Below are 115,343 nucleotides of genomic sequence, written 5' to 3'. Positions count from 1 at the left end.
TTGATAATAATTCCTATGTGGAGCGGCAATGCGATCGCGAATTATTAGAACATCTCAGGGATGGCGAATATTGCTTTGTATTTAACTCGCGACAAATGGGCAAGTCGAGTTTACGGGTGCGGACAATGCAAAGGTTGCAGCAAGAAGGGTTTGTCTGTGCAGTGATCGATCCGCAAAAAAAGGGGACGACGTTACGAGAGGATCAGTGGTATGCAGGAACAATTAGGGATCTAATTCGCGATTTAAATTTAGGATCAGCGATCAATTTTAAACAGTGGTGGAAGGATCTCGATGAGCAGTCATTTTCTTTGATAGAGAGATTCTACGAATTTATCAATCGCGTCTTATTGCCGAATATTCCTCAAAAAATTGCGATCTTTGTCGAAGAGATTGATACATTACTGAGTCTTACGTCCTTTGATTCCGATGGATTTTTTCTGTTGATTCGGTCTTTGTATGAGCAACGTGCCGAAAAGCCAGAATATCAGCGTTTGACCTTTGCTTTTTTGGGGGTGGCGACACCTGCGGATTTGATTAAGAACAAAGAGCGATCGTCGTTTAATGTTGGTTATGCGGTAGCGATGAGTGGCTTCCAGTTGAATGAAATAGAGTCTTTGGCTAGAGGTTTAGTAGGAAAAGTAAGCGATCCGCAGGCTTGTTTGGCGGCGGTATTGCATTGGACGGGTGGGCAGCCTTTTCTGACGCAGAAAATATTGACTTTTATTGCCGCAAAATCAGATTTTGAGCAAGGTTCGCTGGAGGAGATGGTACGAGCGATCGTCTTTGAGAAGGTGATTGAGAATTGGGAAGCTCAGGATAATCCCGCGCATTTGAAGACGATCAGGGATAGGATTTTGCAGAGTGATGAGAGGGGAAGGGGGAGATTATTGGGTTTGTATCAGCAGATTTTGGATGGTGATGGTATTCCTGCGGATGAGAGTTATGACCAGATGCTATTGCGATTAACAGGTTTGGTGGTGAAGCGCGATGGAAGGTTGATGGTTTACAACCCGATTTATGGGGCGGTGTTTAATCAGGCTTGGGTGAGTCGTGCTTTGGCGGATATGCGTCCGACTTTTTATGCTGAGGCGTTGCGGGTGTGGCAGGAGACGGATGAGGGTTTGAGGGATTCTTTTTTGTTACGGGGTCAGGCGCTGGAGGAGATAGAGGCATGGGCAAAGGGGAAGCGGCTCAGTGATGAGGACGATCGCTTTTTGCAGTCTAGTCGTGAGGTGGAGAAGCGAGAAAGTTATCTTAAACTAGAGGCAGAACAACAGGCGCGGGAGGTTGCGGAGCAGGAGAGGTTAATTGCGGTTCGGCAACAGGAAATAGCTGAGGAAGAGGCAAGGATTTTAGGTGATGCGAAGCAAAAGGCGGATCGCAGGGTGAAGGTGGGTTCGGCAATTTTGGCGGTGACGTTGGCTTTGGCTACGGGTGCGGGGTTATGGGCGGCGCGATCGGTGAATGAGGCGAATGCGTCCAAGAGGATTGCTAATGACATCAAGATCAAAGCTGATGCTGATAGAGACAAAGCTGGTAAGGAGCTTAGTAATGCCTTAACTGAGAAGCAGAAGGCGGATGCCGAAAAAGCTAAGGCTAATCAGGATTTAGTGAATACGCGCCGTGAGACGGAAAAGGTAAGGACAGAAAAAGAACAGGCAGATGCAGAAGTGGTCAGGGCAAAAGGCGAACTCTTGCAGTTACAGGAGGAGGCAAAGGCACAACTGGCAAGCGCTCAGGAAGAACTCAGAAAAGCCGAAGAGGGAACGGCGCGATCGGAGGCGGCGCGACAGGTGGCGCTGAATAATATTGCCTTGGCGGATCTCAAGCTAACTACGGTCAATGCTAAGGTTGCTCTGTTCGATAACCTCGGCATCGAGACGATGCTGCTGGCGGTGAGTGCCGCGCATAAGCTGAAGCAACTGCCTAGTCAGTCACAGCAGGGATGGCAGGAACTCCAACAGGATGTGACCACCCTGCTGCAACAGGCGACCTATCGCGTAGCCGAACGCAACCGCCTGCAAGGGCATACAGGTGGGGTCATAAGTGCGAATTTCAGTACGGATGGCAGCAAAATCATCACCGCTTCCTATGACAATACGGCGCGGCTGTGGGATGGGAAAGGGAATTTCATTGCCGAACTAAAAGGGCATACAGGTGTGGTCAATAGTGCGAATTTCAGTACGGATGGCAGCAAAATCGTCACCGCTTCCTCTGACAAGACGGCGCGGCTGTGGGATGGGAAAGGGAATTTCATTGCCGAACTAAAAGGGCATACAGGTGTGGTCAGAAGTGCGAATTTCAGTACGGATGGCAGCAAAATCGTCACCGCTTCCTCTGACAAGACGGCGCGGCTGTGGGATGGGAAAGGGAATTTCATTGCCGAACTAAAAGGGCATACAGGTGGGGTCAGAAGTGCGAATTTCAGTGCGGATGGCAGCAAAATCGTCACCGCTTCCTATGACAATACGGCGCGGCTGTGGGATGGGAAAGGGAATTTCATTGCCGAACTAAAAGGGCATACAGGTTCGGTCTATAGTGCGAATTTCAGTACGGATGGCAGCAAAATCGTCACCACATCCGAAGACAAAACGGCGAGGCTATGGGATGGGAAAGGGAATTTCATTGCCGACCTAAAAGGGCATACAGATATGCTCTGGAGTGCGAATTTCAGCGCGGACGGTAGTAAAATCGTCACCGCTTCCGATGACAAGACGGCGCGGCTGTGGGATGGGAAAGGGAATTTCATTGCCGAACTAAAAGGGCATACAGGTGTGGTCATAAGTGCGAATTTCAGTGCGGATGGCAGCAAAATCGTCACCGCTTCCTATGACAATACGGCGCGGCTGTGGGATGGGAAAGGGAATTTCATTGCCGAACTAAAAGGGCATACAGGTTGGGTCAATAGTGCGAATTTCAGTGCGGATGGCAGCAAAATCGTCACCACTTCCTCTGACAATACGGCGCGGCTGTGGGATGGGAAAGGGAATTTCATTGCCGAACTAAAAGGGCATACAGGTTGGGTCAATAGTGCGAATTTCAGTGCGGATGGCAGCAAAATCGTCACCACTTCCTCTGACAATACGGCGCGGCTGTGGGATGGGAAAGGGAATTTCATTGCCGAACTAAAAGGGCATACAGGTTGGGTCAATAGTGCGAATTTCAGTACGGATGGCAGCAAAATCGTCACCGCTTCCTCTGACAATACGGCGCGGTTGTGGGATGGGAAAGGGAATTTCATTGCCGAACTAAAAGGGCATACAGGTTGGGTCAATAGTGCGAATTTCAGTGCGGATGGCAGCAAAATCGTCACCGCTTCCTCTGACAAGACGGCACAGGTGTGGGAGATTGAGAGCGATCGCGATCGCCTTGTCAGTGGTTTATGCAATAAGCTCCAAGACTATCTCTCCACTAATCCCAACGCCACAGACAGCGACAGACAGATGTGTGGCATCCCTCCAAGGCAAAAGTAAAAAGGTAAAAGGTAAAAATTTGTAGAGGTTTTGCATTTGCGCCACCATTCCCAAATCAAGGAAAAAGTAGAAAGTCAAAAGGAAAAACGCGATTATTTCTGTTTTTTACTTTTTCCCTTTTACTTTTTCCTTGATTTGCTTTCACCGATAAATTGTCCCTGCGTTGTCAAGTATTGGGCAGAGCATTCCCAAACCAAGGAAACCTAAGAATTTAAAAATTATCGCGGGAATGCTCTGCCCCTACGAATGTTTGCAATATTTACCGCACGAATTCACTACCAATCCCAACGCCACCGACAGCGACAGACAAATGTGTGGCATTGATCCAACTGGAATTTAGACTAAGTTGATTAAGAGAATCAGAAAAAGAGCAGGAAAAAGTGACCCAGAAAACGGAGAACTGAGTAAAAGCAAGAGAGAGAAAAAGAGAATATTGAAAGTTAGGAATTAAGGTAGTCTTGATTGACCTTTTTCGAGCGAGAAGCTCGTTTTTTGACGACAGGAAAGCGAGAAAAAGGAGAACGCTTGCGTCCAGATTTCCAACCGAGAGACTTACCACGAGGTTGGGGAGAACAAGCAGGAGAGCCAATCCTGACCAAAAGTGCGGCAAAGCCCTGAGCGACTCGACCAAAATTAAGATTGGTTTGAGGTTTCTGCCAAGGCAAAGGAGTATCAATAACCAGTTGACGAGCCAACCACAATTGCCAAGAGAGTAAAGGCATAAGGTCACTCCAACGCAAAGCTTGCTGAGGAGTCAACAAATGGGGAAGAGTCCAATGTAATCTTTGTTTGGCAAAACGATACCAATGGTCGATGGCAAAACGACGTAAGTACAAGCGCCAAAGGGAGTCTAAAGTCGGCATCTGTTCACCCACCCAAGCTAACCACAAACCAGAGCAATGAGAATGTGTAACTCGAATAACTTGAATATGTCGTTGGGCTGCTTGCCGAAAGTGTAAGTTAGACCATTGCTGGATTTGCACCTGTCCAACCGTCTCATCTTCTAAGCTAAAAGTTGCCGATGGCTCTCCCCAACTATCAGCATTGGCAAGTTGGAATTTATCCCCATGCTTACGAGGACGACCATAACCACTGTAGGGCGCAGGGGCTTTGTATAAGCATCGGTTAGGACGTAGACGTATTAGTAAATCGGCAGGGATATCCTCAGTCAAATTCATAAAGACGGCACTGCCATATTCACTGTCGTAAGTAGCGATTGGTCTTACCGTTAAATCTCGACATACTTGACTCAGTTGGAATGCGGCTCTTTGCCCTGCTGTCTCAAAACTACTGATCCGCTCGTGACATAACGGGATTGCCCAACTCCCTGTCATCTCTGGTATCCATGCCAAGGTGCTGTAGTCATGCCCTAACACGATCGGTTTGTTCCCTTCTACCAAATTCGGTTGATGCACAAAACTCCTGTCTTTTAGCGTTTTGGCATGGGGTCTTCCCCATCCTGTATGGTCTCCTGCTAGCAAAGGGCGGATGTCTTTGGGTATTTGTTCCACACATAACCGTCTTATCCTGCCTCGGTTGGGGCGACTGTCTTTTAATGATTCATACAGACTTGACCATTTTCTTCGATACACTGCGGATAACGATAATTCTACAAATGATTTCACTCTCGGACTGGTCAATACTGCATCCATCAAGTCAAATATTGCATCCCGTCCGTTCCCTAAAAATCTATATACCTGTTGACGAAAGTCTTGTAGTTTATCAATAATCATGGCTGTAGATGTCTCTTTACTTTTCATCTACTTTAGGCAGTTTGTATCTCTTTTACTCTGCCTTTTTTACCTTTTTTAGTCTAAACTCCAGATCCAAGGAAAAAGGTAAAAGGGAAAAACATGAAATCAATTCCCAAACAAGAAACTAACCTACAACAATTAGGCTTCGCTAGCCTTTTGCAAAAACTAGGAACGGCATCTCCCACTGAAATAGAAATAGCATTAGCAGAACGGGAAACCGATGAACCAGAAGAAGAGCTAACTCCTGAAATTGTTGTCAATTTCAGCAAAAAAAACAAAGCAAGAAAAAAGTAAATTTGTCATAGCTGTCTCTTACATAGCTATAGCAATCTTAAATGGTTTGTGGAAGTGCACCCCTTCGGAGTGCACTTCCACAAACCCAAAAAATCTACAAATGATTTAGGACTGCTATATATCTGAAACAATAGCGTGAGAAAAGAGTTGCAATGCAACACTTTTCTCAGTATGTACATAGGATAGGCATAAGTGTTATAATTAAAAGCCTGTGAAAAAATTGACACCCTTTGAAACTAAATAAGTAAGTAACGGTTATGACAAAACGTACTCTACGCGGTAGTGTCCGCAAAAAGAAACGCACCTCTGGATTTCGCGCCAGAATGGAATCCCCCACAGGTCGCCGCGTCATCAAAGCTCGCCGCAGCAGAGGCAGAGTTCGCTTGACAACCGTATAACTATTCAGATTTAATTCGCAAACCTATTCGTACTTAACTTGTACTTGTTAATTTTCTAGTGCTCCCCAATCAAAACCGTCTGCGACGGCGAGAGGACTTCGCAAAGGTATATGCCAATGGCGATCGCTACAGAGGCACTTACTTAAATATGAGAATTCTTGTTGATAGTAACGAGGAATTCACTAAGATTGGTATCGTTGTTAGCAAAAAAGTCAGCAAGTTGGCGGTAAGCCGTAATCGATTTAAGCGTCAACTTCGCGCCATTTTTCGACAACTTCTGTCACAATTGAAAAGTGGATTACAAATTGTTGTAACAGTTATTGCTTCTCAGAGCAAACCAACCTACCAACAACTTTGGGATGATCTCAGGAATTTATTAGCAAAGGCGAAGGTTTTGCATGGCAGTTAATGAGGAAGTTTATTACGAAGGCGCACCTCACATCGGCGATCTAATTATTAGCTTGCTGATGAGTATTTTTGTGATCACAATTCCCTTTGGCATTGCTGCGATCGCAAGAGCTTTATGGGTACGTTATCGCATCACCAATCGACGCATTACCGTCACAGGTGGCTGGAGAGGTCAAACTCGCACAGATGTTGTGTATGCAGAAATTGCCAAAATCGTCACGGTTCCCCGTGGTTTAGGCAGTTGGGGTGACATGGTACTGACCCTAAAGGACGGTTCGCGCCTTGAATTAAAGTCTTTACCAAAATTTCGTGAAACATACGAATATATCGAATCAAAGCTAAGCCTGAAAGCACAAGACAGAAGCGGTGCGATCGGTAGCAAAGCCTAAAATATTTCAGGATCGCCCTAGAAGCTCAACTCTTGGGCGATCCTAATTTTAATAAGTGATCAATAATCATTTAGATGCAAACTCAACAGTAAAGTAGAAAATGGATTTCGGTGTAGGTTTTCTTTCCAACAACATAATGTTGCCTTTCCTAGATTTTTTCTACGGCATCGTGCCGAGCTATGGATTGGCAATTATTGCATTGACGTTGGTTGTACGTTTTGCGTTGTTTCCCGTTAGCGCTAATCAGCTTCGCAGTATGCGTCGCATGAAAATCGCTAACCCCGTGATGCAACAAAGAATCAAAGAAGTGCAAGAGCGTTACAAAAGCGATCCTGCCAAACAGCAAGAGGAGCTAGCCAAAGTAAACTCGGCAAACTTCAAAGAATTTGGTAATCCTCTCTCAGGATGCCTACCTGCACTGGTGCAATTGCCAATTCTCTTTGCTTTGTTTGCCACTCTAAGAGGATCTCCCTTCGCAGATATTAACTATTCTCTAAATTTTCAGATCTCTCCTGCGGAAAATCAAGCGCAAATTATTCATCAGGCTTTCACTTCGCCTAGTCAAAATGTTTACTTTGCCGATCGCGTGCATTATCCAGTCCTAGCTACTGCGGTAAATGGTACAAATTTAGCGATCGGTGAGCAGTCAAAAATTATTTTACAAACTGCTCAAGGACAAGATTTTAAAGCTTTAGCTGCTGAATACCCAGACGTAGAACTAACTCCTAAGTGGAAAGTTACTAAGGGACAAGACCTAGTTGAGGTTTTAGATGATGGAACTGTAGTTGCGAAGCAAGCTGGTGAAGTCACCGTTCAAGCAACTGTTCCTGGATTAGCATCTAACAAAGGTTTCCTCTTTATCAAGGCTCTTGGTAAAACTGGTGTAACCAATGCAGATGGCAGCATTAACTGGGATATCGTCATCATGGTTCTAGGCTTTGGGATTAGCTTGTATGCTAACCAAGCAATCTCCAGTGGATCTACTCCCAAAAATGATAGTCCATCCCCAGAGACTGCTCAGCAAGACACGATGAATAAACTCACACCAATTATTTTCTCTGGTATGTTTTTGTTCTTCCCCTTGCCATCGGGAGTAATGCTCTACATGTTGATTGCCAATATCTTTCAGACATTACAAGCATTTATCGTCGCTAAAGAACCATTACCAGAAAACCTCCAAAAGCTAGTCACTGTTTCGGCAAATGCTGCTCCTGCTAGCAAGGCAAAAACTGAACCAAAATCAATTACACCTAGCAAGGCAGAATCTAGCAAGATTCCCTTTGATGCTAAAGCTAAAAAAGCAACTGTAGTTGACGACAAAGACAAAGATGGTAAGACTCCGACTAAATCAGCTCTACCCTTTGAGCCTAATTCCAACTCTTCTAAGAAAAAGAAAAAGAGCTAAATTAGCTAAGACTCCATAGTAAGTAAGGCTAAGAAACTATAAGCGGCACTTTGTGTCGCTTATAGTGTTTTTCAAGCAATCAGTTTCCCTATTTTCGGCATGGAAACAAACCCGTAACGCTATATATTTATAAATAACTAGATACTTATCTATATATTTATCTAGTAAGACATTGATTAGGTAACTACTGTTTATGGAAGATGCTTCCGCAAGTGCGAATTGGCTTCAAGAGCTTTTAGGCTTAATGGGGTATACAGCTTCGGTAAATACTAGTCTTATGGAAGCATCTCCATCCCAAGTTGCTAGTAACTCTCAAAATTATTGGCTAGAAATAAGTACTGAGGGTTTGCAAGAGCAGCAAATTCAAAGGTTAATTGGTCAAGATGGTGCGGTAATTGATTCTCTGCAATATTTAGCAAACACCCTCCTCAATAGTCATCTACCATCCGATTCCAACCAATCAGAAAGTCATCGCCAAAACCATAATTTTTATACTGTCGAATTGAATGGTTATCGCTCTAAACATCTAGCCAGCTTGCATGAATTAGCAGAACAAGCTGTGCAACAAGTGCGTGAAACCCAAACCGAATTTGCCCTTAAACATCTTTCATCTGCCGATCGCCGATACATTCATCAGCTTTTAGAAAGTTTTCCTGATATCGAAACCCATAGTCAGGGTAAAGAGCCAAATCGTCACTTAATTGTTAAATTGGTGCAGAGTTAATGGAAAAGCTATATATCCCCCAAATTGCCAGAGCCGTTGAAGCAACTGAGTCCTTTGACTTTAAAGAATTTATCAAAGGGTTAGAAACGCTCACACCTGTTCAAGGATTTATCTCTGTGCATCATGTTGGCTCATTCTTAGAAGTCAGTGCGAAGGCTTCGACAATTATTACTTTGACCTGCGATCGCACATTGGTGCAATTTAACTATCGCTTAGCGATCGATACTTCAGAAACGATTTGGTTAGCTGAGCCATTGCCCGAAGGTGAGTATCCCAAAGAGAGAGAAGTAGAGTCTGGTGATTTAGTCGAATCTTTGTCTCCTAATGGCTATTTCGATCCTGAGGAATGGCTGTATGAACAGCTAACTTTAGCTATTCCCTATCCAAAAATCGCACCTGACGCACCTGCTCTGGAGTTAAGCGATTCCCGTCCTAGTAATTCAGAAAATTCTATAGACAAGCGTTGGGCAGCTCTTAGTTCATTACAGCTATCTGAATAAAAGCAAAGTCTTTAGTTAAACAAAAAGCCTCGCAATGCGAGGCTTTTTGTTTTTGAGAGATGGGTTGCTAGGCAACCCATCTCTCAAAGTTTTTGCGTTAACTAGCGCAAGTAAATAACTTGCCTAATTGTTCCTGTTCTTTAGGGTTTTCGATTTCTTTAGCGATTTCTTTGGCTTTATCGCGCTGACCGATCGCCCAATAGGCACTACTAATATCCGAGAAAGCTCTCGAACGAATATTAGGATCAGGGGCAGTTTTGGTGAGAGCAAAGCTATCTTGCAGAATTGGCTCAACTTGCTCAACTAAGCCAAATTCGCCATAGGTACTTGCAATAATGTTGAGAGCAAGGAGGCGTTGTGCGGGTTGAGTCAACTTTTGGGCTATGTCTAAAGCCTTTGTCCAAGCTTTGTTTGCTTCATCAGTCTTTTTGAGAGTTTGATATTGGCGACCAACCTCGACTAGTAAATTAAATCCATCAATTGAAGGGGGAAATGCATCTAATCCTTGGAGACTTTGAGCTAGTAACTTGATCGCTTCGTCAGGCTTCTTTTCCTTGGTATAGGCGATCGCTACATTGGCAATACCAATATTTTTCTCCATTGATTTTGCGTCAAGATTAGCAATTACTTCTAGCGCCTTGTCATATTGCTTACCCACTAAGTATTGGCTGGCAACAAGGAATAGAGAGCGTGTTTTCAAAATTTCGGTATTAGCGGTCTCTGTTTGTGCGACAACTTGAGGATCAGGAGGAGCAGCCTTTTCTTCTGAAGCATCCTCTTTTTTGAGAGCTTTAGTCGCTACTTTGGGAGATGATTTCTTCGCAGTTTTAGCATTTTTGGCTGCATCTTTGGCTGCAGCGATCGCGGTATCACGGATAGCATCAAACTCTTGAAAAACCTTGGATAAAGATGCAACAGCCTGAGCATGATTTCCAGCTTGAGCATAGCTGCCTGCGATCTCAACCTGTGCTCTATTTTTGATATTCCGATTTTCGATCATTGACAATAGCTCAGTCGCTTCAGAAATCGCTGATTCGGATTTGAAGTCATCACCTAGCTCGGTATAGACATTAGCGATCGCTGCAAAAGCTCGCGATCGGGCATAGGGATCAATGACTTCAGGTGTTGCTTTAATCGTGGTATCTAGTAAATTTTGAGCTTTTTCCTTTTTCCCAGCTTCACCATAGGCTTGGGCAATTTTGATATATGCAAAAACTCTATCTACAGGATCAGGCAAATCTTTAGCGACCGTTAGAGTGCTATCGAGTGTATCTGCAGCTAATTTTAGATCTACGGCTTTGGTTAAACGACCTGCGGTATCCAATAGAGCAAAAGCTTTCAGGGATGGATTAGCAATATCCTTAGCAGTGGTAATACTCTTTTCTAAAACTTTTTTTGCCCGATCAGGACTTTGGAATTCTAGATATTGACCTGCGATTTCAGTATAGGCTGCGACTTTAGCTTCAGGTGATGTGCCTTCATCTGCTAGAGACACATAGCATTGTAATGGGATGCCCTGAAATTTTGGATCTCCTGTCTTCTTAGGAGTCGCTGCCCACACTGCGCCAGTTGTTGTCACATTGATTAGCACAGCTAAACAGCCCGCTAGAAGCCTAATCCATATTTTTCGCATAATTAATTCTGTCCTTGCGTGGATTATTGATTGTAATGTCTTTTGGATTTTACCCAATCCATTCACGATCGCACCAAAATCACCATCAAAGTTACTGATTTTATAAGCATTGCGACTTTAGGGACTTGCGATTAATTTAAAGTACCTACGGCTTCGACTTCGCTCAGCCAACGTTGGCTGAGCGAAGTCGAAGCCATACAAACTCGGTGGTATCTTTTTCTCGTCAAGTCCCTTAGGGTTAGGCAATTTAACAAGGAACCAAATTTTGGAGAGAACAAAGCCACTCTTCAAAAATTAGTTCCTTCTGTCGAAAGGCAGAAAATGTAAAGAAAGATTGCAAATGCTCGTGATATCTGTTACATTTCGCAATGTAGAAGTAATTAATTCATAAGGTAAATCGATTATGTCTGACGAAAACCGTAATGTATGGAGTTTTGGATTTAATACTGGGGCTGAAAATTGGAATGGACGTTTAGCCATGATTGGTTTTGTATCAGCACTAGCGATCGAATTAATTAGCGGTCAAGGTGTATTACATTTTTTTGGCATTATTTAATTTAATTCACACAAAAAAAGAGGCTGTGCAAAGCACAGCCTCTTTTTTTGTGTGAACTCTCTTATTCAGCGGCAGCTACTTCTTCTACAGCAGCCTCAGCATCAGGAATCGCATCAATACTATCTTCAGTAGCTTCTGGCTCAAGCTTAATCGTTAGATAACGAATCACATCATCGCCAAGGCGAAATGTTCTTTCTAAGGTTTCGATAGTTTTAGGAGTTGCAGAGTAATTAACTTGAATATAAATACCCTCACGATGTCCCCTAATGTCGTAGGCTAATCTACGTCTACCACGATGTTGGATGGTAATGTCTTCTGCTTCTTGTTGTACTAAGAAGTCTTGGTATTTGGCGATCGCGGCATCGGCATCCTGATCGGGAAGATCAGGGCGCAGGATATACATAGTTTCGTACAAACGCTTGACAGTCATTTAATTATTTCCTTACGGGCAAGTAAATCGGCTTCTATTAACTTAGATACTAGAAGCAAGGATTTATTATTATATCGTGTTAAGGCAACTACAACATCCTACTCTCAAGTAAAAAAATAAATTTTCATTAAAAATGCTGTTTAATAATACTTTCAAGGAAAACTTTCTTGTTTGGTAGTAATCTAGAGTGTGAGGTAAGCCATACTTTACTGTCCTAATTTTCAAGATTTCTGCCCTGAATTTTATCTGTTAATCATATAATTAAAATATAAACAGTGCTAGACGCAGTTTATTCCAATTACAAGCAAGACGCAGTGAAAAGCATGACGGTGCAGACTAATACGATAGCAAATGTCTTAATTGTGGAAGATGAACTTGTTACCGCAAATGCACTTTCAGATGTTTTATCGGACTTAGGTTATAGAGTTTTAGAAATAGTTGATAGTAGTGACGATGCGATCGCTTCTATCCATCGCCATATCCCAGACATTATTCTGATGGATATTAAATTGAGGGGGGCAGACAGTGGCATTACTGCGGTTAATGCAATTCATAAGATCGCATCGATCCCTGTCATTTACCTCACAGCCTTTAGTGATCCTGAAATTCTAGAGCAAGCAATTTCGACTTCACCCTACGGATATCTCACTAAGCCTCTCCGATATGCTGAAGTAAATATGGCAATTATGCTTGCCCTTAAAAAACATCATGAGGATAAACTACTCCAAGAAGCTTTAGATAAAGAAAAGGAACTGCATTCTTTAAAAAATCGTTTGCTGGCAATGGCATCCCATGAATTTTCGACACCGATGTCAGTAATTCGGTTGTTAATTTGGAAATTACAGAATTTTGAAGAACAACTAACTAAGGAAAGTAGAGCTAAAAATCTTTCGGCTATTCAATCAGCAATTAAGGACATTAACTGGTTACTGGAAGAAATTAAACTGATCTCCTGTTCAGAGTCTGGCAAATTTCCATTTCACCCTGAAAATGTAGATGTCAAAGCCTATTGTCAGCAGCTAGTTGAGAGTTTTGAGACAGAGGATCAAAATTGTAAATGTCGGCTTAAATTTCAAAGCCATGGTAAATTTCATAAACTCAAAGTCGATAAGAAATTACTATGGCATATAGTGATGAACCTAGTTTCTAATGCTATTAAATATTCCTATGAGGGTGGTACTGTTGATGTGGATTTGACCTGTGAATCACAGAAGTTGATTTTAAGTATTACTGATCATGGAATTGGCATACCTGAAGAATATTTAAACAGTTTATTCTTGCCATTTTTAAGGGCTGAAAATGTTGGTAGTGTCAAGGGCTTAGGCATGGGTTTATATATTGCTAAACAAGCTGTAGATGCTCATAGTGGCAAGATCGCAGTAGAAAGTGAAGTCAATATGGGTACAAAGTTTACAGTCGTTTTGCCGTCGGCATCTTAAATAGCAATGTCAGTTTAAGTTAAACATGAAAATTTTGCAAAGAAGAAAAGTATTGCTTAGCAATGCTTTTCTTCTTTTGAGAGAGCCTTTGCTTTGCAAAGGCTCTCTCAAAGCCCCAAATTAAAAGCCTTGCATAGCAAGGCTTTTAATTTGGGATTAATTTGCTAGCTTAACCCGAACTGACGTTAAATCAATATATGAGAGGTGTGAGCTTCGGGACACCCTCTGACAAGCCATTTAGAAGATATCGAATTTATAGTTAATGATAGAAAATACAGAAAAGGAAGGCATTACATCTGTACACGATCGCTGGATGCAAAGATGTATTGATTTGGCAAAACAAGGTAGAGGACAAACTGCTCCTAATCCTATGGTGGGTAGTGTCATTATCAAAAATGGGCAGGTCTTAGGTGAGGGATTTCATCCCAAAGCAGGAGAACCCCATGCGGAAGTATTTGCCATTCGTGCGGCACAGCAAACAGGTGTAGACTTAAGCGATGCCACGCTATATGTCAATCTTGAGCCTTGCAATCATTATGGGCGCACACCTCCCTGTTCTGAGGCAATTATTCAAGCGGGAATTGGTAAAGTGGTGGTTGGGGCGATCGATGCCGATCCAAGGGTGTCGGGCAGTGGATGCGATCGCCTCAGATCCGCAGGAGTTCAAGTCACTACTGGCATTTTGGAGCAGCAATGTCTAGAACTAAATGAGGCATTTTTTCATCGGGTGAAAACTAATTTGCCCTTGGGGATTTTTAAATATGCTATGACCCTAGATGGCAAAATTGCGACCATTTCAGGACATAGCTATTGGATTACGGGACAAGAATCACGGAAGCTCGTCCATGATTTACGTCTGGGTTGTGATGCGATTATTACAGGCGGAAATACAGTTAGACTCGATAATCCGCACTTAACGACTCATGGATTGAGTAAGCATTGTCCTTTGCGAGTAGTCGTTACCAAAAGTTTCAATCTTCCCGAAGAAGCCAATTTATGGAATCTTACCGATACCGAGAGAACCCTTGTTATGACATTGCCGCATCAAAATGATCAACTGAAGCAAAAGCTCAGCGATCGCCATGTGGAAATTCTCGAACTAGAAGATTTATCACCGCAAATTGTGATGCAAGAACTTGCTAATCGTGGTTGTAATCAGGTTTTATGGGAATGTGGTGGTAGGCTCGGTGCGGCGGCAATTAAAGCGCAGATGGTACAAAAGATCTATGCTTTTATCGCTCCTAAATTGATTGGTGGTTTTGCAGCTCCTAGTCCTATTGATGATTTGGGATTAAACCTGATGACGGAGGCTCTTAATCTGGTAAACCCAAAACTACAGCAAATTGGCACAGACTTTTTAATTATTGGTAATCTATAGCAATGTTTTGCTTAAGATATAAACCCCCAAAAATGAGTGGTGGTGCGAAGCACCACCACTCATCATTAACATAGGAAATGACTCAAATCAATTATCTAACTCATTTACCCATAGTTGAAACTTTCCATTCTGTACAGGGAGAAGGTACATGGATGGGTGTAAATGCTTTTTTTATTCGATTAGCAGGTTGTGATGTCGGCTGTCCTTGGTGCGATACCAAAATCTCTTGGAATACCAAAAGACATCCTCAAATAGCGATCATGGATCTGGTCACAGAAGCAGTCAAGACTCATCCTGCGATCGTGATTATTACTGGGGGCGAGCCATTAATGCATGATTTAACCGAGTTGACTCGACAGCTAAAGGAGCAAGGTTTGCGGGTTCATCTTGAAACATCTGGTTCCCATCCCTTTAGTGGTGACTTTGACTGGGTAACTTTTTCGCCCAAACAATTTAAAGCACCCCATGACAGCATTTATCAACAAGTTAGTGAGCTTAAGGTTGTCGTTAAAGACTCATCGGATTTGGCTTGGGCGGAACAGAATGCCGCAAGAGTCTCTGCAAATGTGGTCAAATACTTACAGGCTGAGTGGGAGACGAAAAGTAGTAAAGATTTGGTTATGCAATATGTGTTAGATCATGCTGATTGGCGCGTGAGTGTCCAAACCCATAAGTTATTAGGAGTGAGATAGATGACCTCAATCACCAGTTCTCCAAATTCTAAAAAAGCAGTAATTTTGCTATCGGGTGGTTTAGATTCGGCAACGGCGGCGGCTCAGGTGATCGCCGACGGATATGAGGCGATCGCCTTGTCCTTTCGTTATGGGCAAAGACATGAACGTGAGTTATTAGCGGCTCGACAAGTTGCGGCGGCACTACAGATTAAGGAGCATTTTGTTGTCGATGTAAATTTGGCGCAGTGGGGAGGCTCGGCACTAACTGATGATAATCTTGCTGTACCAACGGAAGGAGTTCAAACAGGGGAAATTCCAATTACCTATGTTCCGGGACGAAATACTGTATTTATTGCGATCGCCTTATCTCTGGCAGAGGCAAAGGGAGCCGAGGCAATCTATTTAGGAATTAATGCTGTGGACTATTCGGGCTATCCCGATTGTCGTCCCGATTATTTAGCCGCTTTCCAGAAATTAGCAGCACTTTCTTCTAAAGTTGGCGTAGAAGGTCATGCACCACAATTAATTGCCCCCTTAGTGATGGATTCTAAAGTAGATATTGTCCGACGGGCAAGGCGCTTAGGTGTGCCAATTGAGCTGACATGGTCATGTTATCAAGGGGGCGAAACGCCCTGCGGTGTTTGTGATTCTTGTCGCATTCGCGATCGCGCAATTCTGGAGGCATCCAACAATTAAGGGTTGTGGAGCTTTGCTCCACAACCCTTAATTGTTGAATAAATATTAGTCGATTAGTTGAGATTTTGGAAGGCGGCGAAGGGGAGGGCAGCAGCGATCGCTTTGGGCATGGCTCCAGTTACAGTTTTTAGTGCCATATCCCATAGCTTGGCGGGTTCGATATCGGCGCTGAGCATATTCCAGATTCGCATTAACTCTTCAGTATGTAGGCGATTGTCTTCGGTAAGAGCTAGTAAAATCCGACGACGAATATATTCACCATCTTTGGACGTAAGGAATTTTAAGCCCATACTTGCCGTAGGAATGATGTCAAATTGACCATCGGATTTAGCGATCGCTAATAAATTCTCTAGCCTCGACCATTGGAACTTATCATCTTTAAAGAGAACTTCCAATAATCTTGACCGCAGACTTTCAGACTCGTCAGTGAGCAAGCGACGCGCTACATAGGGATAGGCAACCTGCACAATCCGAAACTCAGGATTGAGGCTGAGGGCAACACCTTCTTGCGTAATTACCGAGCGAATGATCAGCGCAAACTTAGCAGGCAAGCAGAAGGGATAGTCATACATTACTTTCGAGAAGCGATCGGTTACAACTTTGAAGTTGAAATCCTTCACTTTTTCGGACATGATATCGCCAAGGACTGATTCGAGAGCATTCACGATTGGCTTCATCTCGATATCTGGTTGCAGAAAGCCGAGTCTCACATAGTCCTGTCCAAGCTCGTCATAGTCCTTATTGAGCAAATGCACGACCGAATCAACTAATTGCTCTTTGGTTTGGAGATCCAATTGATCCATCATCCCAAAATCGATATATGCCATCTTGCCATCGTAGGTAGCAAAGAGGTTTCCGGGGTGAGGATCAGCATGGAAAAAGCCAAATTCTAGAAGTTGACGTAAACCAGACATCACACCAATTCGCACAAGGGCATCAGTATCTAATCCTGCGGATTTAATTTGGTCAAGTTCATTGAGCTTAATACCATTAATCCACTCTAAAGTCAGAACTTTATGCGTGCTGTACTGACGATAAATCGATGGAACTTTGACATGAGGATCATTTCTGAAGTAGCCTGCAAACCTCTCGGCATTGGTGGCTTCGTGGGCGTAGTCAATCTCTTCAAATAACTTCAATCCAAATTCATCGACGATTGCTTCTAGACTATTGCCAAGGTTGAGGGGCAAAAGTGGACCCAGCCAACCTGCAAACCAACGTAGGATAAATAGATCGAGGGTTAAAGTTGGGATGAGATCAGGGCGCTGTACCTTGACGGCGACTTCTTCACCAGAATAGAGGGTAGCTTTGTAAACCTGACCTAAACTTGCTGCTGCGATCGGATCTTCGGAGATAGTGCGATAAATAGTATTAACGGGCTTACCTAGTTCGGATTCAATAATCGCGAAGGCTTGCTCATTGGAAAATGGCGGCAATTGATCTTGAAGTTTTGTTAACTCCTCTAAGAAATCCACACGTACTAAATCAGGACGTGTCGATAAAGCCTGCCCAACTTTGATATAGGTGGGACCAAGTGCCGTGATGATGCGTCGTAACTGTTCGGCAAGTTTGGGTTGACTTACAGTGTTGCCAGTCAAGACATCCCAGCCAAAGGCTAAGCCAAAACTGAAAGCAAAATAAATGATTTTTAAAATGCGACTAATCGCTAGCCAAGGGCGACGACCGTAATATTCGGCATTGGCTTTGGCATCGTAGCGATTTAGCTCTTCTAGGGGATGCTGACTCACGCTGTTAAATACCTTTTTTATATCCCAATCAACCTACCAGTATACAAAACTACATAATGTAGTTGTAACAATTTTTAAAGAGTTGTGATAATTTGCCAGCAACAAAGAGAAATGAATGGTGGCGCAAAGCGCCACCATTCATTTCTCTTTAATTAATTAGCGGTCTAAATCCGTGCTTAATCGAAACTTCGCCAATTTTTTCCATATTTTCAATGGAGATTTGATTGCGTCCCCATGAGAAATTGGTATGCCAACCTTCAAACTCCAATAGCATCGCTTCGGCAAAACAGGCGAAAAGCTGACGGGCAGGAGCAGTCATATTCACGATTTTCATGATCTTCCAATCAATATCGAGACTATGCTCAACGATGCCACCATCAATTACATGGATGCCTTCTTCTTGAACAAGGGTAGACATATTTTTGGGATAGCCACCATCGATGAGGATACAGGGACGCTTGAGGGTGGCGGAATCGATCGCCATGCCCTTTGCCATACTCGCTACCCACACAATAATGTCGGACTGGGGCAAGGCTTCTTCGATACTCAGCACTTTACCACGACCGAGTTGGGCTTGAAGTTCCTGCAAACGCTCTTGATTGCGAGCAACTAATAATAGATCTTTGATATTGGTACGTGCATCGAGCCAACGACATACTGCACTACCAATATCCCCTGTGGCTCCACAAACTGTAACCGTAGCCTTGGCTAAATCAATGCCAAATTTACGACTAGCTTCTTCGATTTGGCGACAAATAATGTATGCCGTATGGGTATTTCCTGTGGTGAAGCGATTAAAATCTAGCTGAATATTTCGCACGCTCGACATTTGGCTCAAGTTAAAATTCTCGAAAATAATCGAGGAAAATCCCCCCAAAGCCGTGATATCAATATCATGCTTCTGTGCATGAGCCATCGCGTTAAGGATTTTGCGAATAGCGGTTTTAATCTTGCTACCTGCCAACATTTCTGGCAAGAAGCATGATTCTACATATAGCCCTTCGATCTGCTGACCTGTGGCACTCGTAACTTTGATGCGATCGACGATTTGGGGTGGGGCGCTACACCAAAATTCCAAACCTTGATCGGCATATTCGGGATAGCCTAATTCCCTTGCTACAGACTGAGCGTGTTCAAGACTTGTCAAATGCCCAATGAGACCAAACATCGATTGCGGTTACCAGTTACAGTTGTCAACGAAAATATTTTGGTTTAAACGCGCCATCGGCGCGTTTAAACGGTGAGGTGATTAAGCAGCTACCAAGCCCATTGCAGACATCTTCATAATGTCACGGGTGCTGAAGCCAATTTTGCCGAGGCTTTCTCCATATTGGATCATGAAGTCTTCTACTAAAGCTTCCTTTTCCATGCCGAGGACTTTGGCATCGGTTTCAACTTGGTTGAGCATTTTCCAGACGATCGGCAGGTTTTGACGATTGGCTTGCTCTAAATTTGCTTTGGATTGTTCAAAATGCTCTTGCAACCATTCTTCGCCAAAGTTAAGATGCAGGTATTCATCTTTGACTACGCCCTCGGTGATTTTGCGGGCGAAGGGATCGGCGACGGGAATATAAATGTTATAAGCGGCGATCGCAAAACACTCAATAATAAGTGATTGGATCAACAGGCAAGTAACAATATCTTTAGTTGCAAAGGCTTTTTGGAAATTGCTATGCAATTCGGCAAAGAATTTCTCAGCAAAGTCCATGTCTGGGGTGACATTGAGGTTTTTACCGCAGGCAGTAAATCCCTTCTTATGACGCTCCTCCATCTTGGCAAGTTTAATCAGATCATTTTTAGATTCGGGCAGTAGCTCCGCTAGTTGGAGATAGTTGCTGTATGCTTCAGCTTCGCCCTCAATGACGATCGCATTGATTCGGCTGTAGGCATCGCGATATTGTTCAGTCTGATAATTGATTTGATCAGTAATCGCTACAGCTTCGAGTGTTTGCCCCATGTTTTGCCTCTTTCAGTATCCCTGCTCAATAAAAGTTAATCTCTAGCTATTTTATGCTAAGTGGCACTGTGCAATAAAATTAAAAGCCAAAAGAGGGTTGTGGGACTTTGCCCCACAACCCTCTTTTGGCTTTTATAGCTATATCTTCTAAGTAGCTAGGCGCAATTAAATATAAAACCCCAAAAGCTGTGGCGCACGCTGCGCGTGCGCCACAGCTTTTGATTCTGTTTTTTTGCCCAGCTACTTAAGTATTTTTAAGGTGCTGCCAATTCATTTAGGTCAGATGCAGAGTAGATGCTGTAAGTGACTTACCCTTTCTTTATTGCGCGTCAAGGCGCTAAACTGAAGATTGTCCCTCAACTCGTGGTTATGGCAAGTTTTCTGTTAGAAGTTGGTACTGAAGAATTACCCGCTAGTTTTATCGTCGATGCTTTGCGCCAATGGCAAGAGCGCATCCCTAAAATTTTAGATGAACACCAACTAACTACGAGCAAGGTCAGTGTCTATGGTACGCCCCGTCGTCTTGCCGTGCTCATTGATGGCTTACCTGTGCAACAAAGTGATCGCAGTGTTGAACTGAAGGGACCTGCGGTAGGTTCCGCTTTTGTTAATGGTGATCCACAGGGCGAGCCAACTAAGGCTTTATTAGGTTTTGCCAAGTCTAAGGGCATCGATCTAAAAGATATCTTTATTAAAGAGACTGACAAAGGTGCATTTGTCTTTGCTAATCAGCAAATTGTTGGTCGTCAGACTGCGGATATTTTGCAAGAGCTAGCACCATCTTGGATTACAGGACTCGAAGGTAAGCGCTTGATGCGTTGGGGTAATGGTGATCTCAAGTTTCCCCGTCCGATTCGTTGGTTAGTTGCCCTATTCAATTCCAAAATTTTACCGATCGCTTTAGAAAACGTGCAGAGCGATCGCCTGAGTCAAGGGCATCGCGTCTTACACCCTCGCTCAGTTGTGATCGACACTGCCAATGACTATGTGGCGACTTTGCGCGAAGCCTTTGTCATTGTTGATGGCAAAGAACGTCAGCATCATATCCTCACCCAAATTAATAGCATTGTGGAGCTATTTAATGGAAATGCGGAAATTCCTGAGGATTTGCTTGAGGAAGTCACCTATTTAGTGGAATTTCCCACAGCAGTTATCGGTGAGTTTGAGCGTGAATTTTTGGAATTGCCTCAGCCCGTAATTAAAACGGAAATGGTGAGCCATCAGCGCTATTTCCCTGTGCATTCCGCCACTAATCCCGATCAACTATTGCCGCGCTTTATTACGATTTCCAATGGTAATCCTGACAAGTCGCGGTTGATTGCCGCAGGTAATGGGCGGGTAATTCGGGCGCGTCTTTCCGATGGCAAATTTTTCTACGATAGCGATCGCGCCGTCCATCTAGAAACCTTCTTGCCACTTTTAGAAAAAGTTACTTTCCAAGCCCAGCTTGGATCGGTTGCCGAGAAAGTAGAAAGAATTAGAGCGATCGCTAAATTAGTGGTTGACTCGATTACGAATTTAGAAATTACTGAAGCCGAGCAAGTACTAATTGATCGCACTGCCCAACTTGCTAAAGCCGATCTGGTGACGCAGATGGTCAAGGAATTTCCTGAACTGCAAGGTCAAATGGGTTATTACTATGCTCTCTCTAGCAAGGAGCCTGTGGCGGTTGCTACAGGTATTCGTGAGCATTATCAACCCAAAGGCGCAGGGGATGCCTTGCCTACCTCGTTAACGGGCAAGATTGTGGCGATCGCTGATCGTATCGATAGTCTCGTTGGTATTTTCGGTTTGGGGATTATCCCTACAGGTTCGTCAGATCCCTTTGCCCTGCGGCGTGCGGCTACTGGTGTTGTCCAGATTGCATGGGAAAACGGATTTGCCCTCGATTTACCAAAACTGCTGCAATCCGCGATCGCCATTTATGGCGACAAGAATTTGCTGGCGAAACCTGCGGAAACTGTTTTGGAAAATCTCTATAAATGGTTTAAGCAACGCTGTGACACAATTTTGTCTGAGCAGGGCATTGATTACGATCTTGTTGATGCGGTTACGGGTACTGATGATCTCGCCTATACCTTGCAAGGTTTGAGCAATCTCACTCGCATCAAAGAACGTGCCCACTTCCTGCAAAAATCTCGCGAAGATGCCACCCTTGGTGCGATCTATGAGCCAATTGTGAGAGCTTCTCGCCTTGCAGTACAGGGAGATCTAGATAGCGTCACCGTTGATGTTAAGTCGGTAGTTAATCCTGCTACCTTGACCGATGCTGCGGAGCAGGAACTTTATCAGGCGATCGCTGCTTTGCCAAGTCAACCCAGTGATGAGCAGTTAATGGAAGGGATTAAGGCGATCGCGCCTGTCCTTGCTAAGTTCTTTGATGATGTGTTAGTCATGGCAGAAGATCCTCAAGTGCGCCAAAACCGCCTCAATCTCCTCGGTATTATCCGTAACTACAGTCGTCAGCTAGCCAACTTTAGCGCCATACTTAAGTAATTGTTGCCCTGCCGAAGGCAGGGCAACAATTACTTAGATTGCTTGAAAAGCGCTATATATTGATTGAATTTTCCTATTAAAACCTAATCTATAAATTAGGATCGCAGATAAGTTAACAAAAACTTATCAAATATTTTTAAATTCAAACGAAAACTCATCATTTTATAGCCCTATCAAAACACCTAAAACCATTGAATAGAGAAGAATTTGGCTAATTTAGGTGCGCCAAAAGTAATCTATAACTATCACCTATAACCAATGGTAGAAATAAAAACCTAACTGTTCGTCGTGATGCTAAGAGCGATATGATGCGTTTTAGTGCCCCTGTGGGTGATGGAGATAAACAGAACTTGGCTGAGTGCCTATACTTTGGTACAACTGCAAGCCCTCGTTTATTAATTTGGTTGCAATCTTTAAGAGGTTTATTACATTCATGGCTACTACCTACAAAGTAAAACTTATTGATAACGAAGGTAACTCTCAAACTATTGATGTTCCTTCGGATGAGTACATTCTTGATGTTGCAGAAGCTCAAGGCATTGAACTTCCCTACTCCTGCCGCGCTGGAGCTTGCTCTTCCTGTGCTGGTAAGATTCTCAAGGGTGATATTGATCAAGGTGACCAGTCCTTCTTGGATGATGAGCAAATCGAAGCTGGATATGCCCTACTTTGTGTAACCTATCCTCAATCTGACCTCGAAGTATTGACCCACCAAGAAGAAGCTCTCTACTAATCACTTCTTTAAAAAATTAGAAATATTCTGAAAGCTCCGAGCACTAACTGACACAGCAGTCCTAAATCATTTGTAGATTTTTTGGTTTGTGTAAGCGCACTCCTTCGGGGTGCGCTTACACAAACCATTTAGGATTGCTATATGTTTAGCGCACGGAGCTTTTTTGATCTATATAATGCAATGAGATATTTGTGACAAAATTCTCTTCTGATTTATATTTTGGATTCCAAGATAACTAGTTATAGCTATATCTAAGAAACTAAAATGCGAAAAAAATATAGCAGTCTATAATCATTTGATATAAGTATATCTGTGGTATATACCTGTCTACTTATCTCAAAAACTTATATATGCTTTCAGATGACAATCAGCGACACTAAGCATTATTAATATTCGCGTTTGTTCAAGATCAAAAATTATAAAAGTAATTGTTTGCTGTAATTCTTACCCAATTGGAGTTGGGGGAGACTTTGACAAGATAAATGTAGCTCGATTCATTGTTTCTCTCTTGTTTAGGGTTCGGATATCACTTATGATTGGGGCTGCAATCCTTAACAGGTTTATTACAGAAAACATGGCTACATACAAAGTAACGCTTATTACCGACGGTGATTCTAAAACCATCAATGTATCTGATGACGATTACATTCTTGATGTTGCAGAAGCTGAAGGTCTAGATCTTCCTTACTCCTGTCGTGCTGGTGCTTGCTCTTCCTGTGCAGGTAAAGTCGTCAGCGGCACTGTTAATCAAGAAGATCAGTCCTTCTTGGATGATGATCAGATCGAAGCTGGATATGTGTTGACCTGTGTCGCTAAGCCAACCTCTGATGTCACCATTGAGACCCACAAAGAAGAAGAGCTTTACTAAGTGAATTCTTTGCGTAAATTATCTGTGTAAGTTGTCGTAGATATTACGAAAGCGCCGATCTCTAACTGAATTTAGTGTTCGGCGCTTTTTTGATGACAGAACCTACACACATAAATCTTGGGCGAGTTAAAAGCCTGTAGTGCGAACTATAGGCTTTTCGTATCACAGAGAAATTTTTGAAAGAGTTGATAAGCAACGCTTTCAAAAATTTCTCTGGTTTTTAATTCAGTGCAACGCGCTGTAACGTTGTAATTTGGTGTTACATTTTTCAGAGTCTAAATTGTAAGGGGCAGCACCAATTTTGTCTGGCAACGAAGAAGAAGATATCGTCATCGAAACCCAACCACCACAATCTACTAAGCGATCGCTTCTCAATATCGCGACGATTGTGGCAGTTGCCACCTTATTGAGCAAAATATTTGGTCTACTGCGCCAAGTGGCGATCGCTGCTGCCTTTGGTAATGGCACGGCATATGGTGCATATAACTTTGCCTATGTAATTCCTGGATTTTTATTAATTCTGCTCGGCGGCATTAATGGACCTTTTCACAGTGCGATCGTCAGTGTCCTCGCTAAACGCGATCGCCGTGAAGTTGCCACGATCATCGATAGCATCACCACGATTGTTACGGGCATTTTGCTATTGGTGACGATCGCTTTAGTGATTTTTGCGGAACCCTTAATGCATCTAGTTGCCCCAGGGCTGTTTATACCAGAGGCAGACTTACTGGCTAAGGGTATTTCCCTTGAAACGATTCAAAATCTCAAGATTACTAAAGACATTGCCATCCAGCAGTTTCAGATCATGGCTCCGATGGCAGTCTTAGCAGGGCTAGTGGGTATTGGCTTTGGCGCACTTAATGCCTCGGATACCTACTGGTTGCCTTCAGTTAGTCCGATCTTTTCCAGCTTGACCGTCCTAATTGGCATCGGTGGCTTAGTGTGGACTTTGGGCGACAAAATCTTGCTACCTGAAAACGCAATGTTAGGTGGCGCAGTCCTTGCTTGGTCAACATTGGCAGGAGCAGTGTTGCAATGGCTGGTGCAGTTGCCTGTGCAGATTAAATCGGGTATGGGGGGATTTAAGCTAAGGTTTGACTTTCAGCGTCCTGAAGTCAAAGAAGTGATGAAAATCATGGTTCCTGCCACTTTTTCATCGGGGATGTTGCAAATTAATGTCTGGACTGATTTATTTTTTGCTTCATTTATTCCCAATGCGGCGGCGGCAGTTTCAGCAATGGGCTATGCAGGTTTGCTGGTGCAAACACCTCTGGGAATTTTGTCGAATGTGATTCTTGTACCGTTGTTTCCCGTTTTATCGAAATTAACCGATCCCGAAAATTGGGATGAACTGAAACATCGGATTCGTCAGGGCTTGATGCTTACAGCTTTAACGATGTTGCCCTTGAGCGCCTTAATGGTAGCTTTAGCCTTGCCCATCTCTCAGGTGGTTTATGAACGTTATGCCTTTGACACAGAGGCTTCACAGCTAACCGCAGCCGTATTGATGGCTTACTCTGTAGGTATGTTTGTGTATTTGGGGCGCGATGTCTTGGTGCGGGTATTTTATGCGCTCGGAGATGGCGATACCCCTTTTAAAATTAGCGTTGTTAATATTTTCCTGAATGGACTATTTGATTATTTCCTAGTCCAAAAATTTGGTGCACCGGGACTAGTCCTCGCAACGGTAGCCGTGAACGTCATTTCCATGATTGTGATGATGTATGTCCTCGATCGCCGCTTGAATGGAATGCCTCTCAAAAGCTGGAGTATTACGATTTTGGGGCTGGTCATCGCCAGTGCGATCGCAGGTGGAGCCAGTTGGGGCATTTACTATGTCTTGAGCCAAAACTTTGCCAGTATGAGTGCGGTAATGAGGTTTGGCGCAGAGGTCGGTGGTTTAGCGATCGCTAGTGCTGTCGGTCTAGGGCTATTTGGTGTGATCGCGGTACAAATGAAAATTCCTGAGATCAACGCACTCACCAATCAAATTAAACGTCGCTTTTCACGTAAATAAACAGAATCTTATGAGGCGGCACTAAGCGCCGCCTCATAAGATTCTCCTCACAAGATTGGTGACAGCTATAAAATTGATTGGCAATATGTCAAGATGATTAGCAAATCTGAGACATCCCCAGAAATAACTTAAATAGCTTATGAGTCTTACAGCAGGGCAGCTAGTCGGCGGACATTACGAAGTTATGACACGTTTAGGTGGTGGCGGATTTGGTGAGACTTATCTCTCACGGGACTTGCATTTGCCCGATCGCCCATCACGGGTAATCAAAAGATTATGCCCACGCAATCAAGACCCAAATATGTTGCAGCTCTCGCGGCGGCTATTTGAAACCGAAGCTCAGGTACTATACCGACTGGGCGCACATCCTCAGATTCCGCAACTGTTTGCTCACTTTGAGGAATTATCAGAATTTTATCTAGTTCAAGAATATATTGATGGAAAAGACCTTAGCCACGAATTGATTCGAGGCAAAATTTGGGAGCAGTTTGCAGTTGTAGATTTACTGCAAAATCTTCTGACAGTATTGAGCTTTGTGCATCAACATAATGTAATTCATCGTGATATTAAACCCGAAAATATTATTCGGCGGCGCGATGGACAGCTTTTTTTAATTGATTTTGGCGTAGTTAAGCAAATTGCCACGCCGACAATGGTCTTGAATGGACATGATGATCAGCCTGCCTATACGGTGGGTATTGGCACACCCGGATATATGCCCAGTGAGCAGGCGCATGGAGAACCGAAGTTTGCCAGCGATCTCTATGCGATCGGTATGATTGGCATCCAAGCTTTGACAGGAATTCCACCTAGCCATTTAGAAAAGGATGACAATCTGGAAATTGTGTGGCGAACTTATGCCCCCAAGGTCTATCCCGAATTTGCAGATATTCTTTCGCAAATGGTGCGATTTGATTTTCGTCAGCGTTATGCTAATGCTCATATTGCCTACGAAGCGCTCAAGGAATTTCGAGATCGCTATCCAATCTCGAATGTGAATCACAGTTTGCCAACAATTCGGCTCAGTGATGATTTCACCAGTGATAATGTCCATGATCTCCACTCAGCGCAACAACCCAAATCCAAGAAGCTAGCCATTTGGCGGCATATTCAGCCTTGGCATTGGGTTGTAGGATTGACAACGCTCAGTGCGATCGCTCTGACGACCATCGTTTTGCTATTAGCTGTGCCGCCGAAGCCGATCCGCACCAACGAGGCTGACGAAGTTAATATAACCAGTCCGAATCCTCAAGCTTTAACCACATCTGTAAATAACTCTGTTAGTACAGGCTCTATTACTCTATTCAAGGAATTCTCCACTAGTGATGCAATTTATGGTGTGGCTGTTAGTCCTGATGGTAAAACCCTTGCGGGTGCGAGTTCTGAGCGCAGTATTGATCTTTGGGATTTGGTCACAGGCAAGAAGCTCCAGAGCTTAAAAGGGAATACGGGTCGGGTTTATGACATTTACTTTAGTCCCGATGGCAAAAAACTTGTGAGTGCCAGTGACGATCGCAAAGTAATTATTTGGGATGTAAAAAATAGCAAGATTTTGCGTACCCTTGAGGGGCATCAAGAACGGGTGTATACTACAATTTTTAGTCCTGATGGCAAAATGATTGCCAGCTCTGGAGCTGATCGCACGATTCGTTTATGGAATGCTGATACAGGTAAACCGATTAATATTTTCCAAGAAAAATCTTGGGTATATGATGTCTCCTTTACCCCCGATGGCAAAATTTTAGCGAGTGCTTGCAAGGATGGGGCAATTCATCTTTGGAATGTGGAAACGGGCAAAATTGTCAAAACTCTATCGGAAAGTGGGAGTTCTGTACGCTCCATTTCTTATAGCAATAATGGCAAACTGATTGCTACTGCCATGGAAGACAATACTGTTCGTCTATGGGATGCAGTTACAGGTCAACTCAAGGAAGTACTGACTGGACATACTGGAGAAGTCCATACCCTCGATTTTAGTAAAGATGATCGTTTACTGGCGACTGGTAGTGCAGATAAAACCGTGCGAATTTGGCATCTAAAAGAGAAGCGATCGCCGCAGGTGTTAGCGGATCATGAGCGCGGTGTCGCCTCCGTAGAATTTAGCAACGATCAGAAATTTTTAGTTAGTGGCAGCCTTGATGGCAAAATCAAAATTTGGAAATTATAAAATGCTTAAGGAACCGATTTTTTGTGACGCGGCGAAGCCGCGTCACAAAAAATCGGTTCCTTAGCGGTTTGCGCTGATCATTTTATGAAAATAGATCTTTCAAAAAGAGTGAGATTTCAGCGCGATCGCTGACATTGAAAAAGTCCATCGGTACTACGCCATCCACATGACGACTCACCACATTAAATCCTAATCTCGCTCGACGATAGTTCATGACTAGAGGACTATTCGGCGGTAAGGGTTGGCGTAACCATGCATCAAAATTTTGGGCTTGCTTCATGCGATCGCTCATGGCATTGACAATGGCGGCTGAGCGTTCATCGGGCAAACTGCTAGAGGCAAATACATAGGCACGTTCTAATAATTTATCTCGCAAATTGGGATTGAGCCAAGCCGAAACCACCATTTCTAAAGGAGTCTGGGGATTTTGCTTCACGGCTTGCAAGGCATCCGTATTATTGGCGATCGCTTTGGCTAACAGTACTGCTGTGGGATGACCACTTTGTTGAAGTTCCTCAACAGCCTTAGGTTGACCTGTCCACCATCTGAGTGCCACAAGATTCACAGCTTGATTCGGATTATTGCGATAGGTGCGCTCCAGATTTGCTACTACTTGTGGATAGAGCGTTTGTAAAACTGAGTCTGACCAAATCGGGCTAGTAATAAACATCGGATCATTAACAATTTCTGTGGTGATGGCAGCGATCGCTTCCGCAGTTTTGCCTTGCCGCAATAAACTCACCCCTAAACCGAAATGGAGCGATTTTTTCGTGGGAACTAGCTCTAATCCTCGACGGAAATAGGCTTCGGCATCCTGAGCGGCATTAGCTCCTTCCTGTTGCAGACTCAGCCATGCTGCTGCATTGTAGGTAGCTTCGTTATGGGGATTCGTAGCGATCGCTGTTTTGATCCATGCTAATCCTTCTTTTTGCCAAGTTTTCGACTGCGGTAAATTCGGATAGTTAATGGCAAGGTCGGCTAAGTTCCATCCTAATTGATAGGGATAGTAAGGTTCCCAAGGTGTCAGTTGATTGGCTAATTTCAGGCGATCTTGGAATTTATCAACTGTGGCGATCGCTTCAGGCAGATCTTCCTGTTTCGCATTAACTAATTCGGACTTGGCTCTTGCTAAATAAATAAATCCCACGCTCGATGCTTGCCAAGCTGTATTCACAGGTACTAGCCAAACGATCGCCGCCCCCAGATAAACCGTCGCAATCAGTGCGAGCCATAGACGGGGCTGCTTGTAGCCAAGAGTAATCAATTCCTGATTATGCACTTGTCCTAAATAAGCCAAGCTCGCAAAGACAATGACTAGGCTGCCACTAATTGCAGGTACATCAAGCTGATAGTCCGTAATTGCCAACATGCCATAGCCCAGCACACTTGCCAATAATCCATAGGTGAGCGCCTGATCTTGTGAATGCGCTTGCCAACTGGGAGATTGATGTAACCGAATGAAGAGACTGGCGATCGCAACTAATAAAAAGACAAAGGTAATGACTGCCCCAATCCCCAGTTCTGCCCAGAGATGCACGGGCGTACTATGCAGTTGAAATAAAATCTCCGCCTCACGACCTGCCCATTGGGGACGATATTGCTGATACAACATCACTGCCGAACCTGCTCCTGCCCCAAATAGCCAATGCTCTAGCCCCATGCGCCAACCTACATCGGCGGCAATAGTTCTAAATAGTAATTCGCCCGATCCTTGGCTAGGATTTGTAAAACTCGTCGATAATCCTGATATTAGCGATCGCAAACGATTATTAGCTGCGATCAGAAATCCCAATAAAGCGATTGCCCCACTTCCTCCCAAGAGCACAAACCAACGACTGATCTTGCTACGAAATATTGCCATGATAATTCCATAGACAACGATTGCGCCTAGCCCTAAAAAACCTCCCCGTGAGCTAGTGGTATATAAATCAATCAACCCTAAACCAATTCCTGTTAACCACAGCGATCGCCATATCCCCTTTTGGGCGATCGCTAAACTCACAAAAATCGGTAAAACTAACATCAAAAATCCTGCCACATAATTTTGATGTCCCATAGGTGCCCAGTTACGGGACTGCAAATCGGAAAAATCGTAGGAGAGGTTTAATCCCCATTGATTGATCTTACCTAGTTGGGTCAATCTGGGCAGCCATGTTTGCGTAGTCCATAACCATAGGCTTTCCACAATTACGGCTATCCCTAACAATCCCTGAAATCGCAAAATCGATAAGATCCCAGATGAAGAGCTATTAGCTTCATGATTGTTATGCAAAAAATTATTGGTCACATACAATGCAATCAAATAGCCAAAGGCGGTTAAGCTATACCACATCGACTGATTGGGAAACTGTGAAAACATCGTCGATAGGCATAGTGTCACAAAGCCAGAACCGACCACCCAGTCAAAGCCATTGCCCAATAAGTAAAATGGTTTATCCTTGCGCCATAGATTTAACAAACCTGCGATCGCCAAGCAGAGCAGTCCTACTTGCCATAGCAATACCCAAGGGAAAGCTACCATCTGCGTACTACTGTCGGGGAGTAAAGTAAATAAAATATAGGCGGCAATGCCTAACTGGATGATTAACCGACCTGTACTCATAAAACTTGAAAACCAAAATTTAGCAAAATAATTAGCAATTTACGGAAAAGACGACACCTTATCGCTTCTTTCTAGTAAATCAACAAGCTAAACTTAATTATGTCAGCAATTCTCATCTCAAAACCAGTTTGGGGCTGTCAGCACCTACAACTCCAAACCAGCAATTTTTACGTCGGGGTATTATGGCGATCGCTTACACTTTGTAACTTATGGACGAAGTTTTTTCATCTTGGGATTCTAGGGAATCAATGGGGGTTGAATCAATTGCCACAGCAATGTTCTCGAGTACTAGCCCAGAAGCATTATTAAAAGTATTTCTAACGAGTTTGGGAGAGAAACTCGCAAGTAATCGTGTTGCTATTTACCAATTCATTAACAAAAATGAGGGGAAGATCTTAGTTGAAGCAGTTTCACCTAATTGTCCAAGCATTAAAAATCATATATATCCCATCAATTACTTCGGAGTAGATTCAACGCAAAGTTATCCCTGCGATCGTCCGATTATTCTGTCAGATGTTGCTCAAATCACCGAAACTTGGACTGTTCATCAATATTGGCAAAGGACACAGATCAAAGCCATGATGTCAGCCCCGATCCTATTAGATGAATCAACCTCGATCAATCAACTATGGGGGCTAGCAGTTGTCCAACAATGCGATCGCGTGAGAGTATGGAAAGACCAAGAAGCGGAATTTTTATTTAAGATGTCGCAAGTTTTAAGCCAATGTTTGCAATATTGGCAATTACGTTTGCGATCGCCAGCCTTTTCTAAGTTGTTTTTTGCAGATGAACAATATGCAGGCAATGAAAATCTAGATGATCAAGAAGAATTTGTTGTCAAAAGAGTAGAGCTATATCAAGATGCTGAAGAGATTCCGACAGAAATTGCGGTGTCGGGTAATTTCTTGATTTCTGATGATGAAGATAATGAAATTCTAGATAGAATCAATTTTAAGGGTAGTCAAAGTTCCATTAACCAAGCCATTAATCTTGCTATGCAGAGGCTAGACTGGAAGAGGGAAAATGGTTCTGTTCAATATGATGGTTATATGGACTTGGATGATGTTGATGTGGAATCATTAACCCTAGAGGATGTTCTGGAGGATATTCATCACAATACGACTCAAGACAAAGTTGAATATTTACAGCAGAGAGTCCAAGAGCTAACTGAATCACTACAACAAAAGCTAGATGAAGTGGAAATGCTTCAGCAACAGATTCAAGAGTTAACGGATTCACAACAGAAAGTTCGGCAAATACTGATCGATTTGCAGTCAGAAAATCTTTCCCAGAAGATCAAAGAGACCGCTATGCAAATATATCGTTCTCTCTGACCCATAGATTTTGCCCCAAAGGGGCAAAATCTATGGATTATTTCCGAGTGACTACTGCCTCAACATGAGCTGTCTGAGTTTTAATATTTGTGTCAGAGTTAACTTTGCTCTCCACCGCATTGATCGCCCAACGCAATGGTTCTCCATGTTTGGCTAGCTCCTGTTCAACGGTTTTAGCGATCGCTTCTTGATTCTCATTAATCTCAATTTCCGCAGTAATAAAATGGGTAGTCATTTTGGTTGATTTTGGCTTAAGTTAATAGTTTGATTAACTAGGATTGTATAGTGATTTGCTGCTATTGGATATAACTTTCGCGTTGATCGCCTATCATCAAAAATATATAGCAGTAGCCAATTATGTTAGGACAAAAGCAAAACCGAAACGATAGTTGCAGCGCTTAGCGCTGCAACTATCGTTTCGGTTTTGCGTAGCTATAGCTATAACATTTACCCAATAACATCATTTGCCATGAGTTCTGATTCGGAAAAGGTTAGCAAAATTAACACAAATTCTAAATGGCAGTTTTGGATCGATCGCGGTGGCACGTTTACCGATATTGTCGCCCAGCGTCCTGATGGTGAGATTGTGCTGCATAAATTGCTTTCGGAAAATCCCGATCGCTATACCGATGCACCGATTCAAGGGATTCGAGATATTTTAGGACTTGCGACCGATGAAGCAATTCCCATTGAGCAAATTGCGGCAATTAAAATGGGAACTACTGTTGCGACTAATGCTCTATTAGAACGAAAAGGCGATCGCACAGTTTTATTAATTACTAAGGGCTTTCGGGATGCCTTACGCATCGGCTATCAGCATCGCCCGAATATTTTTGCTCGGCATATTGTGTTACCTGAAATGCTCTATGAACAGGTAATTGAAATAGAAGAACGTTATAGCGCTCATGGGGAAGTTCTGATTTCTTTAAATAAGAACTTAGCGATTAAAGAATTACAAAAGGCTTATGATTTAGGAATTAGGGCTTGCGCGATCGCTTTAATGCATAGTTATCGCTATCCGCACCATGAGCAAAGATTAGCCGAATTAGCTAAAGAAATTGGCTTTACGCAAGTTTCCGTATCCCATGAAATTAGTTCCTTAATTAAGTTTGTTAGTCGTGGCGATACGACGGTTGTGGATGCCTATCTATCGCCAATTCTCAAGCGCTATGTCGATCGCGTTAGTGCAGAACTTAATCAGACCCTTACCCCTAGCCCCTCTCCCATTTTGGGAGAGGAGAATGCGACCCTCACCCCTCACCCCTCTCCCGCAGGAGAGGGGATTGCGACTACGAAATTAATGTTTATGCAGTCCAATGGAGGCTTGACGGAAGCGAAAACTTTTCAAGGGAAAAACAGTATTCTTTCAGGTCCCGCAGGGGGGATTGTGGGGGCGGTGCAGACCTGTCTCCAAGCAGGGTTTGAGAAAATTATTAGCTTTGATATGGGTGGAACTTCCACAGATGTGGCGCATTATGCGGGAAGTTATGAGCGATCGCTATCTACGGAAGTTGCTGGGGTGAGGTTGAGTACGCCGATGATGGCAATCCATACAGTGGCGGCAGGTGGCGGCTCGTTACTGTTTTTTGATGGCGCAAGGTATCGGGTAGGTCCCGAATCAGCAGGCGCATTTCCCGGTCCTGCCTGTTATCGCAATGGCGGTAATTTAGCCGTAACCGATTGCAATGTGATGTTAGGGAAGTTACAGCCTGATTTCTTTCCGAAGGTATTTGGGAAAGATGGGAACTTGCCGCTCGATCGCGAAGTTGTAGTTGAGAAGTTTAGGGAATTAGCGCAAACAATTAGTCAAGCTACAGGACAAACGGTTACGCCTGAATTCGTCGCCCAAGGTTTCCTAGAAATTGCGGTCGAAAAAATGGCAATGGCTATTAAGAAAATATCGGTGCAGCGAGGCTATGATGTTTCCGAATATGTTCTCTGTTGTTTTGGTGGTGCGGGTGGTCAGCACGCCTGTGCGATCGCTGATGTGTTAGGCATGACGCAGGTATTCATCCATCCCTATGCAGGGGTACTATCCGCCTATGGCATTGGTTTAGCGGATATTCGCACAATTCGCGATCGCTCGGTGGAGTCAGAGCTAAATTTAGAATTGCTTGCAGAACTGGAAACTATGGCGCAAACTCTCAGTGAAGAGGGCAAGAGCGAGATTTTGCAAGGTAATGAGGATAGCGATTTGCAGATTGAAACTAGTTTGCGATTGCGTTACACAGGTACAGATTCATCGCTAACGGTAATAATTCCTAATTCTCTCGAATTCTCTTCTCAAGAAACCTTTGATTATTTGCGAACTAATTTTGAAGCTTTGCACAAGGATCGCTATGGCTTCATCTTTGCAGACAAGTCTCTAATCGTTGAAGCGATCGCTGTGGAAACAATCATTTCAAGGAAAAAGGACAAAGTAAGAAGGAAAAAAGCTAATAGCCAACAGCTAACAGCTAATAGCCAATCTAACAGCCCAAAAGCCCAAGTCTACATGGCAGGAGCATGGAGCGAAACTCCTGTATTTCGGCGGGAGGATTTGCGGGTAGGTGATCGCATCGCGGGGGCAGCATTGATTATTGATGCGACGGGGACTAATGCGATCGAGCCTGATTGGGAAGCAGAGTTAAATGAGGATGATTGTTTGATACTTCGGCGATCGCCTCAATATCAAAATCAAATGTCTGGGGGAGAAGAAATTGAAGTCCCCCTTTACAAGGGGGATTTAGGGGGATATCTTCCTGATCCGATTAAATTAGAAATCTTTAATAATCTCTTTCAATCTATTGCCGAACAGATGGGATTTACCTTACAAAATACGAGTGCGAGTGTAAACATTCGTGAGCGCTTGGATTTTTCCTGTGCAATTTTTGATCGAGAGGGAGAATTGGTTGCCAATGCGCCGCATATCCCTGTCCATCTTGGCTCGATGGGTGAAAGCGTCAAGGCTTTAATCAAAGAAAAAGGAACTGCCAACATCCATTTTGGTGATGTATTTGCGACCAATAATCCCTATAACGGCGGAACGCATTTACCTGATATCACGGTGATTACGCCTGTATTTATTGATTCCGAACAGCCGATCTTTTATGTTGCTTCGCGTGGACATCATGCGGATATTGGTGGCATTACCCCCGGTTCCATGCCTTCAAATAGTACTAGCATCGAAGAAGAAGGAATTCTTTTTGATAATTTCCAGCTTGTGAAAAGTGGTAAATTTTGCGAAGTGGAAACCCTCGCTTTGTTAACTTCTAGTGCATATCCTGCCCGTAATCCTGCTCAAAATATTGCCGATCTACAAGCCCAGATCGCTGCCAATGAATGTGGCGCAAAGGAACTTCAGCGCATGGTTAATCACTATGGGGCAATGACAGTCCAAGCCTATATGGGCTTTGTGCGCGACAACGCGGAAGATGCCATTCGTAAGGCGATTGCAAATTTAGCAAAGGAAAAAGATGAACGTAGGTTTGTTTATCCGATTGACAATGGTAGTCAAATAGTTGTTTCCGTAAGCTTAGATCCGATTGAGAGAACCGCAAAAATTGACTTTACGGGAACTTCGGCGCAGTTAGGGAATAACTTTAATGCCCCGCTTGCTGTGTGTAAAGCCGTTGTGTTGTATGTATTCCGTACTCTCGTTGATGATGATATTCCTCTCAATGGCGGATGTTTGGAACCTTTGGAAATTATTGTACCTGAAGGATCGATGCTCAATCCTGTCTATCCTGCGGCGGTAGTGGCGGGAAATGTGGAGACTTCTCAGGCGATCGCTAATGCTTTGTATGGTGCGCTTGGTGTGATGGCAGCCTCACAGGGAACGATGAATAACTTTACTTTTGGTAGCGATCGCTATCAATATTACGAAACTATTTGCGGTGGATCGGGTGCGGGGATTGATTTTGATGGTACTGATGCGATTCAAACGCACATGACCAATTCGCGACTCACCGATCCCGAAATTCTGGAATGGCGATTTCCTGTTCTTTTAGAAGAGTTCTCCATCAGGGCAAATAGTGGCGGTAAGGGAAAGCATAATGGGGGTAATGGTGTGACGAGGCGGATCAAGTTTCTAGAACCGATGACTGCGGCAATTTTGTCGAGTAGTCGCGTTATTCCTCCCTTTGGCTTAAATGGTGGGGAAGCGGGCGCAACTGGTCGCAATTATGTGATTAGGCATGATGGTAAGATTACCGATTTAACCAGTACTGCTACAGTGCAAATGGGGTCTGGAGATACATTTGTAATTGACACTCCTGCGGGGGGAGGTTATGGATAGTTATGCAAAAGGCATGATTTAGCTAATGGGTAATGAGTGGCGATTACTTCTTTGAGGGGATCGCCCTCGATTTTATCTAAACTAACGCAGCAAAGCGATAAACCCAGCTTGCTCAAAGTGTTTGTCGTATGCCAATGCTTCTAGGATGTTCTGTTGTTGCATGATGCAGAATGAGGAGCAGTCGGTGTGGCTCCATGCTTGATCGGGGCGTTGTTTGTAGAGAATGAGGGCTTGTTGAAAAATACTATCGGTTTGAGGAATAATTGTGATTGCAGGATTTTCTTGTAAGCTTTCAATCAAGTTTGCGGCGGCGTATCTGAGGAAATTACCACGCTTAGAAAAATGATTCAGGATTTCTGTAAGCACCATTTCACTGGTGAAAATTTGCACTTGAGTAAGTGTGATGCTTAGATTTATGGCTTTAGAGTGAAGTGTGTCTTGAGGATCGAGTAGGGCGATCCAGTATCCTGTGTCCGCAAAAACTGTTTTCATTCTTCAACCTTTGGAGAACCATAGAGATAATGATCGTGGTTGATTGAGCCATCATGGGGGAGTTTGTCCCATTCTTCGGTGGGAACTTGGGCTTGAATTTCTTTAACACGCTCTAATAGGTCGAGAATTCCGTTTGGTTTTGTCTCAGTTGCTTGATTGATAACTTTGGCTTGTTGGCGTTGTTTGAGAAATAGACAAAAATCAAGGATTTCTTCGACTAATGATTCGGGGGCTTGTTCGAGTTCTTTGCTAAGTTGTTCTCTAACTGTCATTTGTCTATCCTCTTAGTGTAATTTTAATAGTAATTTCTTTGAAAAAATGATCGTATCAATAAAAATTAATTGCATCAGACATCAATATTTTCAGACCTTACAGTAGGAAGTGACGGGCTTCTTATAACTTGTAAAGGAAGAACATTACTTTCTATTCCATCTACAAATAAGCTAACCCATACTGATTCTTGTTCAGAATCGATACTGGAGAATGTTGATGGGAGCTTAAATTTAACTACATTTTCATTCCAAGAGATTATGGATTCTAGTTCAATTAATCTGTGATTTATAGCTATAAGTCTATTAGCATCCTTTTTCTTGAGATTTTGACCGTAGATCGTAATGGGTTTATCAACTTCGCTAATGGGAGGGACTAAGCTTTTTAAGCGGGGAAATACACCTTGGTTTTCGCTATTTAAATGCTCGGAAACCAGATTCATAGTCAAATTCATAGAGTTTTCAATACGATCAACGGTTTGAGCTATCTCTTCGTTACTCAAAATTCCTCGAGCAACATATTGGCTTTGAATATAAGTACCGTTTAGGTTTAGTTCCCAAATAAAGCTGGTGAAAGCGGTTTCAGCTTGGATGAGATTGGACATTGCATTTTGAATACGGTTAAGTGGATCTTTGACTAATTGGAACATCAGACCAGATAAGCCTCCAATTCCTGCTACTCCGCCGCCAATACGTTTAGAAAGATCTTCATTAGTTATGCTTATGAATGCTCCACCCGTAAGCAGAATTATTCCAGTGACAAAACTGGCTAAGTTTAACAATTGTTGCATCCATAGGGTTTTCTTTGCTTCTTGGACTGCGCTTTTCAATATGATTGCTGCCTCTTCACTACGAGCTTTTGATGGTTCTAAGTAATATTTGGCTAGTAAGTCTTGACGAGCAGTTCTTGTTCTCTCTTCTCCAACTACTGCTTGAGCTAAAGCATCTACGGCAAATGTTCCACCTACATTTCCTAAAACTCGTGCCATACTTTCACGAATTTCAATATCAGATTCTTTGGGAAGTCTTCGGGCTAGTGCTGGTACAGCATGTTTGCGTAGTTCTTCTTTGATGTTGTCATGTTCTTCTGATGAACTATCAAAAAATCTGTCATCACTCATATCTGCTAATTGTCGAGCAATACGTTTTTGTATTTGTAGAGCATAGTTATCTATTTCTTCCTGTATAAGTATTTCGATGATTTTGTCTGCTAATTGCCGTCTATCTGTCTGTTTTTTCTCAAACTCTGCTTTGATCAACTCCGAATAGGTGCTTGGCTTATCCTTTATTGAAGTCAACCAATCTTCTAACTTGTCAAGACTTTTACGCTTTTCAGAATCTGTGAGATCATCAAATGTCACACGAATACAGTCAAGGTTTTTTATAGACTCAATAAGTTTATTACGAATTTTCTTTTTGAATTCATCTTTTGGTTGCCAACCTTTTTCAAGTTGGTTTATAAGAGGTATTACGGCATTTTTACTAGTGCGTATTTTATCAGATGTTATTCTTGCAAGTGATGCCTTGTCGCCATCAAGATCTATTATCCATTGTATCCACAAATCAATTATCTCATTGGGATCTTCTGTTATAAGATTTTCAATTGAAGCAATTTGCCCTGAAAGATTTTTTGTCTGAAATACATCTAGCAGATCTTTCTTGCTTTCATGTTTAATTTCAACTAAAGATTTTTCAGAATCATTCAGTTTATTTAATGCCAATACCTCTTTAACCTGATCTTGTATGTATCTACTTGAAAACTCGCTATAAGCTAGTTTTCTTAGCTCTTGTATTGTCTGTCTATACAGTTGAGTTGGTAGATCCTCGTCAAAAACAAAATTTTGTTTTAGCCAATTCAGGCATTTTCCTTGTATGTAAAGTAGATTAATAGAATTAATATGTGAGTAACAATTTCTGTTTATAGATGTAATTATTATTCTTAGAATAAATTCTTTGTCTTTCTTAGAAATTTGCCATTGATCAATAAAAGTTTTCTGCAAAGAGTTTTGGAAGAATAAAAAACAGTATTTAATTTCATCGAGAATTTTGTCATTGTTAATTATATTCTTAATTAGAATATCGATATCTTTATCACTTGTTACTAAAAACAATAAGTCAAAAATATCTAAAGTAAGCTGTGATATCTTTTTATGCCCACAAAGAAATTTTAAAAGAGATTCTAAAAATTTGTTTTTATTTGTATCCAAAAGATTTAAATCTTCAAGTAATTTATATGGGATTAGTTTAGGATTATCACCTTCTAGTAAATTTATACATTTTTGTATTAATTCTAAACTACTTGTTTGAATATCAATTTTTTTAAGTGCTTCTTGTAAAATCGAATCATATTGACCATCAACAGAAAGAGACAGCAAATCATCAAAATACTCAATTGACATATAGCCAAGTGTAGTAAGCTCTTTTATCACACTCAGTTTCATTTCGCGAATTGGATGATTAAGATTAGCAATTAATTCTTTTTGTAATTCTATTTTGTTATTTTGGAGAATAGTTTTAATTGCATTAAAAGCATCTCTAACAATTTCCCACTTATTTCTTATACCAACGAGTTCCCGTAAGGATGCCAATGCTTCTCTAGCATCTTCGCCTAATGCTTCAAGTTCCCATATAGCTCTTATGCAAATTTTTGAATCGCTATTAGATAATGCTTGTATGAGTTCGCATATCAAGGCTTTAGGATCATGATTTAAGATTGTAATTAGAGAATTAAAAGCCTCTATACGAACTTCTGCATTAGCATCTATAGAAGTTGTAGATCTTAAAGGAAAAATAACATCTTTAGGAAATTGCTCCCATTCTTTTAGAAAAAGTGCCGCAGATTTTCTTACTTCACTGTTGGCATTTTCTAAAAATTCCAAAATTTCATTTGTTAAATTTTCTTGATTCGTTATCTTTGCGATGGCTCGTATCGTATTGATTTTTACTAGATCAAAGTTGCCACGTTGCAATTTGGTAGGTTGTTTTAGCTCTGGAGTTAAGACTTCTTGTAGTTTGTAAATCTGTTCTAAAGCTGCTTCGGCTTGTTTCCCCAGAATGCTAAAAGATTGTAGTGCCGCAATTATTTTGTCAGGAGCATTAACAATGTTTCCGATATTTATAGGATTCGTTTGAAAGATATCAAAGAATATATCGTTAATAGGAATTTCTATTTGTTTGATTCTTGCAATGGCAATTTTACTACTATAGCGAACGTATGGATTGCCATCTTCATCAATAAATTTTGATTCTAGCTCTGGAATTGCTGCCTTTGCGTTTACACCAATTTCTCCAAGACACTCTGCCACCTTTGTCTGTATTATAAAACTTTTATTGTTGACTAACTGGTTAACTAGTTCTTTGATAACTACGGAATTATCTTCTGTTACAATAATTGCCTTCAATACGCTTATACATAAATCTACTTCTAAACTATCAAGAGAATCTTTATTGCCTAAGCTATACAAATTAGATGATAAAGGTTTGAAGGCATCTCTAGCTTGAATGCCTAAGGATTGAATTTCCTCTGCTGCCTTTTGCTGCATCCTCAAATTAATATTAGAAAGTTGTGCGATGAGTTTGGAGACTTTCTCTGACATAAGAATTTTAAATGGCTAGAGTTACTATTAGTCTGAAAAATCACCTAAATATAGCTGATTTATTGTCAATTGTATGATAATTAGTTGAAAGTAGACATAAACCTATTGTATTAGCTCTAAATACGACACTTGCCTATTCATCAAACCAAGTGAGATCCTCTACAAAAGAGTAATCACTTTTTTATAGATAATTATGGGATTGTCTCATCCCAATATTCATAAGACATCCACAAGAATAGTGTAAAAAACATCCTAAATTCTTTGCTCATTCGTGATTTTAGGATGTTTTTATGTTTGTAGACTTTAGAGTATTCTAAATATGTGTACAACCCACATTTAAGTTTGGGTGCGAATTGCTCTAGGTAACTTGTACCAAGGAACATGGGGATATGCGTGGTGTTCCCAATGGTAATGACCGAAGTTGTAACAACTCAAAAATGACCACAGCATCGAATAGCGATCGCTATGTAAACGTGGCGAGAAGTTTAAATTATTATCAATTAGGCGATGGGGAAGATATGTGCCAAAGAAAAATAGTTGGAGCGAACTGAGGATGAGGGGTAAAAGCCAAAAGAGGATTAGATTCGTGAGAGAAACCTTGAAAGCGATCATCAAGATCGCAATAATCACAATCATGCTCGTAATGAAAGTAACTAGCGATCGCAACGGGAAATATTCGCTCATAAATTTGCAATACCAATGGATGGGATTGGCCACATCGCCATGAAAATCAGGATCGCCACTTTGGGAGGGATAGCGATGATGATTAATATGATTTACCAAACAGCGATCGTAGGGCAAAAGTCCATAGATACCTAGCATCAAGCGTCCAACGATCTTGTTTAAGCGCTGGTTTTGTGGAATTAAGTTCCCATGCATAGATTCATGGGCAAGAATAAATAACCCAGTGTGTAGATATGTGCGAATTAAGATCGAACAAATTAGCCATATCCAAGAACTATTTGGTACAAAAATCTGAAAAGAGCCAACTAGACTAGCAATCCATAAACTGGCTATAACAAAGGTTATGATTGCGCCCATCCAGTTATCAGTTTTAAGCGCCTTTTTTTGCAGGCTAAGCATTTGCATTTCTCAAGAAGCAATTTAATGAATTACAAGAAATCCTTAAAAAATGCAGCAAAGCAACACTTTTTAAGGATTTCTTAGTTTGAAGCGCAAAGCGCTGTAAATTTTTAACGGATCAAGTTCAATAACTCTTTGGGAGAAGCGAGTAAATCGATCGCCACGAAGAAGATCTTATTGCTAGGATCAAGCAAAAAGCGCCAAGAGATATTCATACCTACACCAGAGCCAAACCAAGGTGTTTGCACTTTTCCAGTGATTTTAATTTGGGTGTAGCCACCATCTGCGGGTTCAGAAACGCCTCTTTCTGGAACAAGTACGAGATTTTGACATTCTTCTTTAAAGAAGCGCATAATTGCTTCTTTACCAACGATTGGTCTTTGGAAGGGAGGCTGTAAAGCACCATCGGGAAGGAATAGCGCGATTAAAGCGTCGAAATCATTAGCATTCAAGTTATCCATATAAGACAATACGGTGGGATTGTCAATTCCTTCGATCTTAACTTGAGTGCGCTTTGACTGTTCTTTAGGAGGCAATACTGGCTCAGTAATGCGGGTGACTCCATCCAACTTATTAGGGTCATAACCCATATCTACAACTGCATTACGAAGAATTGTAATTTGTTGACCGGGTTCTAGACTAATTAATGTCGCAAGAACTGCGGAAGCATTAGCGGAAAGCTTGTATCCTTCAGGAATAGGAGCAACAATTCCTTCTTCCATCCATTTCCCAAGCTGATACCAAAAGCCTAGCTTGATATTTTGCGACCAAATAGCGTAGGTACGACAGATAGGAGTATCAGCACGATTAGCTAGGTCACACATGACCTGAGTTTGTTGCTGAAAACTCATTTTCTTGATTTCATTTAGAGTCAATTCGGCTAACTGCATACTTGCTGCTCCCGGAGCTGCGATCGTTACAGTTTTGCCCATCTCAAGGTATGTAAACCAAATCCAAGCGAGTTGATCTTCGGTACTAAGTTGATTGAATCTTGCTGTGGTTGCTGGTACAACGTCAGCAGCCAAGGTGTTAGGGAAAATATTTCTTGCAGTGGAAACGGTATATGTCATATGAGTTGTTTTAGGGGTTGACTGAAGATTTAAGTCCGCACAAGAGCATAAACCGTCGAAACAATTCTGGAACTAAGTTCGTAGAACCTCAATTCCAGCATTTATGGGCGAATCAGTTACCGCATATTAAGTAGTTACAGAACTTGTAATTACTGCATAGTTAGAATAATTAATTCTGAGAAATCACAACAATAAGCGAGTAATTAAGTGAGTAAATTAAGCAAGTTATTGTTTTTAGTGCATATTGATTCCTCTCATTAATATCTACTCATATTGTCGTGACCGTTTCAAAACCTCTAAAGATAGAGATCCCCTAACAATCTATACAACGGAGTAGACAGCGCAAAGCACTATCGATTCTGTTTAAGTGTGAGGATAGACAACACACATAGCTATTGATCCTTACTTTAACTCTACATACGTGCAAGTACTGATATTTTAGCGATTTTGCTAAGGCAAAATAATATATAGCGTTTCCCAGTCTAGTGAAGTAGGGGTTTGTTTTCCCGTCTTCATCGGAAAACAAATTTCTGCACCTTAATAAAAAACGCTATATAGCAGTCCTAAATCATTTATGAGAAAAATAGGGCTTCGACTTCGCTCAGCCATCGGGATACGATGGCTGAGCGAAGTCGAAGCCTCTCTCAACTCATTTAGGATTGCTATATGTAATTCGTAATTGATAATTCGTAATTAAAAAAATCGTAATTCGTACTTTTTAAACCAGATCGCACAATTACATAGGAACCCATCATGCCAAAACAACAAGCAGAATCATCTTGGAGATCGCCTTTCTTTTGGATAGTTGTGGGACTGTTCGGGATAGTCTTTATTTTAGAATTTTCCACACCACCCGACTATGTGATGAGTTATCTCTACGTCAGCCCAATTTTGATTGCTAACTCTCGGTTGAGTCGTGGTGCGATATTTCAAATCATCTTTGCTGCGGTAATTTTGACTTTATTAAATATTTGGGTTCCTGCCAACGAAGAAATTCACACCTCAATGGTGGTAAATCGTTTAGTAACAGTATTTGCTTTGATCTTGACGGGGATTTTAAGCGATCGCTATCGTCAGACCCAGCAGATTTTAGTCCAGCAACAGGTAAAGCTTCAAGCTCAAGAAAAAATCATGAATGTGCGAGAGGATTTTGCTTCCACTTTGGCACATGACTTACGGACTCCTTTACTCGGTGCGATCGAAACTCTGCAAGCTTTTGATCGAGGACATTTTGGAACGATTCTATCCACTCAAAAGACAGTATTAGCAACGATGATTCGTAGTCATCAGAATAGTTTGCGACTAGTGGAAACTCTCCTTGATGTCTATCGCAATGAAACGGAAGGTTTGCAGCTACAATTAAAACCAATCAATTTAGCGGTTCTCGCAGAAGATGTGGCAACTTCCCTATTGAGTCTATCTACTAATCGTAGTGTCTATCTAAATTTGCACTATGGTGAGTCGGACTTTCGCAAATTCCTATGGGTGAATGGCGATGATTTCCAATTACGGCGAGTTTTTATAAATTTGCTGACCAATGCGATTAATCATTCACCCCGGGGCGCAAAAGTAGAAGTAGTGCTAGAAACTCAATCTGCTTATCAGGTGGTGCAGGTACTTGATGGTGGCGCAGGGATTAGAGCCGATGAAAAGCCCTATCTATTTGAAAGATTTTATCAAGGACAAAGCGATCGCCTCGCGACTGGTTCGGGTTTAGGTCTATATCTATCTCGCCAAATTATTGAAGCGCATGGCGGTACAATTTGGGCAGAGAATCGACATCCTCAGGGCGCAGTTTTTGGCTTTCGTTTGCCAGCCCTGCCATACTCATCATCATAACTAATACCAAATCAATAAAGTGTTGTTACACTTTATTGATTTAAAACCTAAACCCAGTAAGGGTTTTCAAATAAAAAGATGGCGTAGCCATTTTTTTATTTGGTATAACCAGAATATTTTTAAATTCTTACTTTGCAAGAATTTAAAAATATTCTGGTAGGGCAATCCGAAATTATGACCTTAGATAATCGCAAAATATTGTTAGTTGAAGACGATGAGCTATTTCGCCTTGGTTTGCAGGTGCGGTTGCAGCAGGAAACAAAAATTGCCGTTTTAGCAGAGGCAAGCGATGGAGAAACAGCGATCGATTTGGCAAAACAGCAAACCTTCGATCTTGTCCTCCTTGATATTGGCTTACCGGGACTCGGCGGTATGGAAACCTGTCGGCAACTCAAACAAAACCATCCCAACCTACCGATTTTGGTCTTAACTTCACGCAATGAGCGCACTCTTATTTCCCGTTTAGTGACCGCAGGCGCACAGGGCTACTGCATGAAGGGTGTTGCCGCTGAAACCTTAATTTTGGCGATGCGATCGCTAATTGCTGGGGCTTCTTGGTGGGATGCCACTGCTACCGCAGAAATTCAGCATACTTTTCAGAATCATTCTCCTGAACTCACCGATGATCCATCTTCTGAGGCAAAGGTCAATACTTTAACTCGGCGCGAGAAAGAGATCCTGATGTTGATGTCAGAGCATAAAACTAATCAAGAAATTGCCGATCTGTTGTATATTTCCTCAGGCACAGTGCGGGTACATATTCATACGATTTTGCACAAACTAGAAGTAGCCGATCGCAAACATGCGATCGCGATCGCTACCCAAAATAATCTTTTGCCATAAGCAAGATAAGTGGAGCTTTGCACCACTATCTATAGGCTCTGACATTGAGCGCAAAAATGTGTCGATCTCCCGCCGAGTTTAATTCGAGAAATTACTGTTCCACAAACATTACAGGGTTGCCCCGTGCGTCGAAATACCCAAGCGGTATCGATGTAATTGCCCTTTAGTCCTGCCACATTCTGGAACGAGCTAAAAGTTGTCCCACCCTTAGCAATCCCATCACTAAGTGATCGGATAATTCCTTGATGCAAAGCCTTGACCTGTTCTGCACTAAGAGAATTTGCCGCCTTTTGAGGATGAATTTTGCCAAGAAATAACGATTCATCCGCGTAAATATTGCCAATACCCGCCACAGTCTCTTGATCGAGCAGTACTGTTTTGATCGGGCGACCACTACGGCTAAGTTTGGCGGCTAAATGCTCAGGTGTAAACTCTGGGTCAAAAGGTTCTAACCCTAACTTCTGTAATCCCGTAATAATTGATGCGGTCGCGTGATCAGGCGGAACCCACCAAATTTTACCAAAGGTACGCTGATCATCAAATCGCAATTCCTTCTGACTTGAGTTTTTTCCCTTTTTCCCTTTTCCTTTTTCCTTTAAAAACAGTCTGACTCGTGTATGTTTCCCCAAGGCAGCATCGCGATCGCACCAGAGCAAACTCCCCGTCATTCGCAAATGGACACCCAGTTGATTACCTTGGGACAACTTCGCAATTAAATATTTTCCCCGTCGCTGCCACTCAACAAACTCTGCACCCGTTAGAGCATTTAAAAAAGCTTGTGGATTTTCAGGATAGGCGATCGCACGGGGCAGCAATACCTCACCACCTTCAATCTGCCAACCTAACGTACTTTCATTTAAACCAATCCGAACTGTCTCAACTTCTGGTAACTCAGGCATTACTTACTAAAAAAGGTACAATCTCTGCTACGCAGAGATTGTACCTTTTTTAAGTTAGAAGAATCTAGGCGACTTCTTCGACTTCATCGATCGCAAAGTTGTTGGTTGCGACGTTGGAGTAGTTGACACTGTCGAAACGGACGATCACTGGGTAGATGATGCCGCTCTTATCAACAGAAGCTACAGTACCGACTTCACGATACCAGTAGGACTCTTTACGCAAAATGCGAACCTTAGAACCGCGTTGAACTGCCATAGGTTTATCCTTATTCCTAAAGACTGTAATTTGAAAATAAAATGATTACAGATATCGTCTCTAGGTTACTGTGAGGCGATCGCCTCTGTCTATTTCTAATGCGTTAAGTTTTATTTAGCAAAATAGGATGCTTAGCATCCTATTTTGCTAGCGTACAACCACGGTTGTACCCACAGAAGCCCAGCTATAGAGCCATGCAGCATGATCTGGTGCGACATTGGTGCAGCCATGACTGATCGGTATACCAAAACTTCGATGCCAATATGCCCCATGAATGGCGTAGTTGCCACTGTAGTACATCACATGGGGCACATCAGGGACGTTGTAATCTTCCCCTTGCATTCTGGCGGTAGGATACTTTGCCTGAATTTTAAAAATACCCGCAGGCGTAGGTGTCTCAGATTTACCCGTAGAGACTATCACCGAATATATAGCTCTATTTCCTTGCCATGCGATCAGGGTCTGGCTACGCCGATTAATCTCAATCCAGCGTTGACCCGATCGCTTTAAATTTTGAATACTACGGTTGCTGACGTAACTACCACGAGATTGAGCACTTACGACATCTAGGCTCATCCATTCGCCGATGCCCAGCAGCAATAGCGCTGTGATAAAAACTTTGGGTATAGCTTGCCAATACTTAATCATTTTGAGCGTCAAGGTTTCGTATTAACAATTATGCCCAAAATCTGATTAAATCTGCCAAAAACTTGTATTGCTACATTGCAGAGAGTTACAGCGCAACGCGCTGTAACTCTCTGCAATGTTTGTATGTGAGCGCAAAGCTCACACAAACGATTACTTATTGTAAAAGTAAGCAATATCCTTATCTTTAAGTGGGGCAAAGCCTGCTTCCAACAATTTTTGATTCAGCTCATCTTGAGGGATATGTTTTGCGCCAATACGGACAATGCGCGATCGCATGGTGTTAGTTACACCACTACGCTGACGACCAGCTTCTAGAGCCATCACACTGTTGTATAGATCAAGCTTTTTAGGATCGATGGGTGTGCCATCAAAATCAATGCCTTGAGCGATCGCCACATCAATCGCATCAGCACCTGTTGTTGAAGAATTATCAGACATAATCTAACCTGTAAAATTTGCGGTGACTTGCTACGCAAGTTTCACCAAACTACCACTGAACGCGATACATCGAAAATAGCAACCCATCTTTTTTAGCGGTGATTTTGCCACCCATCGACTGCGCCAGCTCGGTAAATTCGCTAAGAGGAGTGAGAAATACTTCTGCACCTAAATAGGTTTCTAAAATCGCCCAATTTTCAGCAAATTCTAAGTCGGGGGCGATCGCATCAAAAATTAAAACTCCATTGGGCTTTAATACCCGTTTTGCCTCCTGCAATACCAATTTCCAATATTTCAGAGGGTAATAGCAACTAAAGCCCGTCGCAATTACGCGATCGAAAGTAGCATTTTCATAATTTAACTTGTGGGCGGATCCCAGTTGCACGCCTTTAAATAATTTCGAGTTAAGCTGCGAACCCCTAGAATTTAGGGCATCCTTCGCCACAAAGCTAACTTCTTGTCCATAAAAATATACTTCCCAATCCCGCCAAGGATAAATTAAAAAGCTAACCCCACAGCCAATATCTAAACACCGTTGATTCTTTTGAAATTGCGCCAATTCCCAAAAAGGCGAGGCAATTTTACCCGCTAGAGTATGGCTCACCCATTCACGAAATAGTGGCATCGACTCCACCTCTGCGGGTAAATCAAATGCTTCATTCCGATATTCGCGATCGTAGCGCTGCTGTACGGGGGCGATCGCCTCTGTCCATTCATCTGCCTGAGAAGTAAAAGCTTTATTCATATTTGTATTAAGCTGCTTGTTGCTTTTGGGCTTTGAGATAAGCAAATACTGATTTATCGCCAATGTCTGAGGGGATTTCTTGGCTTAATTTACGAATTGCAAAAATCATAAATAAAACTGCCCAAGTACCTAATAAACTTTGCTCGATCGCTATGGGCAGAAGACTCACCAAGTGACCAAGAATCAATACTGGCAATAATGGAACTAAAAATTTAGTTTCAAAGCGATTAAAACAAAAAGATTCTTTAAAGAAAATCCCAGTTAGAGCGGCAAAACTAAAACCCACACCAATTAAAGCGATCGGATGTTCGTAAATTGCGATCGCCAAAGGTTCTGGGAAATACAAAGCAATACCGACCGAAGCGATCACGCCAATTGCCCAAAATAGCTGCAACACCCGATGAAGTAATTCTAGATAGATATGGATCGTCCAAAGTGCAACCCCTAAACCTAGCGAAAATCCACAATATAGCCAAGTTAACCAATTTAGGATTTGAGGATTATTTGGCTGTAGTAGCACTAACAGCGCTCCTACGCTAAAACATACTGCCGAGATCGCTAAGGCACTGCGATAGATAATTACGCTGAGGCGATCGCTCTCAGTAATCGTAAACTCACCAAACTGACCTTGATAAACTTCAGATGTAATTTCCACAAATTTCTCCGTCAATGGCTATTACTAAAAGTATAGCTGTCGCCGTTTGTGTTAGAAAAAAATCAAAACTCCATAAGAGTTTGGCGGCGCACCGCCAAACTCTTATGGAGTTTTATTGGTAAAACTTAATGTTATCTCTTGTTAATGATTGCCAAAATGACCATAATGCTTTACTATCTTGCAGTCAAAATCGACAACATCGGATGACGCTGTACCGAACAAACAAGTAGGCAGCAGAGGAACTTTTTTATGCGTATCTATTACCTAGCTGGCGTGATTCTTAGCATTACTACAATCCTTAGTGCTTGCGGTGAGAGCACACCAACCGAATGTACGATCAGCACAGCAAGAGAACTCAGGCAAGGTATTACTAAAACTGGGAAATTTGCACCAGGGACTGATTGCGAAGCCATGAGAAAGCTTGCTGAAGAAGGTAAGCCATTGCCCACAATTGCTGAGGCAACCACTACAAATACTGCGCCCAAGGCGGCGGCAACTCCAGCCCAAGAAGCTTTTAAAACACCATTTGTAGCTGGACAGAAGAGTCAAGAGCTAATTGCCACTACGGATAAACAGGCTAGAGTGCAGGAACTAGAGAAGAAAATCGGTATTGACTCTAAGCAGGCTCGTGATCCTTTTACCAGTACAGTCATCAATCCAGTGCCAAAATTAGAAGCTCTTTTGGCTAAGCCTAAGGAGCCACCAAATTTAAGAGCAGCGATCGTGGTTAGAACATCTACACGTACGAAAATAGAGCCTCCTGACACGAAGGCAGCAGAAGGCACTGTTGTAACAGGTACGGTCGAGATTGGCGGTACTATCTATGCCATCATCCAAGCAAGTGATGAGCCAACTCCTCGCAATGTCAGAGCTGGGCAACTGATTTCTAATGGTAGGGTTTTGGTCAAGAGAATTGACACAAACTCTGAACCACCAATTGTCGTTCTTCAGCAAAATGGAGTTGAGGTCTTGCGCGCTGTCGGAGCACCTGTGGTTGCATCCACAGATACGACGAGTCAGTCTGCGAGTCCACAACCTACACCGACTCCACTTGCCATGCCTTTAAATCCTCCTCGATAACCCTAAGAAACAAAAAAGCCTCGCAAATAGCGAGGCTTTTTTGTTTCTTAGGGTTATTTCTTGGGAGCCATCAACATGGTGATATTTCTACCTTCACGCTTTGGATATTGTTGAATCTCAGCAACAGCTTCAAGATCGCTAGCCATACGATTGAGTAGAACTTCAGCAAGATCGACGTGTTGGATCTCACGACCACGGAACATTACAGTTGCCTTAACCTTGTCTCCTTCTTTTAAGAAACGCTCCGCATGGTTGATTCGCACTTTATAGTCATGCTCTTCAATCTTGTAACGCATCTTTACTTCCTTGACATCTGAAGTATGTTGCTTTTTGCGGGCTTCCCTCGCCTTTTTTTCTTGCTCAAACTTGAATTTGCCATAGTCCATGATCCGACAAACAGGAGGATCGGCTTTGTCGCTGACTAATACAAGATCTAGCTCTTTTTCTTCAGCCATTTTCAAGGCTTCTTTTGGGGTCAGGATGCCGAGCTGCTCCCCCTCCATATCAATGACTCGAATTTTTGGATATCTGATGCGTTCGTTGATTTGGGGGAGGTCTTTAATTGGCTTTTTAGTCATGAAATCTCTGTTGTCTAGACTCTTTGGGTATGGGGTTGAATTACTAATGGTTTACAAATGTATGTCTAAGCTTAGCAATATTTTTGCTTGACATAAACGTTTAAGTATAGTACGAACTACCCTTTGATGTGTCAAGTGATTATGTCAAAATTTGACGTAAATTTTGTTTAACTAGATCCCCAGTCACTCGATCGCTTAGAGTGACATGACCGATCGCTGTAGGCAGAATGAACCGAACCTTGCCCGCTTCAACCTTTTTATCGGTAGATAGGGACTCAACAATCGCTTCTTGATCAATATCCGCAGGTAGGGTTTGTGGTAAGCGAGTTTTGGCTATGAGGGCAACCTGTTGGGCTTGATCTTCCGCAGACCAGAGACCGAGATCAACTGCGATCGCCCCAGCAATGAGCATCCCTAAACCAACGGCTTCACCATGATTGTAGAGGCGATAGTTGGTAACTGATTCGATCGCATGACCAACGGTGTGACCATAGTTAAGAATGGCACGAAGATTTCCTTCTTTCTCATCCTTGGATACTACTTCAGCCTTGGCTTTAGCACAACGATAGAGGATGGTTTGCAAAAGCTCATCGGAAATATAGCGCAACTGATCGAGGCGATCGCATTTAGCTAATAAATCAAATAATTCCCGATCCCAGATTACGCCGTACTTAATCACCTCTGCCATTGCTGAGCGAAATTCACGAGCAGGTAAGGTTTTTAAGACTTCAGGATCAATCCAGACTAAGCGGGGTTGATAGAAAGCACCGATCAGGTTTTTGCCCTGTGGATGATTGATCCCCGTCTTGCCGCCGATCGCTGAATCCACCATTGCCAAAAGTGTGGTCGGTACTTGTACGAGATCAATACCGCGCAACCATGTTGCCGCCGCATAGCCTGACATATCACCAATTACACCACCACCAAGGGCTACAATTGCCGATGAACGTTCGAGGCGATGCTCAAGGGCAGCATCATAGATTTTCTGGAGAGAGTTGGCAGTTTTAAAGCGTTCGCCTGCGGGAAGAATCAAATGAGCAACATCAAAACTTGCATTAGTCAAAGAATTATGTACGGTCTCACCATAATGCTTGTAAATGACAGGATTGGAGACGATCAGAATCTTTTTGCTTTTTTTGCCTAAGCCAATTTCTACTAATTTCGCACCCAAATTTTTGAGGCTATGGGCGGCGATCGCAATGTCATAACTGCGATTAGGTTGATTATCACTACTAAGTGCAACTGTAACTGTTGCGGAATTTTCGGACATATTTCTAGGTAAATGATCTAGTTCTCATGGTAGCAGCGATCATGTTTTCCCATCTCGCAACCTAGAAACAAAACTGCAATTCTCATTCTTGTTTATTGAAAGCTAGCCAAAGGCTAGCTTTCAATAAACAATCGTTTCCAGCCTCAATAGAGAGGGTTGGCTATGCCAACCCTCTCTCAAATACCAGAATCAAAAGCTTTGCTAATTAAGGATTTTGATTCTGGTCTTGTAAAATTCGTAACTTTAACACGAACTGACGTTTTCATAGAGAGAATTAATGGAAACAAAAAGAGACTCGTTGCCATCTCTTTTTGTTATTTAGGCTCTTGCGGATAAAAAATGTCTCACCAAAGTTATCTAGCTTCGACTTCGCTCAGCTAACGTTGGCTGAGCGAAGTCGAAGCCACAGGTACTTCTTAGTTTTTATTTAGCCATTGCTTGACATAACTCGATGATCGCAGTTTGCAGAGTGGCAGTTTCATCCTTGCCATGTTTGAGTTCGGCTTCTAGTCGTAACAAAATGCTCAGCGATCGCATCAATTTTTGGCTATTTAGACCTTGAACCTCTTGCTTTAGAAAATAAACTCGTTTGGGATTACCAATTTCGGCAGCATCAGCGATTGCCTTGTCATCGCGTTCTCCAGATTCCTGCATGAGCTTAATCCAGAGCCATGTGCGAAACTGTCCCACCAAGGTTGCACAAATTCGCAAACCCACTTCATTGTTTCTCAGTAATTCGGCAACTAAAGTAAGCGCTTGGCTAATATTAGATGTACGAATAGCACTAGCTAATTGGAGACTATTATGGGCAGATGCTTGTACAAGTGGCGCAATTTCTTTAGCGGTCAAAGGCTTAGTTTGACCATAATGAGACAGTTGTAACTTTTGTAGTTCCATTGTCAAGCGACGGGTATCATTACCAATCGCATCAACTAGTAAATCAACGGCATCTGAAGACAATTTCAAGTCAATTTCTGTCGCTGCTTGTTTAACTAATTGAGCGATCGCGTCAGTTTTCCAAGGCGGTATTAAAGAAAACTCTAAGATTTGGGCATACTTCTGCAATAATTTGGTAGATTTGGCTCTCCCGTCAGGTTTGTTTGATGCGGTAAACAAGATATAGGAGTCTACAGGTAAATGATTAAAAGTTCTCTCTAGCTCTGCTAGCAATGATTCCGAACATCTTTGGGCGATCGCAGTATCCGCTAGCCAAGTCAATCGATTCCCCATTCCAAAGGGTGAAGTTACAGCTTGGTTAAGTCCATCCATTACCTCAAGATCGACCGTAGCATGGATTTTTACATAGTTAAAATCACGCCACATTGGATCGACATGGGTATCAATCAACTTTTTGACTGCTTGAGAAATTTGGTAGTCGTCATCGCCCCAATAAAAGTAGACAGGCATTGTATGATTAGTTCAACTATGTGGTGTGGTGTAGAGATTTGATGATTACTAGAAGCAAAGAAAATAGTCAAGCGAGCCTCCGTACAAAGAAATTAGTTACGAAATCAGTTACAAATCGTACAGATCATTATGCAACTTGGGGAAAAAGAATCTTTGATATTGTATTTGCATCAATTGTTCTAACTGTATTTTCGCCACTTTATCTAGCGATCGCGATCCTAGTTTTCATGAGTTCTCGCGGCTCTGTATTGTATATTCATCCTCGCGTTGGTTTGCATGGTCAAGAGTTTAAGTGCATTAAATTTAGAACCATGATTAATGGCGCTGACCAAGTTCTAGAAAATTATTTGAATTCTTGTCCAATTAGTCGTGCTGAATATGAGGCATCCTTTAAGCTCAAGCATGATCCTCGCATTACCAAGATTGGCAAGTTTTTGAGAACAACTAGTTTAGATGAATTGCCCCAATTTTGGAATGTACTGGTGGGTGATATGAGTGTTGTTGGCCCTAGACCATTGGTGAAAGCAGAGTTAATTAAATATGGTTCAGCGATCGATAAAGTACTCAGTGTGCGTCCAGGAATTGCAGGACTATGGCAAGTTTCAGGACGCAATGATATTCCTTACTCTAGACGAGTCCAAATTGACGCTAGCTATGTCCGTTTGATGAGTTTGTGGCTAGATGTCAAGTTGATTTTTAAAACTATATTGGTTGTGATTTTCCCGAAAGGAAATGGCGCATATTAAAAAGAAAGAGGGTCGCTAGCGACCCTCTTTCTTTTTTAATTTTTAGCTACGGCGGCTGCGCCCCGTTGGGCGTGAAGATAAATCAAATTCTAAAGCGGCTGCCATTCCCCAGAGGATAAAAGCAAGAATCCAGAAGAATTCCGCAGGTTCACCACTTTGATAGGGTTTTGCCTTGCAAATATCGCTGATGTTAATGCTGTAGTTAAACCACAAATCACTAAAGAACATCGCAATCCCAGCACTACCGAGTAACCGCCAAGACTGTGCTGCCTTACCACCCCAGAAAGCGAGTAGGAGAATGGTAGCTACAATCAATAACCAGATATCTCCTAAGGCATAAACAATATTTAGGATTTTGCCTGTATCTAGGGTGAATCCACCACCTGCACCAAAGGTCACATAAGCTGCAAGTCCGATCCCAATAAAGCCAACTGCCCCAACAACTCCCCATTGCTTGGGATAAAGATTGAGTCTTCGACCAATCACAGACATTGCCATGCCCCATGATAAAAACACATAGGTTGCGGTAAAGAAAATATCAGCGATCGAGGGAAATGTTTTAACGAGATTGGCAGCACCCTTGGCTCCACCTGCTATTAATCCACTTTGATATTGAAAATCTAAGTATCCAAAAATCAAGTTTCCAATACCCCACGATAGGATACCTAGTCCTAATCCTAGCCAAACATTACGACCGCTAATAATTTTGGGACTGCGCCAATTACGCAAGCATAATATGCCCGAAAAGGCGATCGCTACTGTTTGGAAGAGATATGTTCCGTATCGATACCAATTTGGTCTTACGATTAAGTCTTTAACTACTTTGTTACATTCTTCGGGCTTAATGATGTGGGGCCCGTCGGTAGGTGCGCTAAGAAATAGATAAAACATTAAGGCTAAGGTTGCCCATCCGATCGCTGCCCAAATAATAGATTGTGTGGGTATCCCTGTTGGGGAAGGAGATTTGGCTCTACTCATGTATCTTGAACCTTGGCTACAACCATAAGAAATGCAGTGTTAAAGAACTAAAAATAAAAAATAGTACGACAGAAGCGATAACTTCTCAAAGTAAACCTAGAAATTAGACAATTATTAATTAATTTAGTTATTAATAATTACTGCCAAAGCTTACCTTTAGGAGTTTTTTGCAGCCAAGCAATCACTGAAGCTGATTCAGGTAACTCATTTAAAGCATCGACCGCAGTATCGACAAAGCTATCATTACCTAAATAGGAGGAGGCGAGTCGATGTAGCTCACCTAAAAGCAATTGCAATTTGCTTTCATCCCAGTTAGGTATTTGTACACTATTCAGGGGGTTAATTGATAAAACCGTTTCCAGTGCGTTGATGGATTCACTCTGGGCAAACTTACCCTGTTGCATAAACTTGAGTAGGTCTTGCTTAAATGAGCCTGCTTGTCTCGTGCCAAGGATATCCTCAACTTCAAGGTATACCGCTTGCAATATGAGTAGACAACCTTGGACTAAATAAGTACCCGCAGAAGAAGTATCAGTAGCTGCTGTATGGATTTGGTCTAGCTTGACCCTACCCCAAACACTAAAACGTTGAGGCTCTTCTAATAACACGCAAGCTTTGCCTTTGTTATCAGTTAAGTCACGCCAAAGCGCTAAAGCTTCATCTCGATTATCGCCAAACATGTTGAGTAACCGAAATGTCTGCCCCTGATACTGCAAAATCGGTATTTGTTGATCTTTATTTTGTGGGTTTTGGACGTTGACGATTTCAACGTCATGGCGCTTCAGGATGAACATGTGTCTACTGTTGACTTAACTGATGTTACCAGTAGCAACAAAGCGTGGCTACCTAATGCCAAAGTTAATAATAATCCCAAAATTACATTTACACCTTGAAATTTAGTTAAACCCATAAATTAACGCAAGTTCGGGATAATTTAAAACGAGTTTTGAGAGAGAGTTTGCCAGCTTACCTCGAATCGAAGTTAAAGGGTTGGTGTAAATCTAGATGGGATGGCATAAGTTGACTCTAAGATATGATTGCCCCTAATAGTATTAATTACTGTATTTCCATAGCAATTTCTATAGGAAAGGCTTAGCCATTGGCAAAATAATTAGTAAAGCGATCGCCATTAGTCCTATGCCGATGAGATCACGAGTTTTGTCAATTTCTATACTTTCGTTGAGCACTAATGGCTGTGGGAGAGGCAATAGAAATAATAACAAGCTGTAAATTCGCAACCAAGGCTGGGCAAGTAAGGCGATCGCGAGTAGAACAATTCTTGCAATACGCGCTATCTGAGTAGTTTGTCGATAGCCAAACATAGCGATCGCTAAATTGCCCCCATCAAGAAAGCGAAAGGGCAGTAATTGTAAAGCAGTTATGGCTAAACCTGTCCAACCCGCTAAGGTCAATGGCGATAGAGTGGGGATCGTTTCGGTAGTGGTGGCTACTGATTTACCGACAGTCAAAATAGCCTGCCATAAAGTTACAAAAATTGAATTTTTAAAATCGAAGTTGTGGAGATTAGGCATCAATAGAGATTTAGGAAGTAGCGAAGTAGAGCTTTCTGTGGGGACTAACAGCCAATTGCCTAAGACTAATAAGATCCCAGAAATAGCTAAACTCGCAATAGCAGGAATTACTGCCATATCAAATAGGATGTGGCGCTGTTTGGTGGGGACTTGGGATATTTGATGATTGAGATGTCCCAACAGCCCAAATCCACCAAAGCAGGGTAATAAAATTGGGGGATCAAATCTTAGCTTGTGTTTTGAGGCGACGTAATACTGTGCGATCGCCCTTGCGATAAATATGCTAGCTATACCGATTAAATAGGGAATGCCTGTTTGTAAGTTGTTAAGGGTTAAATCTCCAATATGATGGATTCTTGCTCCCACTAAAAGGACTGTAAAGGCGGTAAAGAGAATGCTAATCATGCTCACTATCCAAGTGAATCGATGCAATTGTTTGCCCAGCCTTGATTGATCAAATTGAGCAACGTTTTGAGTAGGAATTAGATAAAAGCAATAGTTGGTGTACTGTTGATCGGTTGTTAATGTCCCAAACCCTCTGCCTAGATTTTCGATAGGGCTTTCTTGTAAATAGCAAAGAAAGCGATCGCCAAATATTTTTTGGATATTTTGACTAATGATGTCGTAGGCATATTTGTAATTTTGCGATCGCAGACTGCCGCGACAGTAAATTTCGTTAGGGCGATATTCTAAATCTTTGAGGTGATAGATCGTTGGCGAGAAACATTCTTTGATTTGTTTTTCTTCGCTAGGGGTGAGGCTTAATATTTCAGCAGCAGTGGATTGCCAGTTACGATAAATCCATGTCCCCAATAAATATCCAGTCATTGTCAAAGTTAAAGGCAAGGATGTTTGTGTAAATGTGATCCATGCGATCGCTAAGCAAGGCAAAGCAATTGACCATATCCACAAAGATATGATTTGGCTCGGTGATTGCCATTGCGATCGCTGGTAGTAGCTCGCCACACAACCGATTACTACAAAAACAAAGATTTCCTCAAATCCCATACCAAGTTACTCATGACTAACTGCACTATATAGCGTTTCCCAGTCTAGTTAAGTAAGGGTTTGTTTCACCTCCCTCGGCGGTGAAACAAACCTCTGTACCTCGCTTGATTGAAAAGTGTATTCCTGTCTGTAGAAGAGCAGCCTTTCTAGCTGATCACATGGAGAGTTAAGGACTCAAAGCGTCCTTAACTCTCTTTTGGGTTTTATGTGGCTATAGCTATAGAATTATGGATGCACTCGAACCCAGCCTCTAAAATTTCTGGTTTTCCTAGCCCAAAGTCAGTATGAGCAAAGAATTTGAATCAATCAGCGATCGCTTACCTCCACAGAATATTGAAGCAGAGGAGGCTGTCTTAGGCGGGATCTTGATCGATCCAGAAGCAGTTTCGCGAGTGTTAGATACTTTGCGTCCTGAAATGTTCTATGTAGCAGCCCATCAGGAAATTTTTCGGGCTTGCTTGATGCTGCATAACCAGTCGAATCCCACAGACATGATGAGCTTGACCACATGGCTCAGCGATCGCGATCTACTAGAAAAAATCGGCGGACAATCAAAAATTGCTCAACTTTGTGATCGTACCGTTAGCGCCGTTAATATTGATTTCTATGCTCAACTGGTTGCCGATAAGTATGCCCGACGGAAGCTTGCAGAGGCGGCTCGCGGGGTAGTTGATATTAGCTATAGCAATGAAATCGAACTAGCGCAACTCCTTGATCAATCTGAGCAGAAAATTTTTGCTGTCACCCAATCTCGTGCTCAGCAAGGTCTAGTTCCTGCTGCCGACATTCTCACGAAAACCTTTTATGAATTAGAAAATCGCTTTAATTCCCTCGGAACAGGCAATTCCACGGCGACAGGGTTAATTACAGGTTTTTACGATTTTGATGCGATGACCAATGGCTTGCAGCGATCGGACTTGATTATCCTCGCAGGTCGTCCATCAATGGGTAAATGTTTAGCCTTTGATAGTGAATTGGTTTTAGCTGATGGCAGTATCAGTACTATTGAAACCATTTATCAGCGATATGCACAAAATCAAACTAAACCCAATCTTTTAACCTTGAGAGAGAATTGGCGGTTTGATTTGACGGAACCATCAGCATTTATCGACGATGGTATCAAGCCTGTATTTCGCATCACAACTGCGTTAGGACGACAAATTGAAACTACTTTAACCCATCCATTTCTAACGATTACAGGTTGGCAGCAACTAGCTAAATTATGTGTAGGTGATAAGGTTGCTCTCCCTCGTAAGATCGCAGTTTTTGGGAAAGAAGTACGCCCTGCCTGTGAAATTAAACTTTTAGCCTATCTCTTAGGCGATGGTTGCTTAACTGAAACTAGTCCCCGATTTACGAATATAAATCCCAAGATTCAAGATGATTTTATTTTGGCGGTCGAGCAATTTTCTCCTAGTTTAAAAGTGACAATTGATACTCATGGTGATCGCGCCGCAACGCTGCATACTACGGCAAAAAAAAGAGGCTCAGTTAATCCACTAATTACTTGGTTAAGGGATTTAGAAATTTGGGGCAAGAATGCCCATTTCAAAACAATTCCAGATTTTATTTTTCGTTTAGAAAAGTCTTTAGTTTCTTTATTCTTAAATCGATTACTAGCTACTGACGGCTGGATGTCTGTTTTAAGTAGCGGTCAGGTACAAGCAGGTTATGCCACTGTCAGCGAAAAGTTAGCTCGTCAAGTCCAACATTTGTTATTAAGATTTGGCATTATTGCGAAACTTAAACACAAGTCCGTTAAATACAAACAAGAAATTCGTTACTGTTGGCAATTAGATATTACTGATGCTTTGTCATTGCAAACTCTAATTGATGAAATTGGCATTTTTGGTAAAGAAGATGCAATTAGTAAGGCAAAGTCAGCTTTATGTGCTAAGAGATATCAAACTAATACTGATTTAATACCTGTTGAAGTTTGGCATGATTTGACAATTGCTAAAGGTGATCAATCTTGGCAGAAATTATCACTGGCCGCAGGTATTAATAGCTCAAATATCCATGTGGGTAAACGCGCCCCTACTAGAGAGAGATTACTAAAACTAGCTACAGCTATTGATTGCCTATCATTACAAAAGCTTGCCACTAGCGATATTTATTGGGACAAAATTACAGCGATCGTGTTTGTTGGTGAGAAGCAAGTTTATGATTTGACTATTCCTGAAACCCATAATTTTGTTGCCAATGATATTTGTGTCCATAACACAGCTTTCGGTCTCGAACTCGCTCGAAAAATGGCAGAAATTCATAGATTACCTGTGGCGATCTTTAGCTTGGAAATGTCTAAGGAGCAATTGGTTTATCGTCTCCTAGCCAGTCAGTCCAAAGTTCGCTCTAGTGACATGGGCATCGATAGTAATCGTCTCCGTACTGGACAGATTAGCGAAAATGAATGGGGAACTGTGGCAATGGCAATTAGTGGACTTTCCGAACTTCCACTGTTTATCGACGATACTCCTAATCCTCCGATTACGGAATTGCGTTCTAAAGCTCGACGGTTGCAATCAGAAAAGGGAGGTGTACTTGGTCTAATCCTGATTGATTATTTGCAATTAATGGAAGGATCAGGTTCTGATAATCGTGTACAGGAGATTTCGAGAATTACGCGATCGCTTAAAGCTCTAGCCCGTGAATTAAATGTTCCCGTAATTGCTCTATCCCAGTTGAGCCGTGGCGTAGAGGCAAGAACTAATAAGCGTCCGATGCTATCAGATTTAAGAGAATCTGGAAGCATCGAGCAGGATGCCGACTTGGTAATCAATCTATATCGTGATGAATATTATAATCCTGATACCCCCGATCGTGGAGTTGCTGAAATCATTATTGCTAAGCATCGTAATGGTCCCGTTGGTACAGTCAAACTATTATTTGAACCACGCTTAACTAAGTTTGAGAATATGGCTTCTAGTCGAAGTTAAAGATTGAGATGATGCAGTGCTTCGCACTGTTCATCTCAATCTTTATTGATGACAGGAATAAAATGAACAATCTACTATGAAGACCGCAGTATAATTATTAACTAGCCCCAACTTACTGGTAAATCTATGCAGACATTTGGACAGCAATCAGACCCAATTACGTTAGTTATCTCCGAAGTTGTGGAACCAAATCGCATAGACGAATATGAAGCTTGGACAAAAGGAATCAATCATGCCGCACAACAGTTTGAGGGCTTTATTGGCGTTGATGTCATTCGACCGCGCGATCATCAATATCCTGAATATGTGTTAATCGTTAAATTCGATAACTACGAGCATTGCAAAGATTGGCTGACTTCATCGGTTTATCACAATTGGATGCTGAAGTCTAAAGAATTTATCGCTAAGCGATCGCAACAACATCTCCCCAGTGGACTAGAGCTATGGTTTACCTTACCTAAAAGTTCATCCCTAACAAGTCCACCCCAACCTGCGTATTACAAACAAGTGATCGTTGGTGTGATCACTGTATATCCCCTAATTCTATTAGCAAAATTAGTTGTCAATCCATTTCTACAAGGGCTTCCCGATCTCCTAGGTTTATTTATCTCTGTCATCTTTGTTTCTGCATTGCTGACTTATCCAGTTATGCCATACCTCACCCAAATCCTTAGTTTCTGGCTTTATCCATCCACATCTAAGCGCCCTAGAAGATAAACAACTCAAGATTTTGGGAACATCGATCTTGTTTATCATGTGCGTGGTAAGCACTATAATTAATCTAGTTTACGGAACAACCAATGGTCAATATTGGCTATCATTCAGCGAAAATTCAAGGAAACTTTCTCCGCTCCGTTTATAAAACTAGTCTTTCCACTCTAGTTAGTTTCCCGATCAAGCAAAGTCGTCAAGTACCCATCAAGGTTTATGCCCTATCCTGTGAACGTGATTTGCCAGAACAGGTAGCAAGTTTGCGCTCTTTTCTCCGCTATGTCGGTATTCCAAAAGCATTTACGATTATGTCTGATGGAAGTTATACTCAAAAAAGTATTGAGCTACTACGTAAAATTCATCCATGCGTTGATGTGCAACTTCTTACTAAGTTCCAAAGGGATGATTTACCTGCATCAGTTTATGAATATGCGTCTCAGCAAGCGATGGGCAAGAAACTGGCTGCCTTGATGTCTATTCCCATTGATAGCGCCACTCTATATACTGATTCAGATATTCTTTTCTTTCAGGGGGCTTCGGATTTAGTAGATTTAGCTACATCGAATGATACTAATACCTATTATTTACCCGACTGCAAAAACTCCTTAGATAGTCGGCTTATTTACGAGGAAGTGGAAAGCCAAGAACCAATTAATGCAGGATTTATTTTGTTTAAGAAAGCATTAGATTGGAGTGCTAGTGTCCAGAGGCTGTCTCAGCTATTGGAACCTCCCAACTATTTTTCTGAGCAAACAATTGTGAATTTAACAATTAAACGCAATCATGGTATCGCACTTGATAGGGATAAATATATTATGAATGTTGACGATCAGTTTATTTATCCTGATCAATTTGCTAGTAAGCAGATTGCGATGAGGCACTATGTTAATGATGTGAGACATAAATTTTGGCTATCGGTTTTCTTTCAGCTATAGATTATCAATTACCAATTACCCATTCTTTATATGTCCCAAGTATCTAGTTTTGATATATTTGACACCTTGCTAACTAGATTAGTAATTGAACCTACAGAAATCTTTAAAATCTGTGGCGATCGCGCTTTGCAATTTGGGTGGCTCAATTTCTCGGCGGAAACTTTTCGGAGCCTTCGGATTAATGCAGAAAGAAGATCTCGCTTTTTTTATGAAGATGCGGAAGTTCGACTGGATGAAATCTATCGCGAAATTGGCAATACTTTAGAAATATCTGCTGAAATAATAGATAAGCTCAAGCATCTAGAGTTAACTGTTGAAGCTGAGTATTTAGTTGCGATTCCTCAAGGTTATCAATTAATCGCTCAGGTAAGGCGATCGCATCCTCATGTGCTCTTCCTGTCAGATATGTACTTGCCTGCTAATTTTCTGGAAGAGAGGCTTAGATATTTTGGCTTTTGGCAGGATGGCGATTGCTTATATGTATCCTCAAATTTGCGAAAATCTAAGGGGGATGGAAAGCTGTTTTTGCAGGTAATTAAGGAGTTGGGATTACAACCTCATGAGCTTACCCATACTGGCAATAATTTATCCTCAGATGTAGACAAGCCGAAATCACTGGGTATTCAAGCAATCCATTTCAATGATGCGAACCCCAATCGTTATGAATCAATCCTTCAAAAATATGTTCATGATACTAATGGCATCACTTCTCTTTGGGCAGGAATCTCCCGCTATACCCGTCTCCATAAAGCTTCTCAAACACCAAAAGAATCAATAATTAGTGATATAGCTGCTTCCGTCGCTGCACCAATTTTAACAGCCTATACTATCTGGATTTTGCAACAGGCAAAGGCGCGTCAACTTGTGCGTATTTATTTCTTAGCAAGGGATGGCGAAATCTTACTGCAAATTGCGAAGGAACTGGCTCCGAAAATCTATCCAGAATTGGAACTACGTTATCTATATGTGAGTCGGCAAGCGCTGAGGATGCCGGGGGTGACTCAAATTAATCAAGCTTTTTGGGAATGGATGTTTGATGATACAGATGTTTTTACCGTTGCGAGCTTGCTCAAACGGATGTGTCTTGACCAGCAGGTTGCTCAGCCAATTTTTGAGGCTTTAGGATATCCGTGCGATCGCTGGCAGCAAAATCTCGCACGACCAGAGCGGCTAGCACTACGCGCAAAACTGGAACAACATCAACCTTTGCATCAATTAGTGCTCCAAGTTGCGGAGCAGAAGCGTGAAGTTTTAAAAGCCTATCTGCAACAGGAAAAAATGTTAGATGGTAAGGCGTTTGGATTGGTCGATGTGGGTTGGCGTGGCAGCTTACAAATTTCCCTAGAAAATGCCTTTGAGATATTTGGTACAAGAAATCCTGTTGGTTTTTATTTCGCCTTAGATAAGCCCACAGGAGGGCTTAAACATAAAGGAGAAGTACTTGCTTTCTTCTTCAATTTAAATAATTCTCTAGGTCATCGTTACTATCTTGATTCTCGCTATGTTTCGGCAATGGAAGTATTCTGTGCTGGTTGTGAGGGAACTACTCTAGATTATGCTTTGCAATTGGATGGAAGAGTTACACCAGTTCTGAAGCATCAGGCTAATCAGCCTGCCCTAGATTGGGGGTTAAAGTCATTTCAAATGACAGTGCTTGCTTTTGTGCGTCATCTTGTGGAGCGATCGCCTGTTGATTTCCCTCTGACCACATCCCCAAAACTATTGCGAGATGCCTTAGATCATGTATTCCTTACTTTTAGTAATTCACCTACACAACAGGAAGCGGAAGTTTTTCAAGATTGCCCATTTTTTGATGATCCTAATGAGCTTTATCACTATTATTGGGCGATGCCTTTACGCTTAAGTCATGTTTTAAAATATGCGGCTTGTCAAAGTGAAATTTTTGTCCGCCATCGTAATGCTTGGGGTGAGGCAAGTTTGCAGATTAGTTCACCATTGATTAAGAAGATTTTTTCGATCGCGATCGCTCAACGTAAATTTCTCAAACAATGCAAAAAAATGCTTACTTAATAAAGAACCCAAGTTTTTGTAGTTTGCGAAGCTAAACTACAAAAACTTGGGTTCTTTATTGCACATTTCTATTTAGCTTTGAGCTAATGCGAAACCCGCGATCGATGCTTAACTATATATTAGGCATATATTAAGCGTTGTATAAATTTTCATATGAGTGTATCGACTAAAAATAAACCCATCGAACCTGCCCTTGCGGCGGTAAAGCAACGCTTAGAAGAAGGTGGTGCATTACTTCCTGACGGTTCCGACAACTTACTAGAAGTTGTTGGCATACTTAAAAGCTATGGTGTCATCCTAGGCGAATATTACCGAAATCTTACTTATATCTCCGAGCATCAATTTTTAGAATTTTTCCCGTTTTTTAAGTTTTTTAATGGCAATTTTTCGTTAGGTAAGCTAGGTCGTCATTGGTGGCACGATCGCATTAATTTTGAATTTGCCGAATATTGCATGAAAGCGATGTTTTGGCATGGTGGCGGTGGACTTGATAATTACTTGGACTCAGAGGAATTTAAACAACGCGCTAAAGCTACGATCGCCGCAAAAAGTAAAAGCAACCCGCTTATGGCGATTTTAAATCTATTGTTTCCTGACTTTTTGCCAGAGCAAGTGCGCCTGATGACCTACTACAGCGCTTTAGGATATTTTTGGTCGTTCATGTCACCGATGTTTTTAGAACTGAGCGATCGCTATGATCGGGGTGAAATCAAAAGTATTCCTGATGTCGTGAAACATATTCAAGATGGGTTAGTTGCTGCCGCTGCTGTTCCCTATGTTTACAAAGTAAGTATCAATGGCAGCGATTACGATATTGTACCGAAATCAGCAAATTTATCATTTTTAATGGATACGGCTGTCCCCTATGTGGAAGCTGTATTTTTCCGTTCTTTCCCTTTCCGTGGCACGGTTTCCTACAACGCACAGGCGCAGCAAATTTCCCCTGAAATCTCTCACTTCAATTACGGTGTGCTGTATGCCGATCCTCTACCCGTTGGTGGTGCAGGCATTCCTCCAACATTGTTGATGCAGGATATGCGTCACTATTTACCTGAATATTTACTAGATTTTTATAGGAATAGTGATCGCGGTGAAGAAGATTTACTAGTACAAATATGTCTTTCGTTCCAAAAGTCGATGTTTTGCGTAACGACAGCCGCGCTACGTGGTTTAGCTCCCCATCCCTTTGAAACACAAGATCCCAAAGAGAAAAAAGCTAACGATAAATTCCTTGCGCCTTGGCTAGATCGCCTATCGCGATCGCGCCTATACACCTTGCAATAGGATTAAATGGGCTTCTGCAAAAATAAAGAGTCGGCGCATTGCGCCGACTCTTTATTGATTTCTGACATCTTGGCAATATTGCTTGACAGCTTCTGTAATTGTCTCTTGCAAATTTGTATATTTCTTCGCAAAGGGTGGCTGCCAATCGGATAAGCCCAGCACATCGTGGGTTACTAAAATCTGTCCATCACATTCCTTGCCAGCACCAATGCCAATCGTAGGCACAGGAATTAAATCCGTAATCTTGGCGGCTAATTCCGCAGGAATATTTTCTAATAGCAGGGCAAAAATACCTGCCTCTACTAAAGCTTTGGCTTGATGCAAAATCTCTTCGGCAGTGTCGGGAGTGCTACCTTGAACCCGATAGCCAATCCGATGCACCGATTGTGGCGTTAGTCCCACATGTCCCATGACGGGCATTCCCGCCTGCACTAACTTACGAATCGTGGCGACCATATCGGGATAGCCTCCCTCCAGCTTAATTCCCTTTGCATCGGTTTCCTTGAAAATACGTCCTGCCGATCGCAGAGCCTCTTCCGTGCTCACCTGATAACTCAGAAAGGGCATATCGACAATGAGTAATGCATTCTCTATACCACGACCTACGGCTTGAGCATGGTGAATCATTGCTTCAAGGGTAACGGGGAGTGTGGTTTTATGTCCTAGGGCAACCATTGCAAGGGAGTCACCTACCAAAAGCATATCTATACCTGCTTTATCTAACAATTTGGCGATCGCATAGTCACTTGCCGTCAGAGCCGCAATGGGCTTTTTTTGCTGTTTCCATTTTTGCAATTGGGCGATCGTCACTGGCATCGTTGCATTCCTCATAAGTTACAGGTTTTAGCAAGGAGTACATCTCATTACTAAAACAAAAATCAATTACAGCCTGTCTTGAGAGTTTTCATTTTTCCTTGGGCAAAATAAAAACTCTTAAAACATTTAGGATTGCCATATCCATCAAAAAATTAATAGGGCTAACATCTAATGTAAACTTTTTAAAGCAAACACAAAAGGTTAATTGAGTTCGGTACGAGAAGCAAACATTATGCAAGTTGGACAAAGAGTTCGTGTTCGTGGTTTCAAAGACGGTAGTGGCAAGGCGATCGCTAGCAAAGTTGGTGCGATCGGCGTAATCAAAGAAGAAAAGATTATGGATGGCAGCAAATGGGGCTATATCGTCAAATTTGATGACAGCACCAAGTCTTGGTTTTTTGCAGACGAGCTAGAGTCCGCCTAAATGGGTTATGATGTCGCTCCTCGCAAGCAAGGGATTATGCTCTGAGCGTAATCCTTGTTGGAGAAGTGAACATCATAATTACAATTAAGCCCTATGGCAGATATTAACCGTCAAGATATCATTCGGGGCATGATGGCGGAAGTTGATGGACTGAGCTACAGTATGGCTTCAGCAAGTCTTGAGGCAGTGATTACCTGTCTCACCCAAGCTCTAGCCAACCACCAATCGATTATGTTGAGTGATTTTGGTAAGTTTGGGGTACGCCATCGTCGCGCCCGTTCGGGAAGTCATCCTCGCACCCATCAGCCTATTACGATTCCCGAAGTTATAGTTCCCCATTTCACCCCCAGTCCTCATCTAAAAAAACTGGTGCAAAAGTCCAATGAGCCTAATTCTGACATTTCTCGGTAAAGGTGGTGTTGGCAAGACGACAACCGCGATCGCGGTTGCTCGTGCTTTTGCCGCCCAAAATAAACAGGTTTTATACGTCGGTCAACAAGCGGGCGATAGCCTCAGCATCAGGTTAGGTGTTGATCTCAACAGTGACCCACAATCCGTTGCACCCAACTTTTCGGCGGTTCATTTAAAATCTACAGTTTTACTCGAAAGATATTGGGACAAGATGAAAGGCTTGGAAACCCAATATTTGCGTAGTCCTTTTTTTAAAGAAGTTTATGGTCAAGAGCTAGGCATTTTACCTGGAATGGATGCGGCTCTCGGCTTAAGTTTTCTGCGTGAGCGTGATGCTGAAGGTAAGTATGACGTAATTATTTACGATGGCGTTGGCGATCTCGAAACTTTACGGATGTTGGGAATGCCAGAGATCCTCGGTTGGTATCTGCGTCGCTTTAAACAGGTATTAACAGGTTCAGCGATCGGTCAAGCTATTTCTCCATTTGTGGAGCCAATTTTAAGAAGTATTCTCCAAGTTTCTAGCACCGATGATATTTCCCAACAGGCAGGAGAAATGTCATCAGTATTAACTCGCGGTCAGAAAGCAGTTAACGATCCGAGTCATGTTGCTGCTTACCTAGTCACGACGGGAGATCCCTATGCGATCGCTACAGCAAAGTATCTCTGGGGCAGCGCTCAACAGGTGGGCTTAACCGTTGGCGGTATATTTGCACGGGAGGCAATCCCTGAAGAGGAGTTTGCTCCACTGGCGATCTTCTCAATTCCCGATCAGGTTAGTGAGTTAATTATTCCCGATCGCTTAGATGCGCGACTCGCCCCAAAGCCAATTGAGATCAATACTGCAACAAAACAAGTTAAGTTGTTTTTGCCAAGTTTCAATAAAAAGCAGGTCAAATTGATTCAGTTGGGACCCGAAGTGACTATCGAAGCTGGCGATCAACGACGTAATATTTTCTTGCCATCTGAGCTGGCTGGCAAACAAGCCACAGGCGCAAAGTTTCAGGATTCCTATCTGATCATTTCGTTCGGCTAGTAACGAGATAAATAGCCTTGCACTCTATAGTGCTATTCCCATGACTCTAACTCGATCGCTACAGTTCTAAACAACGCTAAAATGCGATCGCGCCGCACTTCAAAATTCGCGGCAACCAGAATAAAGCCAATCCCCGCAAAGATGCCGAGCGCCCACATCAGGAATGAATATTGGGTGACTAAAATTACGGCTTGGGTGAGGACTAGCAAAATGAATGTCAGCGTTCCCATAAAGAGATAGGCGCGGATACGGAGAGCCAGCCCCAAGATGACAAAAGCAAAACTTAAGCCCCAAGTCGCAAAGGCAATACTTGGATCATTAAAGGAATAGAGAAAGGCGATTAGTCCCATTGCCCCTGTAAGCAGACTGCGTAGGGCATGACGTAGAGCTTTGCTATTATGCGATCGCAAGCTTGGTTCCACTTGCGCGAAATATAAACCTGATAGTCCAATTACAAGCACATAGACCAAGAAATCGAACCTTCCTAAATTAGCAGCCCCTACATTTTGGAAGATTGCCCAATCCCATAGAAGAATAGTGAGATAAGAAGCACGAATTTGATCTTGGACTCTGGCATAGATGGCGTAGAAAATGCCAGCGATGACTAGGCTCAGGGCTGTATTATTAGGAACGAGGGTAAATATCAGAGGTAAAGAGAAAGCGGTATTATGCCAAGGATTCTCTGCCCAGCCCCATTCTTCCCAAGGTGGTAAGTAGAGAATTGCAGCAAATATACAGGCGATCGCCGCCCCATAGGGCTGAATAACATTCACAATCAGCCAAGGATTTGGGAAAGCAAAGAAGATGAAATAGGCGATCGCACCAATGGCGGTAGTGATGCCCGTATAAATCCAGAGATCCGAACCCCCTAAATCCCCCTTGCGAAGGGGGAATGGTTCCGCCTCCTTTACAAGGGGGGCTAGGGGATATCTTCCCTGTGTAATCGCGTAGGCAGCTAAGGCGATCGCTAAACCACCACCAATTAAACCGCCTGTGGTCGAAGGTCGATATAAACTTCCTGATAGCAAGAAGAGAACGCTGGCAGTCCAATGTAAATGGGCAGAAATGCTGATTTCGCGGACGGAAAGGCGTAAATATGGCACAATCCAATCTGTGAAAATCTGATAGGCATAGGCGATCGCACAGGCAAGCGTCGCTAAAATCACTAAGCCATCGCCAAGGCTACCACCTTTGGAATTAGCAACCATTTGATAGAACAGCAACTCGTATGCCGAGAAGGTGGCAACTACCATCGATAGATAGGTTAGAGCCTTGAATACTGGATTTGATTGAGAAGCTCTGCGTCCAATACCAATACCGATCAGAGATGTGCTGAGCGAAAATAGTCCCGTTAAACCACTGAAACTCCCAATCCGAAATAGTGAACCCATCGCCCCATAAATTAAGGGAACAATATCCCAACTACGCGGATATTCACCCCTATTTGTACCGTCGCCTGTGCGTTGCATCCACCAGTCTCCCAGTAACTGCGTGATGAAACCAAGGGCTAAATTAGAGATCGCCAGTTCAATTACCGAACCATTAAAAACGGCGATCGCTCCTGAAGTCAGGAGTTCGATGCTCCATGCAATTCCCCATTCTGTCCAAAAGGGAGGATATTGTTTTGAGGAGGATTGTCCGAGGGATTGCCAGACTCGATAAATTAAGCCAAGAGTGACTAAAATCGTGCTGGGTAGCAGATTGACAAATAATTGCTCATCTTCATTAAAAGCAAATACATTAATGGCTAAGAGCGATTGCAGAATTAGTAAGCCTGCGGAAAGTACTGCCGCCCAAATATCAAAGGCTTGGGCATAGGATTGATTTAAGGGCAGGTTGAGATTGGCGACATGGCGATCGCGGCGATATTTGAGCCAATGATTGAGAACATAGAGCAGCAAAACGCTAACGATTAAACCCGTAATCCCAAAGGTAAATTGGGCAATTTGACCATCACCAACCTTAAACTTCCATAGCATCGCCGCAATAAATAACAATCCATAGCCAACGGTGTTGAAGGTAGTTAATAGAGATTTACTGCGGCGCGTATTTACCAACATCAGGGCAAAGGCGACACCTAAGCCAATCAAGCGCGAACTATCATCTGTCCATGTGAGAAATTGTGCGATCGCTAGTCCCGCAATGCTGAGTTTAATCGCCAAATCGCGATCAGCAAATTCGCGCCAAGTCCCTAAAAATGTTAGGGATAGCGGCACGGATAACCAAGCGACACTCCAATAACTACTATTAACTAATAATTCACTACTTCCAAATCGTCCTAGTCTTTGTCCCTCAATCAAAGCATTCCAAAGCAAAATGTAACTAAGCGCCGCTAAACTTGCGCCAATATGCCAAGCACTATCCCGCCATGCTTGCAAATGAGGATTCTCTCTCTGGGATAGGGGCTGGGGGCTAGACTCATCACCAAGAGAAACCGCTTGAAGTTTAAACTTCCCGATCGCTAAAACCACAGTCCATTCCAGCAACATAATCCCTAAGAGAAATCCACTCCAGACAAAGATCGAATTAATCCGAGTGCATAAATAGCTCCCTAAGCTAATGGCGATCAAACTTACAATATGAGCGCAATAGACTAGACCACTTAAGTCTTTGCTAGTAGGCGATCGCTTTGCTTGAACGGCTAGGAGGGTAATTGCCGACAGGGTTAAACTAGCGCACAGGGTATTCAAATTCAGGAAACTGACACAAGTAAGTGCCACCCCAAATCCTAATGCAAGTAATTCACCACGCATGGCTAAACTAGGCTTTTGGCGATCGCGATAAATCGCTGCAATCACTAAAAACAAAATCGCATAGGGAAATAGCAAAACACCTAATAAGGCTATTTCCGAAGTAGTTTGAAATAGAGAAAGCAAATATTTGAAGGTATGTCCACCCCATGCCTCGGGAATCAATCTTTTAACAAGCCAAAGCAGTTGCAAACCCCAGACAAATAAATAAGTTAAATCATTAGGTTCTTCATGTTTGAATAGGTGATCGCATAATATCCATGCAATCAATAAACTCACCGTAAAAGCTTGCCAAGGATATTGATCCCAAATCGATACCAGCCAACCTAAGCCTAAGAGAATCTGACCAAGGTTTTTCTGAAATGACAATACTGATTTACTGCCCACAGATTGCTGACTGAGCGAAGCCGAAGCCAATCTCTCCGTTTTATTCGTAATTTGCACCAACACCCAGCCACAGATCCCAAAGGCTAATCCCAACTTAAAAACAGAAACATTAGCAAATAGAAGCGCTCGACTGACTAATAACACCGTGCTGTAAGCGCCAGTAATCAAGGCTAGCGGAAATGTGGAACTATCGGCAGTATTTAATCCCTGATCACGATTGAGAAAAGTGGAAGTAGCGATCGCGCTAATCCCCAAATACACAGCAATGAGTGGATAGTAGGGAGATATCAGCCATCCCAAATGCAACCAAGAAAGAATCAAAATTGTGGCGATCGAAAGTTGGCTAAGCTGTCGCCTTGTGCGCCTGCGCTTTTGAGAATCTGCGGTAATTTCCTGCGCCTCACGAAAGAGAAAAGAAGTCTGTAAGAGAAAGATGGCAATCCCTGAAAGTAAACAACCAGCGATCAACCCTAGCCCCACTCCCGCAGGATTAGTTAACACCCTTAAACCATCGATCGCCCAAAAGTTTGCAGGCACTAGCAGCAAAGTCACCAACTGCAAAGCGCGAGTCGTCAAACGCAAACGCTCATTTTTGCTTGTCCAGAAACTCACCCCAAAAAATCCTAACGTATAGGCAAATAGCAGTAAATATTGCCCCTGTGCATCAAAATTATTCCACTGGCTCGCGGCAAGTAATCCCGATGACACCACCACCAGAAATACACCCAAAAACAGCAACCACATCGTGCTGAATTCGGAAATTAGCGATCGCACAGTTTGCGCGACCTTACTTGGTGGTTGCGTGACTTTAGGAGGAATTGGTTTCGGTGGCGCTTGAGGCGATCGCGCTAAACGAGTTCCTGAAAAATTCGCGGTAGGTCTATTGGGGCTAGAAATTGGCGAATTCCTACGTGGAATCGCTGACTCTGGGGATTCTATGGGAAGCTCAGATACAAAGCGCGTTTTTGCAATCAGTCTGACTTGATCGTCATTAATTAAACCCATCTCTAGCCATAGGTTCAGCCCATCTAAAATTGCCTCATTCTGAATCGCAACAACCTTTAACCGATTTACTGATCGATTACTATTGCGCCATTGGAAATCTATTTCTGAGATTAGCTCTAAATTAAACCAAGCTTCCAATCCCTCCAGCACAATGTTATGGGGAACATCTATTGGGATGTCGAGGCGCAAATATTTCAAGGGGGCTGACGGCATCGGCGATCGCTCCAAATTTAAAATCAGAGATCGCCTTCATTATGTCTGATTTCGCATCTGTTTCTTCACTCCTTATTCAGGAATATTGACAAGAAAATAAAGAAACTTAGTGATAATCCCTCAAACCAAAAGCTTAGTTACTATTGTTAATATAAATACATAAATATATTTTTTTAATTTTAATAATGCAGTTAACAAACGCTGAATGGACAGAAACAGAGGAAGATATTGCGAGAAAAGCTTTTGAAACTGCCTATAAACGGGAAATTAGCGACTTGATTGATTCAGTCAAACACAAAGCAATTTCTCTCGTGGAAATGGAAGATATGTGGAATCTACACGATTTCCTGAGTGCAAAGCGTCATGAAGTCGATGGTAAATATGATTATCGATTGCCAATGCTAGTGTTTGTGTTTGCGGGGTTGGTCAAAGATGGCTGGTTAAGTCTCAATGAATTAGAAGGATTGACTTCTGACAAAATCGCTAAAATATCAGCACTTGCTCGTATGTAGAGTGAGAGCATTGTAAAGCAAGCGATTTCCCAGACTATTATTTCTCTGCCAAAGGCGGGGAAATAATAGTCTGGGAAATTCTATATTCTGATCGCTACAGCCACAGACTTTGTTAATTTGTTTACTTAGTATGTATAACTGTTAACTCGCCAAATATATGTCGATCGCCCCAATCCTCAAAGCTGAAAATATCTCAAAATCCTTTGGTGGGATTCATGCCGTTAGTAATGCGCGGATTGAAGTACCTGCGGGAAGCATTACAGGTTTAATTGGTCCGAACGGGGCAGGGAAAACTACTTTTTTTGGGTTGCTCTCCAATTTCCTCAGACCCGATCAAGGCACAGTGCAATTTGACGGAATGCCAATTCAAGGCAAACCACCCCATGCGATCGCCAAGCTAGGTATGATTCGCACCTTTCAAGTGCCTCGCGTCTTATCGCGTCTATCGGTACTTGAAAATATGCTACTGGCGGCTCAAGATCAAGCAGGTGAAAAGTTTTGGAATACTTGGTTTCAAGGTAAAAAAATCGCTAATCAGGAACGGGAAAATCGCGAAAAAGCAAGATCTATTCTCGAATCTGTGGGCTTAATTAGGATGGCGGATAACTATGCAGGGTCTCTATCGGGTGGTCAGCGCAAGTTATTAGAAATTGCCCGTGCCTTGATGACTGATCCTAAATTAATTTTGCTGGATGAGCCTGCGGCGGGTGTTAATCCTGCCTTGATTGAAGAGATTTGTAGCCTAATCCACAAGCTGAATCAACAAGGATTGAGCTTTTTGATTATCGAACATAATATGGATGTGATTATGTCCCTGTGCGATCGCGTTTGGGTTTTAGCCGAAGGTCACAATCTTGCCGATGGCTCACCTACCGAGATTCAAAGCGATCCTAAGGTTTTAGAGGCGTATTTAGGCTCCTAGTTTTGCTGAGCGACGGCAAGAAGTGCCGTCGCTCATGTCGATCATATTTTGTGAAATCTTCTAATTTTCTGGTTTGAGGTCGCGCTCCATTAACCCTTCGACTGCCTGTTGCAATGTAATCTCGTTCTTCAGCAGGCGATATACATATCGCGATACAGGCACATTAATTTTCTCGCGATCGCTGATTTCTATTAAGACATTGGCAGTATTGACACCCTCGGCAGTGCCATGCACATTGGCGATCGCGTCTTCAAGACTTTTGCCCTGCGCGATCGCATAGCCAATTTGATAATTGCGACTGAGATTACTATTGCAGGTTGCGAGCAAATCACCTAAACCAGATAAGCCCCAAAAGGTTTCAGGTTGCGCCCCAAAGTAAACGCCAACCCGAATAATCTCAATTAGCGATCGGGTAATTAATGCTGATTTGGCATTTGTGCCCAAATTGAGACCATCACAAGCACCTACAGCGATCGCAATTACATTTTTTAATGTGCCACCCAATTCCACACCAATGGGATCAGAGTTTGTATAGACCCTAAAGTTTCGCGATGCAAAAATTGTTTGAATAAACTGTGCTGCCACCTCATCGGTGCTTGCCACCACCGTTGCCGCAGGTTTACCCTCGACAATTTCAGCGGAGAGGTTTGGTCCCGATAAAACTACGAGGGGATGTGTCGGCAGGAGAGATCGCCAAATTTGAGATGGTGTTTGTCTCGTAGTTGGTTCTAAACCCTTAGTCGCACTGACGATCACCGCATGGGGTAATAATTGCCCATTTTGTTGAGCGATCTGCAATTGTTCCGCGATCGATCGCACCCCCTTGATCGATACTGCGGAAATAATCGCATCACTGTCCTTAACTAATTTGGAAAGGGGTTGAGGACTTTGGCGCGACCAAATCTTTACATGATGATCGTTTGTTTTTACCAGACTTGCCAACGCCGATCCCCAAGCACCAGCGCCAATAATCGTAATATTTTTTAAGTCTGATTGCATATTGTGAATAGTATCCTTAAAAACAAGACGGGAAGCCAGATTCCCTATCGTGACGGTGATATAATAACCTGCAAAAGCCTCTCAATTTCTAAAACCCTTGCTAGTTAGATATTGATCGTCTTTAATTATCAATATCACATCAAAAGTTTTGATTGATGAGGGGTACTTTCACTCATTTCTTGAGGAAGGCGGCAATAATGATCGAAATGAAGGTGGCTGGAATTGCGATTGATGCAGTCAGCCGTAATCCTATCGTCCTACTGCGAGATACTTTAGAACGGAGAGCCTTACCGATTTGGATCGGTGAAGCCGAAGCCAAGGCAATCATTGGCGCTTTAGATGGCAGACCTCTAGAACGTCCAATGACTCATGATTTAATGCTTAATTTCCTAGACGCATGGGGGATCACTGTGGAGCGTGTCGTTGTCCATGCTCTCAAGAATAGTACTTTCTACGCAGTGATTACAGTTTCACAAGGGGATATTAAAAAGGAGATTGATGCACGTCCAAGCGATGCGATTGCGATCGCAGTACGAGCCAAATGTCCAATCTGGGTAATGGAGGAGGTCATTCTCGAAGCTTCGATTCCCGTGGATCAAGATGCCGATGAAGCTGAAAGAAGAGCATTTCGCGAATTTTTATCAAAACTCACACCAGAAGAATTAGTTAAAAAAAGCGGACTAGAGAGCAATTAAAAAAGAGTTGGTGCTTTGCACCAACTCTTTTTTAATGAAGAGACAAATATTTAGGGGATTTCACTATTAGACATGGACTCTAAAAATCCTCGTACCTCTAATTCATTATTTTCAACGGTATTAGGCTGATTAAGTCCAAACAATCTTTCCGCAACTTCACCTTCTTTGCCAAGGATTTTAATTTGCTGATTGTTATAGCTCAGTCCCACTGCTGAAGCATTGCCTGCGCGGATAGAGATTTGACGATCGCCTGACCAAGTTAGCTTTTTCCCTTCATCAAGAACACCCTCAAACTCAGTCTTCCCATCAACGGTAATGCGTAACCAAGACTGTCCCTTCATCACAAGCCCAATATTGACGGGCTTATTGCCTGCAAACTCGAAACTGCCTTTAGTCCCAAGTTCAGCATTAGTTGTTGCCCCATTTTGGAAACTAATATTATTAGTCCAAGATTTAACGGCATTGTTAAGGCTAGAACTAACTTCTCCAAAGGCTGCTTCAGACTGAGGTTTATTGGATGAAGACTTAGCAGCAGTCTTATCGTTGGTTGTTGGTAATGCAGCAACTTTAGAAGTATTGGCAGAATTAGCAGTAGATGCATTGACAGTAGATGCCATCACTGAAGGATCAATTACTGTCTGTCTTAAAACTTCTAAACCACCAACTTTTGGTAATACGCTATCTGTAGCGGCTGGTGTATTACCCTTCGGCGCAACGATTTGGGCGGCATTACCAAAAATAGTTTGGTTATCATTAATTTTATTGGCATCTGGAGAATTCAAAAAGGTTGCCAATAGACTGACAGCCCCAGCAATGACCGCAACATAGAGGGCGTATAAATGTAGAGGGCGTAATTCTGCGGCTGCACTACCTGCCCATTTTTGCTCAGGCAATACAGGATTAAGAGGAAAATCCTCCGATAGATCGCCAGCACCTAGTGCTGTACCATACTTACGGATAAAACCACGTACATAAACAGGTTCAGGTAAAGAATCGATTTCCCCATCTTCGATCGCTCGCAAATAGCGTTCAGAAATTAATGTAGTCGCAGTGAGATGAGGAATTGATAGATCTTTATCTTGTCGAATGCGCTTGAATTGCGCTCCGATTTCTGCTAACTTCTCTGCTTGCTTCGAGGTTGTAATGTTCACAATACTCACGACGTATATGAAGAGATTGGACTGACTGGCTTGTAAAATCTGACTGTGAGTCACACCTTAAATAGCCACAAGTTCTATATAGAGTGTTGTTTATCCTTGAAATAATCTATGCTTGATAGATTACTTACACTCAACTAATATAACATTTTGCAAAGTTTTGAAAGTAAATCAAGAACATATAGGGCATAATTTCTTGCTCTAATGCTCACTTACTCTACTGTCAATATCCCCCCAGAGTTTTCAGAGAGTATGGTTTTGCTTTGCTATGAACTAATTCTAATATCTTTTGAGCAAGATATTGCCCTTGAATTTCTGATCACCAAGTCATAACTAATGCGAGTTTAGGATGACTTAAAACAGGTTTTGAGAGAGGGTTTGCTACGCCAACCCTTTCCTAAGAGTAAAAATCTTGCTTAGCAAGGTTTTTACTCTTGGGCTTTTCAAATTTGCCAACTTAATCCGAACTGACGTTTTGGTTAATGCCTCTAGGAGGAGTGGGGTGAGTCACTAAAATCAGCTACTAGGTTTTGAATTTCTTGCTTACTCAATAGTCGATATGCTCCCACTCTCAGCGAAGCCAGCGATATTGAAGCGATCGCTGCTCGATGTAATGCCAAAACAGGATGCCCCAATAGTTCAGCAACTTTTCTAATCTGACGGTTACGACCTTCTGACAAGACTATTTGTAATTTTGTGCGCGGGTTTTGACGTGATTTTTGAGCTTTATTCTCTTCAACCTGTTGAATGCTGACCATCGCAGGTAAGGTGAGTTTACCTTCAAGGATGATCCCCTCTTGCCATTGCTTAAGAGTTTGTTGACTAGGAATATCTTTAACCCATACTTCATAGGTTTTAGCGACATGGTGACGAGGGTGCATCAGATAGTTGGCAAATTCACCGTCATTGGTCAAAATTAACGCACCACTGCTGTTGTAGTCCAATCGTCCCACTGGATAAACATGGCGATATTGGGCTGGCAATAGATCAAGGACTGTCCTGCGACCTTGGGGATCATCACAGGTACAGACTACACCCGTTGGTTTATTAAGTAATAGGTATACAAATTCTGGGGCATTAGTTTGCAATAACTTCCCATCTACTTCAATGCGATCGCGATCGGGATCAGCCTTAGTCCCTAGTTCCTTAACTTGTCTCCCATTTACCCAAACTCGACCTGACAGGATGATCTGTTCTGCGTCACGACGGGATGCGATGCCATGACGAGAGAGTATTTTTTGGAGGCGATCAAGCATGAGCAGCAACGAGAAATAGTGAACGACGGGCTTAAGCGCTTTTCTCTTTAATATTTACACAATGCAAGCATCTATAGCAGTCCTAAATCATTTGTAGATTTTTGGAGTTGTGGAAGCACATCCCGAAGGGGTGTGCTTCCACAACTCATTTAGGATTGCTATATGCGGTTAATGCATGACAGCATTGCAATTATTAAATAATAGTTAAAAATATGTAGTTGTTTATACGTATTGGGATCGAAACGTTAAGTAGTGTAAACCCTATACCAAGTTGAAATAGCGCTTGAGAGTTAGATATTTGGGATTTTGCACATTTATATACACATCCATATAAATTGCGATCGCCTCTATCTATTTATTCATCTCCAGCATGAGCCAAGGATAAGTAACATGGCAAACAAAATTGAAGACCTGAAAGCAGCCAAAGATGGTCTTGCCCTTAAAGCCGAAATCGATCGCTTCGCCGCAATAGGTTGGGAAGCGATCGACGACGACGACTTGCAACATCGTTTAAAGTGGCTCGGCATCTTCTTTCGTAAAAGTACCCCCGGACGTTTCATGGTACGGATGCGAATTCCCAATGGTTTGCTCAATAGCGCTCAGATGCGTGTTCTCGCCTCAGTAGTTGAGAAGTGTGGTGAGCATGGCGTTGCCGATATTACCACTCGTCAGAATATTCAAATGCGTGGCATTCTCATCGAAGATGTGCCTGAAATGTTCGCAAAGTTTCGTTCTGTCGGTTTGACTAGTGTGCAATCGGCGATCGATAACGTGCGAAATATTACAGGCTCACCTGTGGCAGGTATTGATGCCGATGAGCTTTACGATACTCGTGAACTAGCGATGCAAGTTCAGAATTTACTCACTAATAATGGCGAAGGAAATCCTGCTTTTACCAACTTACCTCGTAAATTTAATATTGCGATCGCAGGTTGTCGCGATAACTCCACCCATGCCGAAATCAATGATTTAGCCTTTATACCTGCCTTTAAAGAAGAATCTAAAGAAACCTTAGGGTTTAACATCCTTGTTGGTGGATTTTTCTCTGCTAAGCGTGTGGAAGCTGCAATTCCTTTGAATGCATGGGTTCCCCCTGAAGATGTCGTTGACCTATGTGAAGCGTTACTAATTGTTTATCGCGATCATGGACTCCGCGAGAACCGTGCTAAATCGCGATTAATGTTTTTAATTGATGAATGGGGAATTGAAAAATTCCGTGCTGAAGTTGAGAAGCAACTCGGTAAACCATTAGCAACCGCCGCCGCCAAGGATGAAATTGTATGGGAAAAGCGCGATCACATTGGTGTTCATCCTCAAAAGCAAGCAGAATTGAATTATGTAGGGTTACAAATTCCTGTGGGACGGATGTATGCCCCTGATATGTATGAGTTTGCAAGACTTGCGGATACCTACGGTAATGGCGATATTCGCCTTACGGTTGAGCAAAATTTACTGATTACCAATGTCAGTGATGAGCAAGTACCTGCACTATTGCAAGAACCCCTACTTCAGAAATTCCCTGCCAATCCTGACAACCTCATGCGTGGTTTAGTTTCCTGCACAGGTAATCAGTTCTGTCCTGTGGCGATCGTGGAAACCAAAAACCGTTCCCTCGCACTCACCAAGCAACTGAGCGAAGATTACCATCTTCCTCAAGTTGTGCGGATTCATTGGAGTGGTTGTCCGAATTCTTGCGCTCAGCCACAGGTTGCCGATATTGGCTTTACAGGCTGTAAAACTCGCAAGAATGGCAAGGTTGTCGATGGTGTTGACATTTATATGGGTGGCACGGTCGGCAAAGATGCCCATCTCGGCAAATGCGTTATGGAAAAAATCCCCTGTGAGGATTTGCGCGAAGTTGTCGGCAAACTTTTAGTCGAACACTTTGGTGCAGTCCCGAAACAACAGGCGATCGCTGAACCTTCAGCAGAATTAGTCGCAGTTGGCTAAAAATCCTCAAATTAGATTCTCAAACCTCAATCATTAATCATTTATTAAAGGAAATTCATGAGTACATTCTCTCGTCGTAAGTTTTTAACCACCGCAGGGCTTTCTACTGTTAGCGCGATCGCTTTAAATGCCTGTACAGGCGGCGGCGAAGCACCGAAAACCGATACTACTAAGGCTACCACTGCCGCCAGCAAGTCCCCTGAAGCAAAAGTTAGTGCTGCTGATGCCCCTGAAGTCACTAAGGCAAAACTTGGCTTTATCGCTCTTACCGATGCTGCACCTTTGATTATTGCCAAGGAGAAAGGGCTATTTGCAAAATATGGCATGAAGGATGTCGAAGTTCTCAAACAGGCTTCTTGGGGAACCACTCGCGACAACATTGCCCTTGGCTCTGATGCTGGTGGTATTGATGGCGCACATATTTTGTCTCCAATGCCTTATCTGTTAACTGAAGGCAAAATCACCAACGGCAAAAAAGTGCCCATGTTTATCTTGGCAAGGCTGAATACTAACGGTCAAGCAATGTCGATCGCTAATGACTTTAAAGAACTCAAAATTGCTCTTAAGAGTGATTCGCTCAAAGACAGTTTCACCAAGATCAAGTCTGGCGGGAAAGAGATCAAGTGTGCCGTAACCTTCCCTGGAGGTAATCACGATCTTTGGATGCGTTATTGGTTGGCAGCCAATGGAATTGATCCAGACAAAGACGTAAGCACGATCGTAGTACCACCACCACAAATGGTTGCGAATATGAAGGCTGGCAATATGCAGGCTTTCTGTGTGGGTGAACCTTGGAATGCTCGTCTAGTCGCACAAAACTCTGGCTATACCGCTTTTATCACAGGCGAATTTTGGAAGGATCATCCTGAGAAAGCATTTACAATGCGTGCTGACTGGGTTGAAAAGAATCCTAAAGCTACTAAGGCTTTGCTCGCAGCAGTTCTCGAAGCTCAAGTTTGGTGTGAACAAGCTGAAAATAAAGAAGAGATGTGTAAGATCATCGGTGCTGATAAGTGGCTGAAGGTTCCACCTGCCGAAATTTTAGGAAGACTGCAAGGTAAGGTTGACTACGGCGATGGTAGAACCCTAGACAATCCCGATCTTGCGATGAAGTTCTGGAAAGATGCAGCTTCTTATCCATTCAAGAGTCACGATCTTTGGTTTGTAACTGAGGATATGCGTTGGGGCTATTTTGATGCTGACACCGATGCGAAGAAGTTGGTTGACAAGGTCAATCGTGAGGATCTCTGGAAAGAAGCGGCGAAGATGATTGGTAAAGAAGCTGATATTCCTAAGAGTACTTCTCGCGGCATCGAAACTTTCTTTGATGGAGTCAAATTCGACCCAGAGAATCCCAGTGAATACCTCAAAGGATTGAAGATTAAGAAGGCTTAATTATTAACTGAATCTAATTCTCGAACAAGGGGCTTAAGCCCCTTGTTATCATCTTTTCTAAAGCAAATAGGAGATATAAAAAATGGCGGCAGGAAGCTTAAAGGCACGATTTTCAGTTAATAACATAGGCGAATGGTTTCAGAAACAGGCGCGTTTTGTCATTCCACCTATAATTGCATTGATACTTATTTTAGGAACTTGGCAAATACTTTGCTCAGGTAAGACACCACCCCTACCACCCCCAAGCAAAGTTTGGCAAGAAACTCAAGAATATATTTGGAATCCTTTCTTTGACCGCAACTATTTTGATGTTAGTGCATCCGAAAAGACCGATAGCCCTGCACGTCAAGCGCTGAAGGAAAAGCTCACCATTGAGCAAGGCTTAGGTGTAAAAACCATGGTCAGTTTGCGCCGTGTGGCGATCGGCTATACCGCTTCCGCGATTATTGGCATTTCCTTTGGCATTGCGATCGGTACAAACGTATTTCTCTATCGCGCCTTTGACCCCATCTTCCAAGTTTTGCGGACAATCCCTCCCCTTGCATGGCTACCGATCGCGATGTCCGCCTTCCAAGGTGTCAACGAATCACTGAAATCTGTTGGTCTAGATGTTACCGAAGCCGCCGCATTATTCGTAATTTTCGTTACTTCGATCTGGCCGATCTTAATGAATACCGCCGTTGGCGTACAACAGGTTCCCCAAGACTATCGCAACGTGTCGCGCGTTTTGCGCCTAAGCAAGTTTGACTACTTCATCACGATTCTGATGCCCTCGGCAGCTCCTTATATTTTCACAGGTTTACGGATTGCCGTTGGTCTGTCGTGGCTAGCGATCGTGGCAGCGGAAATGTTGACTGGTGGTGTCGGCATTGGCTTCTTTATCTGGGATAGCTACAACAGCCAAAAGAGTAGCGAACTGATTTTAGCTCTGGTTTACATCGGTTTAGTAGGCTTCCTGCTCGATAAAGTCGTTTACTACGTCAGCAAATTAGTTGCTCAGTCAGATGCTTAGTTTTTTAGCTATTGGCGATTAGCTATTAGCGGTTAGCTCTTAGCTTAAAAGACAAATCTTCAAAGTTAATCATGCTTCTTCGCAATACAAATCAAAGCTAAAAGCCAAAAGCTAAGAGCCAAGAGCTAATCACCCTCCCCAACTCAACTCTTTCCCTTAACCTTCTCCTATGCAGACTCTTGATCTTACAGATAATAATCAGCAAATAAATAGAGATCCATTTCTAGTCATGGATGGAGTTTCTAAGGTCTATCCCACACCTAGAGGTCCTTATACTGTTCTCGAAGATGTTAATTTGACAGTCTATGAAGGCGAGTTTATCTGTGTCATCGGTCACTCTGGCTGCGGTAAATCGACACTTTTAAACATGGTGGCTGGTTTTAATAAACCAACCTCAGGCGAAATCTGTTTGCGATCGAAGCCAATCGTTCGTCCAGGTCCCGATCGCATGGTGGTGTTCCAAAACTACTCGCTCCTACCTTGGATGACTGCTTTTGAGAATGTCTATCTTGCGGTTAAGCAGGTTTATAAAGAGAAATCTAAGGAAGAAAAGATCAAAATTGCTAAGGATATGCTCGAATTAGTCGGCTTGAGCGAAGCAATGCACAAAAAGCCCAAGGAGCTTTCTGGCGGTATGCGTCAGCGTGTTTCCATCGCCCGTGCATTATCCATTCGTCCTGAAGTATTGATCCTCGATGAACCCTTTGGTGCGTTAGACGTAATGACCCGCGAAGAATTGCAGGAAGAACTATTAGCAATTTGGCGCAAAAATCGGGTTACAGCACTGATGATCACCCATGAAATCGATGAAGCCCTCTTCCTTGCTGATCGCATTGTGATGATGAGCAATGGTCCCGCCGCCCATATTGCCGAAATCATCGATGTGCCATTTGCGCGTCCTCGTGATCGCAAAGCGCTCGCCGATGATCCTCGCTATTACAGCCTTCGCAACTACATCCTTGAATTTCTCTATAGTCGCTTTGCCTTAGCTGATGAGGCGGAATAGTCGTTAGCTGTTAGCTATTAGCTGTTAGCTCAACTTAATGAATTTTAAATACTAAAAAGAACAAGACAAATCACCAAAAAATATCTTATCCAAAAAGCTAACAGCTAACAGCCAAAAGCCAACAGCCAAAAGCCAATAATTACCAATCACCAATCACCATGTCAAAATTCTTAGAAATCGATCACGTTAGTCGTGTTTTTAAAACCAACAAAGGGCAACCCTATGTTGCGGTCAAAGATGTTTACTTTGAGATGAAGGAAGGTGAATTTGTCTCAATCATTGGACATTCAGGCTGTGGTAAATCGACAGTGCTGAATATCCTTTCGGGACTAGATCGAGCTAGTGAAGGGGGCATTGTCCTAGAAGGGCGTGAAGTGCGTGAACCAGGGCCCGATCGCATGTTGGTATTCCAAAACCATTCACTGTTGCCTTGGCTAACGGTACGTCAGAATATTGGCTTGGCGGTAAATCGGGTACTAAGGGATTTACCTAAAGAGGAACGCCACCGCATTATTCAAGAAAATATTGACTTAGTGGGCTTGAGCCATGCTGCGGATAAGTATCCTAGAGAAATTTCGGGTGGGATGAAGCAAAGGGTGGGTATTGCCCGTGCATTGTCAATTAAGCCGAAAATTCTGCTATTAGATGAACCTTTTGGCGCATTGGATGCCTTAACAAGAGGGCGATTACAAGAAAAATTAATGCAGATTTGCGACGAGCATAAAATCTCAGCAGTAATGATTACCCATGATGTTGATGAAGCTTTGCTACTGAGCGATCGCATTGTGATGATGACTAATGGACCCGAAGCGAAAATTGGTCAAGTCCTCACCGTTGATCTGCCCCATCCCCGCAAAAAACTAGAAGCCGTCAATCATCCCAACTATTACCGTCTCAGAGGTGAAGTTGTTAGCTTTCTCGATCGTCAGAAACAAATCAAAATTGAACGTGCTAAGAACAAGAGCAATGCGGCGATCAGTCTTGGCAATATCGAGAAAACAAATCTCACCATTGGCTACATTCCTCTCACTGACTGCGCCCCCTTTGCGATCGCCCAAGAGAAAGGACTATTTGCCAAATATGGTTTAGATGTCACTCTTTCTAAAGAAAATAGCTGGAATGATCTTGCGGAAGGAATTCGTGAAGGTCGCCTTGATGCCGCCCAAATGGTAACAGGAATGCCCCTCGCAATTACTCTTGGTATGGGTAATCAAATTCCTGTACCAGTCGTGACATCCTTAACTATGAGTCGGAATGGTAATGCCATTACCCTCAGTAAGAGACTCCAAAACGAAGGGGTACATGATCTTGCTTCTTTAAAAGCTTATATTGATAAATTCCAAGATGAGGCCTATAACCCTGCGATGGGCATGGTACATCACGCATCTATGCACAATCTATTGCTAAGGCATTGGTTAGCTAGTGGTGGTATGGAACCAGATAAAGATGTGGATGTAATTGTGATTCCACCACCGCAGATGGTTTCTAACCTGATGGCAAACAATATCATTGGTTACTGCGTAGGCGAACCTTGGAACGTACGGGCAGTGAATGATAACGTCGGCTTTGTCGTGGCGACTGACCTCGATATCTGGCGTGGACATCCTGAAAAAGTATTAGGACTACGCAAGGATTGGGCGGAGCAATATCCCAATACCCATCTTGCTGTAGTCAAGGCATTACTAGAAGCATCTCAGTTCTGTGAACCATTGGAAAATCGTGATGAAGTGGTACTCACTTTAGCAAAACCCCAGTATCTCAATCTTGATCCGACCTATATCCGCCCCGGATTTGCAGGGCCTTATCGGGTCAGTACGATGGAAGCAAAGTATGATCAGGACTTCTGCCAGTTTGGTGTGGGCAATATGCCATCTCGTAAAGAGCATCTCTGGGTGTTAACGCAAATGGCGCGTTGGGGCTTGGTCAATTTCCCAGAAAACTATGCGGAAGTAATCTATAACTTGCTAGCAACCAATGTCTATCAACAGGCTGCCAAGGAATTAGAAATAGCGATCGCCGACGAGGATCGCTCACCAATTGCTTTAGCCGATGGCTCTGTATTTGATCCCAATGATCCGATCGCAGCATTGCAATCCATGCCATATTCACGATTTACTGAAACTAGTTACTTTGATCCCGTTAAAGGTTTCGCCACCAAAAAAGTAGCTGTTCGTCAATAGCTCAAGATCATTCTATGTCTGCAACTACTCCTTCTAATGCCAATGCCACACCACAAATCGCCAAAACCCTCTGTCCCTATTGTGGTGTCGGCTGCGGTTTAGAAGTCGTGGAGACTGGCAAGGAACCAACGCTCAAATTTCCCGATCGCTTTAAAGTTCGAGGCGATCGCAGTCATCCTTCTAGTCAAGGTATGGTCTGCGTCAAGGGCGCAACGATCGCCGAATCCATCCAAAAGGATCGACTGCTGCACCCAATGATGCGCGATCGCCTTGATCAAGAATTTCGCCAAGTCAGTTGGGATGAAGCTCTTGATGCGATTACTGATCAGATTCAGCAAGTGCTAGCAACCAAAGGCGCAGATGCTCTCTGTATGTATGGTTCAGGACAATTCCAGACTGAAGACTATTACATTGCCCAAAAATTATTTAAAGGCTGTTTAGGAACTAATAATTTTGATGCCAACTCCAGACTCTGTATGTCTTCCGCAGTTTCGGGCTATGTCAAAAGTTTTGGTTCCGATGGACCTCCTTGCTGCTACGAGGATTTGGACTTAACGGATTGTTTATTTGCGATCGGCACAAATACCGCCGAATGCCATCCAATTATCTTCAATCGCTTTCGTCGCCATCATAAAAAGAATCCCCATGTCAAGTTAATTGTCGTTGATCCGCGCTGTACTCAAACCGCCGAAGTCGCCGACCTGCATCTAGCGATCCAACCAGGGACAGATATTGATTTATTAAATGGCATCGCTCATTTGCTATTACTTTGGGATAAATGCGATCGCCAATTTATCGACAATCACACTACAGGTTTTGCCGAATTCGCAGAAATCACTCAACTTTATACTCCCGAATTTGTCTCGCGTCGCTGTGGGATTAGCATCGAAGATTTGGAACTTGCCGCCAAATATTGGGCAGAATCGCAGCGAGTTCTATCCATTTGGTCAATGGGTGTCAATCAATCCACTCAAGGTACTGCTAAAGTCCAATGTATTATCAATCTGCATTTATTAACTGCTCAGATTGGGAAAGAAGGCGCAGGTCCCTTTTCACTAACGGGTCAACCCAATGCGATGGGGGGAAGAGAAGCAGGCGGTTTAGCCCATTTACTCCCCGGCTATCGCTCCGTTGTTAATCCTGAACATCGTGCCGAACTAGAAGCATTTTGGCAGTTGCCCTCTGGAAAGATTTCGCCTCAAGTTGGACGCACAGCATGGGATATGATTCGTGGTTTAGAAGCTAATGAAGTAGATTTCCTCTGGATTGCGGCGACAAATCCTGCTGTTAGTTTTCCTGATCTAGTGCGAACCAAAGCGGCTTTAAGGCGATCGCCTTTCACCGTCTACCAAGATGCCTATTACCCTACGGAAACCTCTGCCTTTGCCCATATTCTCCTCCCTGCCACCCAATGGAGTGAGAAGACTGGTACGATGACCAATTCCGAACGCTGTATCACTCTCTGTCAATCTTTTCAGCCCCCCCTCGGTGAGTCCCGTGCAGACTGGGAAATATTTGCAGAAGTCGGACGAAGGCTAGGTTTTACAGATAAATTCCCATTCCAAAATTCTGCCGAGGTCTATGCGGAATTTGCCCAGATCACTCGCGATCGCCCCTGCGATATCACAGGCATTAGCCATGCCAAGCTCTCTGAACTTGGCGTAATCCAATGGCCGAATCCTGACCATACCCCTGAACCAGATCGCAAGCACAATAAGCGTCTCTATACTGATCGCCAATTTCATACTAGCGATCGCAGAGCCAGATTTGGTAGCTATCATTCCCAAGGTGTCTTTGAAGTTCCCGATGAGCAATATCCATTCATTCTCACCACTGGTAGACTATACGGACATTGGCATACTCAAACCCGCACAGGACGCATCGATAAGATTCGACAAATGTATCCCAATCCCTTTATCGAAATCCATCCGAAGGATGCAGCGAAATTCGGTATTCATAATGGCGATCTCGTCGAAGTCAAATCGCGTCGTGGTTCTTCTAAATTTCCTGCACTAGTGACAGAGGCGATCGCGCGAGGTGTGTTATTCGTCCCCATGCACTGGGGGACGCTCTGGGCAGACAATGCCGAAGCTAATGCCCTTACCCATCCCGAAGCCTGTCCTGACTCGAAGCAGCCAGAATTAAAGGCTTGTGCGGTAGCGATCTCCAAACCACTTAAGTAGACTACTAATCAAGAAATATAAAGGATAGAAAACTGGAGCGATCAATTGATCGCTCCAGTTTTAGAAGAGCTTGAATAAGCGATCACTTAAAATTTGATTTTGAGCGATCGCCAAATTATTGAGAAAGCTTAGAGATTTACTACGATCTCTATCACCTCTCCTTCGTACTTCGCAGGGTCAATAAACTTCCCTTCCACAATCTGACCATTGACTAACACCTGTTTAACAGCACTATGATTAGTCACCGTTAGTGAGAGAGTCTTACCGCGAAACTGGCGCTTAGACGTAAATCCAGACCACTCGCTCGGAATTTTGGGATCGATGATCATTCCTGTAAATGTGGGCTGGAATCCTAGGATGTAATCAATGCCAATGCGGAGCATCCATACGGCTGTACCTGTGAGCCATGAATGACTTGCCTGACCTTGGGTTTCATGATCGGGACTGGTAACATATTCAGGATAGACGTATGGCTCGGTTTCAAAGCGATCGCATTTCGCTTCAGTTGCCTGTGAGGAATTAATTGGCATCATGCGGCGATAGATTTCCCAACCAAACTCCGTATCACCATTAAGAAGGGAAGCTAATACAAACCATGAGGAGGCATGGTTAAACACTGCGCCATTTTCTTTCTTGCCAGGGACGCAACGACTGATTAGACCGACGGTGTCATCAATTTCCGTAAAAGATGGCGCGACGATTTGCATTCCGAAAGGTGTCGCTAAATATTCACGACTACTAGCCATTGCTTTATCGGCGCGATCGCTGGGTGCAAGTTCCGAAATCACCGCCCATGATTGAGCATTGAGGAAGATTTTGCCCTGAGTTGCACTCGATACACCGATGGGTTCACCATTGTCACGGAAGGCGCGTAAATACCATTCGCCATCCCAACAGACATCATTAGTCACTTGGCGCAGATGTTCATAGAATTTCTGGAATCGATCTAATGCGGCGCGATCGCCTTGTTGTTCGCAGACTGGCAGAGATTTTTTCAGCACATAGCCTAAGAAAAATGCGCCCCAAGTGGTTTCGCCTTTACCCTGTGCGCCGACATGATCGAGGGTATCATTCCAATCACCTGTGAAAATGCGCGGCATTCCTCTTTCGCCTGTATTGGCGATCGCAAAGTCTAGCGCTCTCACCAAATGCTCATAGACTGTGCCTGAAGTCTCATCGTGATAGGGAACAACTTCTTCTAAAATCGAAAAATCACCAGTTTCCTTGAGATATTCCACAATCCCAAAAGGAATCCATAAAGGCGTATCGGAATGGTTAGTACGTTCGCCTGTATTGGTTAGGACAAAATAATTATGTAAAGTGGAACCATCCTTAAATTGGAAGTTTAGCGCTTTAATCAGTCTTTCTCTGACTCGCGCAGGATCGACCATGACTACGCCGAGAATATCTTGGAAGCGATCGCGCATTCCCGTACCAAACAGCAATCCGCCGTGATAATAGCCCGAATTTCGCGCCATATCAAAGGTAACAGCCGCCTGATACTGATTCCAGACATTGATCATCGCGTTAAATGCTTCATCGGGTGTTTGTACCTGCACACAGGACAAATGAGCATCCCATTTTTGTCTTAAATCATTGAAATAGGTATCAACTATTTCAATGATTCCCCCCCCCTTTACAAGGGGGGCTAGGGGGGTATCTTTTGGCGCAATCTCCAAAGTCACCGCAAAATCAACAGTTCCATTCGCTTCCAACTTAATCTTCGACTGCAAAGCCACCACAGGATCACCCGCAGTAATTTCCGTATTCTGCATCACCCCTGTTTCCACTGCAACAGGATTGGCTTCCGATCGCCATCTGCCGATAAAGGTATCTAGACTGCTATCAAAGCCAGAGATTGGCAAACTTTGCGAGAAATAAATCTGATACTTCCAATCAATATTTGGTTGCTTAACGGAAACTCCCTTGTTCAATACCCAATAGCGGCGGGTAGCTACCAAAGCTTGCAAATCTTGATCAAAATGAATATCAGTGAAATGCTTATCATTAGGTTGATTGATCTGATCATTGAGAGCATTGCCCATCAACAATTCCAAGAATGAATAAATCTCTAAATCCCTTGCTTGTCCTGAAAGTTCCGTTAACTTTACGCGCCAAACTTCCGCATTCGTATCTGTTGGCACGAAGTAAGTAATTTCCCCACGAATTCCATTAATCTCCGTAGTGATCTTCGTGTAGCCTTGACCGTGACGACATTCATAAAAGTCATAGTTCAAATCAATCGTTGGTGCCCAACTCAGTGACCAATATTTCCCCGTAGCGCTATCTTTAACCATCACATAACGTCCGGGGCGATCCCAAGGCAGACAGTTATAGCGCATTCGACTGATACGATTATCCCGTGGCGATTCCAAAAAGCTAAAGCCGCCACCTGTATGAGAAATTAGCCCTGCATACTGGCTATTCCACATATAGTTAAACCAAGGGCGCGGGGTGCGCGGATTTGTAATCACAAATTCCCGATAATCTTTGGTGTAATAGCCGTATTGGTTTGCGATCGCCACGATTAAAAATATTCCTATAGGTGATGGTTATTACTCATTGAACCACAGACTGTATATACATCATCTATAAGCGATCACCTCAAAATCAATTTCAATGTGATTTTAGGCTCTATCTCACAGGTAATTTACGGATGCGAATACTCTCATCTTGGATTGTAATTGCGGAACCTTCTTGAAGCGCTTCTTCTATCTGAGGCAATATATCTAAAAGTTTTTGAGTCACAATGTCTGGTTTGGCAGACGAAAGGCGTAATGTGATCAAGCTAGGCTGGCTGTATCGACTAAGTGCGACTAGCATTGAAAAGTCTAAATCTTGAGTGAGTACAACCCAGTTTTCAGTTCTGGCAAATTCTAAGATATTGATATCTGGGGCGTTGGCAGGCAATACATCTGAGCTACGCATAATTTCATAGCATTGTTTTTGTAAGTCTTCAACTGTTTTGGGTGAGATATGAACATCTGCAAGTAATCGGATATTCTTCACGCTAGAACACCATGAGTTTGATCTGAGACAGCCCAAGCTGCATAGTTTAGGACTTGTCTGATGTCTTCAAGCTCTAGTTCAGGATAGGCTTCTAAAATTTCTGGAACAGATAGATTGCTGGCTAAAAGTTTGAGAACAAAGGCTACAGTAATCCTCAGTCCTCTGACGGTAGGTTGTCCGAGGCATACATCTGGTTTAATGACAATTCGATCTAGTCCCATAGTTTTCACTTTTGGTTCTCAACAATTATTTTATAGTAAGCGATCGCCTCAAATATTAATTTCAAGAATTTCAAGGTGATCGACTCATAGATGAAATTATTGTGTATTTTAGTAGGTTAAGATACAATCTTGATGAGTGAATTTGCGGTGTGAGTGATGTTTAAAAAAGACAAAGACTCTAAAGATAAGGCGACCCAATCAATTAGCATTGGTGGCGGTACATTTACGAACTCGCCGATCGCTCAAGCAGGAGGAGATCTTCAGATTAGTCAGCAAATTGTCCAGAGTGAAGCAAATTCAGGATTGACGGTGGATGAGGTGTTGGGACTAATCGATCGCTTTGCGGCGATTATCCGTGAGTCAGATTTGTCGGAAAAGCAGAAAGAAAAAGTATTGCGCCATGTTGCTTCGGGTAAGGATGAAGTACATGAAAAGGAACCTGATAAAGAACTTGTAAAGCAGGATCTGCAAAGAGCTACGAAGGTAATTAAGGATGTGGATGAAGCGGTCAGCGCAGGACAAGGCTTATGGCAAAAATTAGAACCTGTGGTCACGAAGTTGGCGAGCTGGTTGGGTGTGGCGGTAAGTACTTTCTGGGCTTAAGGCTCGCAAATTAAATACCATATAAGAGTAGGGGCGGGTTTTACTGATAACTTTACGGCATATAGTCAAATTATCGACTAAACCCGCCCCTACAGCAGATGATGATTTTGTTAAATTCCCAATCCTAACTTTATGTCAAAAGAACAGCCGCAGGAATCGGAGCAGGGAATTGAAATTGATAAGGCTGAGTTAACGAATTCTCCTATCGGTCAATCTGGGGAAAATCTGGCGATTGGCGATCATAATACTTTTGTCAAATATATTCTTAATCTCGCAGGATTGGCTCAACCTGAGAAAGTAGCGGGTAGGGATGAGGCGGAAACTTTTTTATTAGGGGAGGTGAAAACGGAAGTTAGGTCGCGGCTGAAACATTCGTTGCATCGTGAAGTGGCGATTACTTTAGATAAGGAGATGCAGTTGGATCGGGTGCGAACTTGGGGCGTATCGGTAAAAATTGGAATGCGGGTAATTGAACAAATAGAAAATGGAACAAGCATTCTCAATGTCTTTCAAAGAGAGGAGGTGGCAGGGCGATTGTTGATTTTGGGTAAGCCGGGGGCGGGGAAAACAACTACCTATTTGGAATTGGCGAATGATTTGCTAGAGATTGCCGAAAGTGATGTCAAGCAACCGATTCCCATTTTGTTTAATCTGTCATCTTGGAAGGATGATGATCAGAGCATTGCGGATTGGGTGGTAGCTGAGGCAAAAAGTAAGTATGGAGTTGCGATAGAAGTTGCTCAAAATTTACTCAAGCGTAAGCGACTGTTACCGATGTTGGATAGTTTAGATGAGTTGGAGCCGCACCGTCAGGAGCCATGTGTGCTTGCCATAAATCAATGGATGCAGAGCGAACATCGTCCGAGGTATTTGGTGATATGCAGTCGCAGTGAGGAATATGACAGCTATAGCGCCAATTTTCAACTGAATGCGGCGATTTATTTACAACCATTGAGCGATGAGCAGTTGGCGGAATATTTTCAGGTCATTTCTCAACCCGATCTATGGCAAAAATTACAACAGGATGCTGATTTATTAGAGATTTTGAGAACGCCGCTCTTTTTAAGTATCACTTTATTAGCAAGACAGAAAATATCAATTACTGAATGGGAACAGTTAGCAACTACGAATGAGCGTAAAACCTATTTGCTGTCGGCTTATGTGCGGCAAATGTTGGCGCGAGATATCGAAAATCAGTATTACAAAGCCAAACCAATGCCTACCTCTGCACAAACCAGACATTGGCTGAGTTGGCTTGCCCAGCAGCTACAACAGGAGTCAAAAGATGAGTTTCTCATTGAGGGCTTGCAATCGTCAAATTTAGAGAATCGTACACAGCAAAAAATTTATAACTGGATTGTTGGGGTGCTTGTTGGACTGCTTTTCGGGCTAATTTTCGGGCTGCTTTTTGGACTGCTTTTCGGGCTAATTTTAGGGCTAATTTTAGGGCTGCTTTTTGGGCTGACACAAAAGCGAATAGAACCTGTGGAGACTTTTGAATTTTCTTTAGCGCCTGCAAAGATTAGGGAATTTTTTCAATCGCTGATTAAAGGGCTGATTTCAGGACTGATTGTTGGGCTGACTGTAAAGATTTCAGGGCAGAGTTGGGGACTGGTTTTGGGACTGTTTCTCGGGCTGGTTGGGCTGATTGGTGGCTTGATTGATGGGCTAAAAGCTGATTTTGTGTCGAGAAAACATCCAAATCAAGGAATCTTCGCATCTTTGCAGAATTCTATATGGATTACATTGTTTACAATTCCAATTAGTAGTTTTGGAATGTTTTTTATCTTGCAAGTTAGTGGCAAACAAGCGAGTATTCTATCCAACTTAATTGTAGGAATAGATCTTGCTATATTTATGGGATTTCATTGGAGTGGAGTCGAAGCCCTAAAACACTTTATCTTGCGCTGTCTCCTCTATCGCAATGGCTCTATCCCTTGGAACTACGCACAATTTCTTAACTACAGCACCGAACGGATGCTATTACAGCGCGTTGGTGGACGCTATCGCTTTATCCATCGTCTCCTCCAAGAGCATTTCGCCGCTCAGATTACTGATAAATAGTCGATACAATATTAGCAGTATCAAAATGCTAAGGTAATGATTGCAATCTGCATAAACCAATTGAATAAAAAGCTAACCCAACTCAGAAGAACTTGAAGCTGCGATAGAAAGTTTTCGGCGTGGTTAGGATGACGTGATGAATGGCAGAACTAAGCCGATCGCAGAATTATGGGACGGGATTGATTCGGTGTAATATGCTGTATTGCTTAGCGATCGCCACAGTTTAAAATTTTCCTTATTTATATTGGATTTGTATTGAATGGTTAAGGTTCTATGACTTATCATAAAACCTAAATAAATTGCGCCCTTGATTATCTCAATTTTTCACCCAATTTTTTAGAGTAGCTTCAAAACTATGGCAAATCCCGTGATCTCTAAATTAGCTGTTGGCTTTGCATCACTAGGGGCAATATTTAGTGCAGGTTTCCTCAGTCCTCAAGTTGCTGAGCTACCAACTAAGCCTGCGGCAGTGATCGTCCAGCCTTCAAATACGACCATTGCCAAAGCCCCAGTTGCGAAGCCACTCACAATTAATCAAAAGCACATTTTTGAAGGGGAGATCAATCGTAAGGGATTAGCAGTGGGCTATCACCACCGACCTAATGGTAAGGATACTGCTAATGCGAGAATGGTCAAGCTCACAGGTATGCCGAATACGCAGGGTGTTTATACAGGTAGAGTTGAGATTCGCGATCTGAATACGGGTAAATGGGTCAGCAAATTGTCTAGTTCTAGCTTTTTCCCCGATCGCTGGTCTCAGGCACAGGTTTTGGCAGAAATTCAGGGAGCCTTTGCATCGGCAAATAAAACTAAGGAACCTTGGCAAGGCACTTCTCCAAGTGGACTCAAAATCGAGGGTTACTACAACAAAACGACAAATACAATTACCACCGCTTATCCCATCTATCGCCGATGATTAATATTCAGTTTTATAGAGATGCGGAAGGCTACTTCAAGGCTGATACTGACGTGCAATATTTTCTGCTCGGTCAATACTTTGAGACGGAAGTGCAAGGTGTTATCGGAGTCTGTACAGATCTTTTGGAAACAATCCAAGAAATTGAAATAGGCGATCGCACTGAATTAGAAGGCATAGGCAATGCCTATGGGCTTAAAATCACTTCTAAAAGAGTAACGATCTGGAATGAGTTTGCTGAAACCGAACAAACTTTGGATATTCCTTTATCTGACTTTAAGCAAGCTCTCGAAAATTGCTGCATATTTTTACAAACGATGAGTTGAAATTTATGGGAACTTGGGCTGTTGATGCATTTGGTAATGATGATGCTTGTGATTGGACGTATGAACTGGAAAAAGTAAATGACCTCTCGTTAGTAGAAGCTGCCCTTGATGTAGTGCTTAACTCTGGTGAAGAAGGGGTGGAATCCTCAGAAGCTACTGAAGCGATCGCAGCGATCGAAGTCATTGCAAGATTGCAAGGCAATTGGGGTAAGCGGAGCGCCTATTCCGAGAGGCTTGATCAGTGGGTAGAAAATAACAAAATTCAGCCATCAACCGATCTAGTTCAGAAAGCTAATTTAGCAATTGCGTGTATTCTCAGCGATAACTCTGAATTAAACGAATTATGGCAGGAAACTGAAGACTATGAAGATTGGTTAGCCTCTATCACTGATTTGAAGAATCGTGTCAATAATTCAATAAATAGTTAATGTGCCATCTGCTAAGCAGTTGGCTATTTTTTTTCACAGGAGCGGATTAATGGGAACGACAATCTGGGTCTTAAGTAAGAACAAAACAACGGAAGGTGATGACTGGGATCACTCGGCACTGTTTTATGCTGTGGAGAAACTTGATCCTATATGCGATCGCTTGGGATTACCAAAGCTTTCCACATTTCTCGACTGGACGGATTTTGATTTGAATATGTCCGAAGATGAGGATGAGGAATTTCCTGATGAAGAAGCATTGATAGATAGAGCATCGTGGTTTAATCCCTCAGAAGCTTTGCCAATGCTGAGGGCTTTGCGCGAATATGTGGCGAGTAATGAGTCTGAGCTTGCCAGCCTTTTGGAGCAAGGAAAAGAGCATCTCTCCGAAGAGTTGCTCGAAGATTTAGATGATTGCATATCCAAAGTTGAGAAAATTGCAACAGAGGGAGATTTATTCCATTTCTGTGTTGTCATGTAAATAGGTAGTTAACGTTAGTTTGGGATAATTTGAAACGGACTTTGAGAGAGGGTTTGCGTAGCAAACCCTCTCTCAAAGTCCAAAAGTAAAAGCCTTGTTACAAGGCTTTTACTTTTGGACTTTTAAAATTTGCCAACTTATGTCACCCATGCGATCGCCCGATTATTTGATCCACAACTACCCGAATTCTCTGTGTTAGCTTTTAGCCCCTATCCTCTATTACGAATTACCAAGCGATCGCTACTTAGTAACCTACCCCATTTATGCCTCATGATTGGCTTGACCGCATTATTTTTCAAGCTAATGATGTGATTGTATAGCAATGTAAGAGATAGCTAGGACAAATTAAAACCCAAATAAGTGAAGGCGGCACTTCGTGCCGCCTTCACTTATTTGGGTTTTATGTCCTAAGCAAAACTTACCTTGATATAGATCTGCTGATCTATATCAAGGTCTGAAGATGATCTAGCGCTGATTGGAGATAGGAACGCCTTTCTTCTTTGGATAAATCTAAGTTATCAATTAAATACTTAATTGTTGTATAGATATTGAGGAGGATGGAATTGGGGCTATCTGTCTGTCTCTCTAATTCTTGAGGAGACGAAGATGACGAAGCTCTTTGTAGATTGTCCGCCTTAACTTTCGATGGTTCGGGATTAATCTGTTGAATAGTTTGTTGCATATTCTCAATTACGCCATACATTTCCATTGGATCGAAGATGCGTAACAAGCTAGTTTGCGTGATAATTCCTAATCCTTGCCCCCAATTCCATGAAACCACCATACGTCCAACCCGCAATCTTTTCATCTCTTCATGGGCTGTCCATAGCGAATCTTCAGGGCTAAGCAAAAAGAGTGGTGTACTCATCACAGTTTGAGCCTCTGTTGTTGCCAGATCAACTTGAAAAGCATGGAACTGCACAATATCTCGCTCAGTCACAATTCCCACAGGACGCATATTGTCATTTTGATCAGTTTCCGTAATTACCACACAGCTAACACGGTTATCTGACATTAACTGTGCTAGATAGAGAATCGGAGTATCTAGAGGGGCATGAATTACCTGTGTGGTCATAACATCAGCCACACGGCGAAATCGTAGGAGATTGGCAGGACGTAAGATATGGCGAATACTTTCATGGGAGATGACACCGATGAGTTCTCCTTCTTCATCAACCAATGGCAAGTGGCGAATTTGATAACGTCGGAATAGAAATAAAGCTGCAAAGATATCTTCAATTGATCGCTGTGGCATTGTGATAATAGGCGATGTCATGAAGTCAGAAACCTTGGCTTGGCGAAAATCAACTTCTTGGGCAGTGATGCGTACTACATCGCGTGCTGTTAAAATCCCCACCAGTTCTTGATCTTGCTTTACTAATACACAGCTATTTCTGACTTCAAGTTGTGGTGATTCATTTGCCGAGTCTAATAAATTCTCATTATCTATATCTGTGGTAGTATCTACACGATCCAGTTTATTTAACAAACAGCTAGGATAGTGCGCCTGACTAATCATGGCGATCGCTTCCAACAGAGGTGTTGCTGGTGTAACGATCAAAGGAGAATACTCGATAACACTCGTTAAATCAGGAATCCAATCAAGAGGATTGTCGAATTGCATAGTCAAATTACGCGCAATGGAATGGATAGAAACAATTGATGTAGTAAGTGTGCGCATCAGGTTGCGCCACAAATGTTACACTTTAAAGCGTAAAACTTAAAAATAATATTGATTTTGACCGTATTTAGGTGTAGTATACGACAGATGTTACATTTGCATTAAGTAAAACCATTACTTCGCATGATTTACATATTTATAATGGTTAACCTGAATATCGAGGGCTAAATATAGCTGTTTTTCTTTCATTTACAGCTTCATTCACAGCAACAGAAAATGAGTTGAGTGGCTATGCCTGCGGGACTTTAAGCTGTTTTGCTTCTCCCTATAAGCATCGGCATCTGTAAATGAAAAATCGTTCTAATTAATCAGTAGAGGTGTCAGTTGTTTGTGTAACTTCCGAAATTCTTGGCGTTTTCCCATAGAGACGATCTAGTACACGCTTCACAGAAATGCGTTTCCATTTTTGTCCGCGCTTAGTACTATATCCTTGCTGGTTAAGCCAATCGGCGATTTTCTGCAAAGATTTACCAGACTTGTGGTGACGACGAATTAGTTCTACAACTTGAACTTCTTCGGGATCTTCCACCAGTTCGCCATCTAGCGATCGCTGACCAAAAGCAGGAGAACCGTAACCTGCATACCCCCCTGATGCAGCTTTAGCTCGTCTACCCCGTTCTAGTCTTTCCCAAACAGAAAGATTTTCAGAATTGCTTTCTGTCATGGCTATCACAACTCAGTCACCAATAAATTTATTTTACTTTGAAATTGCTGATTGTTGAGATTTTTATAAAAATTGGTGCAGAAATCTATATAACTTAATACAGAGATTCTTAACCAATATAAAATCTGCTCAGACTTTTTGAATAGCATCCTTGCCCCCACAAATTTTATTAGTAGTTAATAGTTTTAAATGGGTTACGTACTTATTTGAAACCCCCCATTGATCATCATATCACCTAAATATCTAAAACAACATGAGTGCAGCTAATTTTATTCAAGACCAATCTGAATTTGAACTACTTCGTGAAAGTACAGATCTACTCGTCGTAGACTGCACTGCTACTTGGTGTGGACCTTGTAAGGTGATTGCCCCTTTTATTGATCAATTGGCAGAAGTCTATAGCGATCGCGCTAAAGTAATGAAAATTGATATTGATGCCAATAAGCCCTTGGCAAAACAATTCGGTCTGAAAAGTATTCCTGCTGTGTTATTTTTTAAACAGGGGGAATTAGTCGAAACGATGATTGGTGTAAAAAACTATGATGATTTCAAGAATACTCTTGAAAAGTACCTGTAGCTTTTAAATTCAGATCATATGTGGGTATTCTATAAATATCTACAAATACAAAGTAGATGATTAAGATTGGCTGATCTCTATTGTGAAATAGACAGGAAAACCTCGGTTGAACTCTCCTAAAATCAACCCAAAAATTACAGGATAGTCACACATTTAGCTATAGACACTATCTACTTAGGTTCTTGCGGATAAAAAATGTCCCACCAAAGTTATCTCGCATCGACTTCGCTCAGACAACGTGAGCTGAGCGAAGTCGATGCCACAGGTACTTTAATTAATAGCAAGTCCCTTATTACCTAAACACAAATTAGTATTGCTCCAGAGATTAGGATGGGCGGCGCGATGTTTAGCCGACCTTAATCTCTAAGATTTTGTCATCTTTAGCACTACCTCATAATTTTCTAAATTTAAAGATTTGTCAAAATTTAGAGCAATATCTATCTCATAATCAAATTCCGAGCTTCTTCTCCCAAGTTGCTTCTCTCTATAAATGCATCGGACAGGACCATGACTACTACTCTCTTAATGATTGATGCGTCTGATATAAAACGGCGCAAATATGATTGCTATTTAACTAGCGATCGCCCTTGTAATTATCTGATCATGGAAGCAGATACTATTACAAAGGCTAAGGAGCTATGTGAACAAAAGAAGCCTGATCTGATTTTATTGAGTTGGCAATTTCCTGATGGTAATGGATTAGAATTTCTGGATTGGATGAAACAACAGGGACAAATATCTCTCATTCCAACCCTGTTACTAGTCAATCAAAAAGATGAACATATTGCAGCTCAATCAACTAAGAGTGGTATCCAAGACTATTTGGTGAAAGAGCATTTAACCCCAGAGAGATTAATGCGATCGCTAGATAATCTCTTAGAACGAATGCAGCTACTTAATAATGTCTCCGATGTGGTGAATTTACGAAAGCGGGCTGAAGCTATTAAGTTGGAGAATGAGGAGAAATTTCTTTGCTTAGTGCAATGTTCTGACGATGTCATTTGGTCAATCGATTTAGAAGGGAAGTTTATTTATCTATCCCCACAATTTAAGGAATTATTTGATTGGGAAACTAATGAATGGATTGGGCGATCAATCATTGATCTTGTGCATAAAGGAGATCGTCCTCGCTTTACAGACAATGTTCAAAACGTCCTAGCATCTGCTAGTAAATCAGAGATGCCCGTCGAGATTCGGCATTTACAAAAAGATGGTAGTTACGTGTGGGTGTCTGCACATATGACTGCTGTCAAAAATCACCAAAGAGATGTGATTGCTATTCAAGGTATTTCACGAGATATTAGCGATCGGATTGCCCTTGCCTATGCAATTAGAGAGCGTAAGTTCGTAGAAACAAGACTTAATGAGTCTAACGAAGCTTTAGCGGCAATGAATCAAGAGTTAATTCGGGCAGCACAACAGAAAAAGGAATTTTTGACAGATATTAGTCATGAGCTTCGTACTTCTCTCAATGCAGTTTTAGGTTCAATCGAATGTTTGCAAGAGGGCGTATATGGCGATCTTAATGATAAACAGAGAAAAATTTTACAAGTAATTGAACATAGCGAAAATCACCTATTAACTTTAATTGATAAAGTGATTTATTTCTCGCAATCTGAGTAGTAAGCATAATTCAGCGCGTTGCACTGAATTACAAACTAGATAAATTTTTGAAATGGCGGCGAAGTCACCCTTTCAAAAATTTATCTGTACTTAAATAAAGAAGCAATTCTTAATAATGCTTTGCTGCATTACTAAGAATTGCTTCTTTATTTTGCTTTTTAGCCAAGGCAAAATCATAAATCAATATGGATGATTTCCTAATTTGCATCAAAATTTACGGACAATGATATTCAACTTTTTGTTTATGACGCGATCGCTAACTATTCCTATTTAAATGAATAACTGATAAAATTATGAGAAAATCAAAAGAGTTAGTGGCTATTATTAGTCTTAAAATTGTATAGACGGGGATTGGCTTGACTTGTGCTTAGTATTTAAAACAACTACAAAAATTCTCAATCATGAACAATTTACCTATCGTTTGCATAGTTGAAGATAATCCTGATGATGAGCGGTTGACTATTCGTGCTTTGCGAAAGGGGCAAATTGCTAATGAGATTAAAGTAGCTCGTAATGGGGAGGAAGCTTTAAATATGGTGTTAAATGCTGATCCTTTGCCCTGTGTCGTACTTTTAGATTTAAAGCTCCCCAAAATCGATGGATTAGAGGTTTTGCGGCGAATTCGTGCTAATGAACGTACACATTTGTTGCCAGTAGTGGTCTTAACCTCGTCAAGTGAAGATCGCGATATTGTCGAAAGCTATAGTCTTGGGGCAAATAGCTATGTACGTAAGCCCGTAGAATTCGATCGCTTTACCGAAGCAGTACGGCAACTGGGATTGTATTGGGCACTAGTTAATGAACCCTTACCCAAAGGTTTATAAGTTATGAGTGATACTATCAATGTCCTCATCATTGAAGACTCGGAAGACGATGCCATTTTAATTGTGCGATCGCTGCGTCAGGGTGGATTTGTCCTCACTTGGGAAAGAGTACAAACAGTCGAAGATCTACGGCAAGCGCTCACAAATCGTACTTGGGATGTGATTATTTCTGACTACAATTTGCCCAAGATGAATGCACCGACTGCCTTAGAAATTGTCAAACAAAGTCAACTTGATCTTCCTTTTATCGTAGTTTCTGGCACGATTGGAGAAACATTAGCTGTTGATCTCATGCGTGCAGGGGCGAATGATTATTTGATGAAAGGAAGTCTTGCACGTTTATCTGAAGCTGTAAGACGTGAGATCCGTGAATTTAAGATGCGACTGGATCGACAACGAGCATCTCTCGAATTGGAATTGACCAAACAAAGGTTACAGCTTGCACTTGAAGGATCTGCGATCGGGCTATGGGATTGGGTGATCCTAACAGGGGAATTGACAATCAATGAAAGATGGGCAGAAATGCTTGGCTATACATCTCTAGAATTAGAACCGCTCAGTTTTGCAACTTGGCACGACCATGCTCATAGCGGTGATGTTAAAAGAACTCTCAAATTGCTAGAAAAGCACTTTCATCATGAGATTCCTGCCTACGAAGATGAACTGCGAATGCACCATAAATTAGGACATTGGGTGTGGATATTATGTCGGGGAAAGGTGACAGAATGGGATGCCCAAGGTAAACCCCTGAGAATGACAGGGACACATTTAGATATTAGCGATCGCAAACAGGCGGAGTTACGATTATCACTTCAGAGTGCAATTCTCGAACGTATCGCTAAGGCTGAACCCTTGCCAAAAATCTTAGAAGCACTGGTATGTAACATTGAAGAACAATTAGAGGGAGCTATATGTTCAATTTTGTTATGTGATCAGGATGGGAAGTTACATTGTAGTGCCGCTCCTCATTTACCAGAAGCCTACAATCAAGCAATCGAAGGGGTTTCCATTGGTGAAGGTGTAGGTTCTTGTGGTACAGCAGCGTTTCGGCGGAAACCCGTTATCGTTACTGATATTAATACTGACCCGCTCTGGAAGGATTTTAAGGAAATTGCTCTATCCCATAATCTGCAAGCTTGTTGGTCTACGCCTGTGATAGCCACCGATGGTGAGGTACTCGCTACCTTTGCTGTTTATCATCAACATATTCATCATCCCATTTCCCAAGAACTAGAGCTGATTAGTTTAGCGACGGATATTGCCAAAATTGCGATCGAGCGCGATCAGGCGGCACAAGCTTTAGCTAACCTCAACCACAATCTAGAAATACGTGTGGCGCAACGTACGAATGCCTTGCGCCAAAGTGAAGCGAAGCTCATTGAAGCCCAACAGATTGCCCGTCTTGGCAGTTGGGAATTGGATGTGCAAACAAAAGAGATTATTTGGTCAAGGGAAATCTTTAATATTTTTGGAATTGATGCTAGTCAAAAGGAACCTACCTATGAGCAACTGTTGCAATATTTCCCACCCGATGAACGTATTCGCTTTACTAATCTCATTGAACGTGCTATTCAATTCTCAGAATCCTATGCTACAGATTTTCAAATTGTTCGATCTGACGGTTCTTTAGGTTATATCTTTGCTAAAGCAGAACTTCTGTGCGATGTTGCAGGGAAAGCCACGCGATTATTTGGTATTGCTATGGATATTAGCGATCGCAAAGCCATGCAAGAAGCCCTGAAGCTTAGTGAAGAACGCGCTCGAGCAACATTATTAGCCTTGCCAGATCTCGTCTTTCGCGTCAATCGTACAGGAGAATATGTAGATTTTTTAGCCTCCCCTAATGTTGGCAATATTGTCGATCCTCAGCAAGTAATTGGTAGACGTTTAGCTGATTGCCTGCCTCCAGAAACTTGGGATAAAGAATATCATGCGATGCAGAAAGCACTAAATAGCAAGACCTTACAGACCTATGAACAACAAATTCAGATAGATGGTCATCTGCGCTATGAAGAGGTTCGGGTTGCTCCCTGTGGTAATGATGAAGTGGTCTTTTTCATCCGTGATATTAGCGATCGCAAACAGGCGGAAGCGCAATTACAGAAAACTAATGAGGAATTGATGCGTGCTACTAGACTGAAGGATGAATTTCTTGCCAATATGAGTCACGAACTCCGCACTCCTCTTAATGCTATTTTGGGAATGACGGAAGCGCTGCAAGAAGAGGTGTTTGGAGAAATTAATGATCGCCAACTCAATGCATTAAACACTATTGAGCGTAGTGGCACACATCTTTTAGCATTAATTAATGACATTCTTGATGTCGCCAAAATTGAATCTGGTCAATTGAAACTAGAATGCGCTCTTACTTCCATTGAAAGCCTATGCCAATCGAGCATTGCTTTGATCAAGCAGCTTGCTCACCAAAAACGGATTGAACTTAAAGTTAATATCCCTGATGACCTTCCTCAATTGATGTTAGACGAGCGTCGCATTCGTCAAGTATTAATTAATTTGCTAAACAATGCCGTCAAATTTACTCCTGAAGGTGGTCAGATTAGACTAGAAGTTACTTGTCAAAATTTTTTTACAGGACTTCCATTGACGGATACAATTCCTGAAGCAATTCTCACCCCTCCTGATGATGATACTCAAGCGCTAAAACCATCTCTAGAAACAATAAATCAATGTTCCAATTATTTGCAAATCGCCATTACTGATACAGGAATTGGCATTTCCCCAGAAAATATTAGGCGACTCTTTAAACCCTTTGTGCAGATCGATAGTGCTCTCAACCGACAATATATGGGTACGGGCTTAGGACTCGCGATCGTTAAGCAAATGATCGAGCTACATGGAGGAATGGTTGGTGTAACGAGCAAAATTGGTCATGGAAGTTGCTTTATGATTGCCCTACCTTTTCATAATTCTAGAGACAGTACAAGTCCTAACTCCAATGCTGAACTGCTTGATAATATCCCTATAGAAGAAATAGAAACTAATACGCCATCACAATCTGATGCTCAGCCTGATTCACCTTTAATTTTATTGGCAGAAGATAATGAAGCTAATATTGGAACTATTTCCTGTTATCTAGAGGCAAAGGGATATCGCTTAATCTTTGCCCATAATGGTCAGGAAGCAGTTAATATTACTAAATCACATACTCCCGATGTAATTCTAATGGACATTCAAATGCCAGTTGTTGACGGGATGACGGCAATTCGCCAAATTCGTAGCGATCGCGCCTTTGATCACATTCCGATTATTGCGTTGACAGCTTTAGCGATGCCAGACGATCGCGATAAATGCCTAGCCGCTGGTGCAAATGAATATCTTGCAAAACCCGTGAAACTCAAACAGCTAGTTGAAATGATTAAAAGATTTTTAAGTTCTTAAGTAAAACTATGAATCAACCAATACCAAATGTCCTTGTCGTGGACGATGAACCAAATAACTTTGATGTAATTGAAACATTTCTATCAGAACAAGATTATCAATTATATTATGCCTCTAGTGGAGATTCTGCACTCAGCATTTTAGAAACCGTCAAACCTGATCTGATCCTATTGGATGTGATGATGCCAGGGATTGATGGAATGGAAGTATGTCAGCGCATTAAGGCAATGCCAGAATGGGAAAGCGTGCCAATCATTATGGTAACAGCTCTTACTAGTAAGGAAGATCTAGCGCGATGTCTTAATGCAGGAGCTGATGACTTTATTGGTAAGCCCGTTAACAGTACGGAACTTCGCGCTAGAGTGAACTCAATGATGCGAATCAAACAGCAGTATGACAGCATCAAAAACCTATCCAATTTGCAATCACAAACGATTGATGTATTGCAAAATAGCTTAAAAGAACTCAGCGGTAATTTAGCATCTAGTTTGCCCCATGAACTAAATACGCCACTAAATGGAATTGTGGGAGCGATTGGCATCTTACTCGAAGAGTATGAAACTATGCCTCCAGAAGAGATCAAAGAGTTTTTGCTATTAGCCCAAGAGTCATCTACAAGGTTGGAGAAATTGACTCGCAAGTTTTTGACCTATGTGTATCTAGAGCTATCCCCCTATAAGTCCCCAAGTTCTAGAGCTAGTCAAATTCAGCGGGAGAAAGGCTCGGATGCTAAGTTTATTACCAATATTGCTCATGATCAAGCGAAAAGGGAGAAGCGATCTACGGATTTACTATGTGACCTAGATGAGGCGATTGTTGCCGTAAGTAACCAAGATATGCGAAGTATCCTATGTGAACTATTGGAGAATGCTTTCAAGTTTTCTAAAGTTGGGACTGAGGTGAAATTAAGCAGCAAGGTAGTTAATAATCACCTACATTTAGCGATCTCTGATCATGGCTGGGGCATGACAGAAGATCAAATTTCTAAAATAGGTGCATTTATGCAGTTTGAGCGCAAGATGCATGAGCAGCAAGGGTCAGGATTAGGACTCAAAATTGTGACCAAAATTGTGGAAAACTATGGGGGGAAATTCTCAATTTCCAGCATTTATAGACAAGAGACTACGGTTAATTTGGAATTGCCATTAATAGAATAGAACCACTTCTGGCGAGAACATGGATTTGGGGCTGGCAGGGGGCACAGCCCACTCATCTATGCTGCCAGTAATGGATCGAGTTTGCCTTGGCGCTCTAGATCATGAATGGCATCACAGCCACCAATATGCTGATCATTAATAAAAATTTGAGGTACAGAACGCTTCCCATCAGAACCTCTGGCTACCATTTGCGATCGCGCAGTTTCATCGCCATCGATCGCATATTCGATGTACTCTACGCCTTTCTTATCGAGCAAGTGCTTTGCTCTGATACAAAAGGGACACATCCGCCATGTATAGATTTCAACTTTTGCCATAACTGTTTTTTAGAATTTTTTAGATTTATATAACTATCACTGCCTACAATACTTTAACAAATCTTAATGCTCAAAAAATTTGTGATTAAATAACGCAAGTTCGGCATAATTTAAAACAGGCTTTGAGAGAGCGTTTGCGTAGCAAACGCTCTCTCAAAGCCTGCAATCAAAAGCCTTTCGGAGCAAGGCTTTTGATTGCAGACTTATAAGATTTGCAAGTTTAACTCGAACTGACGTTAAATAATCTGATTTTTAGTTGTGCAGCAAATCTGCACAACTAAAAATCGCTGCTTTAGGGACTTGCTATTAATTAAAGTTATCTAGCTTCGACTTCGCTCAGCCAACCTTAGCTGAGCGAAGTCGAAGCTAGATAACTTTGGTGGGACAATTTTTTATCCACAAGAGCCTTATTGGCGATCTCGTGATGGTTTGGGACTAGCAGAAGGTAATGGAGATGGTGTTGGGGCAGGTGTTGAACTTTGTGGCGTAGGAGAAGCTGATGCTGAAGGTGTAACTGTAGGCTGTGGCTCAGGTAAAGTAGGAATCTTAGAAATTACTTCTTCGGGATGGCTAGGAGGAATGCCTTCCGTGACAATAATATCTTCGATCACCGTCTTCACAATTGGCGCAGCTACGGTAGAACCAAAGGCATCAGAGCCAATGGGTTCATCAACTACGGCAAGCACCACATAGCGAGGATCTTTGGCGGGAAAAGTCCCAACAAAGCTCGTGATTTTGGCATTGGCATAACCACCACCACTAGTTGAGGCTTTTTGAGCAGTACCCGTTTTGCCTGCAATCCGATAACCGGGAATGCGAGCGGGTAGCCCTGTGCCTTTTTCTACTACGTTAGTCATCATCTCGATTACTCTTTGGGCAGTGGCTGGCGATACAATTTGGCGAGGAGTCGGTAATTTCGTCTGATAGTACTCCTCGCCCTCTTCATTGATTAAACCCTTGACCACATGGGGGGTGAGTAATTTACCGCCACTAGCCAAAATCCCATGCAACTGCACCATTTGAATTGGCGTAAGTGAAAATCCTTGACCAAAGGCAGCCGTTGCAGGCTCAATTACATACTCATTGAATTGTTCTTGAGGTTTGAGGGTACTTGGGGTTTCCGATGGTAAATCCACACCCGAAATATCGCCTAATCCGATCCGTTCTAGCCAACCATAGTAAACCGATGGCTTCATGCGTTGGATGATATGTACCATACCCACGTTGCTCGATCGCTCTAGGATTTGACTAATGCTGAGGGGACCAACTGCACCGACTTGTTCATAGTCAAAGTTAGCTACGGGCCAACCACCGATGGTTAAGGCTCCTTCATCATTAAATACAGTGTCGGGTTGGATGGCTCCTGCTTCAAGAGCGATCGCGACATTAATGGGTTTAAAGGTAGAACCAGGTTCATAAAGATCGGAAACTGCCCAATTTTTAAATAGTTTGACATCAGCGTCATAGTAGCGATTAGGATCGTAGGTTGGCTCTGTAACTAGCGTCAATAAACCGCCATCCCGCGCATCCATGACGATGACTGCCCCACGCTTAGCATTAAATTTGACCATTTGCTGCTTGAGGACTTGCCGTGCTGTGCGCTGAATCCGCGAGTCAATGGTCATTTGCAAACTGGTGCGATCGCTACTGATCATCCCCGCAGGTACACGGTTAGGAATAAAATTGCCATTACCATCCTTAGCAACCGCAGGAGTTTGATCGGTGCGTTCTAATAATTTCTCTTGACTTAGTTCAATTCCCGCTTGACCGCGATGATCAACATTGACATAGCCAATTAGTTCTGCGGCAAGGTCTTGTTGTGGATAGAGGCGATGGCGTTGCTGGATTAGCTCTAGCCCCTCAAGTTGTAACGCATAAATGCGATCGGCCGTTTCCTCTGATAGCCAATATTCAACTTGAATCGAAGTAGTATCACGACTGAGGATACTAGCTAACTTTTCTGGAGACTTCTTAAGGATAGGTGCAAGTTTTTCCGCAATTTCTGTAGTTAGTTCTTCAAAGCTCTTCTTCTTAGCATCTTTGCCCATATCCCTATTATTTTTTTCGTAAAGATGGGGATAGGCAAATAGGGTATAGACAGGACGATCAATCGCTAAAACTGTCCCTTTGCGATCGGTAATCATGCGCCGAGGAATAAAGGGACGCAGCGTAAACATTTGCTGTCTGCGAGCTTTGTCTAGCAGGTCTGGCGAAGTAATTACCTGCAAATAGACGAGGCGCACAATTAAGCCAAGCATCGCTAACGCCAAAATGATCCAAATGAGAACCGTGCGGCGCTTGAATAGATTAATGGTGGCGAGATCCTTGGGAAGAAAAGATGGAGTCATGAAAGTTCTTGACAAAGTTGGCGGAAGCGATCGCCGCGTTGCTCAAAGTTAGCAAACTGGTCGAAGCTTGCACATGCAGGCGAGAATAGCACAGTTGGCAAAGGCTGACTAGGGTGATTATGGGCGCGGTTGTGAGCAATATGGGCGGCTTGCTTGACGGCGCGTTCGAGGGTTTCTACAATCTCATAATTTTTAAACCCTGCATCCTTGAGCATTTCCGCAAATAAAGGCGCAGCTTCACCGATTAATAAAACAGCGATCGCTCTTTGGCGAATTTGCTCTAGCCAAGCACTGGCATCACCCTGCTTTGGCTGACCACCCGCAATCAAGACCACAGGTGGTTTCACAGCGCGTAAGCCCACTTCCGCCGCATCATAATTTGTTGCCTTGCTGTCATTGATGAAAGCGATCCCCTCATAAAAACGAATATGCTCTAGGCGATGGGGTACACCTTGAAACTCAGAGATAGCTTGATCGATATGCTCTGAGGCAATGCCTGCTAATTTTGCCGCCGCAACAGACATTAATAAATTCTGGCGGTTATGGCTACCCAATAAAGTCCAATGGGAAATTGGAAAAACGGGTTCACCGCGAAACTTGACCCAACCATCATGGATACAAGCTCCATCGGCGATCGCTTCTACCACTTGATCATCAATGCCCGTCCATATTGCTTTTGGCCACATCGCCGCCCCAAAATCAAGCAAAAAGGGATCGTTACCATTGAGGACAATGTGACTAGAGGGATCAATCAACTTTGCCTTAATATCTCGGTAGTTCTCAAGGGTATAGTGGCGATTGAGGTGATCGGGGGTAAAGGTTGTCCAGATCCCAATATGGGGTTTGACGCTTTGCGATGACTCGATCTGATAGCTGCTTAGTTCCGCAATGATCCAGTCAGGCTGAATTTGTTGATGTAATACTTGCAGCGCAATCTCACAAGCAGGTAGACCGATATTGCCACAGGCGATAGCCTTAAGCCCTGCCGCCTGAAAAATGGCTGCTGTCAAGGATGTAACCGTAGTTTTGCCATTGGTTCCTGTGATCCCCACCCAAGGAATATGCTTGAGATAGCGCCATGCCAACTCGATCTCGCCAATGGTATCCAGACCTAGCGATCGCGCTTGCTCAACCTCAGGACGATCCCAAGGCACACCCGGACTGACGACTACTAGATCTACGGGTTGGCTCGTCTTAATTAAATTCTCAAAGTCGGGAAAGCCTCCCAGTTCAACGGCAATGCCCTCAGCCTCTAAATCAAGCTTGCGCTGTTCGAGGCTAGGACTGGCATTACTATCACTAACTATCACCTGCCAACCATCAGCCTTGAGTAGCTTAGCAGCAGAAATTCCCGACTGTCCCAGTCCCAGTACATACGCTTGAGGCATTGCGATCGCTTGATTATAGAGGTTTATTAAAAATTTAATAATAAACGATACAGGATCATGAGCGCCAAAGATCTGACAACCGTGCTTTGCACGGTTGTCAGGCATTAACCAGGAGGCCAGTCTAGGGAGCGACCACCTAGGACATGAATATGTAGATGGAAAACGGTTTGCCCTGCTTCTGCACCATTGTTGGTGACTAGACGAAAACCACTTAAACCTTCCTGATCTGCAACTTTACTTGCCACAAGTAGCAAATGCCCTAGTAATGATTGATCTTCAGTGGTTGCTTCTGAAAGTTTCACAATCGGCTTTTTCGGAATTACGAGGAAATGGACAGGTGCTTGCGGATTGACATCACGAAAAGCAAGGGAAAGCTCATCTTCATACAAAATCGTGGCAGGAATTTCCCGCTTAATGATTTTGCTAAAAATAGTGTCACTCATCTTCAAACTCTAAAATCATTTTTGCTATGGTGACACAAAGCGAACCCAAAAATGAGAGAGGGTGCTTAGCACCCTCTCTCATTTACAATTCGTTAACAACTGAGCCTGTAAATACTAGTTTTGCTGGACCCGTCATCAAAATGTGATCGCTTTCGGCTGACCAAGTAATTTTGAGATCGCCTCCAGGGAGATTGACGGTACAGGTACGATCGCAGAGATCATTTAAGACACCTGCGACGACTGTGGCACAGGCTCCTGTTCCACAGGCGAGGGTTGCCCCAGCACCACGTTCCCATACGCGCATTTTTACATAGCCACGATTGACGACTTCCACAAATTCAGTATTTGTACGATTAGGAAATACGGGATGATGCTCAAAGAGAACGCCGATTTCGGCTAAGGGAATGCTGTCGGCATCATCCACAAAGATCATGCAGTGGGGATTGCCCATACTTACAGTAGTGACATTCCAAGTTTTGCCACCGACTTCGAGGGGAAGGTTGACTACTTTTTGATCGCTTTCGCCCAAAGTGGTAGGAATCTCAGCAGCAGTCAAAAATGGCTTACCCATATCTACAGTTACCTGTCCATCAGCATCCATTTGAGGCACGATCAAGCCTGCACCTGTGTGAATTGGATATTTACCATCAATGGTAGGAATCCCCAAATCCTGCATAAATTTGCCTAAACATCGAATTCCATTACCGCACATTTCAGGTTCGGAACCATCGGAGTTATAGATTCGCATCCGATGTTCGCGATTATCTGCATTTATCAAGAAGATTACGCCATCTGCACCGATGCCAAAATTGCGATCGCACCATTTTTCTGCTTGTTCTGGTGTGAGGATTGGCTCAGCGCTATGACGATTATCAATCAATACAAAGTCATTACCTAAGCCGTGATATTTACTAAATGCGATCGCCATGAGTTATTTCAATATATTTCTTAATCTATGTTACCAACAAAGGTAAAAATGTATGAAGTGTGCTCTCTAGCTTAGTTATAGAGGGGTTTTATTTTGCCTATTGCAAAATAAAACCCCTCTATAGTCTTATGGGGATTAATTTTTTGGTTTCAAATGAGTACATACTCGTTAAAAAAACACTATTTAAGATTTGTCAAGTAGGCGATCGCCTGCTAATCATCGGGAAATTGCCAACACATAATCCGTTTAACACTTTTGGAGCCACAACGACAGGCTTCAGCGTGGGAAGCAACCCATTCATAGTCACATTTACGACATTGATGTAAGACATTATTAATGTTAGCGGCGGCAATGCGATCGCGACCTGCTTTGAGTTCTTCAGGTGTCAGCACAGATTCAAGATCATTTGGCTCAGTCATTACAACATCTAGCTTTTAAGGTTTAGCTTTGAGAATAGTGGCTCACGCCACAAGAGATTATCTAAAAAACAAATGGCGTTGCATAAATGAGGGATGAATGAGTAAATATTAAAGATAACGAGTTTAAGCAATGAAAAACAATGAAATGTCCAAAGTGTGGTTCAACACATATTCGTAAAAATGGGAAACGAGGAGACAAACAAAATCATATTTGCGCTGATTGCGGTCGTCAGTTCATTGATCATTACTCAGTGCTGGGATATTCCCAAGATGTCAAAAAAATATGCCTAAAAATGTACTGCAACGGCATGGGATTTAGACAAATTGAGAGATGTACCGATGTTAGTCACAACTCAGTCATCAACTGGGTTAAGGAAGCAGCCAAGCAATTACCAGAACATCCACCGATTGAGACTATTCCTGATGTTGGTGAACTGGATGAACTCCAGACTTTTGTTGGGTCAAAAAAAACTTGATTTGGCTATGGACTGCGGTGAATCATTTTAGCCAAGGTATCTTGGCTTGGGTATTAGGGGATAGGAGTAGCAAAACCTTTGAACCTCTATGGACATTGATTAAGGTTTGGCAATGCTATTTCTGGGTTACCGATGGCTACTGTGTCTACAAAATGTTTATCAACTCGGAAGATCAAATTATTAGCAAAACCTACATGACCAGAGTTGAGGGTGAAAATACGAGACTGAGACATTATCTTGCCAGATTGCATCGCAAAACTTTATGTTATTCAAAATCTGAACAAATGTTGCGGTATTCAATTCGTCTGTTAATTCATTATCTCAAGTACAAATCGATTCCCACCTTTTCTTGATTCATCCTTCATTTGTGCAACGCCAAACAAATAGCAAGTATGAGGGCTGTAAATTTTTAAAAGGATTAGCAAAAAAAGATATTTTCCAGAAATAAAAGCAATAATTATGGGAAACAGATATTAAATGACAAACAAAGATATAGATATGAAGAGCTTAAGAGGAGGGAGATGTAGAGGGATCAAGTAAACAGGTCTTGAAAAAAGTTAAAGGAAATAGTTGACAAAGGGATTTAAGGTAGCTATATTAGTAAAGCGCTGAAGGGAGCCAAAGCGAAAGCGAAGCAACCTGAACTGAAAGGAGAGGCGCGAGAACCTAGACAACCAAATAGTTTGAAAGCTTTAAGAAACCAATAAACCTCGTCAAGAGAATAAAGAGACTGGATTATTGAAAGATAACCAGCTATCCGACAGGATAAGCGAAAAGCAAAAAAAAGTCAAACCCATCCGAAAGGAAAAAAGCTTTATGTGAGTAGGAAGGAATTCTGAAAGGATGAAGACACCATGGAGAGTTTGATCCTGGCTCAGGATGAACGCTGGCGGTATGCTTAACACATGCAAGTCGAACGGGTACTTCGGTACTAGTGGCGGACGGGTGAGTAACGCGTAAGAATCTACCTACAGACTCGGGACAACAGTTGGAAACGACTGCTAATACCGGATATGCCTTCGGGTGAAAGATTTATCATCTGTAGATGAGCTTGCGTCCGATTAGCTAGATGGAGTGGTAACGGCACACCATGGCGACGATCGGTAACTGGTCTGAGAGGATGACCAGTCACACTGGGACTGAGACACGGCCCAGACTCCTACGGGAGGCAGCAGTGGGGAATTTTCCGCAATGGGCGAAAGCCTGACGGAGCAATACCGCGTGAGGGACGAAGGTCTGTGGATTGTAAACCTCTTTTGTTAGGGAAGATAATGACGGTACCTAACGAATAAGCATCGGCTAACTCCGTGCCAGCAGCCGCGGTAAGACGGAGGATGCAAGCGTTATCCGGAATTATTGGGCGTAAAGCGTACGTAGGCGGTTTTGTAAGTCTGTTGTCAAAGCCCGAGGCTTAACCTTGGAAAGGCAATGGAAACTGTAAGACTAGAGAGAGATAGGGGCAGGAGGAATTCCAGGTGTAGCGGTGAAATGCGTAGATATCTGGAAGAACACCAGTGGCGAAAGCGTCCTGCTGGATCTCAACTGACGCTGAAGTACGAAAGCTAGGGGAGCGAATGGGATTAGATACCCCAGTAGTCCTAGCCGTAAACGATGGGTACTAGGTGTTGGCCGTATCGACCCGGTCAGTGCCGTAGCTAACGCGTTAAGTACCCCGCCTGGGGAGTACGGTCGCAAGATTGAAACTCAAAGGAATTGACGGGGGCCCGCACAAGCGGTGGAGTATGTGGTTTAATTCGATGCAACGCGAAGAACCTTACCAAGGCTTGACATGTCGCGAATCCTCTTGAAAGAGAGGAGTGCCTTCGGGAGCGCGAACACAGGTGGTGCATGGCTGTCGTCAGCTCGTGTCGTGAGATGTTGGGTTAAGTCCCGCAACGAGCGCAACCCTCGTATTTAGTTGCCATCATTAAGTTGGGCACTCTAGATAGACTGCCGGTGACAAACCGGAGGAAGGTGGGGATGACGTCAAGTCATCATGCCCCTTACGCCTTGGGCTACACACGTACTACAATGGCTGGGACAAAGAGTCGCGAGCATGCGAATGCAAGCTAATCTCGTAAACCCAGTCTTAGTTCAGATTGCAGGCTGCAACTCGCCTGCATGAAGGCGGAATCGCTAGTAATCGCAGGTCAGCATACTGCGGTGAATACGTTCCCGGGCCTTGTACACACCGCCCGTCACACCATGGAAGCTGGTCACGCCCGAAGTCGTTATCTCAACCCGCAAGGGAGGGAGGCGCCTAAGGCAGGGCTGGTGACTGGGGTGAAGTCGTAACAAGGTAGCCGTACCGGAAGGTGCGGCTGGATCACCTCCTTATAGGGAGACCTATTTACTCTTAGACTGAACCAACACAGAATTAGGTCAGGAGTAAGTCATCCCAAGGTCGAACGAAGTTTATTGGAAAGCTTTCAAACTAAGTCAGGTTCTAAATTTGGCTAACAAAAAGGGCCATTAGCTCAGTTGGTTAGAGCGCACCCCTGATAAGGGTGAGGTCACTGGTTCGTGTCCAGTATGGCCCACTTGAGAAAAGGCAAAAGGAGAAAGGCAAAAGGAAAAACACAAACAAAAGTTTTTACTTTTTACTTTAAACTTTTTACTTGGACTCTGGGGATATAGCTCAGTTGGTAGAGCGCCTGCTTTGCACGCAGGAAGTCAGGAGTTCGAATCTCCTTATCTCCACCAAACTACTAACGAAAGACCAACAAAAGCGAAAGCAAGAGTTTAGCAACTCATCTAGTGAAGCAAGAAAGAGCAACTAGAGAGACTGCTAAATTCTAGCGAGAGCGAAGAATTTAGAAAGAACCTTGAAAACTGCATAGTAAAAAAAGTAACAAAGAAGCAAGTAGTACCGAAGTAGAGATACAGAGGTCAAGCTACAAAGGGCTTACGGTGGATACCTAGGCACAAGAAGGCGAAGAAGGACGTGGTTACCTACGATAAGCTGCGAGGAGCTGGAAGCAAGCCGTGATCCGCAGGTTTCCGAATGGGGCAACCCTAAATACTGCCCGTTGAATAAAATAGACGGGAAAGAGCGAACTCAGCGAAT

The 115,343-nt window shown here is 42.7% G+C and carries 96 protein-coding genes, 2 tRNA genes and 2 rRNA genes (2 of these 100 only partly in view); 58 read left to right on the top strand and 42 right to left on the bottom strand.

Annotation, left to right across the window (positions count from 1 at the left end; all coding sequences use genetic code 11):
* Nucleotides 1-3,473, top strand: partial view of an AAA-like domain-containing protein gene (locus HC246_RS23425; RefSeq protein WP_169365824.1) — the 3' portion only. The gene continues 52 nt to the left of window position 1, outside the view; only the last 3,473 of its 3,525 coding nucleotides appear in the window; its start codon lies off the left edge, out of view; it ends in the stop codon at nucleotides 3,471-3,473.
* Between the two features lie 440 nt (nucleotides 3,474-3,913).
* On the opposite strand, the gene HC246_RS23420 is transcribed toward HC246_RS23425, so the two are convergent.
* Entirely contained in the window at nucleotides 3,914-5,206 is a 1,293-nt protein-coding gene (locus HC246_RS23420; protein WP_169364407.1) for an NF041680 family putative transposase, read from the bottom strand.
* A 120-nt stretch (nucleotides 5,207-5,326) separates the two neighbouring features.
* Between HC246_RS23420 and HC246_RS23415 the strand changes: the two genes are divergently transcribed.
* From HC246_RS23415 to HC246_RS23385, 7 genes are all read left to right on the top strand, one after another.
* On the top strand, nucleotides 5,327-5,521 hold the full coding sequence (locus tag HC246_RS23415; protein WP_169365823.1) for a hypothetical protein: 195 nt from the start codon (nucleotides 5,327-5,329) through the stop codon (nucleotides 5,519-5,521).
* Between the two features lie 257 nt (nucleotides 5,522-5,778).
* Nucleotides 5,779-5,919: a 50S ribosomal protein L34 gene (gene rpmH / locus HC246_RS23410; protein WP_009626678.1), complete on the top strand. Its 141-nt coding sequence runs from the start codon at nucleotides 5,779-5,781 to the stop codon at nucleotides 5,917-5,919.
* 58 nt (nucleotides 5,920-5,977) lie between these two features.
* The gene (gene rnpA / locus HC246_RS23405) at nucleotides 5,978-6,328 is read left to right on the top strand and encodes a ribonuclease P protein component (RefSeq protein ID WP_169365822.1); all 351 of its coding nucleotides are present in this window, start codon (nucleotides 5,978-5,980) and stop codon (nucleotides 6,326-6,328) included.
* On the top strand, nucleotides 6,318-6,716 hold the full coding sequence (locus HC246_RS23400; protein ID WP_126386002.1) for a PH domain-containing protein: 399 nt from the start codon (nucleotides 6,318-6,320) through the stop codon (nucleotides 6,714-6,716). The genes rnpA and HC246_RS23400 overlap by 11 nt, the downstream gene beginning before the upstream one ends.
* 100 nt (nucleotides 6,717-6,816) lie before the next feature.
* Entirely contained in the window at nucleotides 6,817-8,121 is a 1,305-nt protein-coding gene (gene yidC, locus HC246_RS23395) for a membrane protein insertase YidC (RefSeq protein WP_169365821.1), read from the top strand.
* A gap of 193 nt (nucleotides 8,122-8,314) precedes the next feature.
* Nucleotides 8,315-8,845 carry a Jag family protein gene (locus tag HC246_RS23390; protein WP_169365820.1) on the top strand — a complete coding sequence of 177 codons (531 nt, stop codon included), beginning with the start codon at nucleotides 8,315-8,317 and terminating at the stop codon, nucleotides 8,843-8,845.
* Nucleotides 8,845-9,345 (top strand): YceD family protein, encoded by a 501-nt coding sequence (locus HC246_RS23385; RefSeq protein ID WP_169365819.1) that lies wholly within the window; start codon nucleotides 8,845-8,847, stop codon nucleotides 9,343-9,345. The genes HC246_RS23390 and HC246_RS23385 overlap by 1 nt, the downstream gene beginning before the upstream one ends.
* A 97-nt stretch (nucleotides 9,346-9,442) precedes the next feature.
* On the opposite strand, the gene HC246_RS23380 is transcribed toward HC246_RS23385, so the two are convergent.
* Nucleotides 9,443-10,978, bottom strand: a complete 1,536-nt coding sequence (locus tag HC246_RS23380; protein ID WP_169365818.1) for a tetratricopeptide repeat protein — start codon at nucleotides 10,976-10,978, stop codon at nucleotides 9,443-9,445.
* Between the two features lie 403 nt (nucleotides 10,979-11,381).
* Between HC246_RS23380 and HC246_RS23375 the strand changes: the two genes are divergently transcribed.
* On the top strand, nucleotides 11,382-11,534 hold the full coding sequence (locus HC246_RS23375; protein ID WP_169365817.1) for a chlorophyll A-B binding protein: 153 nt from the start codon (nucleotides 11,382-11,384) through the stop codon (nucleotides 11,532-11,534).
* Between the two features lie 61 nt (nucleotides 11,535-11,595).
* Here HC246_RS23375 and rpsF read toward each other — a convergent pair whose 3' ends face one another.
* On the bottom strand, nucleotides 11,596-11,964 hold the full coding sequence (gene rpsF / locus HC246_RS23370) for a 30S ribosomal protein S6 (protein ID WP_169365816.1): 369 nt from the start codon (nucleotides 11,962-11,964) through the stop codon (nucleotides 11,596-11,598).
* A 275-nt stretch (nucleotides 11,965-12,239) separates the two neighbouring features.
* Between rpsF and HC246_RS23365 the strand changes: the two genes are divergently transcribed.
* The 4 genes from HC246_RS23365 (at nucleotide 12,240) to queC (ending at nucleotide 16,151) form a co-directional block, all read left to right on the top strand.
* On the top strand, nucleotides 12,240-13,403 hold the full coding sequence (locus HC246_RS23365; protein WP_169365815.1) for a hybrid sensor histidine kinase/response regulator: 1,164 nt from the start codon (nucleotides 12,240-12,242) through the stop codon (nucleotides 13,401-13,403).
* Nucleotides 13,404-13,665: 262 nt separating this feature from the next.
* Nucleotides 13,666-14,781: a bifunctional diaminohydroxyphosphoribosylaminopyrimidine deaminase/5-amino-6-(5-phosphoribosylamino)uracil reductase RibD gene (ribD, locus tag HC246_RS23360; protein ID WP_169365814.1), complete on the top strand. Its 1,116-nt coding sequence runs from the start codon at nucleotides 13,666-13,668 to the stop codon at nucleotides 14,779-14,781.
* Nucleotides 14,782-14,858: 77 nt separating this feature from the next.
* Entirely contained in the window at nucleotides 14,859-15,473 is a 615-nt protein-coding gene (locus tag HC246_RS23355; protein ID WP_169365813.1) for a 7-carboxy-7-deazaguanine synthase QueE, read from the top strand.
* Nucleotides 15,474-16,151: a 7-cyano-7-deazaguanine synthase QueC gene (queC, locus tag HC246_RS23350; protein WP_169365812.1), complete on the top strand. Its 678-nt coding sequence runs from the start codon at nucleotides 15,474-15,476 to the stop codon at nucleotides 16,149-16,151.
* A gap of 53 nt (nucleotides 16,152-16,204) precedes the next feature.
* On the opposite strand, the gene HC246_RS23345 is transcribed toward queC, so the two are convergent.
* From HC246_RS23345 to HC246_RS23335, 3 genes are all read right to left on the bottom strand, one after another.
* The gene (locus HC246_RS23345; protein ID WP_169365811.1) at nucleotides 16,205-17,899 is read right to left on the bottom strand and encodes an ABC1 kinase family protein; all 1,695 of its coding nucleotides are present in this window, start codon (nucleotides 17,897-17,899) and stop codon (nucleotides 16,205-16,207) included.
* A gap of 148 nt (nucleotides 17,900-18,047) precedes the next feature.
* Nucleotides 18,048-19,067, bottom strand: a complete 1,020-nt coding sequence (locus HC246_RS23340; RefSeq protein ID WP_169365810.1) for a long-chain acyl-[acyl-carrier-protein] reductase — start codon at nucleotides 19,065-19,067, stop codon at nucleotides 18,048-18,050.
* A gap of 81 nt (nucleotides 19,068-19,148) precedes the next feature.
* A complete protein-coding gene (locus HC246_RS23335; RefSeq protein ID WP_169365809.1) occupies nucleotides 19,149-19,856 on the bottom strand; it encodes an aldehyde oxygenase (deformylating) in 708 nt (235 codons plus the stop codon).
* Between the two features lie 369 nt (nucleotides 19,857-20,225).
* Between HC246_RS23335 and glyS the strand changes: the two genes are divergently transcribed.
* The 5 genes from glyS (at nucleotide 20,226) to HC246_RS23310 (ending at nucleotide 28,137) form a co-directional block, all read left to right on the top strand.
* On the top strand, nucleotides 20,226-22,352 hold the full coding sequence (glyS, locus tag HC246_RS23330; protein ID WP_169365944.1) for a glycine--tRNA ligase subunit beta: 2,127 nt from the start codon (nucleotides 20,226-20,228) through the stop codon (nucleotides 22,350-22,352).
* A 433-nt stretch (nucleotides 22,353-22,785) separates the two neighbouring features.
* Nucleotides 22,786-23,085, top strand: coding sequence for a ferredoxin (locus HC246_RS23325; RefSeq protein WP_169365808.1), 300 nt, complete (start codon nucleotides 22,786-22,788; stop codon nucleotides 23,083-23,085).
* Between the two features lie 574 nt (nucleotides 23,086-23,659).
* On the top strand, nucleotides 23,660-23,953 hold the full coding sequence (locus HC246_RS23320) for a ferredoxin (protein ID WP_169365807.1): 294 nt from the start codon (nucleotides 23,660-23,662) through the stop codon (nucleotides 23,951-23,953).
* A 301-nt stretch (nucleotides 23,954-24,254) separates the two neighbouring features.
* A complete protein-coding gene (gene murJ, locus HC246_RS23315) occupies nucleotides 24,255-25,970 on the top strand; it encodes a murein biosynthesis integral membrane protein MurJ (protein ID WP_211167933.1) in 1,716 nt (571 codons plus the stop codon).
* Between the two features lie 139 nt (nucleotides 25,971-26,109).
* The gene (locus HC246_RS23310; protein ID WP_169365806.1) at nucleotides 26,110-28,137 is read left to right on the top strand and encodes a serine/threonine-protein kinase; all 2,028 of its coding nucleotides are present in this window, start codon (nucleotides 26,110-26,112) and stop codon (nucleotides 28,135-28,137) included.
* Nucleotides 28,138-28,219: 82 nt separating this feature from the next.
* Here the strand turns inward: HC246_RS23310 and HC246_RS23305 are convergent, their stop codons facing one another.
* Complete coding sequence (locus HC246_RS23305) at nucleotides 28,220-30,739, bottom strand: O-antigen ligase family protein (protein ID WP_169365805.1); 2,520 nt, start codon at nucleotides 30,737-30,739, stop codon at nucleotides 28,220-28,222.
* Between the two features lie 209 nt (nucleotides 30,740-30,948).
* Between HC246_RS23305 and HC246_RS23300 the strand changes: the two genes are divergently transcribed.
* Nucleotides 30,949-32,073 (top strand): GAF domain-containing protein, encoded by a 1,125-nt coding sequence (locus HC246_RS23300; RefSeq protein WP_169365804.1) that lies wholly within the window; start codon nucleotides 30,949-30,951, stop codon nucleotides 32,071-32,073.
* Nucleotides 32,074-32,110: 37 nt separating this feature from the next.
* Here HC246_RS23300 and HC246_RS23295 read toward each other — a convergent pair whose 3' ends face one another.
* Nucleotides 32,111-32,308 (bottom strand): hypothetical protein, encoded by a 198-nt coding sequence (locus HC246_RS23295; protein WP_169365803.1) that lies wholly within the window; start codon nucleotides 32,306-32,308, stop codon nucleotides 32,111-32,113.
* Nucleotides 32,309-32,542: 234 nt separating this feature from the next.
* Here HC246_RS23295 and HC246_RS23290 point away from each other — a divergent pair, with 234 nt between their 5' ends.
* Complete coding sequence (locus HC246_RS23290; RefSeq protein WP_169365802.1) at nucleotides 32,543-36,349, top strand: hydantoinase B/oxoprolinase family protein; 3,807 nt, start codon at nucleotides 32,543-32,545, stop codon at nucleotides 36,347-36,349.
* Nucleotides 36,350-36,430: 81 nt separating this feature from the next.
* On the opposite strand, the gene HC246_RS23285 is transcribed toward HC246_RS23290, so the two are convergent.
* The 5 genes from HC246_RS23285 to HC246_RS23265 form a co-directional block, all read right to left on the bottom strand.
* A complete protein-coding gene (locus HC246_RS23285; protein WP_169365801.1) occupies nucleotides 36,431-36,841 on the bottom strand; it encodes a type II toxin-antitoxin system VapC family toxin in 411 nt (136 codons plus the stop codon).
* The gene (locus tag HC246_RS23280; protein ID WP_169365800.1) at nucleotides 36,838-37,113 is read right to left on the bottom strand and encodes a hypothetical protein; all 276 of its coding nucleotides are present in this window, start codon (nucleotides 37,111-37,113) and stop codon (nucleotides 36,838-36,840) included. Before HC246_RS23280 ends, HC246_RS23285 begins: the two co-directional genes overlap by 4 nt.
* Before the next feature lie 74 nt (nucleotides 37,114-37,187).
* A complete protein-coding gene (locus HC246_RS23275; protein ID WP_169365799.1) occupies nucleotides 37,188-40,706 on the bottom strand; it encodes an IPT/TIG domain-containing protein in 3,519 nt (1,172 codons plus the stop codon).
* Nucleotides 40,707-41,042: 336 nt separating this feature from the next.
* Complete coding sequence (locus HC246_RS23270; protein WP_169365798.1) at nucleotides 41,043-41,789, bottom strand: fatty acid desaturase; 747 nt, start codon at nucleotides 41,787-41,789, stop codon at nucleotides 41,043-41,045.
* 110 nt (nucleotides 41,790-41,899) lie between these two features.
* Nucleotides 41,900-42,859, bottom strand: coding sequence for an orange carotenoid-binding protein (locus HC246_RS23265; protein ID WP_169365797.1), 960 nt, complete (start codon nucleotides 42,857-42,859; stop codon nucleotides 41,900-41,902).
* A gap of 753 nt (nucleotides 42,860-43,612) precedes the next feature.
* Between HC246_RS23265 and HC246_RS23260 the strand changes: the two genes are divergently transcribed.
* Together HC246_RS23260 and HC246_RS23255 are read left to right on the top strand one after the other, a co-directional pair.
* Complete coding sequence (locus HC246_RS23260) at nucleotides 43,613-44,698, top strand: sensor histidine kinase (RefSeq protein WP_169365796.1); 1,086 nt, start codon at nucleotides 43,613-43,615, stop codon at nucleotides 44,696-44,698.
* A gap of 174 nt (nucleotides 44,699-44,872) precedes the next feature.
* Complete coding sequence (locus tag HC246_RS23255) at nucleotides 44,873-45,541, top strand: response regulator transcription factor (protein ID WP_169365795.1); 669 nt, start codon at nucleotides 44,873-44,875, stop codon at nucleotides 45,539-45,541.
* 29 nt (nucleotides 45,542-45,570) lie between these two features.
* Here the strand turns inward: HC246_RS23255 and HC246_RS23250 are convergent, their stop codons facing one another.
* From HC246_RS23250 to HC246_RS23225, 6 genes are all read right to left on the bottom strand, one after another.
* Nucleotides 45,571-46,440 (bottom strand): DNA-formamidopyrimidine glycosylase, encoded by an 870-nt coding sequence (locus tag HC246_RS23250; RefSeq protein ID WP_169365794.1) that lies wholly within the window; start codon nucleotides 46,438-46,440, stop codon nucleotides 45,571-45,573.
* A gap of 64 nt (nucleotides 46,441-46,504) precedes the next feature.
* Nucleotides 46,505-46,696: a photosystem I reaction center subunit IV gene (locus HC246_RS23245; protein WP_055077578.1), complete on the bottom strand. Its 192-nt coding sequence runs from the start codon at nucleotides 46,694-46,696 to the stop codon at nucleotides 46,505-46,507.
* A gap of 147 nt (nucleotides 46,697-46,843) precedes the next feature.
* Nucleotides 46,844-47,344 (bottom strand): L,D-transpeptidase, encoded by a 501-nt coding sequence (locus tag HC246_RS23240; RefSeq protein WP_169365793.1) that lies wholly within the window; start codon nucleotides 47,342-47,344, stop codon nucleotides 46,844-46,846.
* Between the two features lie 150 nt (nucleotides 47,345-47,494).
* Nucleotides 47,495-47,782 (bottom strand): small RNA NsiR4-regulated ssr1528 family protein, encoded by a 288-nt coding sequence (locus HC246_RS23235; RefSeq protein ID WP_169365792.1) that lies wholly within the window; start codon nucleotides 47,780-47,782, stop codon nucleotides 47,495-47,497.
* A gap of 49 nt (nucleotides 47,783-47,831) precedes the next feature.
* On the bottom strand, nucleotides 47,832-48,527 hold the full coding sequence (locus HC246_RS23230; protein ID WP_169365791.1) for a class I SAM-dependent methyltransferase: 696 nt from the start codon (nucleotides 48,525-48,527) through the stop codon (nucleotides 47,832-47,834).
* 7 nt (nucleotides 48,528-48,534) lie between these two features.
* Entirely contained in the window at nucleotides 48,535-49,182 is a 648-nt protein-coding gene (locus HC246_RS23225) for a DUF2301 domain-containing membrane protein (protein ID WP_318655996.1), read from the bottom strand.
* 249 nt (nucleotides 49,183-49,431) lie between these two features.
* Between HC246_RS23225 and HC246_RS23220 the strand changes: the two genes are divergently transcribed.
* The gene (locus HC246_RS23220; RefSeq protein ID WP_169365789.1) at nucleotides 49,432-50,262 is read left to right on the top strand and encodes a hypothetical protein; all 831 of its coding nucleotides are present in this window, start codon (nucleotides 49,432-49,434) and stop codon (nucleotides 50,260-50,262) included.
* Between the two features lie 53 nt (nucleotides 50,263-50,315).
* On the opposite strand, the gene infC is transcribed toward HC246_RS23220, so the two are convergent.
* The 3 genes from infC to holA form a co-directional block, all read right to left on the bottom strand.
* Nucleotides 50,316-50,840, bottom strand: coding sequence for a translation initiation factor IF-3 (gene infC, locus HC246_RS23215; protein ID WP_126385849.1), 525 nt, complete (start codon nucleotides 50,838-50,840; stop codon nucleotides 50,316-50,318).
* A 139-nt stretch (nucleotides 50,841-50,979) separates the two neighbouring features.
* On the bottom strand, nucleotides 50,980-52,110 hold the full coding sequence (gene aroB / locus HC246_RS23210) for a 3-dehydroquinate synthase (protein WP_169365788.1): 1,131 nt from the start codon (nucleotides 52,108-52,110) through the stop codon (nucleotides 50,980-50,982).
* A 423-nt stretch (nucleotides 52,111-52,533) separates the two neighbouring features.
* Entirely contained in the window at nucleotides 52,534-53,517 is a 984-nt protein-coding gene (gene holA / locus HC246_RS23205) for a DNA polymerase III subunit delta (protein ID WP_169365787.1), read from the bottom strand.
* 41 nt (nucleotides 53,518-53,558) lie between these two features.
* Here holA and HC246_RS23200 point away from each other — a divergent pair, with 41 nt between their 5' ends.
* On the top strand, nucleotides 53,559-54,263 hold the full coding sequence (locus HC246_RS23200) for a sugar transferase (RefSeq protein WP_169365786.1): 705 nt from the start codon (nucleotides 53,559-53,561) through the stop codon (nucleotides 54,261-54,263).
* Between the two features lie 42 nt (nucleotides 54,264-54,305).
* Here the strand turns inward: HC246_RS23200 and HC246_RS23195 are convergent, their stop codons facing one another.
* The 3 genes from HC246_RS23195 to HC246_RS23185 form a co-directional block, all read right to left on the bottom strand.
* A complete protein-coding gene (locus HC246_RS23195; protein WP_169365785.1) occupies nucleotides 54,306-55,241 on the bottom strand; it encodes a hypothetical protein in 936 nt (311 codons plus the stop codon).
* Between the two features lie 137 nt (nucleotides 55,242-55,378).
* A complete protein-coding gene (locus tag HC246_RS23190; protein ID WP_169365784.1) occupies nucleotides 55,379-56,035 on the bottom strand; it encodes an Npun_F0813 family protein in 657 nt (218 codons plus the stop codon).
* Between the two features lie 285 nt (nucleotides 56,036-56,320).
* On the bottom strand, nucleotides 56,321-57,781 hold the full coding sequence (locus HC246_RS23185) for a zinc metalloprotease (protein ID WP_169365783.1): 1,461 nt from the start codon (nucleotides 57,779-57,781) through the stop codon (nucleotides 56,321-56,323).
* A gap of 284 nt (nucleotides 57,782-58,065) precedes the next feature.
* Between HC246_RS23185 and dnaB the strand changes: the two genes are divergently transcribed.
* The 5 genes from dnaB to HC246_RS23160 all read left to right on the top strand — a co-directional run bounded on the left by dnaB (nucleotide 58,066) and on the right by HC246_RS23160 (nucleotide 65,678).
* Nucleotides 58,066-60,717: a replicative DNA helicase gene (gene dnaB, locus HC246_RS23180; protein WP_169365782.1), complete on the top strand. Its 2,652-nt coding sequence runs from the start codon at nucleotides 58,066-58,068 to the stop codon at nucleotides 60,715-60,717.
* Between the two features lie 126 nt (nucleotides 60,718-60,843).
* Nucleotides 60,844-61,434 carry an antibiotic biosynthesis monooxygenase gene (locus tag HC246_RS23175; protein WP_169365781.1) on the top strand — a complete coding sequence of 197 codons (591 nt, stop codon included), beginning with the start codon at nucleotides 60,844-60,846 and terminating at the stop codon, nucleotides 61,432-61,434.
* An 83-nt stretch (nucleotides 61,435-61,517) separates the two neighbouring features.
* Nucleotides 61,518-62,363 carry a hypothetical protein gene (locus HC246_RS23170; protein WP_169365780.1) on the top strand — a complete coding sequence of 282 codons (846 nt, stop codon included), beginning with the start codon at nucleotides 61,518-61,520 and terminating at the stop codon, nucleotides 62,361-62,363.
* Between the two features lie 30 nt (nucleotides 62,364-62,393).
* Complete coding sequence (locus tag HC246_RS23165) at nucleotides 62,394-64,394, top strand: HAD family hydrolase (RefSeq protein WP_169365779.1); 2,001 nt, start codon at nucleotides 62,394-62,396, stop codon at nucleotides 64,392-64,394.
* A gap of 153 nt (nucleotides 64,395-64,547) precedes the next feature.
* A complete protein-coding gene (locus tag HC246_RS23160; RefSeq protein ID WP_169365778.1) occupies nucleotides 64,548-65,678 on the top strand; it encodes a CO2 hydration protein in 1,131 nt (376 codons plus the stop codon).
* 51 nt (nucleotides 65,679-65,729) lie between these two features.
* On the opposite strand, the gene panB is transcribed toward HC246_RS23160, so the two are convergent.
* On the bottom strand, nucleotides 65,730-66,494 hold the full coding sequence (panB, locus tag HC246_RS23155) for a 3-methyl-2-oxobutanoate hydroxymethyltransferase (protein ID WP_169365942.1): 765 nt from the start codon (nucleotides 66,492-66,494) through the stop codon (nucleotides 65,730-65,732).
* A 232-nt stretch (nucleotides 66,495-66,726) separates the two neighbouring features.
* On the opposite strand from panB, the gene petP reads away from it, so the two are divergent.
* The 3 genes from petP (at nucleotide 66,727) to HC246_RS23140 (ending at nucleotide 68,365) form a co-directional block, all read left to right on the top strand.
* Complete coding sequence (gene petP / locus HC246_RS23150) at nucleotides 66,727-66,918, top strand: cytochrome b6f subunit PetP (RefSeq protein ID WP_169365777.1); 192 nt, start codon at nucleotides 66,727-66,729, stop codon at nucleotides 66,916-66,918.
* Between the two features lie 93 nt (nucleotides 66,919-67,011).
* Nucleotides 67,012-67,329, top strand: coding sequence for an HU family DNA-binding protein (locus HC246_RS23145; RefSeq protein ID WP_169365776.1), 318 nt, complete (start codon nucleotides 67,012-67,014; stop codon nucleotides 67,327-67,329).
* Complete coding sequence (locus HC246_RS23140) at nucleotides 67,301-68,365, top strand: Get3/ArsA fold putative tail anchor-mediating ATPase NosAFP (RefSeq protein ID WP_169365775.1); 1,065 nt, start codon at nucleotides 67,301-67,303, stop codon at nucleotides 68,363-68,365. Before HC246_RS23145 ends, HC246_RS23140 begins: the two co-directional genes overlap by 29 nt.
* Before the next feature lie 32 nt (nucleotides 68,366-68,397).
* On the opposite strand, the gene HC246_RS23135 is transcribed toward HC246_RS23140, so the two are convergent.
* A complete protein-coding gene (locus HC246_RS23135; protein WP_169365774.1) occupies nucleotides 68,398-72,720 on the bottom strand; it encodes a hypothetical protein in 4,323 nt (1,440 codons plus the stop codon).
* Nucleotides 72,721-72,905: 185 nt separating this feature from the next.
* Here HC246_RS23135 and HC246_RS23130 point away from each other — a divergent pair, with 185 nt between their 5' ends.
* Nucleotides 72,906-73,232 (top strand): hypothetical protein, encoded by a 327-nt coding sequence (locus HC246_RS23130; protein WP_169365773.1) that lies wholly within the window; start codon nucleotides 72,906-72,908, stop codon nucleotides 73,230-73,232.
* Nucleotides 73,233-73,389: 157 nt separating this feature from the next.
* Entirely contained in the window at nucleotides 73,390-74,154 is a 765-nt protein-coding gene (locus HC246_RS23125) for an ABC transporter ATP-binding protein (RefSeq protein WP_169365772.1), read from the top strand.
* Between the two features lie 60 nt (nucleotides 74,155-74,214).
* Here the strand turns inward: HC246_RS23125 and HC246_RS23120 are convergent, their stop codons facing one another.
* A complete protein-coding gene (locus HC246_RS23120) occupies nucleotides 74,215-75,153 on the bottom strand; it encodes an NAD(P)H-dependent glycerol-3-phosphate dehydrogenase (protein WP_169365771.1) in 939 nt (312 codons plus the stop codon).
* Nucleotides 75,154-75,350: 197 nt separating this feature from the next.
* Here HC246_RS23120 and HC246_RS23115 point away from each other — a divergent pair, with 197 nt between their 5' ends.
* Nucleotides 75,351-75,848 (top strand): bifunctional nuclease family protein, encoded by a 498-nt coding sequence (locus tag HC246_RS23115; protein ID WP_169365770.1) that lies wholly within the window; start codon nucleotides 75,351-75,353, stop codon nucleotides 75,846-75,848.
* A 50-nt stretch (nucleotides 75,849-75,898) separates the two neighbouring features.
* On the opposite strand, the gene HC246_RS26790 is transcribed toward HC246_RS23115, so the two are convergent.
* On the bottom strand, nucleotides 75,899-76,999 hold the full coding sequence (locus tag HC246_RS26790) for a helix-turn-helix domain-containing protein (RefSeq protein ID WP_169365769.1): 1,101 nt from the start codon (nucleotides 76,997-76,999) through the stop codon (nucleotides 75,899-75,901).
* 494 nt (nucleotides 77,000-77,493) lie between these two features.
* Nucleotides 77,494-78,261, bottom strand: a complete 768-nt coding sequence (locus HC246_RS23105; RefSeq protein ID WP_169365768.1) for a pseudouridine synthase — start codon at nucleotides 78,259-78,261, stop codon at nucleotides 77,494-77,496.
* A 390-nt stretch (nucleotides 78,262-78,651) separates the two neighbouring features.
* Between HC246_RS23105 and HC246_RS23100 the strand changes: the two genes are divergently transcribed.
* From HC246_RS23100 to HC246_RS23075, 6 genes are all read left to right on the top strand, one after another.
* The gene (locus HC246_RS23100) at nucleotides 78,652-80,211 is read left to right on the top strand and encodes a ferredoxin--nitrite reductase (RefSeq protein ID WP_169365767.1); all 1,560 of its coding nucleotides are present in this window, start codon (nucleotides 78,652-78,654) and stop codon (nucleotides 80,209-80,211) included.
* Nucleotides 80,212-80,268: 57 nt separating this feature from the next.
* Complete coding sequence (locus HC246_RS23095) at nucleotides 80,269-81,606, top strand: CmpA/NrtA family ABC transporter substrate-binding protein (RefSeq protein WP_169365766.1); 1,338 nt, start codon at nucleotides 80,269-80,271, stop codon at nucleotides 81,604-81,606.
* Nucleotides 81,607-81,688: 82 nt separating this feature from the next.
* Nucleotides 81,689-82,618: a nitrate ABC transporter permease gene (gene ntrB, locus HC246_RS23090; protein ID WP_169365765.1), complete on the top strand. Its 930-nt coding sequence runs from the start codon at nucleotides 81,689-81,691 to the stop codon at nucleotides 82,616-82,618.
* 169 nt (nucleotides 82,619-82,787) lie between these two features.
* Nucleotides 82,788-83,624, top strand: a complete 837-nt coding sequence (locus tag HC246_RS23085; protein WP_169365764.1) for an ABC transporter ATP-binding protein — start codon at nucleotides 82,788-82,790, stop codon at nucleotides 83,622-83,624.
* 158 nt (nucleotides 83,625-83,782) lie between these two features.
* The gene (locus HC246_RS23080; RefSeq protein WP_169365763.1) at nucleotides 83,783-85,804 is read left to right on the top strand and encodes an ABC transporter ATP-binding/substrate-binding protein; all 2,022 of its coding nucleotides are present in this window, start codon (nucleotides 83,783-83,785) and stop codon (nucleotides 85,802-85,804) included.
* Nucleotides 85,805-85,818: 14 nt separating this feature from the next.
* Nucleotides 85,819-87,987 carry a molybdopterin oxidoreductase family protein gene (locus tag HC246_RS23075; RefSeq protein WP_169365762.1) on the top strand — a complete coding sequence of 723 codons (2,169 nt, stop codon included), beginning with the start codon at nucleotides 85,819-85,821 and terminating at the stop codon, nucleotides 87,985-87,987.
* Between the two features lie 128 nt (nucleotides 87,988-88,115).
* Here HC246_RS23075 and HC246_RS26785 read toward each other — a convergent pair whose 3' ends face one another.
* The 3 genes from HC246_RS26785 to HC246_RS23060 all read right to left on the bottom strand — a co-directional run bounded on the left by HC246_RS26785 (nucleotide 88,116) and on the right by HC246_RS23060 (nucleotide 91,217).
* Entirely contained in the window at nucleotides 88,116-90,512 is a 2,397-nt protein-coding gene (locus HC246_RS26785) for a GH36-type glycosyl hydrolase domain-containing protein (RefSeq protein ID WP_169365761.1), read from the bottom strand.
* A gap of 109 nt (nucleotides 90,513-90,621) precedes the next feature.
* Complete coding sequence (locus HC246_RS23065; protein ID WP_169365760.1) at nucleotides 90,622-90,996, bottom strand: DUF5615 family PIN-like protein; 375 nt, start codon at nucleotides 90,994-90,996, stop codon at nucleotides 90,622-90,624.
* Nucleotides 90,993-91,217 (bottom strand): DUF433 domain-containing protein, encoded by a 225-nt coding sequence (locus HC246_RS23060; protein ID WP_169365759.1) that lies wholly within the window; start codon nucleotides 91,215-91,217, stop codon nucleotides 90,993-90,995. Before HC246_RS23060 ends, HC246_RS23065 begins: the two co-directional genes overlap by 4 nt.
* A 156-nt stretch (nucleotides 91,218-91,373) precedes the next feature.
* Between HC246_RS23060 and HC246_RS23055 the strand changes: the two genes are divergently transcribed.
* Both HC246_RS23055 and HC246_RS23050 read left to right on the top strand, forming a co-directional pair.
* Nucleotides 91,374-91,820, top strand: a complete 447-nt coding sequence (locus HC246_RS23055; protein WP_169365758.1) for a hypothetical protein — start codon at nucleotides 91,374-91,376, stop codon at nucleotides 91,818-91,820.
* A 132-nt stretch (nucleotides 91,821-91,952) separates the two neighbouring features.
* Nucleotides 91,953-93,884 carry an NACHT domain-containing protein gene (locus tag HC246_RS23050; RefSeq protein ID WP_169365757.1) on the top strand — a complete coding sequence of 644 codons (1,932 nt, stop codon included), beginning with the start codon at nucleotides 91,953-91,955 and terminating at the stop codon, nucleotides 93,882-93,884.
* A 123-nt stretch (nucleotides 93,885-94,007) separates the two neighbouring features.
* Here HC246_RS23050 and HC246_RS23045 read toward each other — a convergent pair whose 3' ends face one another.
* Nucleotides 94,008-94,169, bottom strand: a complete 162-nt coding sequence (locus tag HC246_RS23045) for a hypothetical protein (RefSeq protein WP_169365756.1) — start codon at nucleotides 94,167-94,169, stop codon at nucleotides 94,008-94,010.
* A 70-nt stretch (nucleotides 94,170-94,239) separates the two neighbouring features.
* Here HC246_RS23045 and HC246_RS23040 point away from each other — a divergent pair, with 70 nt between their 5' ends.
* The 5 genes from HC246_RS23040 to HC246_RS23020 all read left to right on the top strand — a co-directional run bounded on the left by HC246_RS23040 (nucleotide 94,240) and on the right by HC246_RS23020 (nucleotide 96,344).
* The gene (locus HC246_RS23040) at nucleotides 94,240-94,800 is read left to right on the top strand and encodes an EndoU domain-containing protein (protein WP_169365755.1); all 561 of its coding nucleotides are present in this window, start codon (nucleotides 94,240-94,242) and stop codon (nucleotides 94,798-94,800) included.
* The gene (locus HC246_RS23035; RefSeq protein ID WP_169365754.1) at nucleotides 94,797-95,126 is read left to right on the top strand and encodes a YacL family protein; all 330 of its coding nucleotides are present in this window, start codon (nucleotides 94,797-94,799) and stop codon (nucleotides 95,124-95,126) included. The genes HC246_RS23040 and HC246_RS23035 overlap by 4 nt, the downstream gene beginning before the upstream one ends.
* 5 nt (nucleotides 95,127-95,131) lie before the next feature.
* Nucleotides 95,132-95,554 (top strand): DUF4259 domain-containing protein, encoded by a 423-nt coding sequence (locus HC246_RS23030; protein WP_169365753.1) that lies wholly within the window; start codon nucleotides 95,132-95,134, stop codon nucleotides 95,552-95,554.
* Between the two features lie 49 nt (nucleotides 95,555-95,603).
* Complete coding sequence (locus HC246_RS23025; protein ID WP_169365752.1) at nucleotides 95,604-96,032, top strand: hypothetical protein; 429 nt, start codon at nucleotides 95,604-95,606, stop codon at nucleotides 96,030-96,032.
* A gap of 129 nt (nucleotides 96,033-96,161) precedes the next feature.
* Nucleotides 96,162-96,344, top strand: coding sequence for a hypothetical protein (locus HC246_RS23020; RefSeq protein WP_169365654.1), 183 nt, complete (start codon nucleotides 96,162-96,164; stop codon nucleotides 96,342-96,344).
* 130 nt (nucleotides 96,345-96,474) lie between these two features.
* On the opposite strand, the gene HC246_RS23015 is transcribed toward HC246_RS23020, so the two are convergent.
* Together HC246_RS23015 and HC246_RS23010 are read right to left on the bottom strand one after the other, a co-directional pair.
* A complete protein-coding gene (locus tag HC246_RS23015) occupies nucleotides 96,475-97,656 on the bottom strand; it encodes a CBS domain-containing protein (RefSeq protein WP_169365941.1) in 1,182 nt (393 codons plus the stop codon).
* Between the two features lie 361 nt (nucleotides 97,657-98,017).
* Nucleotides 98,018-98,377: a recombinase family protein gene (locus HC246_RS23010; RefSeq protein WP_169365751.1), complete on the bottom strand. Its 360-nt coding sequence runs from the start codon at nucleotides 98,375-98,377 to the stop codon at nucleotides 98,018-98,020.
* A 253-nt stretch (nucleotides 98,378-98,630) separates the two neighbouring features.
* On the opposite strand from HC246_RS23010, the gene trxA reads away from it, so the two are divergent.
* The 5 genes from trxA to HC246_RS22985 all read left to right on the top strand — a co-directional run bounded on the left by trxA (nucleotide 98,631) and on the right by HC246_RS22985 (nucleotide 105,957).
* Nucleotides 98,631-98,954, top strand: a complete 324-nt coding sequence (trxA, locus tag HC246_RS23005) for a thioredoxin (RefSeq protein WP_169365750.1) — start codon at nucleotides 98,631-98,633, stop codon at nucleotides 98,952-98,954.
* Nucleotides 98,955-99,461: 507 nt separating this feature from the next.
* Entirely contained in the window at nucleotides 99,462-100,577 is a 1,116-nt protein-coding gene (locus tag HC246_RS23000) for a PAS domain S-box protein (RefSeq protein ID WP_169365749.1), read from the top strand.
* Between the two features lie 401 nt (nucleotides 100,578-100,978).
* Nucleotides 100,979-101,401, top strand: coding sequence for a response regulator (locus HC246_RS22995; RefSeq protein WP_169365748.1), 423 nt, complete (start codon nucleotides 100,979-100,981; stop codon nucleotides 101,399-101,401).
* A 3-nt stretch (nucleotides 101,402-101,404) separates the two neighbouring features.
* The gene (locus tag HC246_RS22990) at nucleotides 101,405-104,800 is read left to right on the top strand and encodes a response regulator (protein ID WP_169365747.1); all 3,396 of its coding nucleotides are present in this window, start codon (nucleotides 101,405-101,407) and stop codon (nucleotides 104,798-104,800) included.
* Nucleotides 104,801-104,808: 8 nt separating this feature from the next.
* A complete protein-coding gene (locus HC246_RS22985; RefSeq protein WP_169365746.1) occupies nucleotides 104,809-105,957 on the top strand; it encodes a hybrid sensor histidine kinase/response regulator in 1,149 nt (382 codons plus the stop codon).
* A gap of 56 nt (nucleotides 105,958-106,013) precedes the next feature.
* Here the strand turns inward: HC246_RS22985 and grxC are convergent, their stop codons facing one another.
* The 6 genes from grxC to HC246_RS22955 all read right to left on the bottom strand — a co-directional run bounded on the left by grxC (nucleotide 106,014) and on the right by HC246_RS22955 (nucleotide 111,800).
* Nucleotides 106,014-106,274, bottom strand: a complete 261-nt coding sequence (gene grxC / locus HC246_RS22980) for a glutaredoxin 3 (protein ID WP_169365745.1) — start codon at nucleotides 106,272-106,274, stop codon at nucleotides 106,014-106,016.
* A 407-nt stretch (nucleotides 106,275-106,681) separates the two neighbouring features.
* Complete coding sequence (locus tag HC246_RS22975; RefSeq protein ID WP_169365744.1) at nucleotides 106,682-108,622, bottom strand: peptidoglycan D,D-transpeptidase FtsI family protein; 1,941 nt, start codon at nucleotides 108,620-108,622, stop codon at nucleotides 106,682-106,684.
* Complete coding sequence (gene murD, locus HC246_RS22970; RefSeq protein ID WP_169365940.1) at nucleotides 108,619-110,010, bottom strand: UDP-N-acetylmuramoyl-L-alanine--D-glutamate ligase; 1,392 nt, start codon at nucleotides 110,008-110,010, stop codon at nucleotides 108,619-108,621. Before murD ends, HC246_RS22975 begins: the two co-directional genes overlap by 4 nt.
* Before the next feature lie 104 nt (nucleotides 110,011-110,114).
* Nucleotides 110,115-110,453 carry a histidine triad nucleotide-binding protein gene (locus HC246_RS22965; RefSeq protein ID WP_169365743.1) on the bottom strand — a complete coding sequence of 113 codons (339 nt, stop codon included), beginning with the start codon at nucleotides 110,451-110,453 and terminating at the stop codon, nucleotides 110,115-110,117.
* A gap of 82 nt (nucleotides 110,454-110,535) precedes the next feature.
* Nucleotides 110,536-111,381, bottom strand: a complete 846-nt coding sequence (gene dapF / locus HC246_RS22960) for a diaminopimelate epimerase (RefSeq protein WP_169365742.1) — start codon at nucleotides 111,379-111,381, stop codon at nucleotides 110,536-110,538.
* A 212-nt stretch (nucleotides 111,382-111,593) separates the two neighbouring features.
* Complete coding sequence (locus tag HC246_RS22955; RefSeq protein ID WP_169365741.1) at nucleotides 111,594-111,800, bottom strand: hypothetical protein; 207 nt, start codon at nucleotides 111,798-111,800, stop codon at nucleotides 111,594-111,596.
* 140 nt (nucleotides 111,801-111,940) lie between these two features.
* Between HC246_RS22955 and HC246_RS22950 the strand changes: the two genes are divergently transcribed.
* From HC246_RS22950 to HC246_RS22930, 5 genes are all read left to right on the top strand, one after another.
* Nucleotides 111,941-112,629 (top strand): IS1 family transposase gene (locus tag HC246_RS22950; RefSeq protein ID WP_169361945.1). Its coding sequence is split into 2 segments (ribosomal slippage): nucleotides 111,941-112,273 and nucleotides 112,276-112,629, totalling 687 coding nucleotides; the frame shifts between segments, so codons are not numbered across the junction.
* Between the two features lie 498 nt (nucleotides 112,630-113,127).
* Nucleotides 113,128-114,613 (top strand): 16S ribosomal RNA (locus HC246_RS22945).
* Nucleotides 114,614-114,742: 129 nt separating this feature from the next.
* A tRNA-Ile gene (locus HC246_RS22940) sits at nucleotides 114,743-114,816 on the top strand.
* Nucleotides 114,817-114,903: 87 nt separating this feature from the next.
* Nucleotides 114,904-114,979 (top strand) — tRNA-Ala (locus HC246_RS22935).
* Between the two features lie 184 nt (nucleotides 114,980-115,163).
* Nucleotides 115,164-115,343: ribosomal RNA gene (locus tag HC246_RS22930) — 23S ribosomal RNA — on the top strand (it continues 2,642 nt past the right edge of the window).
* Together the 16S and 23S rRNA genes with 2 tRNA genes alongside form the textbook arrangement of a ribosomal RNA operon.

Source organism: Pseudanabaena yagii GIHE-NHR1, assembly GCF_012863495.1.
Classification (GTDB): Bacteria; Cyanobacteriota; Cyanobacteriia; order Pseudanabaenales; family Pseudanabaenaceae; genus Pseudanabaena; species Pseudanabaena yagii.
This window is presented reverse-complemented; position numbering and strand designations above follow the sequence as displayed.

Coding starts and splice junctions, on each gene's coding strand:
- HC246_RS23420 (WP_169364407.1), bottom strand. CDS start 5,206: ATGATTATTGATAAACTACAAGACTTTCGTCAACAGGTATATAGATTT.
- HC246_RS23415 (WP_169365823.1), top strand. CDS start 5,327: ATGAAATCAATTCCCAAACAAGAAACTAACCTACAACAATTAGGCTTC.
- rpmH (WP_009626678.1), top strand. CDS start 5,779: ATGACAAAACGTACTCTACGCGGTAGTGTCCGCAAAAAGAAACGCACC.
- HC246_RS23400 (WP_126386002.1), top strand. CDS start 6,318: ATGGCAGTTAATGAGGAAGTTTATTACGAAGGCGCACCTCACATCGGC.
- yidC (WP_169365821.1), top strand. CDS start 6,817: ATGGATTTCGGTGTAGGTTTTCTTTCCAACAACATAATGTTGCCTTTC.
- HC246_RS23390 (WP_169365820.1), top strand. CDS start 8,315: ATGGAAGATGCTTCCGCAAGTGCGAATTGGCTTCAAGAGCTTTTAGGC.
- HC246_RS23385 (WP_169365819.1), top strand. CDS start 8,845: ATGGAAAAGCTATATATCCCCCAAATTGCCAGAGCCGTTGAAGCAACT.
- HC246_RS23380 (WP_169365818.1), bottom strand. CDS start 10,978: ATGCGAAAAATATGGATTAGGCTTCTAGCGGGCTGTTTAGCTGTGCTA.
- HC246_RS23375 (WP_169365817.1), top strand. CDS start 11,382: ATGTCTGACGAAAACCGTAATGTATGGAGTTTTGGATTTAATACTGGG.
- rpsF (WP_169365816.1), bottom strand. CDS start 11,964: ATGACTGTCAAGCGTTTGTACGAAACTATGTATATCCTGCGCCCTGAT.
- ribD (WP_169365814.1), top strand. CDS start 13,666: ATGATAGAAAATACAGAAAAGGAAGGCATTACATCTGTACACGATCGC.
- HC246_RS23355 (WP_169365813.1), top strand. CDS start 14,859: ATGACTCAAATCAATTATCTAACTCATTTACCCATAGTTGAAACTTTC.
- queC (WP_169365812.1), top strand. CDS start 15,474: ATGACCTCAATCACCAGTTCTCCAAATTCTAAAAAAGCAGTAATTTTG.
- HC246_RS23340 (WP_169365810.1), bottom strand. CDS start 19,067: ATGTTTGGTCTCATTGGGCATTTGACAAGTCTTGAACACGCTCAGTCT.
- HC246_RS23335 (WP_169365809.1), bottom strand. CDS start 19,856: ATGGGGCAAACACTCGAAGCTGTAGCGATTACTGATCAAATCAATTAT.
- glyS (WP_169365944.1), top strand. CDS start 20,226: ATGGCAAGTTTTCTGTTAGAAGTTGGTACTGAAGAATTACCCGCTAGT.
- HC246_RS23325 (WP_169365808.1), top strand. CDS start 22,786: ATGGCTACTACCTACAAAGTAAAACTTATTGATAACGAAGGTAACTCT.
- HC246_RS23320 (WP_169365807.1), top strand. CDS start 23,660: ATGGCTACATACAAAGTAACGCTTATTACCGACGGTGATTCTAAAACC.
- HC246_RS23310 (WP_169365806.1), top strand. CDS start 26,110: ATGAGTCTTACAGCAGGGCAGCTAGTCGGCGGACATTACGAAGTTATG.
- HC246_RS23305 (WP_169365805.1), bottom strand. CDS start 30,739: ATGAGTACAGGTCGGTTAATCATCCAGTTAGGCATTGCCGCCTATATT.
- HC246_RS23300 (WP_169365804.1), top strand. CDS start 30,949: ATGGACGAAGTTTTTTCATCTTGGGATTCTAGGGAATCAATGGGGGTT.
- HC246_RS23295 (WP_169365803.1), bottom strand. CDS start 32,308: ATGACTACCCATTTTATTACTGCGGAAATTGAGATTAATGAGAATCAA.
- HC246_RS23290 (WP_169365802.1), top strand. CDS start 32,543: ATGAGTTCTGATTCGGAAAAGGTTAGCAAAATTAACACAAATTCTAAA.
- HC246_RS23285 (WP_169365801.1), bottom strand. CDS start 36,841: ATGAAAACAGTTTTTGCGGACACAGGATACTGGATCGCCCTACTCGAT.
- HC246_RS23280 (WP_169365800.1), bottom strand. CDS start 37,113: ATGACAGTTAGAGAACAACTTAGCAAAGAACTCGAACAAGCCCCCGAA.
- HC246_RS23275 (WP_169365799.1), bottom strand. CDS start 40,706: ATGTCAGAGAAAGTCTCCAAACTCATCGCACAACTTTCTAATATTAAT.
- HC246_RS23270 (WP_169365798.1), bottom strand. CDS start 41,789: ATGCTTAGCCTGCAAAAAAAGGCGCTTAAAACTGATAACTGGATGGGC.
- HC246_RS23265 (WP_169365797.1), bottom strand. CDS start 42,859: ATGACATATACCGTTTCCACTGCAAGAAATATTTTCCCTAACACCTTG.
- HC246_RS23260 (WP_169365796.1), top strand. CDS start 43,613: ATGCCAAAACAACAAGCAGAATCATCTTGGAGATCGCCTTTCTTTTGG.
- HC246_RS23255 (WP_169365795.1), top strand. CDS start 44,873: ATGACCTTAGATAATCGCAAAATATTGTTAGTTGAAGACGATGAGCTA.
- HC246_RS23250 (WP_169365794.1), bottom strand. CDS start 46,440: ATGCCTGAGTTACCAGAAGTTGAGACAGTTCGGATTGGTTTAAATGAA.
- HC246_RS23245 (WP_055077578.1), bottom strand. CDS start 46,696: ATGGCAGTTCAACGCGGTTCTAAGGTTCGCATTTTGCGTAAAGAGTCC.
- HC246_RS23240 (WP_169365793.1), bottom strand. CDS start 47,344: ATGATTAAGTATTGGCAAGCTATACCCAAAGTTTTTATCACAGCGCTA.
- HC246_RS23235 (WP_169365792.1), bottom strand. CDS start 47,782: ATGTCTGATAATTCTTCAACAACAGGTGCTGATGCGATTGATGTGGCG.
- HC246_RS23230 (WP_169365791.1), bottom strand. CDS start 48,527: ATGAATAAAGCTTTTACTTCTCAGGCAGATGAATGGACAGAGGCGATC.
- HC246_RS23220 (WP_169365789.1), top strand. CDS start 49,432: ATGCGTATCTATTACCTAGCTGGCGTGATTCTTAGCATTACTACAATC.
- infC (WP_126385849.1), bottom strand. CDS start 50,840: ATGACTAAAAAGCCAATTAAAGACCTCCCCCAAATCAACGAACGCATC.
- aroB (WP_169365788.1), bottom strand. CDS start 52,110: ATGTCCGAAAATTCCGCAACAGTTACAGTTGCACTTAGTAGTGATAAT.
- holA (WP_169365787.1), bottom strand. CDS start 53,517: ATGCCTGTCTACTTTTATTGGGGCGATGACGACTACCAAATTTCTCAA.
- HC246_RS23200 (WP_169365786.1), top strand. CDS start 53,559: ATGATTACTAGAAGCAAAGAAAATAGTCAAGCGAGCCTCCGTACAAAG.
- HC246_RS23195 (WP_169365785.1), bottom strand. CDS start 55,241: ATGAGTAGAGCCAAATCTCCTTCCCCAACAGGGATACCCACACAATCT.
- HC246_RS23190 (WP_169365784.1), bottom strand. CDS start 56,035: ATGTTCATCCTGAAGCGCCATGACGTTGAAATCGTCAACGTCCAAAAC.
- HC246_RS23185 (WP_169365783.1), bottom strand. CDS start 57,781: ATGGGATTTGAGGAAATCTTTGTTTTTGTAGTAATCGGTTGTGTGGCG.
- dnaB (WP_169365782.1), top strand. CDS start 58,066: ATGAGCAAAGAATTTGAATCAATCAGCGATCGCTTACCTCCACAGAAT.
- HC246_RS23175 (WP_169365781.1), top strand. CDS start 60,844: ATGCAGACATTTGGACAGCAATCAGACCCAATTACGTTAGTTATCTCC.
- HC246_RS23170 (WP_169365780.1), top strand. CDS start 61,518: ATGGTCAATATTGGCTATCATTCAGCGAAAATTCAAGGAAACTTTCTC.
- HC246_RS23165 (WP_169365779.1), top strand. CDS start 62,394: ATGTCCCAAGTATCTAGTTTTGATATATTTGACACCTTGCTAACTAGA.
- HC246_RS23160 (WP_169365778.1), top strand. CDS start 64,548: ATGAGTGTATCGACTAAAAATAAACCCATCGAACCTGCCCTTGCGGCG.
- panB (WP_169365942.1), bottom strand. CDS start 66,494: ATGCCAGTGACGATCGCCCAATTGCAAAAATGGAAACAGCAAAAAAAG.
- petP (WP_169365777.1), top strand. CDS start 66,727: ATGCAAGTTGGACAAAGAGTTCGTGTTCGTGGTTTCAAAGACGGTAGT.
- HC246_RS23145 (WP_169365776.1), top strand. CDS start 67,012: ATGGCAGATATTAACCGTCAAGATATCATTCGGGGCATGATGGCGGAA.
- HC246_RS23140 (WP_169365775.1), top strand. CDS start 67,301: ATGAGCCTAATTCTGACATTTCTCGGTAAAGGTGGTGTTGGCAAGACG.
- HC246_RS23135 (WP_169365774.1), bottom strand. CDS start 72,720: ATGCCGTCAGCCCCCTTGAAATATTTGCGCCTCGACATCCCAATAGAT.
- HC246_RS23130 (WP_169365773.1), top strand. CDS start 72,906: ATGCAGTTAACAAACGCTGAATGGACAGAAACAGAGGAAGATATTGCG.
- HC246_RS23125 (WP_169365772.1), top strand. CDS start 73,390: ATGTCGATCGCCCCAATCCTCAAAGCTGAAAATATCTCAAAATCCTTT.
- HC246_RS23120 (WP_169365771.1), bottom strand. CDS start 75,153: ATGCAATCAGACTTAAAAAATATTACGATTATTGGCGCTGGTGCTTGG.
- HC246_RS23115 (WP_169365770.1), top strand. CDS start 75,351: ATGATCGAAATGAAGGTGGCTGGAATTGCGATTGATGCAGTCAGCCGT.
- HC246_RS23105 (WP_169365768.1), bottom strand. CDS start 78,261: ATGCTTGATCGCCTCCAAAAAATACTCTCTCGTCATGGCATCGCATCC.
- HC246_RS23100 (WP_169365767.1), top strand. CDS start 78,652: ATGGCAAACAAAATTGAAGACCTGAAAGCAGCCAAAGATGGTCTTGCC.
- HC246_RS23095 (WP_169365766.1), top strand. CDS start 80,269: ATGAGTACATTCTCTCGTCGTAAGTTTTTAACCACCGCAGGGCTTTCT.
- ntrB (WP_169365765.1), top strand. CDS start 81,689: ATGGCGGCAGGAAGCTTAAAGGCACGATTTTCAGTTAATAACATAGGC.
- HC246_RS23085 (WP_169365764.1), top strand. CDS start 82,788: ATGCAGACTCTTGATCTTACAGATAATAATCAGCAAATAAATAGAGAT.
- HC246_RS23080 (WP_169365763.1), top strand. CDS start 83,783: ATGTCAAAATTCTTAGAAATCGATCACGTTAGTCGTGTTTTTAAAACC.
- HC246_RS23075 (WP_169365762.1), top strand. CDS start 85,819: ATGTCTGCAACTACTCCTTCTAATGCCAATGCCACACCACAAATCGCC.
- HC246_RS23060 (WP_169365759.1), bottom strand. CDS start 91,217: ATGGGACTAGATCGAATTGTCATTAAACCAGATGTATGCCTCGGACAA.
- HC246_RS23055 (WP_169365758.1), top strand. CDS start 91,374: ATGTTTAAAAAAGACAAAGACTCTAAAGATAAGGCGACCCAATCAATT.
- HC246_RS23050 (WP_169365757.1), top strand. CDS start 91,953: ATGTCAAAAGAACAGCCGCAGGAATCGGAGCAGGGAATTGAAATTGAT.
- HC246_RS23045 (WP_169365756.1), bottom strand. CDS start 94,169: ATGATAAGTCATAGAACCTTAACCATTCAATACAAATCCAATATAAAT.
- HC246_RS23040 (WP_169365755.1), top strand. CDS start 94,240: ATGGCAAATCCCGTGATCTCTAAATTAGCTGTTGGCTTTGCATCACTA.
- HC246_RS23035 (WP_169365754.1), top strand. CDS start 94,797: ATGATTAATATTCAGTTTTATAGAGATGCGGAAGGCTACTTCAAGGCT.
- HC246_RS23030 (WP_169365753.1), top strand. CDS start 95,132: ATGGGAACTTGGGCTGTTGATGCATTTGGTAATGATGATGCTTGTGAT.
- HC246_RS23025 (WP_169365752.1), top strand. CDS start 95,604: ATGGGAACGACAATCTGGGTCTTAAGTAAGAACAAAACAACGGAAGGT.
- HC246_RS23015 (WP_169365941.1), bottom strand. CDS start 97,656: ATGCAATTCGACAATCCTCTTGATTGGATTCCTGATTTAACGAGTGTT.
- HC246_RS23010 (WP_169365751.1), bottom strand. CDS start 98,377: ATGACAGAAAGCAATTCTGAAAATCTTTCTGTTTGGGAAAGACTAGAA.
- trxA (WP_169365750.1), top strand. CDS start 98,631: ATGAGTGCAGCTAATTTTATTCAAGACCAATCTGAATTTGAACTACTT.
- HC246_RS23000 (WP_169365749.1), top strand. CDS start 99,462: ATGACTACTACTCTCTTAATGATTGATGCGTCTGATATAAAACGGCGC.
- HC246_RS22995 (WP_169365748.1), top strand. CDS start 100,979: ATGAACAATTTACCTATCGTTTGCATAGTTGAAGATAATCCTGATGAT.
- HC246_RS22990 (WP_169365747.1), top strand. CDS start 101,405: ATGAGTGATACTATCAATGTCCTCATCATTGAAGACTCGGAAGACGAT.
- HC246_RS22985 (WP_169365746.1), top strand. CDS start 104,809: ATGAATCAACCAATACCAAATGTCCTTGTCGTGGACGATGAACCAAAT.
- grxC (WP_169365745.1), bottom strand. CDS start 106,274: ATGGCAAAAGTTGAAATCTATACATGGCGGATGTGTCCCTTTTGTATC.
- HC246_RS22975 (WP_169365744.1), bottom strand. CDS start 108,622: ATGACTCCATCTTTTCTTCCCAAGGATCTCGCCACCATTAATCTATTC.
- murD (WP_169365940.1), bottom strand. CDS start 110,010: ATGCCTCAAGCGTATGTACTGGGACTGGGACAGTCGGGAATTTCTGCT.
- HC246_RS22965 (WP_169365743.1), bottom strand. CDS start 110,453: ATGAGTGACACTATTTTTAGCAAAATCATTAAGCGGGAAATTCCTGCC.
- dapF (WP_169365742.1), bottom strand. CDS start 111,381: ATGGCGATCGCATTTAGTAAATATCACGGCTTAGGTAATGACTTTGTA.
- HC246_RS22955 (WP_169365741.1), bottom strand. CDS start 111,800: ATGACTGAGCCAAATGATCTTGAATCTGTGCTGACACCTGAAGAACTC.